The organism is Litorivita sp. NS0012-18, from assembly GCF_040371945.1.
Lineage (GTDB): Bacteria > Pseudomonadota > Alphaproteobacteria > Rhodobacterales > Rhodobacteraceae > Litorivita.
Genome location: NZ_BAABWS010000002.1, coordinates 165153 through 276698, shown reverse-complemented (window position 1 = coordinate 276698; position 111546 = coordinate 165153). Strand labels below are relative to the sequence as shown.

Sequence of the window (111546 nt, the reverse complement as noted above, 5' to 3'; positions counted from 1 at the left end):
GCCAACGGCTTTCGCACCGAGCGCGCCGCGCTCGGCGAAGTGCTCGACTGGCGCGAGGAGTAGGCGGTGCGCGCGCTGGTGCAACGGGTGGGCCGCGCCGCCGTCCATATCGAGGGCGATGTGGCGGGCGAGATTGGCGAGGGGCTGTTGATCTTGATCTGCGCCATGGCGGGGGATGCGCCCGAGGCCCCTGCGAAAATGGCGGCGAAAATCGCCAAGCTGCGGATATTCAAGGATGAGGCGGGCAAGATGAACCGCGCCCTGCGCGACACGGGCGGCGGCGCGCTGATCGTGTCGCAATTCACGCTGGCGGGGGATACCTCGCGCGGCAACCGCCCAGGATTTTCCGCCGCCGCCCCGCCCGCCGAGGGCGAGGCCGCCTATAAGGCCTTCATTGCCGCCATGCGCGCCGAGGGCATTAGGGTGCAAACGGGGCGGTTTGGCGCGGATATGCAGGTCAGCCTCGTCAATGACGGGCCGGTGACGCTTTGGGTCGAGGTCTAGGTCTGGGGTCTAGGTCTGGGCCGACCCGAGCAGGGGCGCGGCGCGCGCGTTAACTCTTTTTGACGAATTGGGTGAGGATCACGATGCGCTGGCCCTCGACGCGGCCCTCAATATGGTCCGCGTTATCGGCCACAAGGGAAATGCCGCGCACGGCGGTGCCGCGTTTGGCGGTAAATCCCGCGCCTTTGACCGGCAGGTCTTTGATCAACACCACCGTATCGCCCGCCGCCAGAACCGCGCCGTTGCTGTCGCGGTGAAGAGCCTGTTCGGCCTGCGCCTCGGCCTGTGCATCGGCCATGCCCGCCTGCGCCCAGTCCGCCTCTTCGTCGCTCAGATAGGCGATATCGAGCAGATCATTGGCCCAAGGCCTGCGCAGCGCATGCAGCATCCGCCATGCGGTGACCTTGACCGCAGGCACCTCGCTCCAGATCGCCTCGTGCAGGCATTGCCACTGCGGCCCGTCGGTGATCGCCCCCTGCGCGGCCTCGGCGCAGGTGCCGCACAGCGCCAGCGTGTCGTCACGCGGCGCGACAACATGAGGGCTTGCCCCCTCGTTCGAGCAAATCTGGCAATTGGTCATGGCGCATCCCTCATGGCGTGATCTGCGCCCTTATGCGGGCGCGCCGCGCCCCTGCCAACCGCAAAACGCGCCCGCATGGGGGCAGGCGCAGGCGCACCGACGCAATACCGACGTGATACCGACGCGATACAGACAGCGGTTTTCGCCGCATAGGCGCCGCGCAAAATGAAGCGCGCCCCCCGATAAATCGAGGAGCGCGCGACCGAGGTTACTCGCACTGGAAAATCACCGGCCCTAAGGCTCGCGGAAGGCTTCTTTGGATTTATAAAGCGGCTTGAGAAGATATTGCAGGACGGTTTTCTCGCCGGTGTGCAGCTCGACCGTCGCCTGCATCCCGGGGCGAATTTCGACCCGCGCCTGACGCTCGGTGAGCGCCTCCATATCGACCTTGAGCGTGACTTTATAATGGGCGTCCTTGTCGGCCTCACGGGCGCGCTCGTCCTTGAACGTATCGGCTGAAATTACGTCAACCTTACCCTTGAGCGTGCCGAAAATCGTGTAATCATAAGCAGATAGCTTGATGGTCGCCTCTTGGCCATGGCGGATGTTGGCGATGTCCTTGGGCGCAACGCGCGCCTCGACAAACAGCTCCTCGCCCAAGGGGATGATCTGCAAAATCTCCTCGCCGGGTCGCACCACGCCGCCAATGGTGGTCACCGACAGCCCGTTGACAATGCCGCGCATCGGGCTGCGCAACACGGTGCGCGACAGCTGGTCTTGCGAGCCTTTGAGGTTTTGTTTGAGCGTCGCCAGTTCCTTGAGCGTCTCGGAATATTCCTGCGCGCGGTCCAATTCGGCCTGCGTGACGATCTCGTCATAGCGGATTTTGGCATCGGCATAGGTCTTGCGCGCGCGGGTAACCTCAATCAATGAAACGATTTTTCGCGCCAGCATGTTTTCGAGAAGCGATTTTTCCTTGGCCGCCTGATCGAGCACACGCTGCGCCCCTTCGCGGCGGCTGACAAAATCCGACTGGCGCGCCTGCAACAGCGCGCGCTCGGAGGCAACAATGTCCGGCGAGCGGGTCATCAGCACCTGCGGCACGGCGAAATCGAACTGCCCGCCAAGCTCGGCCTCAAGGCGCAAACGGCGGATGTCATGGGCGTTGATCTGGTCTTGCAAATCATCCACCGACGAGCGGAATTGCATCCCGTGCAGCCGCGCCAAAACATCGCCACGTTCGACCACGTCGCCTTCTTTTACCAATAATTCCGCGAGGATACCGCCTTCGAGGTTCTGGATGATCTGCGGGCGCGAGGAGGAAATGATCTCGCCATCCGAACGCACGATCTCGTCCACCCACGCAAAGGCGGCCCATGCGATAAAGAGGAACACCGTGAGCACCGAAAGCCAGATGACGGCGCTCGGCCCGCGCAATTCGCGCTGCATCTGCGCGCCGAGGTTTGTGGTGGCTGTGGCCATGGCGTTAGGCTCCCTTTACCTGCGGTTGGCGGTTCAGATGGGCCAGAACCTCGTCGCGCGGCCCGTCCACCGTCAAACGCCCGCCCTGCATGATCAAGGTCCGCTCGGTCAGCTTCAAAATCGGTACGCGGTGCGTCGCAATGATCGCCGTGCGCCCTTGCAGCCAATCGTCGAGACGGCTGACCAATGTGTTCTCCAACGTCTGGTCCAGCGCCGCCGTCGGCTCGTCGAGCAGGCAGATTTTCGGATCCTGAAGCCACAAACGCGCCCAGCCGATGGATTGGCGTTGCCCCACCGACAGCCCCTGCCCGCCGTCACGAATTTCCAGATCAAGCCCCTTGTGATGGGCCTGAACAAAGGGTCCAAGTCCAGAAAAATCAAGAGCTTGCATCAGGCGCGCATCGTCGCGCTCCATCATCGTCAGGTTCAGGTTTTCGCGCAATGTGCCGGAGAAGAGCCGCACGTCCTGCCCCAGATAGCCGATGCCGCGGCGCAAATCGCGCGGGGCGATCTGGCTCATGCCGGTGCCGTCCAAAAGGATGCGCCCCTCGCTCGGCTCGTACAGGCCGCTCATCAGTTTGAGAAGGGTCGATTTGCCCGATCCGTTGGCCCCCAAAATCGCCAGATGCTCGCCGGATTTGATCTTGAGCCGCGGCACGTCCAGATCGACACCGCCCTCGGCATCATAGCGGAAATTAACCTTGCGCAGCTCGTAATTCCCGCGCAGCGCCTCGCGGCGCAGATAGCTGCGGCCCTCTTCTTCGTCCTGCTCGGCCAAGGCAATCGTATCAAGCCCGTCGAGCGCCGCTTTGACATTGCCCCAGCGCGCCATCGTGCCCGACAATTGCGTCAGCGGCCCGAGGGTGCGGCCAGTCAGAATACCCACCGCGATGATCGAACCGACGGTCAATTGCCCTGCAAAAACAAGGTAGGTGCCAAGGATCACGGCGCTGACATAGGTGGCTTGCTGCACCCCTTGGCTCCAGAAACTGAGCGCCGCCGCGATCTTGCGCTGCTCGGAGGATTTCACCGCCGAGAGCGTGGTGAGTTCGGCCCAAAGGCGGCGGAAACGGTCTTCGCCGCGCTGGGTTTTGACCGTGTCCAGCTCGAACACCGCCTCATGCAACAGGCGCGAGGATTTGGCGCTGGCGCCTTGGGTCTCGACCGTCAGGCGCAGCATTTTCTTTTGCAAAAAGAACCCTGGCAGGACCATCAAGATTCCGCCCGCGATCAAGACCCAAACCACTGGTCCGGCGATGGAGGCCACAAGGGCGAGAAAGACGAAAATAAAGGGAATATCGGCCAAAGTGCCGATGGTGGAGGCGGTGAAAAATTCGCGCACGGACCCGAATTCGCGCATAGAGGAGAACAGCTGCGAGGGCGATTTGCCCGCCTGCTCCGACCGCATCCCCAAAATGCGCTCCATCAATATGCCTTGCACCGATAGCTCGATCTGCCGCCCTGCCCCGTCCATCAACCGCGCGCGGGCGATTTTCATCGAGGCTTCCATCAACAGGGCGATCCCCGCGCCAGCGGCCAGCACCCAAAGCGTGGCCTGCGATTGATGCGGGATCACGCGGTCATAGACCTGCAAGGAGAACAGCGCCACCGCCACGGCCAGAAGGTTCGCCACCAGCGAGCCAAGGGCGATCTCGGCGAAGTAGCGGCGAAAGCGGCCGAACTGGCTCCAGAACCAATGGCCGCTGTCGCCCTTGGGGCTATGGGCGCGGGCCAATTGTTCCAATGGCGCCTCCGCATGCAGCAAGGTGCCCGAGAAAAACTCTTTGAATTCAGAGAGATCCACATGGGCGCGTTTGTCGGTGCAGGTGGCGTCATAGACGATCATCTCGCCGCCGCGCTGGCGCAGCACGAGCACGATTTGCCCGTTGGTCATCGCCGCCATGGCGGGCCACAGGTCCGGCGTGACCTCGGCGGCGGAGGCGATTTCGGCCACAAGCCCCGCGCTTTGCAAGGTGCGGGCGAGCGCGCGCAGCGGCTCGGCTTCGCGGGCGGCAGTCAACACATCGCGCAGATCACCGGCGGGTGCTTCGGCCCCCAAAAGCCCCGCATAGACCGAGGCCATTTCGGCGCGGGTGCGGATTTGTTCGGGGCTCATTTGCACGCTGGGCGCTTTGGGCGCGCCGTCCAAGGCCGCCACGGGGGTCATGGCGGCGCGGGGGGCGGATTTGCCCATGCTCGGCACGAAACGCGCGACCATATCGGGCAAGGCATTGGCGGCGCGCAGGGCCTCGGCGGCGGCGCCCAAATGCACCACGGCGGCGGAGGGTTTGCGCGCGGGCTGTGCTGGCGCGGGGGCGCTGGCGGGCGCTGGCGCGGGGGCGGCGCTTTGCGGTTTGGGCGAGGAGACCTTGAACACCGGCGCTTTGGTTTTTGGCGCTTGGGATTTCGGCGCTTGGGTCTCGGCCGCGGGCGCTGACACGGGGCTGGGTGCGGGCGCAGGCGTCTTCGCGGTTTGGGTTGCGGCTGGCGCGGCGGAGGGCTGGGCAACGGCTGCGGGGCGCGCCTGTTGCAAGCCCTTGCGGGCGCGGTGCAAGACACGGGCCGCGCCGGACTTCACATCAGGCATCGCCGCCCCCGCGCTCAGGGCCGCGCTGCGCAGGGCGGCTTGCATTTGCGCCGCGCGGCTGGGCTTGGGCGCGCCATTGGCGACGGGATTTTCTTGCAATTGCGGCGCGCGCGGCTGAGGTTTGGGCGACAAAACCCGCACGGTTTTGGCAGGCGCGGCGACGGCAGATTGGGGAGCTTTGGGCTTGGGCGTGGCAAAGGGTTCAGGCTTGCGCTCAGCAAAAATATCGGGCGCGGGCAGATGCGACATCGCACCAGATTTGGCGCGGTCCTGCTGTGCGGACGCCGCCGCGGGTTTGGCCACGGGTTTGACGGTCTTGCCGCCCTTAGTGACCGAAAAGGCGATAGGCGTCTTGCTCAAATCTCTTCCCCATTTGCCAAAAGGCCGAGTTCCTTGGCGATCTCAAGCCGCGTCAACGCGGCCTTATATTTCAAGCCCACTTGGTTTTTTTGTTGTGCGGCAAAGGTTTCATAGACGCCGACGACATCCATCACCTGTCTTTGACCCGCTTGGTATTGCTCTTGGAAGAGATCCAGATTGGCCTTGGCCTGCGCCGTCATCGCGGCGGCCTCGGCGGCTTGGCGGTCTTGGGCGGCGAGACGTTGTTCAAGCGCGCGCAGGCTGCGGTTGGCATCTTCATTGGCCTGCGCCACGCGGCGCTCTGCGGCTTCTTTTTCGGCGGCAATCGCCTTGAGCGTCGCGCCCGTGCCAAGGCCAAGCAGGTTGTCGGAGCCGACCGAGATGCTGGGCTTGACGCCCGAGCCGCCGCTGCCCGCCGTGGCGGTCAACTTGGCGCCAGGCAAATGGCCCGCGCGCGAGATTTTCGCCGAGGCGATGGCGCGTTCTTTTTCGGCTTCGGCCTTGAGCACCGAAAGCGGTTTTGCATCCTTGGCGGTGACATTGACCCGCGACAGTCCCTCAAGCCCGCCAAGCGGGCGCGCCGACATGGCGTTCAGCTCGGCCAGCGCCGCATCGACGCTTTCGGCGGCGGCGCTATGGTCGCTTTGGATTTGCGACAGCTTCTGGCGCAGGATGTTGAGATCGGACATATCCGAGACGCCGCCATTGACGCGCTCGTTCATGATCCATTCGAAATGCTTCATATCATCATAGATGCGCGAGGCGAGCGCGGCTGTAGCGCGGCCTTCTTCGGCGGCGATATAGAGCGACAGCGCCTCATAGACCCGATCATTGGTATCGATCGACAGGTTGGCGGCGGCGACCTCGACATCGGCTTTGGCAAAATCGCGCTCGGCTTTTTTGCGGCCATTGTCAAAGAGCACCTGCTCGACCAACAGACCCGCAACAACCGCCCCGAGGGAAGAGAGCGAGATGTTGGGGCCGATAGAGGGAAGCCAGTTTTTCGATTGCGCCTCTGCGCGCAGGCGGGCCGAGCGCAGCTCTGCCTCGGCGCTGCGCGAGGAGGCCGCCATCACATTGGCCGCGACCTGATCATAGCTGCTGCCCGAGGGCAGCGCCGAGCGCCGTGCCTGCAAGGCGGAAATCACTGCGCTGTTGGCGCTTTCCTTCTCGCGTGCGGTCATTTTGGGTTTGTGGGTGGCCATCATGGTGGCCGTCCCGTTTGCCTCGCCGTCCTGCATCACGCAGCCGGAGAGTAAAAATGCGAAAAGCGCACCGCTAACGGTGCTTTTCAATGCCCTATGCCTCATCAATCGCCCCTGTTCCGGTGCTTGTATTGATTGTTTTAAAGAGGCGCGGTCGTTGCCGCGCCCCTGCTACTCGTCACTTTAGATGACGACGGTAATATCGTCGTCGATAATCAAAACCCCGTTCTCGCCGAGGGTATAAACCGTATGGCTTTCGCCATCGATGTCTTGGGTCTGGCCGGTGTTGACCGCGCCGTTGATGGTGACCGTATCGTCGGTGCCGCCTTTGATCACAACCGCGTCGGAGTTCGACGACAGGTTCAAAAGCTGCGCTTCGGAGAGGGTGACTTGGCTGTCTTCGGCGAATTGCAGATCGATGGTTTCGATCTGGTAATCACCAAGGTTGCCAGAGCTCAGATCGACAATCGAGGTCGACGGATCGTCCACCGCAAGGAAGGTGCCGGTCTGGTTGCCCGCCGCATCTTCGGTGGTCAGCACGAGGTGCGATCCATCGGGCACGGTGGTGTCGAAGGCATAGGTGGTCTCGCCCAAGGCGGGGATATCATAGGAGGTCGATCCGACCTCGGCGATATTGCCCGCATCGTCGATATGGGCGATCGATACGCTGTCATCGGTGCTCTCGATCGAAATCGCGCGCAGGCCGGTGTGATCGCGGGTGTAGCTGGCCACATCCGCCGCACCGGGAAGGTCGGTGTCGATATGCAGGTTTTCGACCAGTTCGCTGGTGTTGCCCGCCGCATCCGTGGCGCGCACCGTATAGGCCGCATCATAGGTGCCCGAGGCGATATCGGTCGCCGGAATGGTCAAGGACCATGCGCCCGAGGCCGACACCTGTGCGTTGTAGGTTTTGCCGCCGAACTCGATCTCGACGGTGGAGCCTTGCTCGACCTGACCGCCAAGGGCAAAGCCATTGCGCGCCTCGGCCGCGTTCACCGTGCCATCGCCGGAGGTGACGTCTTGCGCGTTGGTGAGCGTATTGACCAAAGTGTCGACCTCGACCGTATCGGTCGCGGTGGCGGTATTGCCTGCCGCATCGGTAACGCTGACGGTGATGTCGGCGGTGTATTCGCCCGCCGGAATGTCGCCCGATTGGAAATGCGCGGTCCAGTTGCCCTGCGCGTCGACGGTGGCGCTGCGGGTGACGGTGCCGATGGTGACGTTGACAATCGAACCCGCTTCGACCGTGCCTTCGACATCAAAGCCAGCGGCGGCCTCTTCGGCATTGATCACGCCCTCGCCCGCAATCGGCGCCAGCGAGATGGTCAGATTATCGACGGCCGTATCGACATGGACCGTATCGGTGACCGAGCGGCTGTTGCCAGCGGCATCGGTGGTCGATGCGGTGATGGTGGCGTCATAGGTGCCTTGGGGGATTTCGCTATTGGCAAAGAGCGAGGACCATGTGCCATCGGCGCCGGTGACGACCGAATGGGTCACGCCGCCCAGCGAGACTTGCACAACATTGCCCGCATCCGAGGTGCCCATGATGGTCACGCCATCGGCCGCCTCGTTGAAGTTGATCACATCGTCGGCTTCGATCGGCAGGCTGCTCAGCGCCAAAGACCCCGCATCGGTATCCACGCGCACCGTGTCGGTGGTGGTGGCGACGTTGCCCGCCGCATCGGTGGCGGTGGCGGTCATCGTGGTGGTGTATTCACCGCTGCCCAATTGCGCCGCCGAGAAGGTCGCGGTCCATGTGCCGTCCGAGGCGACAACCGCATCGACGCTTTGCTGGCCCAGCTGGACAACAACGCTCGATCCCTGCTCGGTCACGCCGGTGAGAACAAGCCCCTGCGCGGCCTCTTCGGCGTTGATCACGCCATCCTCGCCGCCAGGGGTCGAGGTGATTTGGAAATCGCGCACCAATGTGTCGATCTCGATCTCGTTGGTGGCGCTGGAAGTATTGCCCGAGGTATCGACCGCCGTGGCGGTGATGGTGGTGCTATGCTCGCCCGACGGAAGGTCGGAGGCGGCAAATTGCACGGTCCAGTTGCCATAGGCATCGACAGTCGCGGGGCGGCTGACGCTGCCCAAAGTGATGGTCACGCTCGACCCCGGCTCGGTGGAGCCCGACAGGACCACACCATCGGCGGCCTCGGCGTGGTTGACCACATTGTCGCCCTCGACCGGTGTCGGCGCAAAGGCCACAAAGGCTTTGGTATCCACTTGCATGGTGCTGCTGGTGGTCGAAGTATTGCCTGCCGGATCGGTGGCCGTGGCGGTCATCGTGGCGGTATAGGCGCCTTCGGGCACTTCGGCGGCGGTAAAGGTGCTGCTCCATGTGCCGTTCGCGCCCGCGATGACAGTATGGACCGCCTCGCCAAAGCTCACCTCGACGCTCGCACCCGGTTGGGCCGTGCCGGTGAGGGTCACGCCGTTGGGCGCTTCGACCGCATTGAGCAGATCATCGCCGCCCGCAAGGCCGCCGTCGATGCTCACCGAGGTTTCGGTATCGATGGTCACGGTGCGCGTCGCCGAGGAGGTGTTGCCCGCCCCGTCTGTCGCCGTCACGGTCATATCGACATCATATTCGCCCGCCACGAAGCTGCCCGCAGGCAGGCTGAGCGTCCATGTGCCATCCGCCGCGACCTGCGCGGGGAAGGAGCTGCCGCCAAAGGAGACAACCACCGTCGATCCGGGCTGTGTTGTGCCCGAAACGGCTACGGCGCCCGCGGCTTCGCTCTCGTTGACGATATTGTCGCCGGCAATCGGCGCGCTGTCGAAGGAGACGCTCGATACCGTGTCCACATGCAAGCTGCCGGTGGAGGTAAAGCTGTTGCCCGCCGCATCCACGGTGGTCGCGGTGACCGAGGCGTCATATTCGCCCTCGGGCAAGGTCGAGGCATCAAAGGTTGCGCTCCATGTGCCGTCCTCGCCGGTGACGACCTGTTGCTCGACGCCTTCAAGCGTCACGGTGACCGTCACGCCCGGATTGGAGGTGCCGGTGACCTGAATGCCGTCATCCATTTCGGCAAGGTTGAGCGTGCCGTCACCCTCAAAGCCTTCGGTGTCGATGGTGACCGTATCGGGCAAAGTGTCGATGGTCAGCGTATCGGTGTAAGTGGCTGAATTCCCAAGAGCATCGGTCGCGACCACGGTCACATCCGCCTCATATTCGCCGCCTGCGATTTCATCGGCGGTGAAGATCACGCTCCATGTGCCATCCTCGCCCACGGTGGTGGTTTGCGATGCGCCATCCACGGTAATATCAAGGGTCGATCCCGCCTCGCCGGTGCCGCCGATCACGGTGCCCGCTTGGTGCTCTTCTGCATTGATGATCTCGCCGGTGGATGTGGTGCCGGTGGTGAACTCCAATGCGGGCGGCGTCATGTCGATCACAACAACCGGACCGCCAAGGTCGGTTTCGGTGCCATCCGGCTCGATCACGACAACGCCCACGTCATAGGTGCCATCCTCGGGGAAATCATCGCCCTCGAAGACCACACCCCATGTGCCATCGGAGCCGGAGGTCGTGGTGACCTCTTCCTCACCAATGGTAACAATCACTTCGGATCCAGGCTCTGCGGTGCCGGTAATCTCGATCGACGGGTCCTCGACACCGTCGCCGCCAATCGCGGGCAATTCGCCTTGCTGATCCACGGTCGGATCAATGCGCGCAGGCGCATCCGCGCCGCCATCGCCGCCGCCGATCACCGCCGCACCAACACCCGCAGCCGCAGCCGCCGCGCCGCCCCAAAGCGCCGGAGCACCCAGCAAGCCCGCGCCAAGCATCGACACATCATTGCCTTCCGGCCCGATCACCGTGCCCTCGTTGCCCGACAGGAAAATCAGATCATCGGAGGGGCTCCATTTGCCCCACATTTCGGTCGGACCGTATTGCGCATAAAAAACGCCATCCGCGCCCTGAACAAGGTCAACCTCGTTGAGGTAGCCGTCAGCGCTGATGAAGAGGCGCGCGGCAGGTTCGCCGCCCTCGCCAAAGTAATTTTCGAGAATGATGGTGCGGCCATCCGCCAATGTGATCTCGAGGTTCGAGCCCTCGCGCACATAGCCCTTCAAGTCCATCTGGCGGACGTTGAGAGAGATCTCCTTGTCGAGACCTGCATCAATCTTGGTGATGGAGCCGCGCTCCTGAACTTCACCACGCTGAACTGCGCCCATACCATCACGGACGACGAAATCGATCGCCTTCATAAATACCACCGCCACCTCTTTAACAACGTCTAGACTGCGTTGTTTTGTTTCCTTGCGCAAGAATTACCTTGTTTTCGCCACAATCGCTAGTGTCTTTTTTCCGATTCGCCGCAAAATGATGGAAACACGGGCAGATTTAGGAATCGGAGGCAGAACGCGTTAACTTTTTGCGACAAAGCTTACCTTGGGGAAATTACTTGGTTTTTCCGCGTGGCCGTGGGTTTCACACGATGGAGCGGCGCAAAATACCCGACAGGGTGCGACAAACCGCCGCAGTTGCACCTGCCGCTCCCCCTAGGGAAACCCAGATGATTTCGCCGATGTCAAGGCACCGTAGTGCTGCGGACTTGCGCAAGGGCAGAGCAAGGGGCAGTCTGGGCATAGGGAGCTATGATCTTGCCCGAATTTTCGGCGCTGGCGGGCCGCATGCGGCCAAATCCGGCGGGTGCAAATCATGGCGGGATATAACGGAGGACAACATGACACATCTGACACGCCGCCATGCGCTTGGCCTGATGGCTGCTGCGGGGGCCGGACTTGCTGCGCCGGCTTTGGCATCGAACCGCAAAATCACCGTCGGCGCGCTGCGTTTTACCAGCCACGCCGCCAGTTTCGTCGCGCTGGAGCGCGGCTATTTCAAAGATGCCGGATTGGACGTGGAGCTCAAGTTCTTCCAAGCCGCGCAGCCCATGGCCGTGGCGATTGCCTCGGGCGATGTGGATTACGCCGTCACGGCCGTATCGGGCGGATTGGTCTCCTTGGCCGATAAGGGCGCGATCAAGGTGATCGGCGGCGCGCTGAGTGAAGAGGCGGGCATCGACGGGCAAAAGATCCTTGTCTCCGATGCGGCGTTTCAAGCCGGTGCCACCTCGCCCGCGATGCTGGACGGCAAGAGCTTTGGCATGAGCACCGCCGGATCCTCCTTCCACTACATGGGATCGAAAATCGCGGCCAAGGAAGGCATCACGCTCAAATTCAAGCCACTGCAAAAGGTCGGCGCCATCATCGGTGCGCTCAAATCGGGGCAGATCGACGCGTGGTCCATCGTGCCGCATATCGCCAAACCTCTCGCCGGATCGGGCGCGGTGCATATCATCGGCAATGTCTCCGATTACATCCCCGACTATCAGGTCACGACGACCTTTACCTCGGCCAAGAACGCCGCGGATGAGCGCGACATGACCGCCGCTTTCCTCGCAGGGTTTTCCCAAGGCGGCGCGGATTTCAACGCCGCCCTCGTGGATAAAACCAGCGGCGAGGCCGATGCGATGATCGATCTGATCCACAAATATGTCTATACCGACAAACCGCGCGAGGCGGCGGCGAAATCCATCGCCAATGGCGCGATGCGGATCAACGCGGGCGCGGCGTTGAACGTCGCCTCGATCAAGGATCAGCTTGATTGGTTCAAATCCGAAAATCTGGTGCCTGATGTGGCGCTGGAGACCTTGATCGATACGAGCTACGTCAAGACCCTGTGATCGCGGGGTCGCCTTTTTCGCGCGCGCCGGTTTCCATCGGCGCGCGTTTTCTCTGACTTCAAAGCAGGCCGCGCATGGATCTTCGCCTCGATGGCATTCACCATTCCTACGGGACGACCGAGGTGCTCTCGGATATCTCGCTTGATATTCCGGCGGGGCAGATCGTTTGCATCGTCGGGCCGTCGGGCTGCGGGAAATCCACGCTTTTGCGGTTTATCGGCGGGCTGGAGCAACCCACCCGCGGCGCGGTGCTGCAAGTCGGCACGCCGCCGGAGGGATGCCTGAACCCGCTGACTTACGTGTTTCAGGATTTTGCCCTGCTGCCGTGGCGCTCGGTGCGCGGCAATGTCGCCTTTGCCCTTGCCCCGCACGGGTTGGAGCGCGCCCGCGAAGACGCCATCATCGCCGATGTTCTGGCCCGCACCAAGCTGACCGATTTTGCCGATGCCTTGCCCAAACAAATCTCGGGCGGCATGAAACAGCGCGTTGCCATTGCCCGCGCCTTGGCCGTGCGCCCTGCGGTGATGCTGATGGACGAGCCGCTCTCGGCGCTCGACAGCCAGACGCGCGAATTGCTGATGGATGATCTGATCGCGCTTTGGACGCGCACGCCCTTCACCGCCGTTTACGTCACCCATAACCTCGCCGAAGCCGTGCGGCTGGGCCATAAAATCGTGGTGCTGTCGCGCCGCCCTGGCAAAATCCGCGAGGTGGTTGAAATCGAAACGCCGCTGGGCGCGCGCCGCTATGATGATCCCGAGCTGATCGAGGCCGAAACGCGTCTATGGCAATTGATGCGCGATGAGGCCGCCGCCGCCGATGCGGAGCTTTTGCATGTCTGATCGCGCCCCCGCCCCCGCCGCGCAGGCGCCTGCCCGTCAGGCCCCCGCCCCACAAGCCTCCTCCCCGCAAGCCTCCTCCCCGCAAGCCAGCGCCCCGATGGCTCAGGTCCGGTTTCGCGGCGGCGGCTTTGCCCCCTCCCCGATCCGCGGCATCGGGATTTTGGTGTTTGTGCTGCTGATCGGCTTGGCGGAATGGGGCACTCGGGTGGGGGTCATCACGCCGCTCACCCTGCCCCGCCCCTCGGATGTGTTTTCGACGCTGGTCGGGCTTTACCGCTCGGGCCTTTTGGCCGAGCATATGATCCCCTCGCTCACGCGGCTTTTGGTGGGCTCGGTGCTGGGCGTGTCTTTGGGCGTGTCGGTCGGCATCCTGATCGGCCTGTCGTCTTGGGTGCGGGCCGGAGTGGTGCCGCTGGTCGCGGCGCTTTTTCCGATCCCGAAAATCGCGCTCTTGCCGCTTTTCGTCATCTGGTTCGGCATCGACGAAGGGTCGAAATACGCGCTCATCGCCTTTGGCACCTTCACCCCGACGGTGGTGGCCACCTATGGGGCGGTCGATAATGTGGACCGCACATGGGTGCGCATGGCGCAAAGTTTCGACCATGGCTGGTGGTCGATTGTGCGCTCCGTGATCTTGCCTGGCGCGCTTCCGGGTATCTTGTCGGGGCTGCGCATCTCGCTGGCAATCGGGATCATCCTTTTGGTCGCCGCCGAAATGCTCGGGGCGGAATACGGCATCGGCGCCTATATCCTCGAGGCCGGATCGCTTTATGATCTGGAGCGGCTCTTTGCCGGCGTGGTGATCCTCTCGGCGCTTGGCGTCACGGTGAGCTTTGCCATCGGCCGATTGGAGCGGCGCTTGCTCAAATGGCGTATCTAGCCTTCTTTGGCCGCCTGACCTTCCGCCGCAGTTGACGCGCGGCGTAAAAAGATGATCGCCGGATTGGGCAGGTCGGCCTCGCGGATGGTGCGGGCAAGATCGCGCGCGGCGCAGGTGATCGCGCGTTGATCCGCATGGCCCGCCTTGCTGACGATGCGCACCTCGACCTCATCGGCAAAACCCGATCCGTCCAAAGTGGCTTGAATCTGCTGCGCCGCGCCGACGCCCATATAGATGCCGATTTGCGTGCCCGAGGTCAGATGCGACACCCAATCGGGCAAGGCCGCGCCCTCGCGCATGGCGCCGGTGGTCAGAACCAAAGTATCGGTCTTGCCGCGCTCGGTGAGGAAGTTGCCGGTGCACGCCGCCGCCGCGCTGGCCGCTGTCACGCCCGGGACGATTTCAAAGGGGATGCCCGCCATCGACAGGGCCTCGGCCTCTTCGGCGCCGCGTGCAAACACACCCGGATCGCCGCATTTGAGGCGCACCACGCGCTTGCCCTGTTTGGCCGCCGACACCAGCACGCCGTTGATCCGGTCTTGCGGCCAGCTATGCGCGCCAGGGGCCTTGCCGACAAACACCCGCTCGGCGTCGCGCCGCGCCAGTTCGAGCAATTGCGGATCGACCAACCGGTCGTAAAAGATGATATCGGCCTCTTGCAAACGCTGCACCCCGCGCAGGGTGATCAAATCGCGGCTGCCTGGCCCCGCGCCAACCAGCGATACGGGCGCGGCTTGAGGCGCCGCGAACTCGCCGGTGTTGATCGCCGCTTTGATAAGCTCCGCCGCCTCGCGTTCGGCCCCGCGCGCATGGGCATCGCGCGGCGCGCCCGAAAACACCCAGCGCCACAAATCGCGCCGCTGGCGCGGGCCAAGCCGGTGCGCCGCCGCCCCGCGCAGACGCCCGACCAAAGCCGCCAGATCGCCAAGCCGCGGCTCGAGCATTTCTTCCATGCGGGTCTTGATCTGGCGAGCGAGCACCGGAGCGGTGCCTTCGGTGCCGATGGCCACAACCACCGGATCGCGGTCGACGATCGAGGGGGTGATCGCATCGCATAGGTCGGGCTGGTCCACCACATTGGTCAGCGCGCCCGCGACTTGCGACAGATCATGCAGCGCCGCATCCATGCCAGGGCAACCGGTGGCGATAAACACCAAAGCCGCGCCGCGAAAATGCTCGGCTGTGATGGGCGATTGATCCAGACGGATACGGCCTTCGCCAACCAGCCCTTCAAGCTCTTCGTCGATCTCGCCCTGCGCCAGCAGGACAATCTCGGCCTCGGTCTTGAGCATCAGGCGGCTTTTTTGAGCGGCCTGCTCGCCGCCGCCCGCGATGACCACGCGCCGTCCGGCCATTTGCAAAAACATCGGGAAGGTTTTCATGCGCTCTCTCCGGTCAACACATGGCTTTTGTTGCGCTCGGCCCAAAGCCGCGCCGCCAATTGATCGGCGCCGGCCACGTCACCTGCGGCGCCCAGCGTATAAAGCGCAAGCCCCGCCGTGCCAATCACCGTCGCGGCGGCAAACTCATCCTCTTGCGCACCCGACCAAAGCGCGGCGGGGGTGATGTCCGGCGCCTCCGCCTCATGTAAGCGGCGCGTCTCATCCATCAAGGGGGGCGCGGCCACCTCGGTCTTGACGCCCGCGCGCAGACCATAGGCGAGCACCTCTTTGGACGGATGGCGCTCAAATTCGCCGCCGCCGCCCTTGATCACGCTGAGCGTCTGCCGCCCGAGCAAAAGCGAGGCATCCGATTGCAGATCACGGTAGGAGGGATGGAACACGCCTTGGACCGCCGCAGGGGCCGCCGAGGGATTCATCATCCGCGCAACCGTGTTGACGCAGGAACGCAGGTTGAATTTTGCCCGCAATTTCAACAGATCGAAAACCTCTGGCGAGAGCGCTTCGAGCGGCGTGTAGGCGATGCGCTCTTCGGCAAGGGCGGCTTTTGCCGCCTCCGGCGTCTCGCAGGTTTTGATCCCCAAGGGGCCAAGCGCATCGCGCACCGAGGCATTGGTGCCTTGATGCGAATTATAGCCGTGCAAATGCACGGGGTATCCCGCTTGCGCCACCAATTTGGCCGATAGAACGAACAAAGGCGCGCCGCGGGTGCGCCCCGCGGCAAAGCTTGGCCAATCGAGCGCCGCGCCAATGCCGCGCCACCCGCGCCCCGACAACCGCTCGCCCACGGCATCGACAAATCCGGCGATCTCGCCCGCGCTCTCGCCGCGATAGCGCATCAACATCAACAGCGCGCCCAAAGCCTCCGGCGCGGCCTCTGCGGCCAGAATAATGCGCATGGCCTCGGCGGCCTCGGCGCGCTCCAGCGATCGGGCACGGCCAGGGCCGCGGCCCAGAATTCGAACATAAGGCGCAAGGCTCATTCAGCGGCGACTTTCGACAGTTGGTTGGCCAATAGCGCGGCCAGTTCCGGTTTGCATGATCCGCAATTGGTGCCCGCGCAGGTTTTCGCGCCCAAAGCGTCAACCGTATTGGCGCCCTCGGCGATGGCCGATTTTAGCGTATTCACGCCGACATTGAAACACGAACATACCACTGCGCCCGGATCGGGACGATCCGCGCCCGGGCGGCCTGCGAGCGCTTCGAAAGCGGGGGTTTGCGTGCCGATGAGCGAGACCGCAAAGGCGCGCGCCACGGCAACCGGATCGGGCGCGGCAAACAGCAGCGCGGCAATGGTGCCATCGGCGTCGGTCAGGGCGATACGGGCGATGCCGCTGGCGCTGTCTTCAATAACGGTTGCATCGGCCGCAGACAGCCCCGTGATATCGCGCAATTCCTGTTCCCAATCTTTGGGCGTTTTGAAACCGGCGATTTCGGCCTGCCATCCGGTGGTGGTTCGGGCTTTGGCCACATAGGGGCGTTTGCAATCAATCGCGCCGCGCGCGGCGATGAAAGCATACCATCCGGCGCCAAAGGCTTCGGCCCGCACCGCGCCGCCTTTGGTCGCGGGCTGGCCCGAGACCGGATCGACCGCAGGGCCGATCAGCGGGTTGACGAGCCCCGAAGGCGCGAATTGTGCGGTCCAATGCATCGGCACGAAGATCTCGCCGCGCGCCACTTTGGAGGTGATCAGGGCGCGCAGCGTCGCGGTGCCGTAGGGCGAGGTCAGCGTGACCAACCCTGCCTCGCGCACCCCAAGGGCAAAGGCATCTTCGGGATGGATTTGAGCAAAGGGTTCGGCCAGATGCTGGCTCAGACGCGCGGATTTTCCGGTGCGTGTCATCGTGTGCCAATGATCGCGCACGCGGCCGGAGTTAAGCACAAACGGGTAGTCGGCAGGCGCGGCGGCGACTTGCGGCGCGGTGATCGGCAACATTTTGGCGCGCCCGTCGGCGTGATAGAACCCGCCCTTCGCAAAGAAGCGCCCGCCGCTCGGCTCGCCCTTGCGCACCGGCCATTTCACCGGCCATTGCACGGGGGCCAATGCATCATATTCGGCCTCGGACAGATCCCCCAGCCCCGAGATATCAAAATCGCGCCCAAACTGCGTGCCAAGCGCGGAGAGGGCGGCATATTCGCGAAACACATCGGCGGGGCCAGCATAATCAAACGCATCCGCCCAGCCCATGCGCGCGGCCACATCGCACAGGATTTTCCAATCGGGCCGCGCCGATCCGGGGGCCTGCATAAAGGGTCTTTGGCGCGAAATGCGGCGCTCGGAGTTGGTCACTGTGCCGGATTTTTCGCCCCATCCCGTGGCGGGCAGCAAGACATCGGCCAAATCGCCGGTATCGGTGCGGGCCATGATGTCGGTGACCACCGTGAAGGGCACGGTCTTGATCGCTTCGGCCACCTTGCCCGCATCGGGCAAGGAGACGGCGGGATTGGTCGAAATGATCCAAAGCGCCTTGATCTTGCCCGAGGCGCAGGCATCGAAGAGGTCCACGGCCTTGAGCCCCGCTTGGGTGCACATCGTCGGGCTGTCCCATGCCTGTTGCACGGCGGCGCGGTGATCGGCGTTTTCGATATCAAGGTGCCAGCCGAGCATATTGGCCAAACCGCCAACCTCTCGCCCGCCCATGGCGTTGGGCTGTCCGGTGACGGAAAACGGCCCCATGCCCGCGCGGCCGATCCGGCCCGTGGCAAGGTGGCAATTGAGGATGGCATTGACCTTATCAGTGCCGCAGACCGATTGATTGACCCCTTGGCTATAGACGGTGACCACTTTGGGCGTGTCGATCCACATCTCGCAAAAGGCGGTGATCTCGTCTTGGCTCAAACCGCTGAGCGCGGGATCGCTGGCGCGGGCGGCCTCGACGGCGGCCTCAAACCCGTTCACATGGGCGTCGACATAGGCCTCATCCTGCGCGCCGCGCCGTGCAATTTCGGCCAAGAGCGCATTGAACAGCGCCGCGTCGCCATCGGGCGCAATCGCCAGATGCAAATCGGCGATATCGCAGGTCGCGGTGCGGCGCGGGTCGATGTTGACGACGCGCATCTCGGGGCGGGCCTGTTTGGCGGCAACGAGGCGTTGATACAAAACCGGATGGCACCACGCGAGGTTTGATCCGGTGAGCACGACCAAATCCGCCTCGTCGAGATCCTCATAGGTTCCGGGCACGGTATCGGTGCCAAACGCGCGTTTGTGCCCCGCCACCGAGGAGGCCATGCACAGCCGCGAATTGGTGTCGATATTGGCCGAGCCGATATAGCCCTTCATCAGTTTATTGGCGACGTAATAGTCTTCGGTCAGCAATTGCCCCGAGACATAAAAGGCAACGCTATCAGGACCATGCTCGCGGATTGCGCGCGAAAACTGTCCGGCGACCAGATCAAGAGTGCTATCCCAATCCGCCTGTTTGCCGTGCACCACCGGATGCAGCAAACGCCCCTCCAGATCGACGGTTTCGCCCAAGGCCGAGCCTTTGGAGCAAAGGCGCCCGAAGTTCGCCGGATGGTCGGGATCGCCTTTGATCGAACCGTCTTGGCCTGCCAGAACCCCGCAGCCCACGCCGCAATAGGGGCATGTGGTGCAGGTGATCTTTGCGCGGTTTTGCGATGTTTTGCCCGCCATGTTGCTGCCTCTTGTGACTTGGGGTTGCTGGGGATGCGCGCGGCGGGATTATCCCGTCAAACTGCACCGCCCGCCATAGGGTTCAAGGGGCGGCGCCCCCTCATGCGCGGGGCCGAAAAGCAATTGCTCGCGCATCGCGCTGACATCCGCGCCGCTTTGGATCAAGGTAAAGAACCAGTTGCTATCATTGGTGTCGCCATACATCACCGCGCCGACAAGGCGGTTTTGCTCCAGAACAAGGCGCTTGTAGTTGCCGCCCTTCGGGTCGCGCAGGGTAATCTCCTCGCGCGCCTCGCCAGCGGCAAAATCGCCTGCGGAAAACAGATCGCATCCCGTGACCTTGAGCTTGGTCGAGACCTCTTTGGGCGCAAAAGCCGCCTGCCCGCCGGTCAGATGGGTGGCCAGAACCTCGGCTTGGTCATAGAGCGGCGCAACAAGGCCGAAAAGCGCGCCGCCATGTTCGACGCATTCGCCAAGGCCATATACGTCGGGCAGATTGGTGCGCATCTGGTCGTCGACAACGATGCCGCGCGCGACCTCGATACCCGCTTTGACGGCAAGGCCGGTGTTGGGGCGGATGCCCACAGCCATGACCAGAAGATCACAGGGCAATTCGCGCCCGTCTTCGAGGGCCAAGGCCCGCACATGGCCATTCTCGCCCAAAATCTCGCGCGAGTTGGCGCCGCAGATCACCTTGATCCCGCGATCGGTGAGCGCCTTGCGCAGCAAGAACCCCGCCGCCTCGTCCAATTGCCGCTCCATCAGATGGCCCATGAGGTGCACCACCGTGACCTGCATACCGCGCGCGGCAAGGCCTGCTGCGGCCTCAAGGCCCAACAGCCCGCCACCAATCACGACGGCTTTGGCCTGCGGTTTTTCGGCGGCTGCGATCATCGCATGGGTGTCTTCGAGATCGCGGTAGGCAATCACGCCCTCCAGATCACGCCCCGGCAAGGGGATGATAAAGGGCGACGATCCGGTGGCGATCACCAAACGGTCATAGGGCACCGCGCCGTTCGCGCCGGTGACGGTTTTCGCGCCCACATCAATGCCCGTCACCTGCTCGCCAAAGCGGCAAGTCACGCCATGCGCGCTATACCATGCCTCATCATGGGTGACGATCTCGGCGTAGCTCTTCTCGCCCGACAGAACCGGTGAGAGCATGATGCGATTATAGGTGCCGCGCGGCTCGGCATTAAACAGCGTGATGTCATAGGCGCCCGCATGATCGAGGCTGAGCCGTTCAACCAGCCGCCCCGCTGCCATGCCCGCGCCTATGATCACCAAACGCTGGGCCATTACGCGGCATCCTCTTTGGAGGCGGCTTTTTTGGCCGGTTTCGCGCCATGCTCGTATTCCTCAAGGAAATCAAGCACCTCTTGGCGGTAGGTATAGTAATCGGGATGCTCAAGCAGCGCCTTGCGGGTGCGCGGACGCGGCAGATCCACATCGACGATCTTGCCGATGGTGGCTTGCGGGCCGTTGGTCATCATCACCACGCGGTCCGCCAGAAGGATCGCCTCGTCCACATCGTGGGTGACGCAAACGGCGGTCACTTTGGTACGCGACCAAACCTCCATCAAGACCTCTTGAAGCTCCCAGCGGGTGAGGCTGTCGAGCATGCCGAAAGGCTCATCCAGAAGCAGCAGTTTGGGCGACAAAGCAAAGGCGCGGGCAATGCCGACCCGTTGCTTCATCCCGTTGGACATATCGGCGGCGGTGCTGTCCATGGCATCGGCCAATCCGACGCGCTCGAGGTAGTATTCCACCACATCTTGGCGCTCGGCGCGGCTGGCGGTCGGATAGACGCGGTCCACCCCGATCGAGCAGTTTTCCCGCGCGGTCAGCCACGGGAACAAGGAGGGCGATTGGAACACCACGGCGCGTTCGGGATCGGCGCCCATCACGGCGCGGCCATCAAGGCGGATCACCCCTTTGGAGATCGAATTTAGCCCCGCTGCCATGGTCAGAACCGTGGATTTGCCGCAACCCGAATGCCCGATCAGCGAGATAAACTCGCCGCGATTGAGCTTGAGATTGAAATCCTCGACCACGGTAAGCGGGCCTTTGGGCGTTGGGTAGATTTTGTGAAGCTGCGAGAAATCGAGGAAATTATTGTCGATCATCCCCTCTTGGGCCTTGGCCACCGCCGCAGGCACCCCGTGGATCGGCGTGACATTGGGCAAGGCGCGGCTTTCTTCGGCTTTGGCGTCGATCCCCACATCCATCAGATAGTTGGTCACCTGCGCGCGCAGCTTCTTGAACCCCTCGTCATGGTTCATCGCCATCCGGTCACGCGGGCGCGGGATGTCGACCTTGAACGCCTCTCCCAAAGTGCCGTCGGGATTGAGCGGGATAATCCGGTCGGCCAGAATGATCGCCTCGTCCACATCATTGGTGATGAGGATGACGGTCTTTTTGTCCTCTTCCCAGATTTGCAAAATCTCGTCGGCCAGATTGGCGCGGGTCAAAGCATCGAGCGCCGAAAGCGGCTCGTCGAGCAGCAACAGTTCCGGCGACAGGGCCAGCGCACGCGCCACGGCAACCCGTTGGCGCATCCCACCCGACAATTCCGCCGGACGGCGCTGCGCCGCGTGGCTCAGGCCGACCATTTTGATGTAATGGTCGATCTTTTCCTGTTTGGCCTTTTTGGAGATTTTCGGCGCCACCGCATCGACGGCAAGGCCGATATTGCCCGACACCGTCAGCCACGGCATCAGCGAGTAGGATTGAAACACCAATCCGCGCTCCGGCCCCGGGCCATCGATTTGCTTGCCTTTGAAGGTCACGGTGCCTTTGGTGGGTTTTTCCAACCCCGCCACCATATTCATCAGCGTGGATTTACCCGTACCCGAGAAGCCGAGAATGGCGAGAAACTCACCCTCCGGCACCTCAAGGTCGATGTCCGACAGCACTTGTTTGTATTGCGTGCCTTCGCCGAAGCCTTTGGAGACGTTATCGAATTTAAGAAAGCTCATATCTAGCCTCACCGGTTTGCGCTAAAGGTAAAGAGCTGTTGCAAGGCGAACATCACGCGATCCAGAAGGAAGCCGATGATCCCGATGGTGAAGACCGCAACCATGATTTTGGCGAGCGATTGCGACGAGCCGTTTTGGAATTCATCCCAGACGAATTTGCCCAACCCAGGGTTCTGGGCCAGCATTTCCGCTGCGATCAGAACCATCCAGCCCACACCGAGCGACAGGCGCAAACCGGTAAAGATCAGCGGCAAGGCCGAGGGCAGAACCAGTTTGGTGATCTTGGTCCATGTGCCCATTTTGAGGACTTTGGACACGCTCACGAGGTCTTTGTCGATCGAGGCCACGCCCAGCGCGGTGTTGATCAAGGTCGGCCAGAGCGAGCACAGCGTCACGGTGATGGCCGAGACAAGGAAGGATTTCGAGAACATGCCGTCATTGGTGGCATAGACCGCCGAGACGACCATGGTCACAATGGGTAGCCAAGCGAGCGGCGAGACCGGTTTGAAAATCTGCACAATCGGATTGATGGCGGCATTGGCGGTTTTCGACAAACCGGCGGTGATGCCCAGCGGCACGGCGACCACGGTGGCGATCAAGAACCCGAAGAAAACGGTTTTGATCGAGGTCCAGATCTGTTGGTAATAGGTCGGTTTGCCGGTGTAATCGCGGTATTTGACCTTATCCTCTTTGCCCGCTGCGATCAGCTTTTCGTTGCGCACATCCTGGCGCTCGTAAAACTGCACCTCTTTGTCTTTCTCGCGCAGGTGATCCTCATGCAGATTGCCGACCTGCTCCCAAACGGCCATCGGTCCCGGGATCGCGCCCAGCGAGGTTTGAACCCGCGGGGCGAGGTTCGACCACATGAAAAGGAACACCAAAATGGCGAGCAATGGCACGCCGAGTTGTTGCCAGATTTCTTTGGCCTGCGCGCGCGGGTTATCGCCTGCGATGGCTTTGAGGATCGGCGTGACCCACGGCAACCCGACGACCTTGAGCCATCCATCGGCTTTGTTGATGCGGGTAAAGGTCCGCGCGCGGCGGGCGTCTTTTGCGGCGCTGGCTGCGAGGGTATCGGGATCGGTGGCTGTCATGAAGCTGGTCCTTGGACGGGCAAAAGTTGGAAGTGAGAAGAGCCGCCCGCCCCGTCAATCAAGCAGGGCGGGCGATGATGCGAGCTTAGCCTTTGACTTCGTTGCCTTCGACGATCTGGCCGGATTTCAAACCGATCGGCAGGCTGTCGATATAGGCGTTGGGCGTTTTGCCGTCATAGGCAATGCCGTCGATGATATCGCCTGCGGGGGTCGGCGCTTTGTAGCCGTCTGTATCCCATGGGAAATCTTCCTCATTGGCGAGACCTTCGTCGACAAGGTGACGCGCCGCTTCGAGGTAAATCTCGGGCTTGTAAACGGATTTGGCGATTTCGTCATACCAGCTGTCGGGCTTGGCTTCGGCAATCTGGCCCCAACGGCGCATCTGCGTCAGATACCAAACCGCATCCGAATAATAGGGATAGGTCGCGTTGTAGCGGAAGAAGACGTTGAAGTCGGGAACCTCGCGCTTGTCGCCTTTCTCGTATTCGAATGTGCCGGTCATCGAGTTGGCAATCACCTCGTAATCGGCACCGACATATTCGGAGCGCGCAAGGATCTCGACCGCCTCTTCGCGGTTGGCGTTGTCATTCTCGTCCAACCAGATCGCGGCGCGGATCAAGGCTTTGGTCACGGCAATCGCGGTATTGGGGTTTTCCTGCTGGAAGGCGGCGGACATGCCAAAGACCTTTTCAGGGTTGTTTTTCCACAGCTCGTAATCGGTGATGACCGGAACGCCGATGCCTTTGAATACGGCCGCTTGGTTCCACGGCTCGCCCACGCAATAGCCGTAGATCGTGCCGGCTTCCATTGTGGCGGGCATCTGCGGCGGCGGGGTCACGGACAAGAGCACATCGGCGCCGATCTGGCCTGACACATCCGCAGGCGAATAGAAGCCCGGCTGCAAACCGCCCGCGGCGAGCCAGTAGCGCAATTCGTAGTTATGGGTCGAGACGGGGAACACCATACCCATGTTGAAGGGCTTGCCTTGGTCTTTGTATTTCTCGACCACGGGCTTGAGCGCGGAGGCCGAAATCGGGTGAACCGGCTTGCCGTTCTCTTCGGGGACGAATTCTTTCATCTGTTCCCAAATCTCGTTGGAAACGGTGATCGCATTGCCGTTCAGATCCATCGAGAAAGGTGTGATGATATGGGCCTCGGTGCCATAACCGATGGTCGCGGCCAGCGGCTGGCCTGCGAGCATATGCGCGCCGTCCAATGTGCCCGAGATCACCCCGTCAAGCAGCACTTTCCAGTTCGCCTGCGCTTCGAGTGTGACAAAGAGGCCCTCATCCTCGAAGTAGCCCTTTTCATAGGCCACAGCGAGCGGGGCCATATCGGTCAGTTTGATGAAGCCGAATTTCAGCTCGTCTTTTTCAACGTCGAGCATCTCTGCCATTGCGGGCGAAGCAATCAGGGCTGTCGTCGTCAGGGCCCATTTCAAAACTGTTTTCATTCGTTGGCTATCCTTTTGCTGTGAAGGCCTTTGCGGGCGCGTCAGGTCGGGAGGAAATAAAAAAGCCGCGCGATAGGATCTGCCGAGGGAGGGAGGCAAAGATCGTATCGAGCGGCGTTGCTCTTCTTGGCTGGCCCCCAACGGCGGGGGCTTTGAGTGCGGGCGATGCAGCGTCGCAAAGCCCTATGACAATGAGGCTACAGAATGGCGATGCCCTTTGGCGAGGGGCGCGCTTTGCATTTGCAGAAAGAAATCCAGAGAATTGCTGCATATGCACAAAAAATCATCACGAAACCTTGGAGGGGTCGAAAATCCGGCCGTCAAAGAATGCATCAGGCCCGAGAATCATCTTTCCGCGGGTCGACGAAACGGCCTCGGGCGCGGCCATCGCACCCTCAAGCTTTTCGGATGCGCCGGGCATATCGGCACCAATGGGGGCGAGATTCGCGCGGTAGAGATCGGCGCGAAAACAGGCTTTGGCGGTGCGGATCGCCGCAGCCGGATCAAGCCCGTGGCGGCGCGCCAGACCGTTGGCGATCCATGCTGCCTGACTGCGCCACGGGAAATTTGCCGCGCCTTGATGCAGGCACAAAAATTGCGGCACATGCACACCCAAAGCACGCGGGCGGGTGATGATCTGCCCCGCCAAAGCACGGTCGATCACTCCTGCGGGCAGGCCGAGGTGCTCGGAGCGCGCCAGAACCTCGGAGGCCAGATGCAGGTTGTCCTCTTGGCTGAGCCATTGCGAGGCGCGGTAAACGGCGCGCATCAGGCGTGCCGTCAGATCGGGATTGGCCTCGGCCCATTCGCGCCGCACGCCCAGCACCTTTTCGGGCGCAAAAGACCAGATCGCAGCACCAGGCAATATCAATTCCCCGACCTGCGCCTCGACCGCCATCGACCCCCAAGGCTCGCCCACGCAGAAGGCGTCGATCTCCCCCTCGGCCAAGGCCTCGGCCATCAAGGGCGGCGGAACGATATGCACGTCCAGAGCATGCTCGGTCTTCATGCCCAGCGCGCCAAGCCAATAGTGCAAAAGCTCCACATGCATCGAAAACGGGAAAGGCACGCCGACGCGCAAAGGCGCGCCAGCCGCCGCGATCAAAGCGCGGCCGGTCTCGTCCGGCGCGGTAAAGCGCCCACTCCACCCCGCGCCGCGCATCCGTTCGGCCAATTCGGTCGAAACGCCAATCGCGTTGCCATTGACCGACAGGACCATCAAAGCATCCACTTGCGCGGGCAAACCGCCCAAACCAAGCGACATGGCAATCGGCAGGGGCGAAAGGATATGGGCCGCATCAAGATGCCCCAAGGCCAGAAGATCGCGCAGCGCCGACCATGAGGGTTGACGCAAAAGCTGTAGGTTGATGCCTTCTTCGGCCGCGAAATTCATCTCGCGCGCCAAAATCAGCGGCGCGCTATCGACCAAGGGCACATAACCACAATTGAGCGTGGTGAGCTTTTTCATTGCAGTAGCTCCGTTGCGGTAATCAGTGCCTGCGCCACATCAATCAGTTTGCGGTTTTGATCCATCGCCGCCTTACGCAGCAGGGAATAGGCCTCGTCTTCGCCGATGCCTTTGGCTTGCATCAAGAGACCTTTGGCGCGGTCGATGGTCTTGCGCTCCGTCAGCGCCAGCTTGGCGGCATCCAGCTCGGAGCGCATTTGCGAAAACATCCGAAAGCGCGCGATTGCGGTTTCAAGCACCGGCTTGATCCGGTCCTTTTTCAACCCGTCCACGACATAGGCCGACAGCCCCGCCTTGATCGCCGCGCTGGTCATCCCGTCGTCAGAGCGGTCGACAAACATCGCAACCGGCCGCGTGCTGGCCCCCGAGGCCGCCGAGAGGTTCTCAAGCAAGTCCCGCGACGGATTGGCCAAATCGATCAAGACCAGATCAGGGTCGATCTCGGTCAGGCGGCGCGCAAGGGCGCGGGTTTCGCTCAGGACGACCACGTCGGTCCATCCGCCCTCGGCCAATCCTTGAAGGATTTCCGCCGCGCGCCCCGCATCCGCTTCGACCACCGCAATTTTCAAATCATCGCTCATGACCAGAGCAGTGCCCTGCCCGCCACGTCGCGCCAAGATCACGCAGGGCTTGCCGATGCGGCCCCGCAGCGCAGAAGGGGGAATGCCCAAATAACAGGCAGATCGCCTGAATTAACGGCGACGCGTGAAGGCGGCTATTTCACCGGAACGGTCACGCGAAACTGCACCGATTCCATTCCCGGATTGACGCTGGCAATATCGGCGTTGGAACGGTGATCGAAGACCAATCCGACGCGCACCCCGTTGCGTGCACGGTAACCAAGCTCAAGCCCCGAGCGAAATTCGACGTCATGGCCCAGATTTGGCCCGCCGCCACGCGCATAAACACCTGGCATCAATGACAGCGAAAGATAGGCGCGGTCGTTGAAAAAATTGCTCTCATGCGTTGCGCCAATCCCGACCCAAGCATCGCCGCTTTGGGTCACCGAAACCCCGACCGCCGGTTGGAAGGGGCCAAAGCTATGCCCGAAAGAATAGCGCAGATACGCCTCATGATCGATGTGCTTGTCTTGGAAAATAACTTCGCCCGCCGAGAGGCTGAACGCGGCCTGCGCATCCGAGCGCGCAAGGCAGCCGTCGGCGCAGTGGTTAAACCCCATATCGGCCAATCCGACCACGAGGAACAGTGCCGCCAAAGTTCCGTCCATATTACCCTGCCCTGTCAAATTATCTTCAATATATCACAGTGATAGGCGGTGCCGATTTTCATGTCACGCAAAACCCGATGATTTTTGCGACGGAAGTATTTTTGCGGTGCGTATCAGTCTTCGAGCGCGCAGGGTCCGGCTCCGGCGCAGTTTGCGCGCCGCGCATCGGGCTCCTGCGTCACCGATAGTCCGACCAAGGAGCCTCGCCCCATGACCACATTGCGCCGCTACGCCACCCCCATCACCATTGGCAGTTTCCTATTGATGGCTGTAACGGGCGTGTTGATGTTCTTTCACCTCAATTCCGGCCTCAACAAACTGGCTCATGAATGGATCGGATTGATCATGATCGCGGCGGTCCTGCTGCATGTGGCGCTCAACTGGCGCGCCTTCACGCTTTATTTCAAACGGCCTTTGGCATTGATCTTGATGGCGGGTTTTGCGGGCGCGCTATCGCTGTCGTTTCTTGATCTGGGCGCGAAACAACGCCTCGGGCGGCCCGATCTGGCGGCTGTTCGGCTGCTGGCGCAGGCTCCGGTTGAGGTCTTGGCCCCTGTTTTGGGGACGGACACCAAGGGGGTGATCAAAGCGCTCGAAGCGCGCGGCCATAGCGTGTTTGCCGGACAATCACTCGCTGACATCACAGGCGCCGAACTGCGCGCGCAGGCCGAGATGATTGCGCAGTTGAGCGCCGCTTTTGATGTAGCCGCAGGGGCAAATCGCGCGGGGCGCTAAGCTGGCAGCCGATTGACCACGATGATCAATAATGGCCGCGCCAGAAATCCAGAGCGAGGCAATGACCCTCCTCATCGCCTCGCTGAGCTGCGGGCTGCCTCCCCTCCTCAGGAGCCATGGCGGCGCAGGTATGATTGCGCGGCGAGCGCTATTTCAACCCGTCGAACATCGCTTTGTTGCGGCAATAATCGGGCGCGGTATCGGCCTGTGCGTGGGTGTTTTGCCACTGCGCGCAGGCCTGCGTATCGGTGCAAGCGTTACACCGCAGCACAGCGCCGCGATAGCTGCGCGCCCAATCCATCGCCGCGTCGCTGTCGGCCTGCGGCACGGCACCGACGCGCTCGGCCATGGCGGCAACCCGCTGGCTTACGACGCTGAGTTTGGTGAAAACCGTCATGATCATACATCCTTTGTGGTGCGGGACCGGCCCGCTTTGAGTTGGTTGTATATTTCATGGTTCGGACAAAACTGCGGGGCCGCTCTTGCATCCTCGACCTGCGCGCCAAGCCAGCTTTCGCAGGCGCTCACCTGCAGGCATTGGCGACACCGGTTGACCATATCGCAATACCCCTCCGCCGCCATTTCGCCCTCTATCACGGCCTCGCCCAAGGAAAGGTTCATGGCGCGCGCCACCGAGCGGGTCAGCCAGAAATGCCGGTTCGCATCACCTAGTCGCGCGATGGAAGCGGCGGTCATGCTTGCTCCCCTTGATCTTGCACAGGGCGTTTGGCGCGGCCATGGACAGCGGCGCCGTCACGGGCCTTTGCATCTTGCCCCCTTTTCAATGCCTCAAAGGTGACGCGGTTGTGGCACGTGGCAGGCGCCGCGCGTCCTTCGTCCTCTTGGGCGAGCCATTTCTCGCAGCCCTCGACCCAGTCGCAGCCGCGACACGTCTCGATGGTTTGCGCCCAGCTATCGCTGCCAAGATCACCCGCCTCGAAGGCGGCGTTCAAATCGACGGCGGCGGCGGCGGCCATACGCTGGACCAACCAGTAATGACGTTTGCGTGAACCAAGCGGATGCGGGGCGGACGTGGCTGAGGGGGTCATCTGAAACTCCGAAAGAAGCGAAACCTTTTGCTCTTGGCATATTGATCACATAGCGCGGGCCTCAATTGCGCACTTTGATCCGGATCAAGCGGGTGATTTCGCCGCCGCTTCATCCAATGGTCAGGTATTCCGGACTACCCCCCGAAGCCGCCCGCGGGATAAGATTTACCCATGCGACATTGCGCAATTATTTTCCGCGCAGAAGCGTCGTCATTTTTACGGCTCAAAATCTTTTAACTGACTGAATTTCAAAAATATAAAGACCATTCAAAATGACTTATGTTCCCTTCGACCTCACCGCGACAGAACTGCTCGGCATATTGGGGTTTTGCACCTATGTGTCCAATTACACGATGCTGACATTGCGGGTGATTTCGGCAGATTGCCTGCCCTATTTCTTTATCAACCTTTTTGCTGCGGGCCTCGTTTTGATCGGCCTGAGCGGCAGCTTCAACCTCGCATCGGCGCTGATACAGGGGTTCTGGATCGTGATTTCACTCGTTGGAATCGCCGTGCGTTTGCGCAGGCGGCGCGGGTTTCGCGATGCCAACCGCGCGGTCCTGCCGCTGCGCAGCGCGGCCTAGGCCACCTGCAATCACCTGCCCCCGGAAACAAAAAGCGCCCCGCCTTGGGTTTGGCGGGGCGCTTTTTCGTGTTCTTCGAGCGCGGATAAGACTGCGGCCTTTATAGCTTTGCCGCCTCGCGTCGCACGGTTTCAATACGCGCGGCGTTGGGCGGATGGGTGCCAAGAAAGCGGTTTCCCGGATCGGGGATACGGGTAAAGAACGCTGCTCCGCGCACGGGATCATAGCCTGCGCGCGCCGTGATCCGCGTGCCAAGCGCGTCAGCCTCAAGCTCGAAATCCTTGGAGTAGCTACGCGCCCCGACCGTGGCGCCGATATCTTGCGCCGCGCGCACGCCGGTCTCGCCCGCGCCGGTCAAGGCGGCAAGCCCCGCAAAGATCAGCGCACCTGCGGCGGCATTGGCCTGTGTGCGGGCGATATGGCCGCTGATGTGATGCGCCGCCTCATGCCCCATAACAAAGGCCAACTCGTCGGTGTTTTGCGCCATGCGGATCAGCCCGAGATTGAAGGCGATCACCGGACGGCCGTTTTTGTCCAATGTTTGAAAGGCGTTGGGCGGCTGGTTCGGGCGATCGTCAATGACGATCAGGAAATCGCAATTGGAGCGCGGGGCGCGGCGGCGGCATTCGGCCTCGGCCACGGGTTCGACGGTTTCGACCACCCGCACGAATTGGCGTGTGGCCTGCGAGGGGGTGATCTGTGCGGCGCTGCTAGCGGCAGGGGCGCTGCTTGTTTGCGGGCGCGGCGTCTCTGTCGGTGCGACACAGGCGGCCAGAAACGGCAGGGCAAGCAGGGAAAGGACGCGCATCGGTCACCTCATAAACGGACGGTGCCTTCTATTTAGCAGGTCTTGCGCCGCGTTCCAGCCTTTGCGCGCTGTGCCGCGCTCACATCTGCGCGCGCCGTTGGGCGGGGGCGTGATCTCTCGCGCCCTGCCCGCCCGATCTTGTGCGGCGGCGCGGGTCGGGGCCGCCCATCCGCTCTCTTGCCAAGCTTCGCGCCGCGCGCCATCATGGGGTCATGTTTACCATCGAGCACGAGTTCGACGCCACGGTGATCACCTTGGTGGACGACGGCCCCGCCCCATTGAAAGAAGACATTACGGTCAACGCGTTTTCCGAATGCGTGACGGTCGAGCAATATGACCCGCGCACGGATCGAGTGATGATGGTCACCCTATCCATGGCGCAGCTGCGCGATCTGGGCGCGGCCTTGGACCTGCCCGAGGGGGCCTATCTGCTCAATGAGACGAGTGCGCCCTAACCGCGCCGCGCGCAGCCGCATCTCAAAACAGCCTGTCGCGCAATGTCTCGCCGCGTTTGAGCGTGAGGCGCACGGCAATCTGCGCGCGGGATATGGCCAGATGGGCGAGCATGAGGATTGCGGGCATCGGGGCTCTTTCATTGCAATCGGCCCATAGCCTAGCGCCCCCCGCGCCCGCCCGCCAGACTGCCCGCCAGAACGGGCGCCTGCGCCTCGCGCCGCTGCGACTTGACCTTCTCCCGCCAAGCCCCGACATATACGCTCAAAGCCAAAGGCCATGAGGCCTGCGCCAAACTTTCAAATCCCAAGGGGCCAAAGTCGCCCCGCAAAGGAGCCTCATGCCCGATAAAAACCAAGCCGCCCTCGATTTTCTGCTGACGCGCCGCTCGCGCCCGCAAAAGACCCTTGGCCTGCCGGTGCCGGACCGCGCGGAGCTGGAACTGTTGCTGACCGCGGCGGCGCGCACGCCCGATCACGGCAAATTAGAGCCGTGGCGGTTTATCGTATTGGAAAAACCGGCCTTGACGCGTCTGGCGGCGCTTGCTCAGGTGCGCGGCGCGGCCTTGGGGCTTGAGATCGAGCAGATCAACAAGGGGGCAGCGCAATTCGCCACGGGCAATCTGGCCGTCGCGGTTGTCGAAGTGCAAAAACCCTCGCCCAAAGTCCCCGCGATCGAGCAAACCTATAGTGCGGGCGCGGTCTGCCTTGCGCTGCTCAACGCGGGCTTGGCGGCGGGATGGGGGGCAAACTGGCTCTCGGGCTGGCCGAGCCATGATCGCGAGTTTGTCCAAGGCGGGCTTGGCCTTCAGGCCCATGAGCGGGTGGCAGGGATCATCCACCTTGGCCGCGAAGGCAGCGCTCCGCCCGAACGCCCGCGTCCTGATGTGGATGCAATCACCACATGGATGGACGCATGATTTTCACCGCGTTTTTCCGCGCCTTGGGGCAAATCGACGATCCGCGGTTTCGCAAGGTGCTTTTTCTGGGCCTTGGCCTGACGATTGCCCTCTTGGTTGCGGCCTGCGCGGCGGTTTTTGCACTGGTCACATGGGCCACGGGCGACACGCTCACCCTGCCGTTGGTGGGCGAGGTCACATGGGTCGGGGATTTTCTGGGCATCGGCAGCATCATAATGATGCTGGTCTTGTCGATCTTTTTGATGGTGCCAGTGGCCTCTGCCATCACCTCCTTGTTCCTCGACGAGGTGGCCGATGCGGTCGAGGCGCGCCATTACGCCGATCTGCCCCCTGCGCCGCGCACCCCGTTTTTCGACGCATTGCGCGACTCGATCAACTATCTGGGCGTGATTTTGGCGGCCAATGCCGTGGCGGTTGTGCTCTATCTGATCTTCAACATCGCGGGGATATTCATCTTTTGGGGGCTGAACGGCTATCTGCTGGGCCGCGAGTATTTCCAGCTTTCGGCAATGCGCCGGATCGGGCCGCAAGGCGCGCGGGCGCTGCGCAAGAAGAACTGGCTGACGATTTGGGCAGCGGGGGTTTTGATGGCGATCCCCTTGACCGTGCCTTTGGTCAATCTGCTCATCCCGATCCTTGGCGCCGCCACCTTCACCCATATTTTCCATGCGCTGAACCGTCAGGGCGGCTAAACGCTCTGGCGCGCAGGGCCGCTGATGGGCCGCTCAACTGGCGCGGCGCAGTATGGTTAACGATTCCTTAATTGCGCCCCCGTTTTGCCCGATTTCAACAGTAATCTGACCAATACACGCCTCTTCTGCCGGAGGCGATCTGTGTTTTGGCCCTGTTGCCATGTCCGAACCGCTCTGCTGAAAGGAGCCTTACTATGATGCGTTCTCTGCTCGCGTCTCTTGCCATCGCGCTGTGCGGCCTGTCGGCCGGATCGGCAGCGCAGGCCTTGACCTATGATCCCATCGGCGTTCAAACCAACGTCGATGACGCCACTGTCTTTGGCAGCTGGCAGGTGCTTTACTCCGGCCTCTATTCCCAAAGCGGTATTGCCTTGGGCGATATCTACAGCGGCGCGAATGATCAGATCATGCTCGCCGCGCGTCAGGTCGGATCGGACAGCTTTGCGCTTTTGGCGACGATCGACACCTCGACATTGACCGGCCTTCACACCGCGCAAAACGAGACCGTCGAAGCCAATGGCGCCCAGTGGTATGCCAACGGATTGTCGATGGGGTTCGCCGGATTGGGCAGCGCGATCTTCCAGTTCGACGCTGATATCCTCTCCTCGAATGGCGCGCAGCGCCTGAGCTGGCACACCAATTCCGGCGCGTCTATCGGCGCGAGTTACGCCGCGACCGAAATCGGCGCAGGCTGGCGCGCGGGCAACGCCTATTTCGCCTATGGCGGATGGGAGCGGTTCATTTTGACGGAAATTCCGGACGTGCCGATGCCGCCCGCCTTGCCGCTGTTCTTGTGCAGCATGAGCATGCTGACGATGATGGCGCGCCGCCGCCGCGGCTAGGCCCTGCCCTATCGGCTACTCGAATAGAAAACGGCGACGGGTGAGCCCGTCGCCGTTTTTCAATCCCATCTGCACAGGCACCCTGCCGCCGCTTACTGCCCTGCGGTGTTTTCCTGCAAAGCGGGCTGCTGCGGGCCAAGGCGGTCGAAAACATCGATATCGCGCACGGTGATCTGACCGGTGAGAATCACCCAAGCAAGAATCACCCAAAGTACGGCGGCAATCGCCGTGGTGATCCATGCTTTTTTCTTGAGGTGATGATGCTCGGGCGCGCCCGCTTGCGTGCCATGCACAACCTCGCCCAAATCGCCTTGGGTCTGGATGCGAAACGGAATCACGACCAAAAAGGTCATGAACCACAGCACGGCATAGAGCACGATGCCAGAGGTAACCCCCATCAGACCTGCTCCAACTCCACGAGGCAGCCGTTGAAATCCTTGGGGTGCAAGAAGAGCACCGGCTTGCCGTGCGCGCCGATCTTCGGCTCGCCCGTGCCCAAAACCCGCGCGCCGGTGGATTTCAAATGGTCCCGCGCGGCGATGATGTCATCGACCTCATAGCACACGTGGTGCATGCCACCCGAGGGGTTCTTTTCCAAAAAGGCTGCAATCGGGCTGTTGTCGCCCAAGGGATAGAGCAGTTCGATCTTGGTGTTGGGCAATTCGATAAAGATCACGGTCACACCGTGATCGGGCTCGTCTTGCGGCGCGCCGACATTGGCGCCCAAAGCATTGCGGTATTGGTCGGCTGCGGCCTCCAGATCAGGCACAGCAATGGCAACATGGTTCAAACGGCCAATCATTTCGTCTCTCCTCGGATCACAAAATCTTTGCGCCGTTATGAGGCGCGCGCGCGCGCGGTGCAAGGGTGCGCAGGCGCGTGTTTGCGCCGCAGGTATAATATCGCGGTGCACCGATGCGAGGGCGTTCTTGGTAAATAATTAGCCAAACGCCGCGCAGCATTAACGGCGCGTTCACCATACCCGCGTTAGCGTCATCGCCACCCAGCCAAGATCAATCCCGACGTTCGCACCTCAAATGACGCAACTCGAATACAGGAGCCAGCCCCATGGACGACACCGAAGCCTTCCTGCCCCTTAGCTCTCCCACCGCGGCGCGCCCCTTGCTGGGCCTGACTGTTTTGGTGGTCGAGGACAGCCGGTTTGCCTGTGAGGCTTTGCGGCTTTTGTGTTTGCGCTCGGGCGCGCGTATCCGCCGTGCCGATTGCCTGCGCTCGGCGCGCCGGCACCTGCAAGTCTACCGCCCGTCGGTCGTGATGATCGATCTGGGCCTGCCCGACGGGTCGGGCGCGGAATTGATCGACGAATTGGCCCGCACCTCCCCGCGCGTGGGCGTGATCCTTGGCATGAGCGGCGATGACGGCGCCGAGCGTTTGGCTATCGCGGCGGGTGCGGACGGGTTTTTGGCCAAACCTGTGACCAGCGTGGCAACATTCCAAGAGTTGATCTTGTCGCATATCCCCGCCGAACGCCAACCCTGCGGACCGCGGATGGTCAATGATGAGTTGATCGAACCCGATCCCATTGCCTATCGCGATGACATGGCGCATGTCGCCGATATCTTGGGCGAAGGCACGGATGAGCGGATGCTTGATTATGTCGCGCAATTCGTATCGGGCGTGGCGCGCAGTGCCGATGATATGGCGCTCGCGATGGTGGCCGACGCTTTGGCGGATGCACGCAGCGAAGGACGCGCGTCCAACGCCGTTGTCGCGCAACTGGCCGGATTGGTGCAGGACCGTTTGAGCGAAAAAGTCGCCATCTAGTTTTTCAACGCGGACGGTTGGCGCTGCGCCATCAAAGCGCGCCCTAGAGCGCCGGATCTCCCCCCGCCCGCACCAATCGCGTCAAATCGCTCAGCCGTTCCTTTTGCCGCCCCGCCGCATCGAAATTCGACGCCGAGAGCCAGAACTCGAACGCTTCGCGCAGCGCGGGCCATTCGCGATCAATCACCGCGAACCATGCGGTATCGCGGTTGCGGCCCTTGACGACCGCAGCTTGGCGGAAAATCCCCTCATAGGTAAACCCGAGCCTTTGCGCCGCGCGGCGCGACGCCATATTGAGCGCGTTACACTTCCACTCATAGCGCCGGTATCCCGCCTCAAAAGCCCATTTCATCATCAAATACATCGCTTCGCTGGCGGCGCGGGTGCCCTGCAGCGCGGGGCCAAAACAGATATTGCCCACCTCGATTGACCCCGCCTGAGGCGCGATGCGCAAATAGGAAGCAACACCGCCGTAGCGCCCCTGCTCAAGATCCTTGATGGCAAAAAACTGCATATCGTCGCGCGCGGTGCTTTCACGCACCCAGCGGTGATATTGCGCGGCGGAGGCAAAAGGCCCGTCAGGAAGATAATCAAACAGCGCGTCCTGCCCCTCCACGGCCTGAAACAAAACCGCCGCATGGGTGTCGGCCTCCAAAGGTTCAAGCCTGCAATAGCGCCCCGCCATTGCATGTGCCTCGGGGCGCGGCGGCGCTTGCCAGTTTTCAACTTTTTCGCCGACGGGTCGCTGTGCACTCATTACGGGCTCCTTGATGTTAGAGCCACGATAGGCGCGCAGCCATTGGGGCGAAAGGCCAAAAAAAACATATAAGTCAAAGCAGAAGGCGCGGATCGGCGCCCATCTCCACCCCCGGAAACACCGAATGTTCAAGGACCTGTTGCGGAAGGCCGAAAAGCCCGCGCATCGCCCATGCCGCATAGGCGCGCACATCGCGTGTCGGCATCAAATCGCGCCGCGCATAAAGAGCATCTTCGCTCAAACCCGGCCAATCGGCCCATACGCGCCCGCCGCGCAGCGCCCCGCCCGCCATGAGCATCGCGCCGCCGGTGCCGTGATCGGTGCCGCCCGATCCGTTGAGCCGCACGGTTCGGCCAAATTCGGTCATCGCCAGAACGCAGGTCTTGCCCCAAACCGGTCCCAATCCCTCTTTGAGCGCCAAAACCGCATCGCTGAGCCGCGCGAGCGGCGCGCCAATGCGGCGGTCCTGTTGCGCGTGGGTGTCCCATCCGCCGAGCGAGAATGCCGCGATCCGGCTGGCGCCGGTCAGGCGCGCTGCGGCAAAGCGCGCAAGCTCCAAGTGACCCGTCCCAGTGCGCGCCCCGCGCATTTGTTCTTGCATGGCGCTGAGCATCTCGCCCGCATCCGTGGCGGCGCCCATGCCCGCGCCCATTCCGGCCTCGCCGTCCCTCAAAGCGGCCAGATCAAGGCCCGAAAGCTCCGCCGCCTCGCCCAATGCATCGCGAAACAATGGATCGTCATGCATGATCCGCTCGGCCAGATCAAAGGTTTGCGGATCAAGCTGCAGCGCGCTGTCGGGTGCCCAATTGGCCACCGGCGCCTTGCCCGCCAGAATACGCATATCGCCGCGCCCGATGGCAAATCCGGTTTCGGCCTCGGCGGCGGGCACCGATTGCAACAGCCGGTTGAGCCAACCGTCGCGCAGCTGCCCCGCTGCGTCCATGTCGGTGCCTGCCTCTAGCAGGTCTTGCCCGTCAAAATGGCTGCGCTTGTCGCGGTAAGGCGTTGAAATCGCATGGGCAAAGCCAAGCTCACCTGCCTGCCAAAGCGGATGCAGCGGTGCCAGTGCGGGGTGCAGCGCAAAAAAGCCGCCGCCGAGGCGCACGCCTTTTTGCGCCGCCCCCCCGCGCATCGCCCGATAGTCGGCATCGCCCACAGGGCGCAGCGCATCGACCCCGTCCATCGCCCCGCGCAAGATGATCACCACCAAACGGTTCTCCCATGGGGCCGAGGCGAAGGTCACCGGCGTGATCAAAGGGCTGGCCGCCAAAGAACAGCCGATCAGCCCCGCACCGCCAAGACGCAAGACCGCGCGCCGGTCCATGCGGGCGGAATTGGGGCCTGATGGCTGCGATTTTTCAAATGGGGTCATGGCGCTACATCCTTTGGAACGCGGGCGAGAGCAGCACAAGGCCAACGCCGATGGCGCGCGTTTCGGCGCCCTTGGCGGCGAAACCCAGCTGCGGCGCGCTGCGCGCCCGCACGCCCAAGGCGCTGCGCATGAAATCATCGGGATCGGGCAGCAGCTTCATCAAGGAAAACGGCACCGTCATCGCCCATTGGACGCGCGCGGCAAGGCGCTGCGGCACGATCCATGCGGCGTCCTCTTCGGGCCAACCATCCGGTCCGGGCGGGCGGTTCCACGCTTGGCCCATATGCGCCATTGGCGTGAGGAAGTGTTGCTGCATCCGGCGGCGTTTCATGACGGGGATATGGCGCGGATGGGTGCCCAGCGCGCGCAAGGCAGAGGCCATAAAATCCAAGGGTTGCTTCACATTGCCCGCCTCGCGCGCCCAAGCATCGGGGTGACGCAGCAACGCCTGCGTGAGCACCGCCAGATCACCGCCGCTTTGCATAAAGGCCGCATCCAGCGCGCGGACCAAATCCTCGCTTGGTTGGTCAAAGGTAAAATGGCGCGCCATCTTGCGGGCGATGTGACGCGATGTGGCCGGATGGGCGGCAAGGTCATCTAGCGCGGCGTATATGTCATCGAGGCTGGCCTTTGCCCCGCCATAGCGTTTGCCCAAAACGGTTTTCGCCTGCGGCTCGGCAAGCCCCGCGCGAAACACAAAGCCTTTGGCGGGCGCATAGGACAGACCCGTGAGCAGCGCCGCCAAGTGTTGCACATCGCCCTGCCCGTAAGGGCCGCCGACGCCCAAAGTGTGCAGCTCCAGCATCTCGCGCGCGAGGTTTTCATTCATCGCGCCGGTGGGACGTCCGGCGCTGGCGCGCGCGCGCGCGGTGGGACTGTTCGGGCCGATGGAGAGATGTTGATCGAGATAAAACAGCATCACCGGATGGGTCGCGGCCGCGCGCAGCATATCGGCAAAACGCCCTGCCACATGTGGGCGGATCGCATCTTCGACATAGGTCGCATCGGCGGGGCGCAAGCGCGGCCTTTTGGCATGGGCGGTGAAATGATCAGCCCAGAACGCGACCAACCTTTCGCGCAGTCCGTCTTGGGTGCCGATCCGGCGCTGGAGCGTATGGCCAAAGCTTTGGACTTCGCGCAGGCGCGCGGCGCGTTTTTCTGTCTCGACCTGTTTTTCCATCTTCCTGAGCGCTGCCGTCATCTCGCGGCGCGCGGGGCTATCTTGCGGGCCCATATCGGCCAACTCGCGCGACAACGCGCGCTGGGTATCGCGCAGCCGGTCATATGCGGTGAGGTCTTGGCGCAGGCTGTCGAAACTGCCGATCGGGAAGGCGCGCGCCGCCAGATCCGGCCCGCGCAGGCGCTCCATCATCTGCGCGGTCGAGCGCGGCGCGGCGATCTTGGGCGCGCGCCCGCATCCAAAACGGATGTCTGCCAAATCAGGATCAAAATAGGCATCATCAGACACGAGAGAGACAGCGCCATCCTTCGCAATTGCGCGCGGGCCTGCCGCGCCATTGCTTCAAGCTAGGCATTGCGATGCGCAGGGACCAGCCCTTTCGACGCGCGCCGCGCAAACATGGGCAATGGACCGCCAATCGCGCGCCCCGATAGACGCCTCGAGAAATCGGGCCAGGGCATCCGATCATGTCGCCATGTGCCAAGGCCCCAAGGTGGTGGGCAGGATGGAGAAGGACGCCTGCGGGGCGGCGTTTGGCGGCGTTTGGAGGCGCTCGGCCTGACCGAGACGGCACAGGCCGACCATTCGGAGGATTGAGCCGCAAAACCACATAGGCCCCGATGGTGTCACCATCTGGGCCTGTATTTACCTATGGGTTGAGCGGTTAATCTTGCTCGATGACGCGCAAGCTGAGCTCCATCAACTGGTCGCTTTGTGCCTCGGACGGCGCGTTCATCATCAGATCTTCGGCGCGCTGGTTCATCGGGAACATGATAACCTCGCGGATGTTGGCCTCATCGGCCAAAAGCATCACAATCCGGTCGATCCCTGCGGCGCAACCGCCGTGGGGCGGGGCGCCGTATTGGAAGGCGTTGACCATGCCTCCAAAGCGTTTTTCGACCTCGTCCTTGCCATATCCGGCAATCTCGAAGGCTTTGAACATGATCTCGGGGCGGTGGTTCCGGATCGCGCCCGACACCAATTCATAGCCGTTACAGGCAAGGTCATATTGATAGCCGAGCACGTCCAGAGGATTGCCCTCCAGCGCCTCCATCCCGCCTTGGGGCATCGAGAAGGGGTTGTGTTCGAAATCGATCTTGCCGGTTTCCTCGTCCTGCTCGTAGATCGGGAAATCGACGATCCATGCAAAGGCAAAGCGGTCCTTGTCGGTCAGGCCCAACTCCTCGCCGATCACATTGCGCGCGCGGCCCGCAACGCCTTCGAATGCCTTGGGCTTGCCGCCCAAGAAGAAGGCCGCATCGCCCATGCCAAGGCCCAACTGCTGACGGATCGCTTCGGTGCGCTCGGGGCCGATGTTTTTGGCCAAAGGTCCGGCCGCTTCCATGCCGCCTTCAACCTCGCCCGATTTGAGCTTGGCCTGCGCCTCCTTGACGGTGATGCCCAATTCTTGCGCCACGGCATCGGCGGTTTTCTCGCGCCAGAAGATATACCCCATACCGGGCAGGCCTTCTTTTTGTGCAAAGGCATTCATCCGGTCACAGAATTTGCGACTGCCGCCCGTCGGCGCGGGGATGGCGCGCACTTCGGTGCCCTCTTGTTCGAGCAGTTTGGCAAAGATCGCAAAACCGGAGCCTGCGAAATGCTCGCTCACGACCTGCATCTTGATCGGGTTGCGCAGGTCGGGCTTGTCCGAGCCATACCAAAGCGCCGCATCCTTATAGGAGATTTGCTCCCATGTCTGATCGACTTTGCGCCCGCCGCCGAATTCCTCGAAAATGCCGGTGATCACCGGCTGGATCGTGTCGAACACGTCCTGCTGCTCGACAAAGGACATTTCGAGGTCGAGCTGGTAAAAATCCGTGGGCGAGCGGTCGGCGCGCGGGTCCTCATCGCGAAAACACGGCGCAATCTGGAAATATTTGTCATAGCCCGACACCATGATCAGCTGTTTGAACTGCTGCGGCGCCTGCGGCAGGGCGTAGAATTTACCGGGGTGCAGACGCGACGGCACCAGAAAATCACGCGCGCCTTCGGGGCTTGAGGCGGTGATAATTGGCGTCTGGAACTCGCGGAACCCCTTGTCCCACATACGGCGGCGCATCGAGGCCACGACATCCGAACGCATCTTCATGTTGTTTTGCAATTTCTCGCGGCGCAGATCGAGATAGCGGTATTTCAGGCGCGTCTCTTCGGGATACTCCTGATCGCCAAACACCATCAGCGGCAATTCGTTGGAAGCGCCCAAAACCTCGATATCGCGGATGAACACCTCGATCTCGCCGGTGGGGATTTTCGAATTCACAAGGCTCTCGTCGCGCGCCATGACATTGCCGTCGATGCGGATACACCATTCCGAGCGCACCTTCTCGATTTGCGAGAACACAGGGCTGTCAGGATCGGCCATAACCTGCGTGATCCCGTAGTGGTCGCGCAGGTCGATAAAAAGCAATCCGCCATGATCGCGGACGCGGTGCACCCAACCGGACAAACGCACGGTCTCGCCGACATTGGATTTGTTAAGCTCGGCGCAGGTATGGCTGCGATATGCGTGCATTTTGGCGTTCCTTCGGATCTGGCTGCTGGGCGCTGGCGCATCGCCGCGCGCGCCCGTTTGCGCCGATACACATGTGCAGAGGCAAAAAGTCAACCCAAACCCCGCGAAGGAAGGCCCAATGTCAAGAAAAGACACGCCCCGCTGCGGCCGCGAATGGACGGCAACGGGGCGCTTGCTGGTTCGCGGTCATCGGCGTCCCCGCCTGTACCGCATCTCAAGCCTGTGCCAATCATGGTTACGAAAACGTAAACGGCTTTGCAGGTTCCATAAATATCCCCGCCGGAGGCATTAGGTCCGAAAGCGCAGCGCGATCAACTTCATGCCTCCGGCGGGGATATTTGACGAACCTGCAAAGCGCGCAAAACCCCTCGTTGGGGCTTGCGCCCAAGCGCGCCATGTCTATAACCCACGACAATTTGCGGGCAGGGGCGACTCTGAGCCGCGAGATTTGCTGCACCGAAACACTTGCACAATTAGAGGTCTGCCATGCCCAAAAGAACCGATATCTCCTCGATCATGATTATTGGGGCGGGGCCGATTGTGATTGGGCAGGCCTGCGAGTTTGACTATTCGGGCGCGCAAGCCTGTAAAGCGCTGCGCGAAGAAGGCTATCGGGTGATTTTGGTCAACTCCAACCCCGCGACGATCATGACCGATCCGGAGATGGCCGATGCGACTTATATCGAGCCGATCACACCAGAGATTGTCGCCAAGATCATCGAGAAAGAGCGCCCTGATGCCTTGCTGCCGACCATGGGCGGGCAGACCGGTTTGAACACCTCGCTGGCGCTTGAAGAGATGGGCGTTTTGGAAAAATTCGGCGTCGAGATGATCGGCGCGACGCGCGATGCGATCGAGATGGCCGAGGACCGCAAACTGTTTCGCGAAGCCATGGACCGTTTGGGCATCGAGAATCCCAAGGCGACCATCGTGACTGCACCGAAATTGCCCAACGGGCATGCGGACCTCAAGGAAGGGGTGCGCATTGCCTTGGAAGCCTTGGACGAGATCGGCTTGCCCGCCATCATCCGGCCTGCCTTTACCATGGGCGGCACCGGCGGCGGCGTGGCCTACAACCGCGAGGATTACGAACATTTCTGCCGCACCGGTATGGATGCCTCGCCGGTGAACCAGATCCTCGTCGACGAGAGCCTTTTGGGCTGGAAAGAGTTCGAGATGGAGGTGGTGCGCGATAAGGCCGACAACGCCATCATCGTGTGCTCGATCGAAAATATCGACCCGATGGGCGTGCATACGGGCGACAGCATTACGGTGGCCCCTGCCCTGACGCTGACCGACAAAGAATACCAGATCATGCGCAACCATTCGATTGCGGTCCTGCGCGAGATCGGCGTGGAGACGGGCGGATCGAACGTGCAATGGGCGGTGAACCCTGCCGATGGCCGCATGGTCGTGATCGAAATGAACCCGCGGGTGTCGCGCTCCTCGGCTCTGGCGTCCAAAGCCACGGGCTTCCCGATTGCGAAAATCGCGGCAAAACTGGCCGTGGGCTATACGCTCGACGAGCTGGACAATGATATCACCAAGGTCACGCCCGCATCTTTCGAGCCGACAATCGATTATGTCGTCACGAAAATCCCGAAATTCGCCTTTGAAAAATTTCCGGGTTCCAAACCTTACCTGACCACGGCGATGAAATCCGTCGGCGAAGCCATGGCGATTGGCCGCACGATCCACGAGAGTTTGCAAAAGGCGCTGGCCTCGATGGAATCCGGCCTGACCGGATTTGACGAGGTGGTGATCGAGGGCGCGCCCGATAAATCTGCCGTGATCCGCGCGATCAGCCAACAAACCCCCGACCGGATGCGCACCATTGCCCAAGCCATGCGCCACGGGCTAAGCGACTATGAAATCCACGGCGTCACGATGTTTGACCCGTGGTTCTTGGCCCGCATCCGCGAGATCGTCGAGGCCGAAGAGCAAATCCGCAGCGATGGGTTGCCGGTGACCGAAGCGGGGCTGCGCAAGCTCAAGATGATGGGCTTTACGGATGCCCGCCTCGCCCATTTGACCGGCCGCACCGAAGACAACATCCGCCGCGCGCGGCGCAATCTGGGCGTCAATGCCGTGTTCAAACGCATCGACACCTGCGCCGCCGAATTCGAGGCGCAAACCCCCTATATGTATTCCACCTACGAGGCCCCCGCGATGGGCGATGTGGAATGCGAAAGCCGCCCGACGGACCGCAAAAAGGTCGTCATTCTGGGCGGCGGTCCGAACCGGATCGGCCAAGGGATCGAGTTTGATTATTGCTGCTGCCATGCGTGCTATGCGCTCACCGAGCAGGGCTATGAGACGATCATGATCAACTGTAACCCCGAGACGGTTTCGACCGATTACGACACCTCGGACCGGCTGTATTTCGAGCCGCTGACCTTTGAACATGTGATGGAAATCTTGCGGGTCGAGCAAGAGAACGGCACCTTGCACGGGGTGATCGTGCAGTTCGGCGGGCAAACGCCGCTGAAACTGGCGAATGCCTTGCAAGACGAAGGCATCCCGATCCTTGGCACCTCACCCGACGCGATTGATCTGGCCGAAGATCGCGAGCGTTTCCAAGAGCTTGTGAACAAGCTGGGCCTCAAGCAACCCAAGAACGGCATCGCCCATTCGGACGCCGAAGCCATGGCGATTGCGGATGAAATCGGCTATCCGCTGGTCATCCGGCCCTCTTATGTTTTGGGCGGGCGCGCGATGGAGATCGTTCGCGACACGCCGCAGCTCGAGCGCTATATCTCCGAGGCGGTGGTCGTCTCGGGCGACAGCCCCGTTTTGCTCGACAGCTACCTCGCAGGCGCGATCGAGATCGACGTGGATGCGCTTTGCGACGGCACCGATGTGCATGTCAGCGGCATCATGCAGCATATCGAAGAGGCCGGTGTGCACTCGGGCGACAGCGCCTGCTCGCTTCCGCCCTATTCGTTGAGCCAAGAGATGATCGACCGGCTCAAAGAGCAGACCCATGCCTTGGCCTTGGCGCTCAATGTGGTCGGGTTGATGAACATTCAATTCGCCATCAAGGGCGATGATATCTACCTCATCGAGGTCAACCCGCGCGCCTCGCGCACCGTGCCCTTTGTGGCCAAAGCCGTGGCCTCGCCCATTGCCTCGATTGCCGCGCGGATCATGGCGGGCGAGAAATTGAACAGCTTCGATCTGGTCGATCCGCAGATCAAAACCTTTGCGGTCAAAGAGGCGGTTTTGCCCTTTGCCCGTTTCCCGGGTGTGGATACGATCTTGGGGCCGGAAATGCGCTCGACCGGCGAGGTCATGGGATCGGACAAAACCTTTGCCCGCGCCTTCCTCAAGGCGCAGATGGGCGCAGGCACCGATTTGCCGACAAGCGGCAAGGTGTTTGTGTCGATCAAGGATGCCGATAAAACCGCGCTGATGCTGGATGCGGCCAAAGGGTTGACCGATATGGGCTTTACCATCGTCGCTACCCGCGGCACGGCGGCATGGATCAAGGAAAACGGCGTCGATTGCACCGTGGTTAACAAGGTCTATGAAGGCCGCCCGAACATCGTGGACCTGCTCAAGAACGAGGAAATCTCATTGGTGCTCAACACCACCGAGGGCGCGCAATCGGTCGAGGACAGCCGCGAAATCCGTTCGGTCGCGCTCTATGACAAGATCGCCTATTTCACCACCGCGGCAGGGGCACAGGCCGCTGTGCAAGCCATTCAGGCGCGCGGCGAAGGCGCGCTGGAGGTCACCAGCTTGCAAGAGATGTAAGGCGCATAGGCCCATATCAAGAATACAAAAACCCGCGCGGGGCGACCGGCGCGGGTTTCTCTTTTCGCCTGTCGCAGGACGCTCCGCTCGCGCGGGTCAGGTGCTTTCTTCTTCGAGATGCAGCTTCATCTCGATCAAAACCGTTTGCAGCGCCACCGTTTCCTTGAGCAGGCGCTTGGCCTCGTTGACGGTGATGATCCCGTCCTGAATCGATTGCTGGTATTCGCCCATCAGCATCGCAAACCTGTGGCTGAGCGCGATGACATCGGCATTTACCCCGCCTCGGTCCTCGCTGTTGCGCCGGCTCTCGTCATAGGACAGGCTCGCTCCGCCCAGTTCCGCCAAGGCGCTGGTCACATGGGGATAGCTCGATTTGGCCTCAAGCGCGGCGACACTGTCGACCGGCATAAATCGGTCCGCATGTTCGGGGCTGTCAGAATAGTAGCGCCCGAGGGTCGCCTTGGATTTTCCGGTCAGCGCGCAGGCCGCTTCGATACCGACATCCTTGACCAAAGCCTCGGTGTGTTTTTTCAAGTAAGACCCAATACCGTTCATCTTTTGCCCTTTTTAGCCTTTAAAATCAGGCCGCTTCTCATCCCGATACCCTTTTAAGCGCTGCCGAGCCATTTGTCATCACAATGTGTGAACGCGCGCGTTTTGCTGCTGCAATGTCCTCTTGCAACGCTGACGAAGACGGGCGAAAACCGCGCTATGGCCAAGCTCTATTTCAACTACTCGACGATGAATGCCGGCAAATCGACGGTGCTGCTACAGGCGGCGCATAACTATGTCGAACGCGGCATGACCCCCTATTTGATCACCGCGCAACTGGACCGTCGCGCGGGCGAAGGGCGCATTGCCTCGCGCATCGGGATCGGCCAAGAGGCCGATACATTTGCCGAAGGCGATGACCTATACGCCAAGATCGAAGCGCGGCTGGCACAGGGCAAGGTGCATTGCGTCTTTATCGACGAGGCGCAGTTTCTGAGCACGGCGCAGGTGTGGCAATTGGCCCGCGCGGTCGATGATCTGGGCGTTCCGGTGATGTGCTACGGGCTGCGGGTGGATTTCATGGGCGCGCTGTTCCCTGGATCGGCGGCGCTTTTGGCCTTGGCGGACGCGATGCGCGAAGTGCGCACGATTTGCCATTGCGGCAAGAAGGCCACGATGGTGGTGCGTCTTGATGCAAGCGGCAAGGCGTTCACCTCCGGCGCGCAGGTCGAGGTCGGCGGCAACGAGCGCTACGTCTCCTTGTGCCGGCGCCATTGGCGCGAAGCCACCGGCGATACGATCAGCGGCGGGGCCTGCGGATAGGCGCGGCGCCCGCCTGAGAGCTTTAGGTATTCACGCTGTTTGGCGCAGCTTTTCCATCGAAAAACGCCCTCAGATTGTCCAAAGCCATCATTCCCATGGCTTCGCGCACCTCCAAGGTCGCGGTGCCCAGATGCGGCAGAAGCGTCACATTGTCGAGATGCCGCAAGGCGTCCGGCACATCGGGTTCAAATTCGTAAACGTCCAATCCCGCCCCGCCAATCGCACCGCTTTGCAAGGCGGTGATCAATGCGGCCTGCTCCACCACTTCGCCGCGCGCGATATTGATCAAATGCGCATGGGGCGGCATTGCGGCCAATATATGCGCATCGATCAAATGGCGCGTTTGCTCTCCGCCTGGTGTGGCGATCACCAAAATATCGACCTGCGCGGCCAAGGCCTCGAGGCTGTCCACCTGCACGGCAGGAAAGTCCACGGCTTTGGCCGAGCGGTTGAAATAGCGCACCTGCATCTTGAACCCGAAATGACACCGCCGCGCGATGGCCTGCCCGATGCGGCCCATACCGACGATGCCGACGGTTTTGCCCGTGACATGCAGGCCAAGCATCTGCACCGGATGCCAGCCTTGCCATTTGCCCGCGCGCACCATGCGTTCGCCGGCACCTGCGCGGCGCGCGCTCATCAAAATCAACGTCATCGCCGTGTCGGCGGTCGCATCCGTCACCGCGCCGGGCGTGTTGGAGACGGTGATGGCGTGGGATTTCGCTGCTTCTACGTCGATGTGATTATATCCAACGCCGAAATTGGCGATGAGTTTGCAGCGGATACCGCCCTTTGCGGCCTCGGCGAAGACATCCGCCGAAAACCCGTCGCCAAGCGTGGCGAGGATGGCGTCATATTGCGTCAATGCCTGCACCATCTCGGCGCGCGAAAGCGGTGTCGTCTCGCCCCGTGCGGTGATGTCAAAATCGCCCTCGGCGGCCTGCATCACCGCATCCGGCAATATCCGCGTGATCAGGATTTTCGCAGCCATTAGAACAACCTGCCCCCCAAAGGCACCTCTTGATCGGGGGAGATCAGCACCACCTCGCCCGCCGCGTCGGGCACCCCGAGCACCAAGACCTCGGACATGAATTTACCGATCTGGCGGGGCGGGAAATTCACCACGCCCATCACGGTTTTGCCGACCAAAACCTCGGGATCATAATGCGCGGTGATCTGCGCCGAGGTTTTGCGCTCGCCGATCTCTTCGCCGAAATCCACCCATAGTTTGATCGCCGGTTTGCGTGCCTCGGGGAAGGCTTCGGCGCGGATCACACGGCCCGCGCGAATGTCGAGTTTGAGAAAATCGTCGAATGTCGCCTCAGCCATTGGACAGCTCCTTTGACCGCTCTGCCGCCGCTTTGACCGCGCGTTTGAGCAGCGGCGCAAAGCCCTGCGCCTCGTCCATGAGCACCTCCAGAGCGGCCTGTGTCGTGCCGTTTGGCGAGGTCACATTGATGCGCAATTGCGCGGGGCTGTCGTCGGATTTTTCCGCCAGATCGCCCGCACCCGCGACCGTGGCCCGCGCCAGATGCAGCGCCAGTTCGGGCGGCAATCCTTCGGCCTCTCCCGCCGCGGCCAGCGTTTCAATCAGGTGGAAAACATAGGCGGGGCCAGAGCCGGAGACGGCGGTCACGGCGTCCATCTGGTCTTCAGTCTCAAGGCGCACCACCTGCCCCACGGCACTGAGCAATCCTTCGGCCATCTCCATATGGGACGCGCACGCATGGGCATTGCCGATGATCGCGGTGATGCCGCGGGCGATGGCGGCGGGGGTGTTGGGCATGGCGCGGATGATCGGGCTTTGCGCGCCCAGCGCCTCCTCGAAACCCGCGATGGGCGTGCCTGCGGCGACCGACACGAACAAGGTGCCAGCGTTGCCCAGCGCCTTGAGCGCGGGCAAAGCCTCGCCCATCATCTGCGGTTTGACCGCAATCAGCACGATCGCCGGATCGGGCGGCAAATCGGCGTTGATCGCAACGCCGGTCTTTTGCAACCACGCTGAGGGATGCGGATCCAAAACCGTGACCGCAGCGGGCGGCAATCCGCCGTCCAGCCATCCGGCCAGCATGGCCGAGCCCATTTTACCGCAGCCCAAAAGCACCAGCCCGCGTGCGGCAATCTCGTCGAAATTCATGGTCATCCCCCGCCGTTTCAATCCGTCAGGGGGAAAGTATTAGGCGCGCCCGTAGGCCTCTGCAATGGCGATCTGGAGCGCCTCTCGGGGGCTGCGGTTGCCCCAGACCGCCAATTGGAAGGCGGGATAATAGCGCTCGGCGCTCAGCACAGCGGCATTGATCATCGTGTCGATCTGCTCGGCGCTGGCCACGCCGCCGCCCGCCAGCACAAGCCCGTAGCGATAGACCATGAGCTTTTGCTCGGCCCAATAGGTAAAGGCCCCCGCCCAGCATTGATCATTCACGCCGTTGAGCATTTCGTAAAGCGCGCCAAGACGCTCCTCCGGCGGCTCCATCTCGAAGGTGCACACCATGCGCAGCGTCTCGTCAAAATCCGACCACGCCAGCGTGATCGAATAGGTGCGCCATTGCCCCTCGACGGCCATTGCGATCTGGTCATCGGCGATACGGTCAAAATCCCACTCGTGATGCGCCGCGAGATTTTCGACGATATCGATAGGGTGAATGTCTTCTTGCATGAAGTCTTCGGACAGTGCCATTGCGCCACCTCTTTTTTGTGTAGCGTCGGGGCTTGGCAGCGCCCCAAGCGCTAGGTGCCTGCTCTATAGAGCGGGGCTGATTGCCCTCGCCCTTACTAGATATGGTGGTGTGTCGGGAAGAACCTGTAAAGCAATAAATTGGGGATAACCGCAATAACTTGTGGACGGCCTGAATATTTCATCAAAATGCAGAAAAACTTTGGCGAAGGGGCATTTTTTGCTTGGTGCCGAATCGCAGGTGTGATTCACTGCACGCAGAAGATGAAAAATCGGATCAACCGATTACACGCGCAATATCGCGAGACCGGATACGGCGGGACATACAGGCACAGGGCGCTTCGAGTGATCGAGGCGCCCTCGCCCGTTCTATTGGGGCCGTTTTATCGCGCCCTTTTGTCCAAGTGATAGGTCAGCGCCCGCCCGATCAAAAACCCCAGCTTCTCCAAATCCGGCGCATCGTCCTCGCCAAACACAACCGCGCGGGTGCCATCATAGGTGAAGGCATCGCCGAAGACGGCGCGAAATTGTGGCACTAGGTCGGTCTGGCAGTGCACAAGTATCGCAAAACCGCCCGTCTTTGGCACACCAAGGCGCAGGGTTGTGCCCGACCCGCTCGCCTCGGTCAAATAGGCGGGTTGCCCCCATTTGAGGGTCTCGGTCAACGCGCCGACCTGCGGCAAATTTTGCGCGCAGTCAAAGATTGCCGCGCGCAGGTCCAAAAGCGCCGCGCGGACGGGGCGCGGGAACCGCTCGAAGGCGGCCAACACATGGTCACTTTGAAACGCTGGGCCGGTCATCTTCGCCCCTTTGCGACAAGAGAGGAGACAAAAAGGGCGCGATCGACCTTTGCCAATCCGCGCCCCGATCTACTTCGCTTTGCTTTGAACATCCCCGCCCACGGCGCCTGCGCGCCCAAAGCGGTGCAAGGTGACGGGGCTATTTCGCCGCCGCTTCCAGCGCGTCCAGACGGGCCTTGAGGGTCGCATTCTCTTCGCGGGCCTTTTGCGCCATGGCGCGCACCGCGTCGAATTCCTCGCGCGTGACCAGATCGCGATCGGCGAGCCAGCGGTCCATCAGCGATTTCAGCGCCGTATCGGCCTCGGTCTTCGCGCCCTGCGCCACGCCCATCGCGTTGGTCATCAGTTGCGAAATGTCGTCCATGATCTTGCTGCGCGTTTGCATGATGTCTCTCCGCGATTTCTGCTTGGGTCTTATATGGGGGTTCACGGGCGGCGAGGCAAGACCTGCAGCCGCGACAAAGCTGCCCGCGCCGCGCCGATAATGAGGTTGACGCCCCCGCCCCCTTGGCCCCAGATATGCCCATGTTTGCCGCCATCCCCTTCCCCGACATCTCGCCCGAGATTTTCTCGCTGTCCTTGGGCAATTTCACCTTTGCGCTGCGCTGGTATGCTTTGGCCTATATCGTCGGCATTGTGATCGGCTGGCGCATTGTAGTGACGGCGGTGAAACGCGCGTCTTTGTGGCGCGGCGGCGCGGCCCCGATGACGCCTGCCGATGTCGAGGACCTGCTCACATGGGTGATCTTGGGGGTGATCCTTGGCGGGCGGCTCGGCTATGTGGTGTTCTACAAACCCGCCTATTACCTGTCCCATCCGGCGGAAATCCCGATGGTATGGCAAGGCGGCATGTCGTTTCACGGCGGATTTTTGGGCGTTGTCATCGCCGCCGCGCTGTTTGCCCGCACCCGCAAGATCGCCCCGCTCAGCCTTGGCGACACGCTCGCGCTTGCCGCTCCTGCGGGGCTATTGCTGGGCCGGATTGCCAATTTCATCAATGCCGAACTTTGGGGCCGTCCGACCGATGTGCCTTGGGGTGTCATCTTCCCCGGAGCCTCGGCGCAAGACTGCGATGGGGTGATCGGGCTTTGCGCGCGCCACCCCTCGCAGCTTTACGAAGCCGCTCTTGAGGGGCTGATCTTGGGGGCTGTTCTGATCTATCTGGCGTTTCGGCGCGGGGCGCTCAAAATTCCGGGGCAAAGCATCGGGGTGTTTTTGGCCGGATACGGCCTCTCGCGCTTTTTTGTCGAGTTTTTTCGCCAAGCCGATGATCAATATATCTCGCTGGCCAATCCGATGGGCCATGTGATCCGGTTGACCGACACGATTGGCCTGTCGATGGGGCAGGTTTTGTCGCTGCCGATGATTGTTCTGGGCTCGGCGGTGATCCTTTACGCGCACCGCCGCTACAAAGGCGATCCGGCCAGATGAGCGCGGCGCTGAAGGATTTGCTCATGGCGCGGATCGAGGCGGAGGGTCCGATCAGCCTCGCCGATTACATGGCCGATTGCCTGATGCACCCGCAGCACGGCTATTACGCCACGCGCGATCCTTTTGGCGCGGGCGGCGACTTTATCACCGCGCCGGAGATTAGCCAGATGTTCGGCGAAATGATCGGCCTTTGCCTCGCGCAGGCATGGGCGGATCAAGGCGCGCCCAAACGGATCGTCTTGGCCGAGGCCGGGCCGGGGCGCGGCACGTTGATGGCCGATATTTTGCGCACTGCCCGTCGCGCCCTGCCCGCCTTTGCCCAAGGCGCTGAAGTGCATCTGGTCGAGACCTCCGAAACCTTGCGCGCGGTGCAGGCGGCGACATTGGAAGCCGCCGGATATGCGCGCGCCGATGTGACGTGGCACGACAGCGTGCACGACCTGCCCGAGGATGCGCCGCTTTATTTTGTCGCCAACGAGTTTTTCGACGCCCTGCCGATCCGGCAATTCGAGCGCGCCCTTGACGGATGGAGCGAACGGCGCGTCGGGATCGCAAACGGCACTCTGGCCCTTGGGCGCGGCGCGGCGGCGCAGATCGCGGCGCTTGATCACCGCAGCAATGATACCAAAGCGGGCGATGTGGTCGAACTTTGCCCCGCCAGCGCACCGATCATGGCCCGCATCGGCGCGCAGATCGAGGCGCGCGGCGGTGCGGCTTTGATCATCGACTATGGCGATTGGCGCAGCCTTGGCGACACGTTCCAAGCCTTGCAAGACCATGCGCCCGCCGATCCTTTTGCCGATCCGGGGGCGGCGGATTTGACCGCCCATGTGGATTTCGAGGCCCTCGCCGCCGCCGCGCCCTGCGCCCATAGCCGGCTTTTGACCCAAGGCGTGTTTCTGGAGCGGCTCGGCATTACCGCCCGCGCGCAGGCTTTGGCCAAATCCCTGAGCGGCGCGGCGCTCGGCAACCATATCGCCGCACATCGGCGCTTGACCCATCCTGCGGAAATGGGAACTCTCTTCAAAGTGATCGCCCTCGCCCCCCACGGCGCGCCCTTCCCGCCCGGATTTGACGGACCAACCCCATGAGCCTCGAAATTCTCACCGCTGATAGCCTGACCCCGCTGCGCCACGGGTTCTTTACCCGCAAGGGCGGGGCCTCTTCGGGGGTGTTCGGCGGGCTGAACTGCGGCACAGGGTCCTCCGATCAGGCCGAGATCGTCGCGATCAACCGCGCCCGCGTGGCCGAGGCGATGCAGGTCGCGCCGGAGCATTTGGCCGGTGTGCATCAGGTGCATTCGGCGGATGTTGCGGTCGTCACGGGGCCGCAAACCGACAAGCCGCGCGCCGATGCTTTGGTCACCAATGTGCCGGGTGTGGCGCTGTCGATCCTGACCGCCGATTGCCAACCGGTGCTGTTTGCCGATGTCTCGGCGGGGGTGATCGGCGCGGCCCATGCGGGATGGCGCGGCGCGGTGGACGGGGTGCTTGAGGCCACGGTCGAGGCGATGGTCGCCCTTGGCGCGGCGCGCGGCGCCATCACCGCCGTGATCGGGCCGACGATCTCGCAACGCGCCTATGAGGTGGGACCGGAGTTTTTCGAGGATTTCATCGCCGATGATCCCGACAACAGCCGTTTTTTCGCGGGCGGCGCGGGGGACAGGATGCAATTCGACCTGCCCGCCTTTGGCCTCGCGCGGCTGCGGCGCGCGGGCGTGGGCCATGCGGAATGGATCCGCCATTGCACCTATCACGACGCCGAGCGGTTTTATTCATACCGGCGCACCACCCATGCGGGCGAGGCCGATTATGGCCGCCTGATTTCCGCCATCCGGCTTTAATACGGGGCGCGGGGCGCGCCCTTTGCCGGCCAATTCGGGCGAAAAGCGGGCGTGAATTTGCCGCCGCCCGCTGACCCATCGCGAAACAATCACGCGATATCGACCCGATTATCCGCAATCACGCGCCCAAGCGCCTTGTTTGACGGGGCTTGGCAGGCTGTGTGGCGTGACGCGCAAATGTGGCGCGGACACGGTGAAAATTATTCGCAAATCTTCACCACTGCCAAACTGGAGCCGCATTGATCCGTCATAGATTGGTCATCGCCTATAAAGCATCTGCGCGTAGAAAGATGCATGAGGATCAATGGCCCCCGAGGGCACAGGAGAGCAGACATGAAAAAGCAAAGCCGGTTCATCAAATCCGTGATCGAAACATCCAAATCGGATATGCCCGCCCTGCCTTGGGCGCGTGGCAGCGCCCGCGCGGCAATGATCGCCCGCCGCACAGAGGCCGCGCCCAAATCGAAACGCGCCTGATCTGACGCGCCGCAAGGCGCGCCGACACATGAGATGCGCGGGGCCAGACAGGATTTGGCCCGCGCCGCGCGCGCCGCACCCTTACCAAAGGGCTCAGGCGCGAGACGATAGGCAATCACAGCCTCAAGCCGTTTGCCGCGCCCTGCGCCATTCTCGGCCGCGTCGCAAGGCGATTCGCCACCGAATGTGGCAGCCCCGTGCGCGCATCGGAAACAAAACCGCGCGATTTTCGCGGATTGATCGCAAACCCGCGCCAAAGTTCAGAAGATTTTGACAGATGACGCCTCGAATGGCGAAGTTGACCCTGCGCAAGTTACTTGTGCGGTTTATCAACAAGTCCTTCTGTTGTTGTCGGTGGGGGCCGACATGGATGTGACAAACCTGTAGAAAGGTATGACACATGAGCGCCCCTACGCTGGCCCATCTTCGCGGCCAAACAGCCAAGCTCGCCGAGCTGACCGAACGCCGCGCCGCCACGAGCGAGGCGCGCAAATCGGGCCGCGCCGATACGCGTCCAGCGCGCAAAATGCCCTTGATGCGCAAATATGAAGTGCTGTCGCAAGACGATGACGGCAACCTGCGCTCGTCCTTCCATATGGCGCCCGCCAACCCGTTTTTCGAAGCTGCCTTTTCCGCCTTTGCCCGCGGCACCGCGCTTGATACGCCCCAAGGCCCGCGCGCGATTGAGGATCTTTGCCCCGGTGATTTGATCGACACCACCGAAATGGGACCGCAGCCCGTGCAATGGGTCGGCTCGATGCAGATCATCCCCAATGCGCCGATTGCCGATCCCGCGCTTGGCCGTTTGACGCGGATCATGGCGAACAGCTTTGGCGTCCACCGCCCGATGAGCGATGTTGTCGCCGGTCCGGGCGCGCGAATTTTGCAACGCCCCGCGCATTTGCGCGATCTGGCCTCGACCGGCCCTGTGTTTACCCCGATCCGCAATGCGGTCGACGGGATGAGCGTGTTCGAAGTCACCCCGCCCGCGCCGGTGACGGTCTATCACCTGTGCCTGCCGCGCCATGCGACGATCAAAGCGGCGGGATTGGAGTTCGAAAGCTATCATCCCGGAATGGGGATCGAGCGGATCATGGGGCATAATATGCTCACGCTGTTCCTGTCGCTCTTCCCGCATATCGACGAGAGTGCCGATTTCGGACCTCTGGCGCGCCCGCGCATGAGCAGCAAACCCGATCAGGCGCGCGACGTGGCCTAGCGCGCAAAATACCTTACCATTGCCTCCAAAGCAAAACGCGCAGCGCCCCCTCGGGCCTGCGCGTTACTTTTTGAAAGGTGCAGCTTGCGCCGGATCAAAGCGCAGCCTTGGCGCTCAGGCCTGCTGCTTGAGCCGGTTTTCCAAAACGTCAAACGGCACGCCCGGTTCGTCTTTGGCACCGCGAATGACCAGCGATGTTTTCACCGATCCGACATTGGGCGAGGTGAGCAATTGCGAGGTCAGGAAGGTTTGAAAGGTCGACAGGTCCGGCGCCACGCATTTGAGGATAAAATCCACCTCGCCATTGAGCATATGGCACTCGCGCACCAAGGGCCAATCGCGGCAGCGCGCTTCAAACGCCGATAGATCGCTTTCGGCTTGGCTTTGCAATCCGACCATGGCGAAGACCTGCACTTCAAAGCCCAATTCGCGCGCGTCCACCTCGGCGTGATAGCCGCGAATATAGCCGGCCTCCTCCAGCGTGCGCACACGGCGCAAGCAAGGCGGCGCGGAAATTCCGACGCGTTTGGCCAATTCCACATTGGTCATGCGGCCATCGGCCTGAAGCTCGGCCAAAATCTTGCGATCGATGGGATCAAGGCGCGTTGCGGACATCGAAAACCTCTTTGCGAATTTGCGTTTGTTATAGCACCGCCGCAGCCGCGCGCAATAATCTTTCGCACACGCGCAACATCGTTGCGGCGCAGGGCACGGCCACGAAACGCAGGGGGCGGCGCGCAAATATCTTGGGCGCTTGGGGTTTTCGCCCCCGAAATGCGTGTCTATATCAACGGGACCAATGGCGCAGAGGATTCCCGCGCGCCGCCACCCGCGTCCAAGGAGAGACATCATGGCCGAGACACGTCACACCAAGGTTTTGATCATCGGCTCCGGCCCCGCAGGCTATACCGCCGGCGTCTATGCCAGCCGCGCGATGCTCTCGCCGATCCTAGTCCAAGGCATCGAACCGGGCGGGCAGTTGACCACCACCACCGAGGTTGAAAACTGGCCCGGCGATACCGAAGTGCAGGGCCCCGATCTGATGGTCCGTATGGAAAGCCATGCGCGCGAGATGGGATGCGAAATCATCGGCGATATCATTTCCGATCTCGACCTGAGCAAACGCCCCTTCACCGCCAAGGGCGATAGCGGCAACACCTATACCGCCGACGCGGTCATTCTGGCCACGGGCGCGCGTGCCAAATGGCTTGGCCTGCCCTCCGAAGAGGCCTTCAAAGGCTTTGGCGTGTCGGCCTGTGCGACCTGTGACGGGTTCTTTTATCGCGGGCAGGAAATCGTGGTGATCGGGGGCGGCAACACTGCGGTCGAAGAGGCGCTGTTCCTGACCAACTTCGCCTCCAAGGTCACGCTGATCCACCGCCGCGACGAATTGCGCAGCGAAAAGATCCTCGAACAGCGGCTGTTGAAGAACCCCAAAATCGAGCCGCTGTGGTTTCATGAGCTTGACGAAGTGGTCGGCGCCGATAATCCCAAAGGCGTCGAGGCCGTGCGGGTCAAACATGTGAAAACCGGCGAGATCACCGAAATCCCCTGCAAGGGTGTCTTTGTTGCCATCGGTCACGCACCGGCCAGCGAATTGGTCAAGGACGTGCTTGAATTGCACAACGGCGGCTATGTCAAAGTCAAAGCGGGCACCACCGAGACCTCGATCCCAGGCGTCTTTGCGGCGGGCGATTTGACAGACCACAAATACCGCCAAGCCGTCACCTCGGCGGGCATGGGATGTATGGCTGCCTTGGATGCCGAACGGTTCTTGGCCGAAAACGACGAATAGCTGCCCCTGCGCCGCGCCAAGACGGCATGACCGCCCTGCGGCCTTGGCGCGCGCCCAAGACCTTGTGCAAGACCTTGCGACTGTCGACGCAAGGGCGACAATCACGAGATTGACCTGCGAATTGCCCAATAAATCGAAACAATGGCAAGATTTTTCTAGCCATTGCTATAGGTATGACCGAGGGTTTTCGCCTAGGGTGGCGCATCGAACCGTTGGCCGCCGCGCCGCCACATGTGCTTTTCGTTTTCATTTTTTCCAATACTCACACAAATCTAGGGACGCTATTTCGCATGACACCTCATTATTCTCTTCGGCGGGCCATGACCGCCTCCGCGCTTTGTGTTGCGTTTGGCGCCCTGCCCGCCGCCGCAACCACATTGAGCCTTGGCACCACAACCACAACGACCGGCACCGCGGGCGCCTCCGCCCCGATCAGCACCCTGCAGCCCTCTTTGGGCCTGACCGCGATCATCCGCACGCAGGGCCTCTTCCAAGACATGGGCGAGGTGAAGTTTTTTGCGGGCAGAGAGCACAGCGTTCCGCGAGATTACCACATCGCCGACGGCTCAATCCTGAGCATCTCGCAAAATCAGGCACTGTTTTCTCTGCTTGGCACGACCTATGGCGGCGACGGACGCACCACCTTTGCCTTGCCCGACCTACGCGGCCGCGCGGTGGTGGGTGCATCGGGATTTGGCGATCAGGGCATGGGGCGCCGGTCAGGTGCCCCGACCCTGACGCTGAGCGAGGCCAATTTGCCGAGCCATAGCCACACCACCGTTGACGTTGACACAAGCAGCACCGGCAGCGGCGCGCCCATCGACCACGGGCAACCGACCTTGGCGCTCAGCTATGAAATCGTCACGCAAGGTGTCTACCCCTCCAGAAGCGGCGGCTCTACCCCCGCGCCCAATGAAACCATGGGTTTTGTCACCATGGATGCGGCGCTCGACGAGGGCCCCGACCTTGACCGCGGGACTGTCGAAGCCATTGGCCAGCTGACCCCGATCACCGATAACACCGCCCTGTTTTCGCTCATCGGCACGAATTTTGGCGGTGACGGGCGCTCGACGTTTGCGATGCCGGACACCGAGGAGCGCATGGTCATCGGCGCTGCGGCAGGTTTGCCCTTTGGCGAAGTGGGCAGGCAAACGGGCGCACAAACCGTGACGTTGACCGAGGCGGATATGCCCTCGCACAGCCATACGGACCCCGATGCGGGCGGTGTGACCGGCGCGGCGGGCGGCATCGGCAGCTTTAACAATGTCGATCCGTCTTTGGTCATGAACTATCTGATCGCGACCGAAGGCCTTTTCCCCTCCAGCGGAAGCGCCAGCAGCGAGTTTGCGCCCTTCCTTGGCGAGATCGCAATTTTCGCGGGCAACTTTGTGCCCTCGGGATGGATGCAAGCGGCGGGGCAATTGCTTCCGATCGTGCACCATCAAGCGCTGTTTTCCCTTTTGGGAACGACCTATGGCGGTGACGGGCGCGAAACCTTTGCCTTGCCGAACCTTGCAGGCCGCACCGCGATCGGGACGGGCGAGACCTTTGGCCCGCTCGGAAGCGTGCGGTTGGGGCAGATCCTTGGCGACGAGTTTGCCTCGTTCGACGTCTCGCAAATGGCCGTGCATGATCACGACATCACCCGCGAAATCGCACCTGCCGTACCGCTGCCTGCCGCGGCATGGTTGTTGATTGCGGGATTGGGCGGGATCGGCGGTCTGCGCGCCGCGCGCCGCAGCAAAGCCGCCCAAACCTGAGCAAGCGCTCAAGACAGAATTCCAAACGCGGTGCCCATGGGCGCCGCGTTTGCGTTTGCGGTGAGCGAATCTCTTTATATGCGCGGTTTGGCGACAATCATTCCATTGCGGAGCGATTATCTAGGAAAACCTCCACCGCTAACGCCGCAGCGCGGCATTTTCGCACCTAATATTGCCCCATTGCGCCATGCCGCTTGAAATTTGCATCAAAACCCTGCAAAGCGGCCCCTATCCGCAGCGTGGCCCGCCCGCTGCTTTTCCGAAGCTTTGTCACGCGAGTCTTTAAATGCAAAACGCCCCATTGAACCCCATTCCCGAGCTTTACGTTTCTTATGAGAGCGCTCAGAAGCTGAAAGTCGAAGCGGCCGATCTGGTCAGCTGGGATCTGACCCCGCGTCAGATTTGCGACCTCGAACTGCTGATGAATGGCGGCTTCAACCCGCTCAAGGGCTTTTTGACCCAAGAGGATTACGACGGCGTCGTCGAGAACATGCGCCTCGCCGATGGCAGCCTGTGGCCGATGCCGATCACTTTGGATGTGAGCGAGGACTTCGCCGGATCGCTCGAAGCGGGGCAAGATATTGCGCTGCGCGACCAAGAGGGCGTGATCCTCGCAACCATGACCGTCACCGACAATTGGGTGCCGAACAAAGCGGTTGAGGCCGAAAAAGTGTTTGGCGCAGATGACGATGCACATCCGGCGGTGAACTACCTGCACAACCACGCGGGCAAGGTCTACCTCGGCGGCCCTGTCACTGGCATCCAGCAGCCCGTGCATTACGATTTTCGCGCCCGCCGCGACACGCCCAACGAGTTGCGCGCCTATTTCCGCAAACTGGGCTGGCGCCGCGTTGTGGCCTTCCAGACCCGCAACCCGTTGCACCGCGCGCACCAAGAATTGACCTTCCGCGCCGCGAAGGAAGCCCAAGCCAACCTGCTCATCCACCCCGTTGTCGGCATGACCAAACCGGGCGATGTGGATCACTTCACCCGCGTGCGTTGCTATGAGGCGGTTTTGGATAAATATCCGGCCTCGACCACCACGATGTCGCTCTTGCCGCTGGCCATGCGTATGGCAGGCCCGCGCGAGGCGGTATGGCACGGATTGATCCGCGCCAACTATGGCTGCACCCATTTCATCGTTGGCCGTGACCATGCCGGACCCGGCTCCAACTCGGCAGGCGAAGATTTCTACGGCCCCTATGATGCGCAGGAATTGTTCCGCGCGCACCAAGAGGAAATGGGCATCGAAATGGTCGACTTCAAACATATGGTTTGGGTCGAAGACCGCGCACAATACGAACCTGCCGACGAGATCGAAGAAGGCACGAAAGTCCTCAACATCTCGGGCACCGAATTGCGCCGCCGTCTGGCCGAAGGTCTGGAAATCCCTGAATGGTTCTCCTTCCCCGAAGTGGTCAAGGAATTGCGCCGCACCAAACCGCCGCGCTCCAAGCAAGGTTTTACCGTCTTCTTCACCGGCTTCTCCGGTTCGGGAAAATCCACGATCGCCAATGCTTTGATGGTGAAACTGATGGAAATGGGCGGCCGTCCCGTAACGCTTTTGGATGGCGACATCGTGCGTAAGAACCTGTCGTCGGAACTGGGATTCTCCAAAGAGCACCGCGATCTGAACATCCGCCGCATCGGCTATGTCGCGTCGGAAATCACCAAGAACGGCGGCATCGCCATCTGCGCGCCCATCGCGCCCTATGCCACCACCCGCCGCGCCGTGCGCGAGGACATCGAGCAATTCGGTGCCTTCATCGAAGTGCATGTCGCCACCACGATCGAGGAATGCGAAAAGCGCGACCGCAAGGGTCTCTACAAGCTGGCGCGTGAAGGCAAGATCAAGGAATTCACCGGTATTTCCGATCCCTATGACGTGCCCGCCAACCCCGAGTTGCGCGTCGAGACCGAGAATGTCGATGTGGACAACTGCGCCCATCAGGTTCTGCTCAAGCTGGAGCAAATGGGCCTGATCGCGGGATAATCCGCAACCCGCGCCAGACAGATCAAAACGCCCCTTGCATGTGATGCAGGGGGCGTTTTTCGTCTTTGGGCCGCGAAGCGCGGCGCGCTATTGCGGCCGCATCCGGTCCAGCAGGTGATCTTTGACGATAAACTGGTGATAGAGCGCCGCTGCGATATGGCCGGCGATCAAAAGCACCGTGAGGTTGACCAAGACCTCATGGGCCTCGCCCGCTGCCTTGATGCCGCCAAACCATGCGGCAAGCCCCGCCGCGGGGAGCAAAAACAACAGCGCATAGAGCGCGCGGTGCCCCCAGATCGCAGCTTTATCCATCAAGGGGTGGCCGCTGCGGGCATGGGGCGGCGCACCATGCAGCGCGCGAAACACAAGCCGCAGCACCATTAAGCCCAGCAAGGAGACCCCGCCGATGATATGCAGCTGTGCCGTGAGGCTGTCGTTAATGCCAGTCTGCGAAAAATTGCGCAGCGCGCGTCCCATGCCATCGGAGACGATGTAGTTAAACGCAAAAAGCGCGGCGATCCCCCAATGCAGAGCGATTTGCACGCGCGAATAGCGGACAGCGGTTTGAGGTGTATCTGCGGCCATGGCGGCATCCTTTCGTTCGGGTCCATTCTTGAGACCTAAACGCAGGGCGCCGCGCGTTCCGTCGAAAATATACCCGCAGGCCGCGCGAAGCTTTGCCCGCGCGGCCCGCATATATCGTTAGTGCACCATCACCGGCGCAAGATCGTGTTGGCGCGCCAGCACAAAGGCCAGCTTGCGATCCGCGACCAAGGCCAGACGTTCGCCGCTGACCTTATGGACGGAATATAGCTGCTCCAGCCCTTCGGCCTTTTCGCGCACATCATCCGGAAGATCGGCGGTTTTCACCGCGCGCACATAGACGATCTCGGCCTGCGAGCCGCCCTGCATCAGCTTGTCAAAATCAAAATTCGCATCCATCGCACCGCTCCTTTCGCGTTCAAATGGGCCGCTTGGGCGTTAGTCGCCTTTGCGGATGTTGATCACCTGCACCATGGTTTCCGGCTCGGCGCGGCTCAGGTCCACATGCAGCAAACCGTTTTCCATGATCGCCTCGCCCACTTCGACCCCGTCGGCGAGAACAAAGCTGCGCTGGAATTGACGCGCGGCGATCCCGCGGTGCAAAAACACGCGGTCCTCGCCCTCCTCGCTTTGACGCCCGCGGATCACCAATTGCCGGTCCTCGACGGTGATCGACAGATCGCGTTCGGCAAATCCTGCCACCGCCAATGTGATGCGGTAGGAATTTTGCGATGTTTGTTCGATGTTGAACGGCGGGTAGCCCTCATTGCCGATCTTGGCATTGCGCTCCAGCAGCCGTTCCAATTGCTCGAACCCCAAAAGATAGGGGTGAGATCCCAAAGTCAGTTTCGTCATCGACACGTCCTCAAGCCAAGCGACAGTCCATTGTGCGCGGCCCCGATCATCGGCAACCGCTACAGGCTCAATATGGGAAGCGATTTCGGCCTGTGCAAGGGGTTTGCGCGCCTTGATCCGCGCGCGGCTGTCGGCAAAAGCTTGGCTAAAGGCGGGATTTTCAGTATGTTATAGCCTCTAGCACAATATGGAATCATGCCGATGAACGCGCAAAGCGACATTTCGATGAAAACCGACGAGGTTTTGCGGGTGGAGCTGGAGGTGTTCAAACGCGAGCACCGCGATCTGGACGAGGCGATCCATGCCCTGACCGAACGCGGCACGGCGGATGCGTTGACCATGCAGCGGCTCAAAAAACGCAAATTGCGGCTCAAAGACCTGATCGCGCAGATCGAAGACCGCCTGACCCCCGATATCATTGCCTGAACCGCGCCGTTTTCGGCCCTCGCCGATGTTGCGCCCAGCCCGCGCGCGGCTATAGTGCGCGCTTGCAAAACCCGCCCCCACCCGCAAAGGATGCGATCATGGCAGAGCTTCACGTCGGCATTATCATGGGCAGCCAATCCGATTGGCCCACGATGAAAGAGGCCGCCGATATTTTGGACGAATTGGGCATCGCCTATGAGAAAAAAATCGTCTCGGCGCATCGCACCCCCGACCGGCTTTGGAGCTATGGCAAAGAGGCCGCAGGGCGCGGTCTTAGGGTGATCATCGCGGGCGCGGGCGGCGCGGCGCATCTGCCTGGCATGATGGCGTCGAAAACCCGCGTGCCGGTGATTGGCGTGCCGGTGCAAACGCGGGCGCTTTCGGGGGTCGACAGCCTCTATTCCATCGTGCAAATGCCCAAGGGCTTTCCCGTGGCGACTATGGCCATCGGGGCGGCGGGCGCGGCCAATGCGGGCCTTATGGCGGCCGGTATTTTGGCCATTTCCGATCCGGCTTTGGCCGAGCGGCTGGATGCATGGCGCGCCGCGCTTTCGGCCTCGATCCCCGACGAACCTGTTGATCAATAAGACATAAAGGCCCACGTATATGGCTCCGACCCTCGATGCACCTTTGAAAACCGGCGCCGTGATCGGCATTTTGGGCGGCGGGCAACTGGGCCGGATGCTGTCGGTCGCGGCGGCGCGATTGGGGTTCAAAACCTGCGTCTATGAGCCTGCGGGCGATTGCCCTGCCAGCCACGTGGCGAATTTTCATATGCACGCCGCATATGATGATGTTCAGGCGCTCGAACGCTTTGCCCGAAGCGTCGATGTGATCACCTATGAGTTTGAAAACATCCCCACATCCGCGCTCGATATTTTGGAAAACCTGCGCCCGATCCGCCCCAACCGCGAGGCGCTGCGCATTTCCCAAGACCGGATCACGGAAAAGGATTTTCTGACTTCTCTGGGCCTGACGGTGGCGCCCTATGCCAATGTCGAAAGCGCCGCCGATCTGGATGCGGCGATTGCCAAGATCGGCACGCCCGCGATCCTCAAAACCCGCCGTTTCGGATATGACGGCAAGGGGCAAGCGCGGATCAAATCGCCCGAGGATGCGGCACAGGCATGGGTCGATATGGCCGATGCGCCTTCGGTTCTCGAAGGCTTTGTCGATTTCACTCATGAGGTCTCGGTCATCGGCGCGCGCAGCGCGGACGGCGATGTGGCCTGTTTCGATCCGGGCGAGAATGTGCACCGTGGCGGCATTTTGCATTCTACAACCGTGCCCGCGACGCTGACCGCCTCGCAACGGATGGATGCGGTTTTGCTGACCGCTAATATCCTCAATGCGCTGGACTATGTCGGGGTGATGGGGGTCGAGCTTTTCGTCACGCGCGGCGGGTTGATCGTCAACGAGATTGCCCCGCGCGTGCATAATTCGGGCCATTGGACGCAAAACGGATGCGCCGTTGACCAATTCGAACAGCACATCCGCGCCGTGGCCGGATGGCCTTTGGGCGACGGGGTGCGCCACAGCGATGTGGTGATGGAAAACCTGATCGGCGACGATATGGACCGTGTCGAGGCGATTGCCCGCGAAAGCAATGCCGCCTTGCATCTTTATGGCAAGGCCGATGTCAAAGCGGGCCGCAAGATGGGCCACGTCAATCGCATCAAAAAGGGCTAAGCCCCCGTGATCAAGCGATAAACCGCGCCGCCACCTCGCCGCTCATATAGGTGGCGCGCCCGCCCGCGAAGGTGGCGCCAAGCCGTCCGCTGCGCGGGTCAAGCACCACGAAATCGGCGCGCAGCCCCTCGGCAATCGCCCCGCGATCCGTCAGCCCCAAGAGCCGCGCAGGCCCTGCCGAGACGAGATCCCACGCCCGCGCGATCCCGATCTCTTCGGCCAGTTGCAGCGCCGCGACCCGCGCGGCGGGGTAGTGGTAATCGGAGGCCAGCGCATCGCATAGACCCGCGCGGATCAAATCGAGCGCGCTGACATTGCCCGAATGCGAGCCGCCGCGCATGACGTTGGGCGCGCCCAAGATGATGCCATCGCCCCCTGCCCGCGCGGCCTCGGCGGCCTCGAAGGTTTCGGGAAATTCGGCAATGCGCACCCCCATGTCGCGCCATCTGGCGCGGCCCTCGGCGGTGCGTTCGTCATGGCTGCCAAGGCGGTATCCTTTGGCGCCGAGCCGCGCGGCAAGCGCCTCGACGGCGGCGGGGACCTCGGCGCGGCGCGCGTGCAGCTCTTGCATCATCTGCAAATGCACCTCGGGATTGCGCCCCGATTTGAGCGCGGTGCCGACAAGGCGCGGCGGACGTTTTCCGGCGGCGAGCTTGTCGTGCGGCAGGTGGTCGTTGAACACCACATAATCACAGCCCACCGCATCGGCAAAAGCCTCAAAGGCGGCGTAGTGGTCGAGAAGGTTCATCTCGAAACGCAGCTGGAGCCGCAGGTCGGTGTCGCAAGAGCTGCGCGTGGCGGCGAGCGCGGTGCAAAACCGCTCGGCCGCTTCGGGCCCGCGCATCCCCCCTTCCCATGAATAGAACTGCGCCAGAACGGCGGTGGTGAACCCGTTGGCCGCCAATTCCGCCTCGGTCGACAGAACGCCCACAGACATATCGCGCATCGCGCCGCGGCGCGGGGCGATGTGGCGCTCGAAGCCGTCGCCGTGGATGTCGATCATACCAGGAAGGATGTGATAGCCGCGCAGATCGACCGCTTTGCCGCCGGTTTGCGCAAAAACACCCGCCTCGACGCCGATATCCGCGCGCTGCATTTGCCCGTCTTGCAAGATCATCGCGCCATTGAGTTGCAACCGCATATCGTCCCCGCCCGTGCCCGTCGCGCCGCAGCCTCGCGGCGCCATATATTTTCGGGGTCGTCCTATGCCATTCTCAGGCCGCGGCAAAGCCCTTTTGGACAAATGCAGCGCGGCGCGGGGCGGGCGGGCGTGTCAAAAATGGGCGTAGCCGGAGGGGAAGGTCAGCGTGCCGTCATATCCGGAGGTGCCGCGATCAAGGGGATAGACCATGGTCATATCCGCGCCGTGGCTGATGCGCAGGTTGCGCGCGGCATCGATCGAGAAGCCAAAGCGTTTGTAATACTCTGGCGCGCCTTGGACCGTCACCGCAGGGGCGCCCGCGCGGCGGGCAAGGTCAAGCCCGTGGCGGATTAAGCGGCTGCCCAGCCCCGCGCTTTGATAGGCAGGCGAGATCGCAACCAAGGTCAGCCCCCACCAATTTGCCGGACGCGGATGGCGCGTCATCGCCAGATAACCGTAGATGCGGCCCTCATGTTTCCCGACGACCTCCATCGCGACCTCTTGGTGTTCGCGCAGCTTGACCAACATACGGGCGGGTTCGGGGCTGTCAAAAACGGTGGTAAGCAAAATGGAAACGCCAAGGTGATCCTCGGCCTCAACAGGACGCAGATCGATCCGATTGATAGTTTGCACACCCATAAAATCACTCCCGCTCCGATCCAGACAACTTACCGCCAATGGGTGATCCGTGACAATGGGTTACTCAGCTTGGGGTGGAACACCGGCCCGATGGCGCCGCCCATTGCCCAATTATCATTCAATTTCCGTCCCCCGTCGGCAGGGATCCGCATAGATCCCATGCAAAAGGGCGGCCCCCTCAAGGAGCCGCCCTTCGCAATCATCATGCCTGTTAGGCAGTGGCTTACATCATGCCGCCCATGCCGCCCATGCCGCCCATATCGGGCATGCCGCCAGCTGCTGCGCCTTCTTTGGCGGGCAGATCGGCAACCATGGCTTCGGTGGTGATCAAGAGGCCAGCGATCGACGCCGCGTCTTCAAGTGCGGTGCGGGTCACTTTGGCCGGATCGATCACGCCGAATTTGAACATGTCGCCATATTCTTCGGTTTGCGCGTTAAAGCCGAAGGTCAGGTCGGTGCTCTCGCGGACTTTGCCCGCAACAACCGCACCGTCAACACCGGCGTTTTCCGCGATCTGGCGCAGCGGCGCTTCGAGCGCTTTGCGCACGATGGCGATACCTGCGTTTTGATCGGAGTTCTCGCCGGTCAGACCTTCGAGCGATTTGCCCGCTTGAACCAAGGCCACACCGCCGCCGACGATCACGCCTTCTTGCACGGCTGCGCGGGTTGCGTTCAATGCGTCGTCAACGCGGTCCTTGCGCTCTTTTACTTCGACTTCGGTCATGCCGCCGACTTTGATCACGGCAACACCGCCAGCGAGTTTCGCCAGACGCTCTTGCAGTTTTTCGCGGTCGTAATCGGATGTGGTTTCGCCGATCTGGGTGTTGATCTGGGCCACGCGTGCTTCGATCTCTGCCTTCTCGCCAGCGCCGTCAACGATGGTGGTTTCGTCTTTGGTGATGGTGATTTTCTTGGCCGAACCCAGCATGTCCATGGTCACGGACTCCAGCTTCATGCCGAGATCTTCCGAGATCACCTGACCGCCGGTGAGGATCGCGATGTCTTGCAGCATGGCTTTGCGGCGATCGCCGAAACCAGGTGCTTTGACGGCTGCGATTTTCAAACCGCCGCGCAGCTTGTTGACCACGAGGGTCGCCAATGCTTCGCCTTCGACGTCTTCTGCGATGATGAGAAGCGGTTTTTGCGACTGGATGACTTGCTCGAGCAGCGGAACCATCGGCTGCAGCGACGAGAGTTTTTTCTCGTGCAGCAGGACCATGCAGTCTTCGAGGTCTGCGATCATTTTGTCAGGGTTGGTGACAAAATAGGGCGACAGGTAGCCGCGGTCGAATTGCATGCCTTCGACAACGGTGGTCTCGGTTTCGAGGCCTTTGTTCTCTTCGACGGTGATCACGCCTTCGTTGCCGACTTTTTGCATCGCATCGGCGATCTGGCGACCGATGGAGGCTTCGCCGTTGGCCGAGATCGTGCCGACTTGGGCGACTTCGTCGCTGTCGTTCACGGGACGTGCGGCGGCTTTGATCGCTTCGACGACTTTCGAGGTCGCCAGATCGATACCGCGCTTGAGGTCCATCGGGTTCATGCCCGCGGCGACCGACTTCATGCCCTCTTTGACGATGGCTTGGGCCAGAACGGTGGCCGTTGTGGTGCCGTCACCGGCCTCGTCATTGGTGCGCGAAGCCACTTCTTTGACCATCTGCGCGCCCATGTTTTCGAACTTGTCTTCAAGCTCGATCTCTTTGGCGACCGAAACACCGTCTTTGGTGATGCGGGGCGAACCGAAGGATTTGTCCAAAACCACGTTGCGGCCTTTGGGACCGAGGGTCACTTTGACCGCATCGGCGAGAATGTTGACACCTTTGAGCATGCGGTTGCGTGCGTCGGTGCTGAATTTGACGTCCTTGGCAGACATATGCGTCTCTCCTTGACTGAAAATTGAGTGTTAAATTGCGACGATCGGATTAGGCGATGATGCCCATGATGTCGGATTCTTTCATGATCAGCAGCTCTTCGCCGTCGATCGTGACTTCGGTGCCGGACCATTTGCCAAACAGGATTTTGTCGCCTGCTTTGACATCCATGGCGATACGATCACCGTCGTCGTCTTTGGCGCCGGCGCCAACCGAAACAACCAAGCCTTCGGCGGGTTTTTCTTTGGCGCTATCGGGGATGATCAATCCGCCTGCGGTTTTCTCTTCGCTTTCAACGCGACGGACAAGCACGCGGTCGTGCAGCGGTGTAAAGGCCATCTTCGAGGCTCCCTTGAACTCAAAGTTTCAAATTCGGTCCCCCGCTGGGGAGGACTATTATCACTCACCTAGCGCGAGTGATAACGGCGTATAGCTAGGCAGGTGGCGAGGGCGAGTCAACAACCAAGCGCGAATAATTTTGCACAGCACAGATGCGCGACAGATGCGCGGGGCGCAGCGCGGTTTGATCTCGCGCAGAGACGGCGCGCGACGCCTCGTGTATAATCGCCCTATGCAAAGACGATCAGCGGCCAAGCCTCGGCCCCGACGGGCCAAGGACCTGCGCGGCTGCGCCCCTATAGTCACACCCCAAGGAGCCGTTTCATGACCCTCGCCAAACTTGCCTCTCGCGCTGTGATCGCGCTGCTGTGCGCCGTCGCCCCTGCGCAGGCCATCACATTGCATTTCGACCGAGACCAGATCACGCTGACCGAAGACGATATCCACAACGATGTGGTCAGCACGGGGCGGATCGCGCTCAATGGCGGCGATGATTATGTGATCGACGGGACCGACGGGCTGTATGTCGATGTGTTCTTCGACGACTTTGCGCTCACCGCCGAAGGCGCGGGGCTTGGATCGCTGCACATCACTTTGGAGAGCACGCAGACCCTGCGCATCCAGTTTCAATATACGCTGGAGCTGCGCGGCAGCGGCGACCAGTTTCCCACCGAGGTCAGCGACGATTACGAAGACCTGTGGAGCAATCAGGAATTCATCGACGACGATCTCGATATGGGCACGGGCAGCGGCGCGCTCACGGGGTTCCGGTTGCATATCGATCCGCTGGTGATGACCTCCTACGGGCCGGTCAGCGGCGAGGGCTATCCCGAATTCACCGCCACCCATATCACCGTGGGCGTGGATTATGACGATTTCACCTTGCCCGAGGTCCCCTTGCCCGCAGCGGGGGGATTGCTGCTTTGCGCGCTGGCCGGTTTGGGCTCGCTGCGGCGTCGGCCCGCAGCGGCCCCATCGGCACCCGCATAGCCGTGCGGCGCGCCAAAACAAGCGCGCGGGCGCGGTAAACATGGTGACGGCGCATTCGGGAACGGGCGCGCGCGCGGGGCTGATTGCCGCCTAAGGCGCCGCGCGACTTTCTGGCGGGTGACAAGGCGGATTTCGCACCCTATAAGGCGGCGAAATCATTCAAAAGCCTTTGTCAAATAACCCCCGAGGATCCGACATGACCACACTCGTTTTTGGCCACAAATCCCCCGACACCGATTCCACCGGCTCGCCGCTCATCTGGGCGTGGTATCTGAGCGAGGTGCGCGGCACCCCCGCCGAGGCGCGCCTTTTGGGCGAGCCGAACACCGAAGCGGCCTTCATGCTGGAAAAATGGGGTTTTGAAAAACCCGCCATCATTGCGGATGTCACCGCCGAGGATGACGTTGTGATCGTCGACACCAACAACCCCGCAGAATTGCCCGCCTCGATCAATGACGCCAATATCGTGCAAATCATCGACCACCACAAATTGGTCGGCGGTCTGGAAACACGCGGCCCGATCGACATCACGATCAAACCTTTGGCCTGCACCGCGACGATCATGCACAACCTGATGGGCGAGAACGCGTCGAAAATGCCCGACAATATCAAAGGCGCGATGCTGTCGTGCATTTTGTCGGACACGTTGGAATTCCGCAGCCCGACCACCACCGACCAAGACAAGGCGCTGGCACAGCAACTGGCCGGTGAATTGAACCTCGATCTGTCCGCCTATGCCTCGGAAATGTTCGAAGCCAAATCCGACGTCTCGGCCTTTTCCGATGCCGAACTGATCCGCATGGACAGCAAGGAATATGCCGTGGGCGACGTGAAATTCCGCGTCTCGGTTTTGGAAACCACCGCGCCGAAAATCGTTCTGGACCGCAAGGCGAGCCTTTTGAACTCCATGGTCGATGTGGCCAAGGAAGACGGCGTCGATCACGTCTTGCTCTTTGTTGTGGATATCCTCAACGAGGAAGCCACGCTGTTTGTGCAAAACGATGTGGTCAAAGCCGTGGCCGAGAAGAGCTTTGACGCCAGCGTAGAGGGCGACGCCGTTGTCTTGCCTGGCATCATGAGCCGCAAGAAACAGATCATCCCGAACCTCAAGGTCTGATCCGACTGCGGCGGCCCATCAAGGCCCAGCCGTCAGACACTACAAAGGCCGGTGCGCAGATGCACCGGCCTTTGCTTTATCCTTGGGTGTATCTGCGCGGGGGGCGGCCCCGCGCGGGGCCCGCGCCGGTCAAAGCGCGGATCGTTCCATCAATCGATCGCAGAAAGCAGATCGGGATTGAGCACGAGATTGCGCACCCCATGGGCGTGATCCTCGTCAAAGGGATTGTCCTCCAACCAATCGCCAAGGCTGCCGATATTGACCTTGGCCACCTGCGGGCGCACGCTCCATGTCACCTGAAACGGCGAGCCTTTTTCGTTGTAACCGGGTCCCGTGGTCGATCCTTCGTAAACCACCGGCGTGCCCAGAGTGTCCGGCAGGTTCGGCACTTGGTTCAATCCATTGATCTGTTCGATCTTCGCCATTTGATTGAAATCGGCGCCGCCCTCCGACACCAAGACCGCCACAACCGTTTCGACACGCAGTTGCGGATTGCCGATGGCCTCGCTCAGACAGGTGCCAAGGCTGTTGCCGAGGCTCGCTTGGGCCGTCGAATGCACGAAATGCACTTCGATCGTGTCACCCGGCACCAGATCGCCATGCTCGGACGCGCCGATCACGCGGTCAATGGGCGCCAGTTCGGCCGCGCTCAGCGTGCCGTCATATTTGAAACCGGTCCCGTAGCCATGCCCGTCACCATTGCCGGCATAGGTCGTAAATTCCCCGCCTTTATGTTCGGCGTTCTCATGGAAATGAATGTCGCACAGGCTCATCGCGGTGGCGGCTGGTGCTTCGCTGAACACACGGGTGTTGTTCCCCGCCGCAGTCGAAATATCGCGCGGCGATTGCGGGCCATATCCTTTGCCGTCGGTGGCAGCGGCCAAAGCGGCGCGTTGCGCCGCGATCACGTCATCGGAGGCCATGGCCTGCTCATCTTTCGCGGCGGCACTCGTTGCGACAACGACAGCAATGGCACCCAGCCCAAAAATAGCTTTCTTCATAACAATCCCTTTTCTAGATAAAACAGCAATACGCGCCCCAGCGGCGCGGCACATATCGGTTATAGGAAACCCTGCCGCGATTCATCAAGGGGCGACAGGGCTGCACCATGCGGATCGGCGCAAGACGGCGCGGCGCCCATCGCAATCGCAAGCAGGCCCGCAAACCGCCCCTTTCCCTTCGGACGGCCAAGCGCTAGGTCTGGGATATTGCTTCCAGCCCCAAAGGCCCGCCATGACCCAGATTATCCAATCGCTCTCCGACATTTCCACCCCCTATGATGCGCTTTTCGTCGATCTGTGGGGCTGCGTGCATGACGGGGTGCGCGCGATCCCTTCGGCGGTGGCGGCCTTGCAAACCTATCGCAAAAGCGGCGGCACGGTGGTTTTGGTCACCAACTCGCCCAAACCGCGCAAGGGCGTGGCGGTGCAACTGGGTAAATTCGGCGTGGCCGAAGACGCATGGGACGTGATCGCCACCTCCGGCGACAGCGCCCGCGCGGCGATGTTTCGCGGGGCCGTGGGATCAAAGGTGCATTTCATGGGCGAATGGGAGCGCGACGCGGAATTCTTCGAACCGATGAGCGTGATCGAAGATCCCGTCGAGATCAAAATCGTTCCGCTGGACGAGGCCGAAGGCATCGTCTGCTGCGGCCCTGACGATCCGATGGCCGACCCCGATGTGAACCGCGCGGCGTTCCTATATGCCAAACAAAAGGGGCTCAAACTGCTCTGCGCCAACCCCGATATCGTCGTCGACCGCGGCGAGACGCGCGAATGGTGCGCGGGGGCTTTGGCGCGGCTCTATACCGAGATGGGCGGCGAGAGCCTCTATTTCGGCAAACCGCATCCGCCGATCTATGATCTGGCGCGCCGCCGCCTCGCCAGCCTTGGCCGTGATGTGCCCAGCGAGCGGATTTTGGCCGTCGGCGACGGGCTGCATACCGACATTGCAGGGGCCATGGGCGAGGATATCGATTCTCTTTTCATCTCCGGCGGTCTGGCTGCGCGCGAGACGAAAACCGCCCAGCACCCTGACGAGCAGGCCCTAACCGCCTATCTTGAAAAGGAAAACGCCTCCCCGACTTTCACCATCGGACAGCTACGTTAGTCCAAATAGGGGGTTGATTTTCTGCACCTGCAAAGTAATAAAGTTTCATGAACAGCCGCCCATGCGGCGAATTATTACCTCGCGGACCAGACGGAGGGCCTAATGTTGGACAATATGCCCCGCGGCACAATCTGTATCGAAGACATCGAAATGGGGATGACCCGCCATTTGCGCAAAGAGGTCACCGACCGCGATATCGAGCTGTTTGCCGAGGTTTCCACCGATCATAACCCCGTGCACCTCGACGATGCCTATGCCCAAGACACGATCTTTGAAGGGCGCATTGCCCACGGGATGCTGACCGCCGGTCTGATCTCTGCGGTGATTGGCGAACAATTGCCCGGTCACGGCACGATCTACATGGGCCAGACGCTCAAATTCCTCGGCCCCGTGCGCCCGGGTGATGTGGTCTATGCCGAGGTCAAGGTCATCGGCGTCGATTATGCCAAGCGCCGCGTGCAGCTTGATTGCATCTGTAAAGTCGACGGCAAAAAGGTTCTGGCCGGCGAGGCCACGGTTCTGGCGCCCTCGCGCAAATTCGACTGACGCTTACCCATGGCGGCGCGCCCTCTTGCGCCGCCCTCCCCTGCCCGCCCAAGGGCAGGTTTTCGCCCTAACGCTTCGCTGCTTGAGGGCAGGTTTGTGCCCTATCGCTTCGCTGCTTGAGGGCTTGTTGGTGCCCTAACGCTCCGCTGCTTGAGGGCTTGTTTTTGCCCTAACGCTTCGCTGCTTGAGGGCTTGCGCGCGCCGCTTTCGGGCGCTAACCCTGCCCCATGCGCATCATCCGAGACTATCACTTCGTATCCGAAACCGACCGCGGCGCCTCTGCCGCGATTGGCAATTTCGACGGCGTCCATCTGGGCCACCAATCGGTCATCGATATTGCCCGCCGCGAGGGCGGCAAAATCGGCGCGCCTTTGGGGGTGATGACCTTTGAGCCGCATCCACGCCAATATTTTGCGCCCCACGCGCCTGCCTTTCGGTTAATGGGCCGTGCGGCGCGGGCGCATCGGCTCGAAAAACTCGGGGTCGAGCGGCTATATGAGCTGAATTTCAACGCCGCCCTTTCGGCACTCAGCCCCGAAGATTTTGCCCGCAAGGTGATCCACGAGGGGCTGGGCCTGCGCCATGTGGTGGTCGGGGCCGATTTTTGCTTTGGCAAGGGACGCGCCGGAAATGTCGAGGACCTTCAAGCGTTTGGCGCGAAACTGGGCTTTGGCGTCAGCATTGCCGAATTGCTCGAAGGCCATACGGGCGAGGTTTCCTCGACGGCGATCCGCACCGCGCTAAGCGAAGGGCGTCCGCGCGACGCGGCGGCGATGCTGGGCCATTGGCACCGCATCGAGGGTAAAGTCGTCGGCGGCGAGCAGCGCGGGCGCGAGCTTGGCTATCCCACCGCCAACATGAACATCACCGGATTGCACCAACCCAAATTCGGCGTTTATGCGGCTTTGGTCGATGTGCTCGAAGGCCCCCATAAGGGCACCTATCACGGCGCAGCCTCGCTTGGCGTGCGGCCGATGTTTGACGGCGAAACCCCCAACCTTGAAACCTATATCTTTGATTTCAAAGGCGATCTTTACGGCACCCCGCTGTCGGTCGGGCTTGTCGATTTCCTGCGGCCCGAATTGAAATTCGACGGGCTGGAGGCGCTGATCGAACAGATGGACGCGGATTGCCGCAAGGCGCGGCAAATTTTGGACGCGCTATGAGCGAGCCGATCGACCGCTCCGGTTTGCGCCCGAAGTTTTGGGAGACCGTGCGCCCCGACCGGATGACGCAAAAGGAGTGGGAGGCGCTGTGTGACGGCTGCGGCAAATGCTGCCTCAACAAGCTCGAAGACGAGGACACGGGCGAGGTCGCCCTGACCCGTATCGCCTGCCGGCTTCTGGACGACGCAAGCTGTCATTGCAGCCAATATGACATCCGCCATCAATTCGTCCCCGAATGCATCGTGCTCTCGCCCAAGAACCTTGATCAACATGCCTATTGGATGCCGCAAACCTGCGCTTACCGGTTGATTTGGCAAGGAAAACCCTTGTTCGATTGGCATCCGTTGATCACCGGCGATCCCGAAAGCACCCACCGCGCGGGTGTATCGATGAGGGGCCGCACCCTGCCCGAATTCGAGGTCCATGAGGACGATTGGGAAGACCATATCATTGAGGAGCCGATCTGATGTTTTTTGCCTCTGACAACGCAGGCCCCGTGCACCCCTCGGTGATGGAGGCTTTGACCGCTGGCAACGCCGGATATGCCCCCTCTTACGGCGTCGATCAGACCATGGTGGAGGTCACGGCGCGGCTGCGCGAGATATTCGAAGCCCCCGAGGCGGCGGTCTATCTGGTGCCCACGGGAACGGCGGCGAACGCTTTGGCTCTGGCGACGCTAAGTGACCCGTGGCAAACGATTTTTTGCTCTTCGGTGGCGCATATCCACGAAGATGAATGCAACGCGCCTGAGTTCTATTCGGGCGGGGCGAAGCTGACGCTTGTGGGGCGGGGCGACAAGATGGGCGCCGAGGAGCTGCACGCTGCCATCGCGGGCGAGCAGACCCGCGGCGTGCACGGGCCGCAGCGCGGGCCGGTGTCGATCACGCAGGTGACCGAGCGCGGCACGCTCTATTCGCTCGGTGAGTTGCGCGGGCTTTGCGATGTGGCCAAGGGCTTTGGCCTGCCCGTGCATATGGACGGCGCGCGCTTTGCCAATGCGCTTGTGGCGCTGGGGTGCACGGCGGCGGAAATGACGTGGAAAGCGGGCGTGGATGCGGTGTCTTTTGGCGGCACCAAGAACGGGCTTATGGGCGTCGAGGCGGTAATTTTCTTCGATCCTTCAAAGGCTTGGGAATTCGAGCTGCGCCGCAAACGCGGGGCGCATCTGTTTTCCAAACACCGCTATCTGTCGCTGCAGATGCGGGCCTATCTGGAGGGGGATTTGTGGATCGCATCGGCGCGCAAGGCCAATGACAATGCCGCCTATCTGGCCGAAGGGTTGCGCCAGATCGAAGGCACCTCCTTTGTTTACGAGCCGCAGGCCAATATGATTTTTTGCGCCTTCTCGCGCGCCGCGCATCAGCGTTTGCACGATACGGGCGCGGCCTATTATGTCTGGTCGGGCAGCCTTGAGGGCGCCGATCCGCAGGAGGCTTTGGAGGCGCGGCTGGTGTGTGACTGGGCGATCGAGCGGGCGCAGATCGACGCATTCTTGGACATTTTGCGCGGCTGAGACGCGCGGGATCGGGGCGCAAAACCCGCTGTCTGTATCGCGTCGGTATTTTGTCGGTATTGCGTCGGTGGCGGATCGGGGTTTGGCGCGGCGGGCGGCGGCGCTTTGATGCACGCCTGATGACCCGCCGTTCAGGCCCCGCCCCCTCAGGACCCGCCGAACAGATGCGCGCGCAGGGCCTGCGCCACGGGCGCCGGATCGGTGATCGGGGCCATATGGCCGCCTTGCACTTGCACCCGCTGCGCGCCCTTGATCCGCCGCTTCAGCCCCTCGTTGATCGTGGCGATATGGGGCGAGCTTTGCGCCCCGTCGATGAGCAGAACCGGCAGGTCGAGCCGCTCCAGCGCGCCGGAAGCAATAATGCCGGAGCGGTCGTCATAGATCGCGGGGGCGACGGCCGAGATCGTATGGATTTGCTCGATCATCCGCGCGCGCGCCTCGGGCGCGAGGCTGTCCCACGGGCGCCCGTCGCCCCATGCCCCGACAAACGCCTTGGCCGCCGCCGCATCATCGCCGCGCGCCACGGCGGCGCGATACTCGGCGTTTTGCGCCTCATGCTCGGCGCGCGCATCGGGGTCGTCGGCGTAATAGATGGCGAAATAGACCGGTTCGATCATCGTCAGGCTGCGGATTTTTTCGGGGTGCTCCACCGCCAAACGCAAGGCCACCGTCGCGCCGAAACTATGGCCGATCACATCGACCGGACCGTCCAGAACGGGACCCGCCTCGCCCGCCTGCGCGGTCCAGAAATCTTTGGCCATGGCAACACAAAGATCCTGCAGATCGCCGCGCCGGTCCCATCGGGCGCTTTTGCCGTGACTGGGCAAATCAAAGGCCGTCATGGTCAGATCGTCTTTGAAATGCTCGGCCACCCCCGCCCATGCGCCCGAGCTGGCCAAGGAGCAATGGATCATCAAGGCCGCGCGCGGCCCATGGCCGAACTGGCGCCAGTGGGTCTCGTGCCCACCGCGAATATCATGCGGCATCAGAGCTTTCCGGACAGGTGCAAATCAAGGTCGTCGAGACGGTCCTGACCCCAAAATTTTTGCCCCGTATCAACCACATAGAAGGGCGCGCCGAAGACGCCGTCGCTGACCGCATCCTCGAGGTTTTGCGCATAGGTCTCGGCGCCGGTCAGCAATCCGCTATCGGCCAGCGCGGGGTCAAATCCGGCGCTTTGCAGCGCCTCGCGGATCACCGCATCTTGCGAGATATCGCGCTCTTCGGCCCAAGTGGCGCGCAAAATGCTATGGGTCAGCGCGCCCAGATCGCCGCCGCCTGCGGCCTGCGCGGCGATGATCGCATAAGACGCGGGCGCGGCATTGACCGGCCAATGGGCGGGGCGCAAGTTGAAGGCCATATCGTTCTTGCGCGCTTGGCGCGGCAACTCTTGCGCCCGATACTCCAGCCGCGCGGGATGGCGATCCGCCGGTTTGACCCCGCCGGTGCGCCCGAAGGCGGTGAGCAGATCGAAGGGTTTATAGGTGATGTCGGCGCCGTGACGGGCGGCGATTTCCTCAAGCCGCGTGCCCGCCAGATAGGCATAGGGCGACAGAACCGAGAAATAGTATTTTATTGCGGGCATTTTGCGACGCGCTCCTCCGGATAGCTTTGCCACAGGTTAAGGCCATGCTAAGCCGTGTCAACGGCGCGATTCTGCCATGCGCCGACAACACTTGCGCCGGGGACCAATCGCACATGCCAAGCACCACCGAACCGAAAATGATTTCAGGCACCGCCAACCTGCCGCTGGCCAATGCCATCACCCGCCGCATGTCGATGCACCGCGGGCGCAACGTCGGATTGGTGGATGCGCGGGTCGAACGCTTCAACGACCAAGAGATTTTCGTCGAGGTCTACGAGAATGTGCGCGGCGAGGATATGTTCATCATCCAATCGACCTCGCGCCCTGCGAACGATAACCTGATGGAATTGTTGATTATTTCGGACGCTTTGCGCCGCTCGTCGGCCAGCCGCATCACCGCCGTGATCCCCTATTTCGGCTATGCCCGCCAAGACCGCCGCACCAAGGCGCGCACGCCGATTTCGGCCAAACTGGTCGCCAATATGCTCGTCGAGGCGGGGATCGAGCGGGTTTTGACGCTGGACCTGCATGCGGCGCAGATCCAAGGGTTTTTCGACATTCCGGTGGACAACCTTTACGCCTCGCCGATCTTTGCGCTCGATATCAAAGAGCAATTCAAAGGCGCTTTGGAGGATGTGATGGTGGTCTCGCCCGATGTGGGCGGCGTGGCGCGGGCGCGCGAGTTGGCCAAGCGGATCAATGCCCCGCTCAGCATCGTCGACAAGCGCCGCGAGAAGCCGGGCGAGATTGCCGAAATGACGGTGATCGGCAATGTGACGGGCAAGAAATGCATCATCGTCGACGATATGTGCGACACGGCGGGCACGCTGTGCAAGGCGGCCGAAGTGCTGCTCGAGAATGGCGCCAGCGAGGTGCATGCCTATATCACCCATGGGGTGATGTCCGGCCCTGCGGTGGAGCGGGTGACCAATTCGGTGATGAAATCCTTGGTCATCACCGATTCCATCGAGCCGACCGAAGCGGTGAAAAACGCGCCCAATATCCGCATCCTGCCGACCGCGCCGATGTTTGCGCAGGCGATTTTGAACATCTGGAGCGGCACTTCGGTCTCGTCTTTGTTCGAGACCGAGACGCTTGAACCGATCTATGAAGGCGTGTTCAAGACCTGAGGTCTGCGCCGCGCGACATGCATTTGGGGGCTGCCTTCGGGCGGCCCTTTTGCGTTTGGGATGGGTTTGCTGCAAGGGGCGCATGGGGATCGCAGGCGGGATCGCGGTTGGACAGATGCGCCTTCGGCGAGGATATTTGGGGAACCTGCAAAGGCGCGGGGCCGCGGCGGGGACGGGCAAGCGCGGCGGCGCGGGATTTTGCGAGGTGTTCTTGGGGTTTGGCGCGGAGGAAGGAAGGGGCGCGCGCGGGCGGCGGGCGTCAGCCGCGCAGGCTCAGCGTATGTTCACGCAGCCACGCCATAAAGCCGCGCGGATCGCTGTGCAGGCGCTCCATCTGCGCGTCGGTGAGCGGCGCGCCGACGATGGGCGATTGCGGTTTGTTGAGCGAATGGACGATCTCGTGCAGCAACAATCCTTGGCGCAGGGTCGCCGAGAGGCGGTTGGCCATCTGATACCAGCGCGAATTGGCGCCGGTGAAGAAAATCGGCACGACCCGCGCGCCCGAGCGGCGGATCAATTGCGCGGTAAAGACGTTCCATTCGGCCTCGATGGCGGGGCCGAACATGGTTTTGGAGGCGGCCACAACGCCGGAGGGAAAGAGGCTGATCAAGCCGCCCTCCTTGAGATGGGCCATGGCTTTGGCGCGCATTTCCACCGATTTGCGCTGAGCGTCCTCTTCATGCGGAAAGGGCACGGGGATCATATAGGAGGAGGCCACCTCGTCGATGCCGGTAAGCAACGCGCGGGTGAGGATTTTGTAATCGGGACGCACGCGGCCGATCAGATCGGCAAGGATCATGCCGTCCACCATCCCGTGCGGGTGATTGGCCACCACCACGACGGGGCCGTCTTTGGGAATATTGGCCAATTGCTCGGGCGGGGTCAGCAGATCGATCCCCATGGTCCCCAGCGCCGCGCGCCAGAAGGCTTGCCCCGTGGGGGCGCCGTCGCGTTCGAATTGCCGCACCAATCGCAGGATGGTCAATTTGCCGGTCATCCATTCCATCGTGCGGATGGCGGTGGATTTGAGCGGGCTGTCAAAAGAGTTGGCATAGGTCAGCGAGCGCCGGTCATAGGTCGTAAAGGTGACCGTTTCGGGCGCCTGAGGCGGCTTTGCCGCGCCGGATTGATGAGAACTCTCTACCACGTTGCCCCGATGTGCCTACATGTCTTCGCCAAAGCGGTCCGCGACAAGCGTTTCCAGCGCATCGGCCAGAGCGACGGCGTCGGGGCCGGTCGTTTGGACGTCAATAGTGGTTCCCTTGGCGGCTGCCAACATCAAAAGCCCCATGATGCTGTCGCCCGAGGCGCTGTTGCCGTCATGGGAGACTTCGGCGCGCGCGTCAAAGGCTTCGACCACCTCGACGAATTTGGCCGAGGCGCGCGCGTGCAGGCCTTTGACATTGACGATGGGCATATGGCGGGTAACGGTATCGGACATAAAACTCTACTCTGTGCTAATGTTCTGGCTGTCAATATATTTGCGGCCCGCTTCCATGGCGGCGCGCACGGCGTCGCCGACGGACAATTGGCGCGATTTCGCCAGTTTGATCAGCATCGGAAGATTGGCGCCGTATAGGATGCGGCGGCCTTCGGGGGCGCAGGCCAGAAGCGACAGGTTCGAGGGCGAGCCGCCAAACATATCGGTCACCACGACAACTCCGTCGCCGCTATCGACCTCATTGGCGGCGATGCAAATCTCGGTCTCTTTGCCCGAGCGGTCGTGATCGGCCTCGATGGAGATGGCGCGAATGCCGCGCTGTGTGCCGACGACATGCTCGATGGCGGCCAGATACTCCTTGGCCAGCCCTCCATGCGCGACAATAACGATACCGATCAAGCCTGCGGTTCCCCAGTTTGTTGCACGCCCTGCGCGCCCTGTTGCGTTGGAGCGAGACCGCCCAAGCGCCGCTCTATTTCGCGGTGCCTAATTGACACTTGCCAGCCGTGCTGTGCAAGGGCCTTTGCAAGTGTTTCCGTCAGGGCAACCGAACGGTGTTGCCCCCCCGTGCAGCCAAAGCCGATGGAAAAATGCGCCTTGCCCTCTTCGATATAGGCGGGCAGCAGCATCTGGGTCAAATCGAGCACTTTTTCAAAGAAGCTGTCAAAGCGTTTGTCGGCGCGCACATAGTCGGCAACCGCCGCATCGCGCCCGTCCAGCCCGCGCAATTCGGGGCGCCAATAGGGGTTTTGCAAGAACCGCCCGTCAAAGACCATATCCATGCCGCGCGGCAATCCGCGTTTGTAGGAAAAGGAATTGATCGAAACGGCCAGCGTCTGGCCCTTGGTGGTGGCAAAGAGGCGCTCGATCTCGGCGCGCAAATCATGCGGGGTCAAATCCGAACTGTCGATCAGGATGTCGGCGCGCGCAAGGATCGGGCCGAGCAGGTCCAATTCGCGCTCCACCCCCTGCGCAGCGCTTTCGGCGGGGGCCAAAGGATGGCGGCGGCGGGTTTCGGAAAACCGGCGGATCAACACATCGGCGCGGCAATCAAGGTAGAGCACCTCGAGCGGCGCGGCGCCGTCTTTGGCGGCAAACCCGTCGATAAAGGCGATCAGCGCATTGGTGGAAAAATCGCGGTTGCGCACGTCGATACCGATGGCCAAGGGGCGCTCGACCGCGCCGTCCAAAAGCCGCGGCATCAACGTAAGCGGCAGGTTGTCGATGGCCTCATATCCGAGGTCTTCGAGCGCGCGGATCGCCGTGGTGCGCCCTGCCCCCGAGGGGCCGGTCACCAGAACCAGCCGCTTGCGCGCGCTGGCGGCCGCTGCCTCGGCCTCGCTCTTGTCTGCAGCGTTCGTGTCACTGGCTTGCGCCATATCGCCTTGTCCTTGGCTTTTGGTCCGCGCGCTCAATCGCTGCGTCCGGCTACAAGATATTGCAGAATCGCGGCGGGAAAATGGCGGGTCTCGCTATTGTGAAGCAAGGGCAGCGCAATGCCCAACAGGTTTTTGCTGCGATGCGGCGGTAAACGTTCGGTCTCGGTGCGATCAAGGTCGATGATGAGCGCGGCGGCGGTGGCGGGGGCGGGTTCGGCGTGCAAGATGCCGACAAAACGCGCCTCGATGCGGCCGCGGATCGCATCGGGGGCCTCGGTGATGATCTGCCCGCCCGCGCGGCGCAGCACCGTGCGGTCATCGGCCACAAGCTGCGCCCCCAGCGCCATCAATTCCAGCGCCAGCGCCGATTTGCCCCGCCCCGACGCGCCGATCAAAATCGCCGCGCGGCCCGCATGGGCCACGGTGGTGGCATGAAGGATCTGCATGTCGTTCAAAAGGCCACCTGCGCGGGCAGATGGCCTTTTGAACTCTCGAAACACCCGCGCTGCATCGGTTTAGACCGGCAGGCCCACTACAAAGCGCGCGCCCAAAGGATCGGAGGTCACATCGGCCCCTGTCGGGCGGATGTTTTCGGCCCAGATCACCCCGCCATGGGCTTCGACGATCTGTTTGGAAATCGCCAGACCAAGGCCCGAGTTGTTGCCGAAATCATTCTCGGGACGGTGCGAATAGAAGCGTTTGAAAATCTTGGCCAGCGATTGTTCGGGGATGCCGGGACCGGTGTCTTCGACCACGACAAGCACGCGGTTTTCACGTTGCCGCGCCCAGACGCGGATCGCGTCGCCCTCCTCGCAAAAGCTGGTCGCATTGGTGATCAGATTGACAAAGACCTGCGCCAACCGTGCCTCCAGCCCGTTGATCACAATCGGATCTTTGGGCAGATCGGAGATAAAATCAACGCCTTTGCTTTTGGCATCCTCGCCCAAAAACTGCGTCAGGTTCGACAGCATATGCAGCAGATCAAAGGATTCTTGCTCTTCTTTGACAAGCTCGCTGTCGAGGCGCGAGGCGTTGGAGATATCCGACACCAGACGGTCCAGACGGCGCACATCATGGTCGATCACATCGAGCAGTTTCTCGCGTTGGTCATCGCGTTTGGCGACCCGCAGCGTGCCCACGGCAGAGCGCAGGCTGGCCAGCGGATTCTTGATCTCGTGGCTGACATCGGCGGCGAATTGTTCGTTGCCGTCGATCCGCTCGTATAGAGCCGAAACCATCCCGCGCAGCGCGCCCGACAGGCGGCCGATTTCATCGGGGCGCGCGGTCAGATCGGGAATACGGATGCGCCCCGATTGGCCGCGCCCGCGTTTGTCCGACCCGCCGATTTCCGCCGCCGCCGCCAGATCGGAAATCGGGTTGGCGATGGTCGAGGCGAGCACGAGGCTCAAACCGATCGACACCAGAGTGGCAATGATAAACATCTGCAACACCCGCTCGCGCTCGGAGGCGACGAGGGCGTCGATCTCGCCCGAGGCCGAGGCCAGCGCCACAACGCCGACGGCTTTGCCGTTTTGCATGATCGGGGTGGTGACGGCGAAAAACGTGCCGTCCGGCCCCTGCCCCGTTTCCACATGGCTGGTGCCTTCGAGGGTGACCGGAACCAGCGCGGCGATCTGGTCGGCCACGGCAACGGTGCGCACTTCGGCTTGCTGCGCGGCGAAAACGCGGCTGATGCCGGTCCACAGGGTTGTGAGGAAATCGGTGATCACGGTGGGATTGTCGGTGCGGCGCTTTTCGCCCGCTGCCGCGCCGCGCCCTGCGCCTTGCGACGAACCGATGAGCGCCTGCGAGGCGTCATAGACAAAGACCTCGACCGAGGCGCGCATATCCAGCCCCGAAAGCGTGCGTTCGACATCGACGCCATCGCCGCTGGCGAAAGACACCGGCGCGCCGGAGGGCAATTGCGCCTCGAACACATCGGCGACCAGTTCGGCCTCGGAGACCAGCCCGCTGGCGCGTTGCTGCGCGAGGCTGTCGCGCGAGGAATTGAGATAGAGAATACCGGCAACCAGAACGTTCAGGGCGATCAAGTTGAAGGTGATGATTTTACGGGTCAGGGGCGAGCGTTTGAGCGACAACAATCCGCGGCGCTCGCGGCGCACGCGGACCTCGTCTTCGACGGTGCCGTTCGGGGCGACAAAATCGTCGCCCAAAACCACATCGCCATCCCGTTTGGAGGGGGCCATGTCGCGCACGCCTATCCTTTCGGCAAGAGCCATCTTGAAAACCGGTCGTTATTCTTCGTTATAACGATAACCGATCCCGTAAAGCGTCTCAATGGCAGAGAAATCGCTGTCGGCGGTGCGCATTTTCTTACGCAGGCGTTTGATGTGGCTGTCGATGGTGCGGTCGTCGACATAGACCTGATCATCATAGGCGACATCCATCAACTGGTCGCGCGACTTCACAAATCCGGGGCGTTGGGCGAGCGCTTGCAAGAGCAAGAATTCGGTGACCGTGAGGGACACGTCATTGCCCTTCCATGTCACCGCATGGCGCAAGGGGTCCATGCGCAATTCGCCGCGTTCCATGACTTTGGTCTCTTCGGTATCGGCGACAACCTCGCCTGCGACCGCGTCCTGACGGCGCAAGAGCGCGCGGATGCGTTCGACCAGAAGCCGTTGGGAAAACGGCTTTTTCACGTAATCATCGGCACCCATACGCAGGCCGAGCACTTCGTCGATCTCGTCATCTTTCGAGGTCAGGAAGATCACCGGCATGGCGGTTTTCTGGCGCAGGCGCTGGAGCAGGTCCATCCCGTCCATCCGCGGCATTTTGATATCCAGCACGGCCATATCGGGGAGCTGCTTGTTAAAAGCATCCAACGCTTGCTGGCCGTCATTATATGTTTCGACTTCGAAACCCTCTGCCTCGAGGGTCATCGCGACCGACGTCAGGATATTCCTGTCATCGTCCACAAGGGCGATTTTCGACATGGTTGTATTCCTTGTACTGCTCTTATTGCCTGTTTTTTTCAATCTTTATGCGCCCTTTTAAGCGCCGCAGGCAATCCCAAATGCGAATCGGTCCAGATCCAACGCCCCATTTAGGACAAAAAGTTCTTAGGAATGGCTAAATTGCCTCACTTTTGTGGTTAACCGCTGTTTTGCTCCGGTCTGGCCCGTGTCTTGATGGACACGCGCAACAAACTGATTGCGCTAAACCACTTATGTTTGCGCAAACTGCGCAAAACCGTCCTGTTCCTTTACAGAAACGTCATGTTAAGACGCTGCCTATCGGGCCATCATCGGCCCGTTCGGCGTTTGGGTGATCCGACGCTGGTTGAGGAGACCGCCGCACTCACGCGGCTACAGGAGCTTGGCAATATGACATTTGGACGGGTAAACCCGCAATTCCGACTGGAAGATCAAGGGATCGAAGGTCTGGGCAATGTCTCTTACAATCTTATGGAGCCCGCGCTGATTGAAGCCGCGCTCAAGAACGGCGAGGGCACCCTTGGCAATGGTGGTGCCTTTTTGTGCAGCACCGGCAAATTCACCGGACGTTCGCCCAAAGACAAACATGTGGTCAAAACCGACAGCGTGATCGACAGCATCTGGTGGGAAAACAATGCCGCCATGTCGCCCGAAGGCTTTGACGCGCTGCATGCCGATATGCTCGCCCATATGAAGGGCAAGGACTATTACGTCCAAGACCTGATCGGCGGCGCCGATCCGGCCCATTCGATCAATGTGCGTATGGTCACCGAACTGGCGTGGCACGGGCTGTTCATCCGCCACATGCTGCGCCGTCCCGAACGCGCCGCGCTGGACAGCTTTATCGCCGATTTCACCGTCATCAACTGCCCCAGCTTCCAAGCGGACCCTGCCAAGCATGATTGCCGCTCGGAGACCGTGATCGCGATGAACTTCGACAAGAAGCTGATCTTGATCGGCGGCACCGAATATGCGGGCGAGAACAAGAAATCGGTCTTTACCCTGCTCAACTACCTGTTGCCCGAAAAAGGCATCATGCCGATGCATTGCTCGGCCAACCATGCGGTGGGCAATCCGGTCGATACCGCGATTTTCTTTGGCCTGTCGGGCACCGGAAAAACCACGCTGTCGGCCGATCCGTCGCGCACATTGATCGGCGATGACGAACACGGCTGGTCGGACCGCGGCACCTTCAACTTCGAGGGCGGCTGCTATGCCAAGACCATCAACCTCTCGCCCGAGGCCGAGCCGGAAATCTATGCGACGACCAGCAAATTCGGCACCGTGATCGAGAATATGGTCTATGACCCCGAGACCTTCGAACTTGATTTCGAAGACAGCTCGCTGACCGAAAACATGCGCTGTGCCTATCCGCTCGAATATATCTCGAACGCCTCGGACAATGCGATGGGCGGGCACCCCAAGAACGTGATCTTGCTGACCTGTGACGCTTACGGCGTTCTGCCTCCGATCTCGCGGCTGACCCCTGCGCAGGCGATGTATCACTTCTTGTCGGGCTTCACCTCGAAAACTCCGGGCACCGAGCGCGGCGTTGTCGAACCGACGCCGACCTTCTCGACCTGCTTTGGCGCGCCCTTCATGCCGCGCCGCCCCGAGGCCTACGGCGATCTGTTGCGCGAAAAAATCGCCAAACACGGCGCGACCTGCTGGCTGGTGAACACCGGTTGGACCGGCGGTATGTTCGGGACCGGTAGCCGCATGCCGATCAAAGCGACCCGCGCGCTTTTGACCGCCGCTTTGGAAGGCACGCTCAACAGCGCCGAATTCCGCAAGGACGAGAACTTCGGCTTTGACGTGCCGGTCTCGGTCGCAGGTGTGGACGACACATTGCTCGATCCGCGCCAGACATGGGCCGATGGCGCCGCCTATGACGCGCAGGCGGCCAAGCTGGTGCAGATGTTTGCCGACAACTTCGAGCAATATGTGCCCTATATCGACGATGATGTGAAAGCCGCCGCAATCGGCTAGGCCCCGCGCCATCGCGAAAAATCAAAGCCCCGCTGCAGGTGATGCAGCGGGGCATTTTTATGGTTTGCATCTGGTGGGTTGACCGCTCAGGCAAACATCGCGCGGCGGATAAGGTTCAGCCCCGCCAGCAAAAGTACCACCATCGTGGCGCGGCGAAACTGCGCCTGATCGATGCGGTCTTGCAGACGCAAGCCGATCCCCATGCCGATCAAGGCGGGCACCACCAGCATCACGGAAAAGGGCAATGTCGCGCGGCTGATCACGCCTGAGGTGATATGCGCCCCCAACAGCGCCACCGCGCCCAGCCCGTAGATCACCCCCTGCACCCGCATCTGCTCTTGTTTGGGGGTGTTCATCGCGGTCAAAAGCGCCACGGTGGGCGGTCCCCACACGCCGGAAAACCCGCCGATAAATCCCGCAAAGGCGCCGATCCCCGCCTCGATACGCGCCGAAGGGGGCGCGGCAAGGCGCAATTGGCGGCCCGCCATCTGGCTGAGGGCGAAGATGGTGATCGGCACGCCGATCGCGGCCAGCATCACCGGCACCGGCAAGACCCGCACCAATTGCGCCGAGAGCAAAAGCATCACGCCGCCCGCCACCAAAAAGCGCCAGAATTTGCGGATCGACGCCCATGCCGCGCGCGGCCCTTGGCGCAGGGCCTGCCAGCCGTTGGTCAAAAGCGTCGGCACGATCAATCCGGCCAAGGCCAGTTCGGGCGAGACCAGCGCGCCCAGCCCCGAAATCATCATCATCGGCATGGCAAATCCGACAAGGCCCTTGACCACCCCCGCAAACAGCCCCACCGCCAGACACATAAGTGCGACAGAAGGTGACAGATCCAGTGCGGCGAGGGGTGCGTATATATCCATAAGTGATCCTTAGCAGCTTTCGCTAGCGCAGCATCAGAAAAATTCAATGCGCAATTTTCGATCAAAACAAACGATAAAGCCGCATAAATGTTGCGCTGCACCTGCAAAGTGATTAAACCAAGGCCAGACAAAAAAGGACATGATTCATGGCTCATGACGGACAAGGACACGCGATGACAGACAGCATCATTCTCCCCGATCTTCTGGCGCTGACGGGGGCCGCTGTGCCGCCCGTCGAGGCGGTGTTGGAGCAGGCCCAAAAAACCGTGCGCGCGCGTGTCGAGGTCGAGGGCCGCGTGTCCGCGCGCGAAGTCGAGAAAGAGCAAACCGCGACCCACGGGCTTGCGTGGCTGGCCACCTATGTCGAATCCCTGCGCCAGATGCAAAAATGGGCCGAAAAACTGCAAGGCGAGGGCAAATTCGGCGAGATCGAGCAATTGATCCACCAGATCGCCTTTGGCGAATATCTGATGCAGATCGGCGGCGGCATTCAAATGAGCCAGAACGAGATCGTGCGCCTGCATGATCTGGGTCTGGGCGCCGAGGCTTTGGCGGCGTTGCAAACCGCCGAGATCGGCACCTTGATGGCCGCGGGCAACAGCCAAGCCGCGCGGATGCGTCTGGCCGAATTGATGGTCGAACAACAAGCCAACGGCATGTTCGGCGCCTCGGGTCTTGACGAGGAATTGGAAATGATCCGCGATCAGTTCCGCCGCTATGCCACGGAAAAGGTGGAACCTTTTGCCCATGAATGGCACCTCAAGGACGAATTGATCCCGATGTCGGTGATCGAAGAGCTGTCCGAAATGGGCGTCTTTGGCCTGACCATCCCCGAAGAATTCGGCGGCTTCGGCCTGTCCAAAGCCTCGATGGTTGTGGTCTCCGAGGAATTGTCGCGCGGCTATATCGGGGTTGGCTCGCTGGCCACCCGCTCGGAAATCGCGGCCGAATTGATCCTGTGCGGCGGCACCGACGCGCAAAAGCAAAAATGGTTGCCGGGTCTGGCCTCGGGCGAGATCCTGCCCACCGCCGTCTTCACCGAGCCGAACACCGGATCGGACCTTGCCTCGCTGCGCACCCGCGCGGTCAAGGACGAGAATGGCGATTACAAAATCACCGGCAACAAGACATGGATCACCCATGCCGCGCGCACCCATGTGATGACGGTTCTGGCGCGCACCGACTCGGCCAATAACGATCACCGCGGCCTGTCGATGTTCCTCGCCGAAAAGACCCCTGGCGATGATGCCAACCCCTTCCCCACCGAAGGCATGACCGGCGGCGAGATCGAAGTGCTCGGCTATCGCGGCATGAAGGAATACGAGCTGGGTTTCGACAACTTCCATGTGAAGGGCGAGAACCTGTTGGGCGGCGAAGAGGGCAAAGGCTTCAAGCAGTTGATGCAGACCTTTGAAGCCGCGCGCATCCAGACCGCCGCCCGCGCCATCGGCGTGGCGCAGGCGGCTTTGGACGTGGGCTTGCAATATGCGCTCGACCGCAAGGCCTTTGACAGCCAGTTGGTGAACTTCCCCCGTGTGGCGGGCAAATTGGCGATGATGGCGGTCGAGATCACCATCGCGCGCCAGTTGACCTATTTCTCGGCCTTCGAGAAGGACCAAGACCGCCGCTGCGACGTCGAGGCGGGCATGGCGAAACTCTTGGGCGCGCGGGTGGCATGGGCCTGCGCCGACAATGCGCTGCAAATCCACGGCGGCAACGGCTTTGCCTTGGAATACACCATCAGCCGCATCCTGTGCGATGCGCGTATCCTCAACATTTTCGAGGGCGCGGCGGAGATTCAGGCGCAGGTGATCGCGCGCCGTTTGCTCGGCTGATTCACCCCGTCTGTGACAAGATCAAACCGCCCCGTGTCGCTTTTGCGCGGGGCGGTTTTGCGTTTTTCGGGGGTCTTATCTGGGGTCGTTTTGATTTGGACAGGGGCAAAGTAACTGACATTGACACATATCGCCGCGCCGCGTAAATTCGCGCAGTTTGGCGGGACATCCCGCCCCCTATTTTACAAGGAACGCGCGCCCCATGACACAACCTTGCATCATCTGCTGTGCCATCACCGGATCGGTCCCCACCAAGGCCGACAACCCCGCCGTGCCGATCACCGTGGCCGAACAGATCGAAAGCACCCATGAGGCCTATGAGGCCGGTGCGAGCATCATGCACGCCCATGTGCGCAATGCCGATGGCACGCCCGGATCGGACCCCGAACGCTTTGCCGCGCTGCAAGAGGGCATCCGCAAACATTGCCCCGAAATGATCGTCCAGTTTTCCACCGGCGGGCGCTCCGGCGCGGGCAAAACGCGCGGCGGGATGCTGGACCTGCGCCCCGATATGGCCTCGCTCTCGGTGGGGTCGAACAATTTCCCGACGCGGGTCTATGAGAATTCTCCCGATCTGGTGGATTGGCTGGCCTCCGAGATGAAGACCTATGACATCAAACCCGAGGTCGAAGCCTTTGATTTGAGCCATATCTTCCAAGCTGCCGCGATGAACCGCGATGGCCGCATTCCGGGGCGGCTTTATGTGCAATTCGTGATGGGGGTGAAAAACGCCATGCCCGTCGACCGCGAAGTCTTTGATTTCTATATCAAAACCCTCAAGCGTCTGGCGCCCGATGCCGATTGGTGCGCGGCGGGGATCGGCAAGGACCAGATCACGGTGAACGAATGGGTCGTGGCGGCGGGCGGTCATGCGCGCGCCGGATTGGAGGACAACGTGCGGCTGGATCGCGACACGCTGGCCCCGTCGAATGCGGCTTTGGTCAAGCGGGTCGCGGACCTTTGCGAGAAATACGAGCGCCCCGTGGCCACCCCCGCACAGGCGCGCGCGATACTGGATCTACGCGCGGTGTAAGCCGCCCGCGCCCCGCGCGGCGCCCCTAATGGCAATTCATGCAAAACATCGCCCGCGCCTCATCACGAGGCGCGGGCGGGCTTATTCAGGTACGCAAATCTCGCCCGCCTTCATGGCGCGCAGGGTGCGCAGGACCAGCGCCGCGATCACCACGCAAAGCACCGCCAAAAGCCCCGTGCCAAACAGCCGGTGCAGCGCGCTGCCCGTCTCGCCCGCATAGACAAAGCTGGCGATGGTGATGGCCGCAAAGGGAAAGCTCAGCGCCCAGAACGACATGGCAAAGGGCAGCGCGATGATCCGCGGCAATTGCACCGCCACGATGAGCGTGAAGAAATAGGCGACATTCAACAAGATGCGCGCAAAGGCATCCACCTCGCCGGTCAGGCGCAGCCATGCCACAAAGGCCACCGCAGGCGGCGCGATCAGGATCACCAGCGTCGGTTGCAATTTTCCTGGCAAGGGATCGTGGAAGATCAGCCGGTTCATCACCAGCGTCAACAGCACGATATAGAACATCACGCCGACGGACATGAAATACCAGCTCAGCTCGATATAGCCCAGTTGCGCCCCCGCCAGCGGCACGATCACATTGCCCACCGCCGGAATGAACCATGCGGGCGACAGGCTGCCCATCAAAAAGCTGCGCGTGCCGATCCATCCGGTCACCACCGCGAGGGTCAAAACCCCCTGCCCCGCCATGCCCGCAAGCCATAGCCCCTCGGCCAAGGCGCGGCTGTGCCCCAAGGCCGCCACCGCCAAGAGCAGCAGCGAGATCGAGATCGCAGGGAAGAACGACAGGCGCACGGGGTGGTGCCATTCGGCGCGCACCATCTGTGGATAGCGCAGCGCTTTGGCGATGTAACCCGCTGCGATGGCGACAAAGACCGCCCCCGTGACATAGAACATCACCCGCGCAGGCGCATCCGTCACCCCCAAGCCCGCGCTGGCCGCATGCAGCGCCAGCGTCAACCCCGCCAGCCCCATGACCACGGCGAAAAACGTCACCGGATAATGGGCCAAGGCGCTATGGGGCGTGGCATCTGGCGCAGGCGGCGCAGGGGGCGCAGAGGGCGCCTTTGCCTGTGGGGTCATCTGTGTGTCGGCCATCTGCTCTCTCCTCGGCGGCGCCCATCGGGTCGGCCCAATACATAATGCATTTCGCATATAACACTGCGCCGCACTTTGAGGCAGGTCAAGCAGGCGCCTGCCTAAGCGCGCGAAACCATCGCCCAAGTGGCGGCACATGCCTCGGAGGGGGCGCGCAAGTTGCCGCCCAAATGACAAAGGCGGGCCAAGAGCGGCCCGCCTTTTGATCAGTTTGCCGCGCGCCTCTAGCCGCCAAAGAGCCGCAAGAAGAACAGCGTGATCCCCGGGAAGAGGATCAAGACCACCACCCGCACCATATCGGAGGCGACGAAATACATCACCGCGCGATAGGTTTCGATGATCGGGGTTTTGCGGTCCATCGAGTTGATCACAAACAGGTTCATCCCCACGGGCGGCGTGATCAATCCGACCTCGACCACGATCAACACGATGATCCCGAACCAGATCGCCACCTCTTCGGTGGAGTTCAGCCCGAAATCCAGCGTCGAGATGATCGGCCAGAAAATCGGGATGGTCAAAAGGATCATCGACAGGCTGTCCATGATGCAGCCGAAGATCAGGTAAAGCACCAAGATCACGGTCAAAATGAACCACGGGCTAAAGCCGGAACCGGCGATGAAATCGGACAGGGCCTGCGGCGCGCCGGAGCGGGCGAGAAAGGCGTTATAGAAGGCCGCGCCAAAGACGATAAAGAAGATCATCGCCGTATTGCGCCCCGTCGCCAGAAAGCTTTCGGCCAGCTTGGGCCACGACAGACCGCCGCTGAGCAGCGCGATCAATCCGGTGCCCGCCGCGCCCACGGCCGCGCCTTCGGTGGGCGAAAAGACCCCGAGGTTGATCCCGCCGATCACGGCGAGGAAGACCATCAAAACCGGCCATACGGCAGCCAGCGCCTTGAAGCGCTCGCGCATCGGCACGGGCGGGCGCACGCCAGCGGCATCGGGATGCAGCCGCACATAGAGCGAGATGGTGAGCATATAGCCGATGGCTGCCAAGATGCCTGGAATAAAGGCCGCGAGGAACAGTTTGGCGATGTTTTGCTCGGTCAAAGTGGCATAGATCACCAAGATCACCGAGGGCGGAATGAGAATACCCAAAGTGCCGCCCGCCGCCAAAGTCGCGGTCGAAAAGCCCCCCGAATAGCCATAGCGGCGCAGTTCGGGCAAGGCGACCTGTCCCATGGTGGCCGCAGTGGCCAAGGACGATCCGCAAATCGCGCCAAAGCCCGCGCAGGCCCCGACCGCCGACATGGCAACCCCGCCGCGCCGATGGCCCAAAAACGCCTCGGCGGCTTTGAACAATGCGGTGGACATGCCACCAAGGGTGGCGAAATGCCCCATCAGCAAGAACATCGGCACGATCGAGAGAGAGTAGCTCGAAAATTCGGAATAGGTGTGCGATTTCAATACGCTATAGGTCAGCTTCATACCGCCGGTGAGGTAGTAATACCCCGCCATCCCGACCAGAAACATCGCCAGCCCGATGGGCACGCGCAAGAAAATCAGCAGCAAAAGCGCCGGAAAGGAGGCAACGCCAAGAGCAATATCGGTCAATGCTCTGCCCCCCCTGTTTGCAACATCACGCGGCCTGTGAGGCTCTCGATGAGGCGCACAAGCGCGACGTAAACCGCCACCACACAGGTGACGACGGCAGAGACAAAGGCCGCCGCATAGGCCTTCCAGACAGGAATTTGCATCAAGGTGGTGCTCTCGTTGTAGCGCATTTTGCCCGACATCCCCTCAAACAGACGCCAAGTGATCAGCAAAAAGCTCACCGCAAAAAGCACCGCGACCACCAGATCGATGAAACGGTTCAGATTTTGCGGCAGGCGCTGGGTAAAAAGATCGACCGAGGCATGGCCGCCGGTCAAAAGGCACAGAGGCATAAAGGCAAGGATCGTGAAGGGCATAGAGGTTTCGACCACCTCATATTCGCCCAAAATCGGGCCAACGCCCCAATCCAGAAGGCTCTTTGCCATCTGCGGAAAGCTGTTTTCGACAAAGCCCAGATGCAAGATCGTATTGAGCGAGCGCCCCGCCACCGAAATGACGATCAGCACAATCAGCCCCGTCAGGACGATGCCGCCAAGGATGGCCATTGTTTGCGACAGGCGCAGCATAAGGCGGTAGAGCCTGCGATGGGCACCGGTGGAGTGTCGTGGCATGGAAAACCTCTTTGAGAGCCGCCTGTGGACCTGCTTGGGCCGTTTTGCGGTCATTGCGGTCATTGCAGTGGTGTGCGCGGGCGCGGTCGAGGCCGCGGTCTGCGGTATGGGCCGCGCGGGCGGTGGGTATAAAAAGGGGCCGCAGCACGCGATGCCGCAGCCCCGACCTCAGGGTGACCCGAGGCTTATTTGCTGTGCTTGGCGATCAAGGCTTTGGCTTCATCCAAAAGCGCCTGACCGTCGAGATCATTGGTCGAGACCTCTTCGACCCAACCCGCCTCGATGGGGGCTGCGGCGGCTTTCCATTCGGCCACTTGCTCGGGCGTCAAGGTGATGATGGTGTTGCCACGATCCACGGCGATCTTGCGGGCGGGCGCGTCCGCCGCTTGCATGACCTTGCCCGCCCATGCCGACACATCGGCGCCGGAGTTGGCGTCGATCACGGCTTTAAGCTCGTCAGACAGGCTCTCGTATTTGTCCTTGTTCATCGCAAAGATGAAGGTGGTGGTATAGAGCGTGTCATCGCCAAATTCGGTGTGGTTGCTCACCAGTTCCGACACTTTGAGCGCCGAGGTCACTTCCCACGGGATCACGGTCGCATCGATCACGCCTTTGGACAGGGCCTCAGGCACGGCGGGCACGGGCATGCCAACGGGCGTTGCGCCCATGGTGCTAAAGAGTTTGTTGGTCACGCGGGTCGGCGCGCGCAGCTTGACACCGTTCAGATCGGCCACCGACGCAATCGGGTTTTTCGAGTGGATGAGACCGGGGCCATGGACCCAAACCGCCAGCATCTTCATCTCGGCAAAGTCTTTGTCGAGCATGTTCTTCTCGGCAAATTCCCAATAGGCGCGCGAGGTGTCTTCGGCGTTGGTCATGGTAAAGGGCATCTCGAAGGCTTCCGAGCGCGGGAAACGACCTGGGCTATAGCCGGTCACGGTCCAAACGATATCGGCAATGCCATCCACCACTTGGTCGGCCAATTCCGGCGGCTTGCCGCCCAATTGCATCGACGGATAGCGTTCGATTTTGATTTTTCCGCCCGATTCCGCTTCGACCTTATCGGCCCAGACGTCCAGAATCTGGCTCGGCACCGAGGCCTGCGCGGGCAGGAACTGGTGCATCTTCAACGTCACCTCTTGGGCAAAGGCCGAGGCGCTCATCGCGGCAAACATTGCGCTTGCGGCAACGGTGCGGCGTGCATTCTTCATAAAGCTCATGTTGGTATCCTCCCTGATCTTTCAACATGCGCCGCCTTTTCGCGGCGATCTTGCGCGAGCATGCCCTATTTTTGTCATCGCGCCTATTCGCAATTCTCCTCTTTGCGTTCTTAGCGGCACGAAAAATAGTTGGCAGTGTTCACAGGTTGCCATTCATGAACGTCACCCCGAAAAGATCAAGCCCTAATCGATGGCTTTGATTGAATAGAGTTTTTGCCCGCTGGCGGTGCGGCGTTCGGCGCGGGTAAAATATTGCTATGATCCATAACTTTATTTACTCCCCGCGCCCGGCGACCCGAATAGTCCGCTGCGAAAATAATTTCACTAGGGCGCCGCGCAGCGGGCCAAACGCTCCGCCATCGCCAGAATCAACGCCGGATAAAGCCCCGCCCCCTGCGCCAGATCATAGCCCATCGGATCGACCTCGACGCGGCGCACGTCGCGCCCTTCGAGCACCAGATCAAGCCGACGCGCGGCAAACTGCGGCTCGGTGATGGCACAGCGCACGGCGCGCGCGCGCACCAAGTCGCGCAGCGCGGCAATCCGCGCCGGTCCCGGATCGCTGGCATCGGAAAGGGAGACCGCGCCAATCACGTTCAAATCAAAGGCGCGCTCGAAATATTGATAGGCATCGTGGAAGGCGAGGATCGGCACGCGCGCCGCCGCGTCCAGTTGCGCGCGCGCCTGCGCGGCGGCCTCGGTGATCTGCGCCTGTCCGGCCTTGGCATTGCGCCGGTATTGCGCCGCATTGTCGGGATCGGCCTCCGCCATGGCCGCCGCGATCACATCAAGCCAAAGCACCGCGTTTTTCGGATCAAGCCAGACATGCGGATCCTCGCCCGAGCCGTGATCATGGTCGTGGTGATCCTGTGCTGCTGCATGGTCGTCATGGCCTTCTTCATGCTCGTCTTCATGCTCGTCATGAGTGTCATGGTCGGCGTGGTCATCATGCTGCGCGTCATGAGTGTCATGCGTGTCATGGCCCGCGCGACCATGCTCTGTCTCATGCTCTTTCTCGTGCTCTTCCTCGTGAGCCGCACTATGGGCTTCCTTATGATCCTCGTGATGATCTTCGTGATCATGCCCCTCGTTGGCATGGCCCTCTTTGTCATGCTCCTCATGGTCATGCGCCTCGTGCCCGTCCGCCTCAAGATCGTGCCCCTCATGCGCCTCATGATCGTCACGGTCTGCTTCCCCGCCCTCGTGACCCGCCTCAAAGGCAATCGCCGCGCGGGCGGGCAAAAGATGCGTGCCCTGCGCCTCCATCAACGCCAAGGCGCGGCCCTGCGGCGCGAGGCTCTCCAATGCCTCGCCCAGCCATGGCGCCATCGCCGGCCCGACCCAGATCACCAGATCGGCCTGCTGCACGGCCCGCGCCTGCGACGGGCGCAAGGACAGCGTATGGGCCGAGGCCCCTGCGGGCACCAAGACCTGCGGCGCGCCCAGATCGCCCATGACCATCGCCGCCAAAGAGCCGACCGGCGCGATATCGGCGAGCACGCGCAGCGGCTCTGCGGCGGTCTTGGTGGCGGTCGAAATAGCCGCAGAGGCGATCAGCGCGGTCATGGCAAAAGCGGTGCGGCGCAGGCGCGCGGCGAGTGGCGTGGTCATGAAACATATCTCCCGAGAGTGTAATGATATAACATTTGCAATCCCTATAATCGTAATGTTATATCATCACAACCCAAAAACCGCGCCCCTGACCGGCGCGCCCCGCAGACCGGAGACCCCATGCCCGCCCTCGGATTTGAACATCACGACCACGGCGCTTGCATCGACAATGCCATGCGCGCCGCAACCGAACGCTGCGCCGCGCAGGGGTTGCAATTCACCCCTGCCCGCCGCCGCGTTCTGGAAATTTTGCTCAAGGAACACAAGGCCATGGGAGCCTATGACATCTTGCCCCATCTGGCCGATGACGGCATGAGCGCACAGCCCCCCGTGGCCTATCGCGCCTTGGATTTTCTGGTCTCCAACGGGTTGGCCCATAAGATCGAGCGCCTCAATGCCTATGTCGCTTGCGCCGATCCGGCGGCCCATGGCGGCGGCGCGCATTCGCCCGCTTTCCTGATCTGCCGCACCTGCGGGGCGGTCGAAGAGGCCCTCGCCGAGGCCGATGCCTCCTTGGTCGGCGCAGCGGCGCAGCGCGCGGGTTTCACCGTCGAGCGGGTGGTGATCGAGGCCGAGGGGCTTTGCCCGCTCTGCGCCAAGGCGCCCCCCGCATGAGCCTTTTGACCATCACCGGCCTTGGCGTGAAGGTCGGCGCGCACCAAGCCCTCGACGGCGTCGATCTGCAGATCGCGCGCGGCGAGATCGTCACCATCGTCGGCCCCAACGGGTCGGGCAAATCCACATTGCTCAAGGCGATCATCGGCGCGGTGCCTGTGCAAACGGGGCAGATCACCCGCGCCAAAGGGCTGCGCATCGGCTATGTGCCGCAAAAGTTGCATATCGATCCGGCGCTGCCGATCACCGTGGAGCGGTTCTTGTCCTTGCCCGAGCGGCGCAGCGCGCAGGACGTGGCGCAGGCCCTCGACGAGGCGGGCGCGCCGGATCTGGCAAAACGGCAAATGGCGGCGCTGTCGGGCGGACAATTCCAACGGGTGCTTTTGGCACGCGCGGTTCTGGAAACCCCCGACCTATTGCTGCTCGACGAGGCGACGCAGGGGCTCGACCAAGCCGGATCGGCCAATTTTTACCGCCAGATCGAGGAATTGCGCGCACGGTTGGGATGTGCGGTGCTGATGGTCAGCCATGAATTGCATGTGGTGATGAGCGCCTCGGACCGCGTGGTGTGCCTCAATGGCCATGTCTGTTGCCACGGCACGCCCGAAATCGTCGCCTCGGCCCCCGAATATCGCGCGCTGTTCGGCTCCGGCACCCATGGGGCTTTGGCGCTTTACCGCCATGAGCATGACCACGGACATGACCACACTCATGATCACACGCATGATCACGGGCACGGCGACACTCAGGGGCACACACACGACGAAAGCTGCGCCCATGATCACAGCGCAGAGCACGGCGCAGAGCACGGTTCACGGCACGCCCACAGCAGCCCGAAAACGGAAGAAACCCTATGACACTCTTGGATGATTTCGCCCTGCGCGCCGCTTTGGCGGGGCTGGGCGTGGCCTTGGCCGCCGCGCCTTTGGGCTGTTTCGTGGTCTGGCGGCGCATGGCCTATTTCGGCGATGCCACGGCCCATGCGGCGATTTTGGGCGTGGCGCTGTCGCTGGCCTTTGCGGTGCCGGTGTTTCCGGCGGTTCTGGCCGTGGCGCTGGCGATGGCGCTGACGGTTTCGGCCCTGTCGGATCGCGGCCACGGGATCGACACGCTTTTGGGGGTTCTGGCCCATTCGGCGCTGGCCGTCGGTCTTGTCGCGGTGAGCTTCCTGCAAGGCGTGCGGATCGATTTGATGGCCTATCTGTTTGGCGACATTCTGGCGGTGACGCGCGGCGATCTGGTGGTGATCTGGGGCGGGGCCTTGGCGGTTCTGGCGCTGCTTTACGCGCGTTGGGGCGCGCTGTTGACCGCCACGCTCAGCCCCGATCTGGCCTCGGCCAGCGGCCTGAATCCCAAGCGCGAGGCGCGGATTTTGACCCTCGCGCTGGCCTTGGTCGTGGCCGTGGCGATCAAAGTGGTGGGGGTATTGCTGATCTCGGCCCTGCTGCTCATTCCGGCGGCAACGGCGCGCGGATTTGCCCGCACGCCCGAAGCCATGGCCGCCATCGCCGCTGCGGTCGGGGCGCTGTCATGTTTTGGCGGGCTGGCCTTCTCTTTTGCATATGACAGCCCCAGCGGACCGAGCATCGTTTGCGTCGCGGCGGCGCTGTTTTGCGGCGCGGCGCTCATCGGGGCGCTGCGCAAACCCTTGTGAGCACAGGGGAATTACCGCCCGATGCGGCAGCGCAGAAATGTGATGCTGCACCTGCATAATAATCTGGTGATTCGCCCGCCCCTGCGGTAGGATCAACCACATGAAACGTAGCACACGCCTTTCCAAAGACGACTGGATGCTGGCCGGCCTCAAGGCCTTGGGCCAGCATGGTCCTTCTGCGCTCAAAGCCGAGCCTCTGGCGCGCGAGCTGGGCACGACAAAGGGCAGTTTTTATTGGCATTTCAAGGATGTGCCGGATTTTCACAAATCCATGCTCGCCTATTGGGAGGACCGTCATTCGGCCCTGCCCGAGGTGCCCAAAGACCGCGCCGAGGCGACGCGGACCCTGCGCGCTCTGGCGCAAAACGGATTTGCCGCCGACAAGACCGAAGCGCGGGCGGAAAAGGCCCTGCGCGGATGGGCACAGGTGGATGCGGCGGCGGCGGCGATCTTGGCCAAGACCGATAAAATCCGGCTCGATTACCTGAGCGGGGTGCTTGAAACGCTGGGCGTGACCAACCCGCAAATCGCGCGGCTGGTTCTGGCGGCGCAGGTGGGTATGGCGGGGCTGCCCGATGCCACGCAGGCCGATCAAGAGACGCTTGGCACATTGGTCGATCTGGTTTTGGCGCTGCGCTAGGGCGCGGCGGGCCTAGCCGCGCTCGGCCACGCGTTTTTCAAATTGCCGCACAAAGCGCGCCCGCGCTTCGGGCAAGGGTTTTTGCACCACCTCAAGCGCAAGGCGGCCGCTCAGGAAATGCCCCGTGATGCGCAGCCCTTGGGCGATTTGCGCATCCTCTCCCGCCCCCTGCCCAAGCATGATCGGCGGCAGCGGCATCAGCCGGTCGGCCCAATCCCCCGCCCCCGCGCGCGACACCGCCCGCCCCGTGCGCGGCGAGACATAGGCCAGCCCGTCGCGCGCTCCCGTGACGGCGCAGCAGCTTAGATCAAGCCCGAAGCCCATTTCGCCCAGAAGCGCCATTTCCCATTGCAAATAGGCCAAGGGCCAAACCTCCGGCGCGCCGAGCAGGTCGAGCAAAACCTCGGTACGCGCGTAAAGATCGGCGTAAGCTTGGCGTTCGGGCAGGCAAAACAGCAGCAGGGCCGTGACCGTGTTCAACCCCGCCAAAGACAGCCGCGAGGCCATCGCCGCCGCCGAGCGCGAGCGCAGCGGCTCGGCGCGAAACATGCCCAGATGGTCTTCGAGCCGCGCCGACCATTGCAGGTCAAGCTGCGCCCCAGGTTGCAAGACGGGAGCCATTTTGCGCGAGGCCCCGCCGCGCACCACCCCCGCGTGACGGCCGCGCGACGGGGTGAACACCTCAATGATCGCGCCGCTTTCGCCGTGGGGGCGCACCGACAGCAAGATGCCTTGGTCACGCCACTCCATCGGATCGGCCTTTTGGTGAGTGTCGCAGCGATGTCATGAGCAAACTATGGGCGCGCGGCAGGGCCTATTGCAACCCGTCCTCGCCGAGCAAATGCCGCCCCGCGCGGTCCTCGACCTCGATCACCCAAAGATCGGGGTCGAATTCGCGCTGTCGGGCGATGGCGGCGTCCACTTCGCGCTCCGGCCCTGCGGCCAGCTCCTCCCAACGCCGGTCCCCCGACATCAGATCAAAGCCGCGCATGAAGGCGCGGGCCTGCCCGTCCAGCGTGCTCAGCTTGACCAGAACCGCGCCCGCAGTGTCGTCGCCATGGGCCACCACAAAGGCCGGAATGTCAAAGATCCGCAGCCGCGCCAGATAGGCCGACACCCATATGCCGCTGGCCAGACGCGCCATGGATCAGGCGTTGCCGTCTTTGAAATCAAGACCCATTTCGGAATAGCGCTCTTTTTCCTCAAGCCAGTTCGGGCGCACTTTGACCTGCAAAAACAGGTGCACGCGGCGGCCAAGGAATTCTTCCAATTCCTCGCGCGCGGCCTTGCCCAAGGCTTTGATCGTCTCGCCTTTGTTGCCCAAAACGATGCCCTTATGACCGTCGCGCACCACATAGATCACCTGATCGATCTTGCACGATCCGTCTTTGCGCTCTTCCCAATTTTCGGTCTCGACCGTCATCTGATAGGGCAATTCTTGGTGCAGACGCAGGGTGATTTTTTCGCGGGTGATCTCGGCGGCGATATTGCGCATCGGCAGATCGGCGATCTGGTCCTCGGGATAAAGCCACGGACCTTCGGGCAATTCGCCCGCCAGCCAATCGCGCAGGGTCTCGACCCCGTGCCCGCGCTCGGCGGAAATCAGGAAGGTTTCGGCAAAGGCGTAGCGCTCGTTGAGCGCTTGGGTCAGGGCGAGCAAATCCTCGGCCTTGACCTTGTCGATCTTGTTGATCGCCAGCGCGATTTTGCGCCCCTTGCCGATGTCGCCCAAACCTTCGAGGATCGCCTCGACACCCTCGGTCACGCCGCGATGCGCCTCGACCATCAAAACCACCACATCGGCGTCCGCCGCGCCGCTCCATGCGGCGGCGACCATGGCGCGATCCAGACGGCGGCGCGGTTTGAACAGGCCGGGCGTGTCGACGAAAACGATCTGCGCCTCGCCCGCCATGGCCACGCCGCGAATACGCGCGCGGGTGGTTTGCACCTTATGGGTCACGATCGACACTTTCGCCCCGACCATGCGGTTCAAAAGCGTGGATTTGCCCGCGTTGGGCTCTCCGATCAGGGCGACAAATCCGGCGCGGGTCATGGGTTTTCCAATCTGTGTAAAAGCGCCTTGGCGGCGGCTTGTTCGGCGGCGCGTTTCGAGGGCGCTGTGGCCTCTTCGCTCTCGCCGGTTTTGAGTTCTGCGGCAATGGTAAAGACCGGCGCATGATCCGGCCCCTTGCGGGCCAGTTCGCGGTAATGGGGGGGCGGCAATTTGCGCGCCTGCGCCCATTCTTGCAGGGCGGTTTTGGCGTCGCGCGCGTCTTCCTCGACCTCATGGATACGCTTGCCCCAAAGGCGCAAGACCATGGCTTTGGCCGCTGCAAATCCGCCATCGCGGTAAACGGCGGCGATCACCGCCTCCATCGCATCGCCCAAAAGCGCATTCTTGCGCCGCCCGCCCGAAATCATCTCGGAGCGGCCCAGTTTGAGCACCGCGCCAAGGTCGATCTGCCGCGCCACATCGGCGCAGGCCTCCTTGCGCACCAAAGCGTTGAACCGCGGCGCAAGCTGGCCTTCGGAGGCGGCGGTATCGGCCTCCAAAAGCGCCTCGCACATCACAAGGCCCAGCACCCGATCGCCAAGGAATTCGAGCCGCTGGTTGTCGTCGCGGTTGGGCGTCGACATCGAGCTATGCGTCACCGCGCGCAGCAACAATTCGGGCTGGTTGAACGCATACCCGATGCGGCCCTCAAAGGCCTTCAATTCCGCCGAAATCTTCAATTGATCCCCTTGAAGAAACGATCACCGCGCCATGTCCAGAAAAACAGCATCGAGCGCCCCGCCGAAGAGAACATGATCCGGTCCGCGCGCCCGATCAAATCCTCATAGGGCACAAAACCCACCCCGCCGACGCTTTGCGAAAAGCGGCTGTCGGTGGAATTGTCGCGGTTGTCCCCCATGAAGAAATAATGCCCCTCCGGCACGGTATAGACACCGGTGTTATCGGCGCGCTGGTTGCCGATGTTGAGGACCGAATGGCTCACCCCGCCCGGCAAGGTTTCGGTAAACCGTTCCTTCTCGCAGCTTCCGCCTTCGCCAACTGCACCATTGGCGCATCGCGGCAACATGCGCTGCGGGCCTTGGCTGGCAAATTCTTCGGTAAAGGTGCCCGCAGGCTCAAGCTTGACCGCCTCGCCATTGAGAAACACAACGCCGTTCTTGACCTGCACACGGTCCCCCGGCAGGCCGATCAGCCGTTTGATATAATCGCTGCCGCTGACCGGATGGCGAAATACCACCACATCGCCGCGCTCGGGCTCGGAGCCGAACAAGCGCGAGTTGCCGCCCTTGGTGAAGCCGCAAAAATCCTCGGCATCCACATCGACGCCAATCGCCGGAATACGGATCGACGGGCAAGATGCATAGGAATAGCCATAGGACATCTTGTTCACGAAAAGAAAATCACCGATCAAAAGCGTGTCCTTCATCGATCCCGACGGGATCCAGAAGGGTTGAAACAGCAGCGTGCGAAACAGCCCCGCAATCAATAAGGCATAGACCACGGTCTTGATGGTCTCGACGACGGCATTGCCTTTTTTCTCTGCGGTTTCGGCCATGGGGCACTCCGGTCATTTCGCGATATCTGTCACAGGCTTCATGAGCGCGCAGCCGCAGCCTGTCAACCCGATGCGCCGATATCATAGCGCGCAGCGGCTCAATGTCGCCGCCCCCTTGCAGGTTCTGCAAATATCCGCGCCGCAGGCTCCTGCCCTGCCCGCATCCGCGCCGGCTTGCGGATCACTGGGGCGTTGCGGCCTGCGCCGCGGGGCGCGCCTCGATCACCACAAAGGCCTGCGCCCATGGGTGGTCATCGGTCAAGGTCACATGCACAATCGCCTCATATCCGGCGGGGGTCATTTCGGCCAGACGCTGCGCCGCCCATCCGGTCAAATGCATCACCGGCTGGCCGGTGCGCAGGTTGCTCACCGCCATATCCTTCCACGCGATCCCCATGCGCAGCCCCGTGCCCAGCGCCTTGGAACAGGCCTCTTTCGCCGCCCAGCGTTTGGCATAGGTCCCCGCCACATCGCGGCGCCGTTCGGCCTTGGCCTGTTCGATGTCGGTGAAAACGCGGTTGCGGAACCTATCGCCGTGACGCTCCAGAACCCCCGCGATCCGCTCGATATTGGCCAGATCGGTGCCGATGCCAAGGATCATTGCGCCGCCTCGATCTGTGCGGTGATCTCGCCGCTGGCCTGATTGACGCTCAGGCGCAATCGCTTGGGCACGGGTGCGTCTTGCGCCGCGTCATAGATCTCGACCGGCAGATCAAACGACAGGCCGCTCAACGGATCATAGGCCGAGGCCAGCGCATCAAAGCGGATGCGCGCAAAGCCCATGGCCTGCGACAGCCCCACCACACGGCATTGGCGCGCGCCCAGCGGATCAAAGGGCGGCGACAGGATCATCACATAGAAGGCCCCGAGCGCAGGCTCGATGGTGTCGAGCACCGCCAGCCGCGTGCGCCCGCCCGAGAAACTGCGGCTGTTTTCGTCCCAAGGCTCCATCAGGTTCTCGGCCCGCGCCACATGCCCGTCGCAGCCCAAAACCTGCTGCGCCGACAGCGGCGCGCAGGGCAGCGCCAAGGCCAGCAACAGCGCCCAGATCGCGCGCATCCTGCGCCCCGCCGTCAGGATTTGCCCGCCTTGGATGCGGCGCGTTTGGCTTTTGCGGCTTCGGCGTTGAGGTAATTGCGCGCGCCCATGGGGAAAAAGAACCGGTGCGAGATGATGAATGCGGCAAAATAAAAGGCCAACATGCCCCCCGCAATCATATAGACCATCGGCATGCTGCCCACGGCCTGCCCGACCTGCGGGATCAGGGCGAACACTGCCCCCGTGATCAAGACCTCGACAAAGACCGCCAAGATCGCCGACAGGATCGCAAAGCGCCAGCACAGCGCGCCAGCAGGTTTGACCCCATTGGCCTTGGCATACATCTGCCCTTCGATCATCGCCGCCACCATCGGGGCCACGACAAAGGTGCTGGTGGTTTTCAACTCCACTCCCGCAAAGGTCAGCGCATAGAAAATCGCAATGATCGCAAGTTTGACCAGCACCAGAATGCCCAAGAAGCGGACATAATTGGGCGGGGTCAGAGCGGTATCGGCGGCGGGCGCGGGCGTGTCGTTCATTGATTTTGGTCCCTGTTTGCTTTGGGCGGACATACTGCGAAATGCGGCGGCTGTCACCCCGTGGGCTGCGCGGGCGGGCGGGGTGCGGGTCCGGTTGCGGGCGAGGGGCGCGATGGGCGCCACCCGCACCCCATGCTACCCGCTGCGCGCCGCTTCCATCAGGGCGCGCATCTGCGCAATCGCCGGCTCAAGCCCCATGAAAATCGCCTCTGCGATGATGAAGTGGCCGATGTTCAATTCCACCACTTCGGGCAGGGCCGCGACCGGCGCGACGGTGTCAAAGGTCAACCCGTGGCCCGCATGGACCTCCAGCCCGAGGCTGTCGGCATAGGTTGCCATCTCGGTCAGCCGCGCCAATTCGGCATCGCGGGCGGCAAAATCGCCTTCGGCATGGGCGTCGCAATAGGCACCGGTGTGCAATTCGATCACCTGCGCACCGATGCGCGATGCGGCCTCGATCTGGGCGCTGTCGGCGGCGATAAAGATCGACACGCGGCTGCCCGCCTCGCGCAGGGGCGCGATGAAATGGGCCAGACGGTTTTCATCCTTGGCCACTTCCAGCCCGCCCTCGGTGGTGCGCTCTTCGCGCTTTTCGGGCACGATGCAAACCGCATGGGGCTTGTGGCGCAGGGCAATCGCCTGCATCTCCTCGGTGGCGGCCATCTCGAAATTGAGCGGCACCGACAGCCCCGCGACCAAGGCTTCGATATCGGCGTCGGAGATATGGCGGCGGTCTTCGCGCAGATGCGCGGTGATGCCATCGGCGCCTGCAGCTTCGGCCAGTTTGGCCGCCCGCAGCGGATCGGGATAGGCCCCGCCGCGCGCATTGCGCACCGTGGCCACATGGTCGATGTTCACGCCAAGCCGCAGCGGGGCTTTGGGGGGTGTAATGCTCATCTGCGCGGTCCTTATGAGCGGATTGCCCGCCCCTGCACAGCGGCGGCGAATCCCTTGAATTTGCGGCAGGTTAATCCGCTTTCTTGCGCGCGTCAGCCTTTGCGGCGGCTTTTTGTTTGATCAAAGCCAGCTTGGCCTTGAGCGCACCGCGGCGGCGGTTCTGATAGGCTTGGATCAACGGCAGCGAGACGTAATAGCCGATGATACCGGCAATGACCCCCGGAATGACGCCGCCGATCAGATAGGGAAAGAACACCTCGTGATAAAACACCGAAAGCCCCGCCCAATCGGTGTCTTGATCGGTGAACAGGGCGATGAAATTGCTCTTGAGATCATCGGCAGCGTCCAAGAATTTGCCGCCCAGCGAGCGGTGCATATCATGGGGGTGATGGTCGAGCCCCAAAAGGAAATAACCCGTCTTCATCGACACCATGCCAATCGGCACATAGGTGAGCGGATTGCCAAAAAACGTCGCCAAGAGCGCCGCGAGAATATTGCCGCGCAAGACAAAGGCGATGAGCCCGGCGACAAGAAAATGCAGCCCGTAAAACGGCGTGAAGGTGGTGAAAAGCCCCGCCAGAATGCCGCGCGCGATGCGGTGGGGCGGGTCGGGCAAACGGCGCAGGCGGTGTTTGATATAAAGCGCCGCGCGATACCATCCGCCGCGCGGGTAGAAAAACTCTACCGCGACCTTCCAGATCGGCCGTCTGTCTCGGCGCTTAAAGACCACGAAGGGCTATCAATCTCCGTTGTTCGGGCCGGTTGTGCGGCTCGGTTCTGCTCGGGTCGGGGCGCTCGATCTCCGCGCTCTGCCCCAGATGCGCCATTCTGGCTTCATCCCTTTTGGGCGCGGTCTGTGGCCTTGATGGGGCCGTAATATGCCGTTCAGGCGACATCGGGCGCCTGCGCGCCTGCGGTGCCCTGTCCGGCAGGGTTGCGGGCCGGATCGCGCAAACGCTGCACGGCGGCCACATCGCTTTCGGCCTCAAGGGCCGAGGTCACGCGGTGCAGGTGTTCTGCGTCGCGCAATTCCACATCAATCACAAGACGATAAAAATCCGGTTTCCGATCAGCGAAAACCAGATCGGAAATATTGGCCTTTTGCTCGCCGATCAATGTGCAGATACGGCCCAAGACCCCCGCATCATTGCCGATGGTCAGATCCAGCGAGACCGCATAGACCGACGGGTGTTTACCCGAATGCCAATGCAGATCCATCCAGCGTTCGGGCTGTTCCTCATAGTCCGAGAGCGATTCGCAATCGATGGCATGGACCACAACGCCTTGGCCGCGGTAGGTGATGCCGACGATCCGCTCACCCGGAAGCGGTTGGCAACATTTCGCGCGGGCAAAGCTTTGCCCGTCCGACAGGCCGATCACGGCGCGCGCCTCGTCGATCTCGTCGGTCTCGTCGTGCTGCAATTCGGGATAGACGGCGCGCACCACCTCGCGGGCGGTCAATTCTGCGCTGCCCAAACGGGCGAGCAACTCATGACGGCTCTCGATGCGCAGGGTGCGCGCGGCGGTTTCGAGCGCCTTGTCGGTGGCGCGTTTGCCCATATGTTCAAAGGCCGAGCGCGCCAATTCGCGGCCCAGTTTGATGAACCGCTCGCGGTCGATCTCACGCAGGGCGCGGCGGATATGGCTGCGCGCCTTGCCGGTGGTGGCAATCTCGAGCCATGTGGCTTGCGGCACTTGGCCCTCGGCGGTGATCACCTCGACCGACTGGCCGTTTTTGATGCGGGTCCACAGGGGCACGCGCATCCCGTCCACCTTGGCCCCGACACAGGCATTGCCGATCCGCGTGTGGATCGCATAGGCGAAATCAATCGGTGTTGCGCCTTTGGGCAATTTGACCACTTCGCCCTTGGGGGTAAAGCAAAACACCTTGTCCGAATACATCTCGAGCTTGACCACTTCGAGAAATTCGTCGTGGTCCTCCTCGGTGCCCATCTGTTCGGTCAGCCCCGCGATCCATTTCGCCGGATCGACGGCAAAGGGGTTTTGCGTGCGCACCCCGTCGCGGTAGGACCAATGCGCCGCCACGCCAGTTTCGGCCACGTCATGCATTTGCCGCGTGCGGATTTGCACCTCGACCCGTTTGCCATCACGCCCCGAGACGGTGGTATGGATCGAGCGGTAGCCGTTGGTTTTGGGTTGGCTGATGTAATCCTTGAACCGCCCCGGAACGGCGCGCCAGCGTTGATGGATCGCGCCCAGAACGCGGTAGCAATCCTCTTCGGAGCGGGTGATGATGCGAAAGCCGTAGATGTCGGACAGACGCGAGAAGCCTTGGTCCTTTTCTTGCATCTTGCGCCAAATCGAATAGGGTTTTTTGGCGCGGCCGAACACATCGGCCTCGATCTGCTTGGCGTCCAGTTCCTTGCGCATATCGGCGGTGATCCGTTCGATCACATCGCCGCTTTCGCGTTGCAGGTTCACAAAACGGCGCATGATCGACAGGCGGCCTTCGGGGTTGAGCACTTTGAAGCTGAGGTCTTCAAGCTCCTCGCGCATCCATTGCATCCCCATCCGCCCCGCCAATGGCGCGAAAATCTCCATCGTCTCGCGGGCCTTTTGCGCCTGTTTCTCGGCGCGCATGGCCTCGATGGTGCGCATATTGTGCAAACGGTCGGCGAGTTTGACCAAAATAACGCGCAAATCCTTGCTCATCGCCATGAACAGTTTGCGGAAGTTTTCGGCCTGTTTTGTCTCCGACGAGCTGAGCTGCAGATTGGTCAGCTTGGTCACGCCATCAACCAATTCGGCGACTTCGGAGCCGAATTTTTGCTCGACCTCGAAATAGCTGGCTTTGGTGTCCTCGATCGTGTCGTGCAACAGCGCGGTGATGATCGTCGCATCGTCAAGGCGCTGCTGCGTCAAGATCGCGGCCACGGCAACGGGATGGGTAAAATACGGCTCGCCCGATTGCCGCGTCTGGCCATCGTGCATCTCGAAGCCATAGGCATAGGCCTCGCGGATCAAGGCCTCGTTGGTTTTGGGGTTATAGTTGCGAACCAGCGCGATCAGGTCATCTGCGGCGATCATTTGGCCCGCGTCCTCAAACGGTTGTTGCAGGGAAGCGGCGCGGGGCGGACCCGCGCGTATCGTGAGTTTGTCAGGGCCGCGCGCGGCGGCCCGTTCAAAATCACCCCTGCCCTTGCGCTTCCATCAAGGCGCGCAGCAGTTTTTCTTCGCTCATGTCGTCATCGGCCGGTTTGTCGGCCTCGGCGCCCATCAGCAGAGCCATCGAATCATCTTCGGGCTCGTCGACTTCGATCTGGTTCTGGTTGCTCTCGATCAAACGCTCGCGCAGCTCGTCGGCCGATTGGGTTTCTTCGGCAATCTCTCGCAGGGCCACAACGGGGTTTTTGTCGTTGTCACGGTCCACGGTGAGCGCCCCGCCAGCGGCGATTTCGCGCGCGCGGTGCGAGGCCAACATGACCAGTTCAAACCGGTTTGGAACTTTATCGACGCAATCTTCGACGGTAACGCGGGCCATGGAGCACTCCGGAGCAATTGGATTAGAAAGCGGTTATCTAGGCCCGATGCCCCATAAAGACAAGCGCAAAATGGCGCATATCGCCCCTGAACACGCGAGTTTTACCGCCCCGCGCCCAAGATCGCGCGCCACGTTACCAGTGCTGCGCCATTGCGCGCACCTCTTGGCGCGCCGCTTGCGGCAGTGCGGCGCAAAGCTCGGCCGCGCTTTGGCCGAGCACCGGATGGCGCCAACTCGGGGCCACTTCGGCCAAGGGCACCAACACAAAGGCCCGCTCGCTCAGCCGCGGATGCGGCAAGATCAACCCCTGCGGCGCGCGCTGCATCTGCGCCTCAAGCGGCAAATCATACCACGCGCGAAACCCCGCCAGATCGGGGCGCACCGCATCGCCCATGGCCAGCAAATCAAGGTCGAGCGCCCGCCCCGACCAGCGTTTTGCCCCCTGCCCGCGCGCGCGTCCAAAGGCTTCCTCGACGTCATGCAACATCACAAGCATGTCATCGGCGCTCAATTTTGCCGCGACTAGGACAACAGCATTGACGTAATCCGGCCCCGCGCCTTCGGGAAAACACGGCGTGTGATAAAGACGGCTTTTACCAAGAATTTCCACATTGTTTTGAACCAATTGGTTCAACGCCGCGTTGAGCGTTGCGGGCACATCGCCCACAACCGAAGGCAGATTTCCGCCAAACGCCACGAGAAATTCTTGCACGGTTTTCATTCCCCTCTATCCTTATGATCATTCATGCCCCCCTTGCGAGGGGGGATCAATGCTCGTATTTTCCCATTTCCGTTTTGCTGAACACCACTCACACACCCACTCACCTTAGGCAAAGCGACTTTTCGGAAGGACATTTTGATGTTTTACAAGGACGAACGGCTGGCGCTGTTCATTGACGGCTCGAACCTTTATGCGGCCGCCAAATCCCTCGGCTTCGACATCGACTACAAATTGCTGCGCTCGGAATTCATGCGTCGCGGCAAGCTGTTGCGCGCGTTCTATTACACCGCTCTTTTGGAGAATGACGAATATTCTCCGATCCGTCCCCTCGTGGACTGGCTCAACTATAACGGGTTTACCATGGTCACCAAACCGGCCAAGGAATACACCGATTCAATGGGCCGGCGCAAAGTGAAGGGCAATATGGATATCGAGCTGGCGGTGGATGCAATGGAACTTGCACCGCATGTCGATCATATCGTGCTTTTCTCCGGTGATGGCGATTTCCGCCCGCTGGTCGAAAGCCTGCAGCGCCAGGGCGTGCGGGTTTCGGTGGTCTCCACCATCCGCAGCCAACCCCCTATGATTGCTGATGAATTGCGCCGTCAGGCGGATAACTTCATCGAGCTTGAAGACCTCAAGGACGTGATTGGCCGCCCCCCGCGCGAGCCGATGGCCGAGGCGCCAGACCGCGAGTATGAGCGCAGCGAAAGCTAAGCCAGTCTCGACACAATAAGATCACCGGCGCGGGCCTCTCGCGCCGGTTTTTTTTGTGGCCAAAGACCGCCAGCGCGGATGTTTTTCGCCCGCCGCCTGCCCCGCCATCTGGACGGCGCGGCCCATGTGGCCTAGGTCTGGGGCAACGCGGAGAGACATGATGACCAAGCCCCCCCTGACCCTCTACCTCGCGGCGCCGCGCGGATTTTGTGCCGGTGTGGACCGCGCCATCAAGATCGTCGAAATGGCCCTGCAAAAATGGGGCGCGCCGGTCTATGTGCGCCATGAGATCGTGCACAATAAATTCGTCGTCGACAGCCTGCGCGATCTCGGCGCGGTCTTTGTCGAGGAGCTGGACGAATGCCCTGACGACCGGCCGGTGATCTTCTCGGCCCATGGGGTGCCAAAGGCGGTGCCCGCCGAGGCCGCGCGCCGCGAAATGGTCTTTGTCGATGCCACCTGCCCCTTGGTGAGCAAGGTCCATATCGAGGCCGAACGTCACCATCAGGCGGGCCTGCAAATGGTGATGATCGGCCATGAGGGCCACCCCGAAACCATTGGCACCATGGGGCAATTGCCGCACGGCGAGGTCTTGTTGGTCGAGACCCCCGAAGATGTTGCCTCTCTCACCGTGCGCGACGAACAACGCCTTGCTTTCATTACACAAACCACGCTGTCCGTGGATGACACGGTGGAAATCATTGCCGCTCTCAAGGCGCGATTTCCCGCCATCATCGGCCCGCATAAAGAAGACATCTGCTATGCCACCACCAACCGTCAGGCGGCGGTCAAGGCCATCGCGCCCAAGATCGACGCCCTCTTGGTGATCGGGGCGCCGAATTCGTCCAATTCCAAGCGTCTGGTCGAGGTGGGCCGCGCCAATGGCTGCGCCTATGCGCAATTGGTGCAGCGTGCGGAAAACATCGATTGGCGGGCATTGGACGGGATCACGTCGGTGGGCATCACGGCGGGGGCCTCGGCGCCGGAATTACTGGTCAACGAGGTGCTCGACGCCTTCAAATCGCGCTTTGACGTCTCGGTAGAATTGGTCGAAACGGCGCAGGAAGATGTCGAATTCAAAGTCCCGCGCGTCTTGCGACAGCCTGCCTAACCTTCTGATCCGAAAGCAAAAACATGCCTGATCTTTATGCCTATACCGATGGTGCCTGCTCGGGCAATCCCGGCCCCGGAGGCTGGGGCGCGCTTTTGCAGGCCAAGAGCGGCGATACGGTGGTCAAAGAGCGCACGCTTCAGGGCGGCGAGGCCGATACCACCAACAACCGCATGGAGCTTCTGGCCGCGATCCACGCCCTCGAAGCTCTTGAAAAACCGACGAAAATTACCGTCGTCACCGATAGCGCCTATGTCAAGAACGGCGTGACCGGATGGATTTTCGGATGGAAGCGCAACGGGTGGAAGACGGCCAACAAAAAGCCGGTGAAAAACGTCGAGTTGTGGCAACGTCTGGACGAGGCACAGGCGCGCCATGAGGTGACGTGGGAATGGGTCAAAGGCCATGCGGGCCACCCCGAGAACGAGCGCGCCGACGAATTGGCGCGCGCCGGAATGGCTCCGTTTAAAGATTAAAAATCAATATCTTAGCACCCATCCCTAGCGGCGGGTGCCATAGGTGTTCCAAAGCCAGATCAGCGCCAGCGCGCCCAGAACCGCGCCGACAAATCCGGCCATCAGCCCCATCACGGTGATCAGTGCGCGCAAGACCAATCCGCCCACCAGCGCCCCTGCCATGCCGATGACAATTGTGGTGATGATATCGGTCTCGACCCGCATGATGCGCGTGGCGATAAACCCCGCTGCCGCGCCGATGACGAGCAATAAAACCGCTCCGCCCATGATGGATAACCTCCTGTATTAAAACTATTTTCGCCGCATGAAATGGGTCGGCACGATGATCAGCGCGCCGATGGAGGACAAGATCGCATCCACCCCCGCAGTGCCGAAGGACAGGCCGAACATCAGCCGCACGAAGTAGAATAAAAACGCCCCGCCCACGCAGATGATGATGGATTGCAAAATCCCGTTGCGGGTGAATCCCGAGCGTTCGGACAGATAGCCGACAATGCCCGCGATCACCACGGTTCCGATCATCGAGGGGAACATGGGTTTCTCCCTTAAAAAGCTGCATTTCCGGCGTCGGTATCACGTCGGTATTTCGTCGGTATCGCGTCGGTGCGAAATGCGGTTCAAGGCACGGGGCGCAAGTTACAGGCGCTTGCCCTTGCTCCACGCTTGGCCGCGCAAGAAGACATCCGCATCCTGCGCGCCCTTGCCCGCCCGTTGCA

The 111546-nt window shown here is 61.8% G+C and carries 114 protein-coding genes and 1 pseudogene (2 of these 115 running past the window's edge); 43 read left to right on the top strand and 72 right to left on the bottom strand.

Translation table 11 applies throughout. From position 1 onward, the window contains the following. Both ABWV64_RS10985 and dtd read left to right on the top strand, forming a co-directional pair. Positions 1-63, top strand: the final stretch of a protein-coding gene (locus ABWV64_RS10985; protein WP_353345931.1) for a nitroreductase. Its footprint begins 624 nt before the window's first position; 63 of the gene's 687 nt are visible here — the last part of the coding sequence; its start codon lies off the left edge, out of view; its stop codon occupies positions 61-63. A gap of 3 nt (positions 64-66) precedes the next feature. Continuing rightward, a complete protein-coding gene (dtd, locus tag ABWV64_RS10980; protein WP_353345128.1) occupies positions 67-504 on the top strand; it encodes a D-aminoacyl-tRNA deacylase in 438 nt (145 codons plus the stop codon). Positions 505-553: 49 nt separating this feature from the next. Here the strand turns inward: dtd and ABWV64_RS10975 are convergent, their stop codons facing one another. The 5 genes from ABWV64_RS10975 to ABWV64_RS10955 all read right to left on the bottom strand — a co-directional run bounded on the left by ABWV64_RS10975 (position 554) and on the right by ABWV64_RS10955 (position 10876). Next, the gene (locus ABWV64_RS10975) at positions 554-1084 is read right to left on the bottom strand and encodes an alkylphosphonate utilization protein (RefSeq protein ID WP_353345126.1); all 531 of its coding nucleotides are present in this window, start codon (positions 1082-1084) and stop codon (positions 554-556) included. A 234-nt stretch (positions 1085-1318) separates the two neighbouring features. Next, positions 1319-2506 carry an HlyD family type I secretion periplasmic adaptor subunit gene (locus ABWV64_RS10970; RefSeq protein ID WP_353345124.1) on the bottom strand — a complete coding sequence of 396 codons (1188 nt, stop codon included), beginning with the start codon at positions 2504-2506 and terminating at the stop codon, positions 1319-1321. A gap of 4 nt (positions 2507-2510) precedes the next feature. Then, on the bottom strand, positions 2511-4622 hold the full coding sequence (locus ABWV64_RS10965) for an ATP-binding cassette domain-containing protein (RefSeq protein ID WP_353345929.1): 2112 nt from the start codon (positions 4620-4622) through the stop codon (positions 2511-2513). An 827-nt stretch (positions 4623-5449) separates the two neighbouring features. After that, positions 5450-6748 (bottom strand): TolC family protein, encoded by a 1299-nt coding sequence (locus ABWV64_RS10960; protein WP_353345122.1) that lies wholly within the window; start codon positions 6746-6748, stop codon positions 5450-5452. A 93-nt stretch (positions 6749-6841) separates the two neighbouring features. Then, on the bottom strand, positions 6842-10876 hold the full coding sequence (locus tag ABWV64_RS10955; protein WP_353345927.1) for an Ig-like domain-containing protein: 4035 nt from the start codon (positions 10874-10876) through the stop codon (positions 6842-6844). Positions 10877-11355: 479 nt separating this feature from the next. Between ABWV64_RS10955 and ABWV64_RS10950 the strand changes: the two genes are divergently transcribed. The 3 genes from ABWV64_RS10950 (at position 11356) to ABWV64_RS10940 (ending at position 14079) form a co-directional block, all read left to right on the top strand. Further along, entirely contained in the window at positions 11356-12357 is a 1002-nt protein-coding gene (locus tag ABWV64_RS10950; RefSeq protein WP_353345119.1) for an ABC transporter substrate-binding protein, read from the top strand. A 74-nt stretch (positions 12358-12431) separates the two neighbouring features. Then, positions 12432-13199, top strand: coding sequence for an ABC transporter ATP-binding protein (locus ABWV64_RS10945; RefSeq protein WP_353345117.1), 768 nt, complete (start codon positions 12432-12434; stop codon positions 13197-13199). Positions 13200-13296: 97 nt separating this feature from the next. After that, a complete protein-coding gene (locus ABWV64_RS10940; RefSeq protein ID WP_353345925.1) occupies positions 13297-14079 on the top strand; it encodes an ABC transporter permease in 783 nt (260 codons plus the stop codon). On the opposite strand, the gene cysG is transcribed toward ABWV64_RS10940, so the two are convergent. The 10 genes and pseudogenes from cysG to ABWV64_RS10890 all read right to left on the bottom strand — a co-directional run bounded on the left by cysG (position 14076) and on the right by ABWV64_RS10890 (position 27334). Further along, complete coding sequence (gene cysG, locus ABWV64_RS10935) at positions 14076-15461, bottom strand: siroheme synthase CysG (protein WP_353345115.1); 1386 nt, start codon at positions 15459-15461, stop codon at positions 14076-14078. The genes ABWV64_RS10940 and cysG overlap by 4 nt on opposite strands. Further along, on the bottom strand, positions 15458-16462 hold the full coding sequence (locus tag ABWV64_RS10930; protein ID WP_353345113.1) for a glycosyl transferase family protein: 1005 nt from the start codon (positions 16460-16462) through the stop codon (positions 15458-15460). Before ABWV64_RS10930 ends, cysG begins: the two co-directional genes overlap by 4 nt. Continuing rightward, complete coding sequence (locus tag ABWV64_RS10925; RefSeq protein WP_353345111.1) at positions 16459-19113, bottom strand: nitrate reductase; 2655 nt, start codon at positions 19111-19113, stop codon at positions 16459-16461. The genes ABWV64_RS10930 and ABWV64_RS10925 overlap by 4 nt, the downstream gene beginning before the upstream one ends. A gap of 57 nt (positions 19114-19170) precedes the next feature. Continuing rightward, a pseudogene (locus ABWV64_RS10920) lies at positions 19171-20412 on the bottom strand (NAD(P)/FAD-dependent oxidoreductase); the annotation flags it as partial. After that, complete coding sequence (locus tag ABWV64_RS10915) at positions 20412-22091, bottom strand: ABC transporter ATP-binding protein (protein WP_353345109.1); 1680 nt, start codon at positions 22089-22091, stop codon at positions 20412-20414. The gene ABWV64_RS10915 and the pseudogene ABWV64_RS10920, both read right to left, overlap by 1 nt. Positions 22092-22099: 8 nt before the next feature. Beyond that, the gene (locus ABWV64_RS10910) at positions 22100-23185 is read right to left on the bottom strand and encodes an ABC transporter permease (protein WP_353345107.1); all 1086 of its coding nucleotides are present in this window, start codon (positions 23183-23185) and stop codon (positions 22100-22102) included. An 85-nt stretch (positions 23186-23270) separates the two neighbouring features. Next, a complete protein-coding gene (locus tag ABWV64_RS10905) occupies positions 23271-24638 on the bottom strand; it encodes a CmpA/NrtA family ABC transporter substrate-binding protein (protein WP_353345105.1) in 1368 nt (455 codons plus the stop codon). A gap of 286 nt (positions 24639-24924) precedes the next feature. Then, positions 24925-26106: a CmpA/NrtA family ABC transporter substrate-binding protein gene (locus tag ABWV64_RS10900; protein ID WP_353345103.1), complete on the bottom strand. Its 1182-nt coding sequence runs from the start codon at positions 26104-26106 to the stop codon at positions 24925-24927. Then, a complete protein-coding gene (locus ABWV64_RS10895; protein ID WP_353345101.1) occupies positions 26103-26687 on the bottom strand; it encodes an ANTAR domain-containing response regulator in 585 nt (194 codons plus the stop codon). Before ABWV64_RS10895 ends, ABWV64_RS10900 begins: the two co-directional genes overlap by 4 nt. A 134-nt stretch (positions 26688-26821) precedes the next feature. Continuing rightward, positions 26822-27334, bottom strand: a complete 513-nt coding sequence (locus ABWV64_RS10890; RefSeq protein WP_353345099.1) for an acyloxyacyl hydrolase — start codon at positions 27332-27334, stop codon at positions 26822-26824. 210 nt (positions 27335-27544) lie between these two features. Here ABWV64_RS10890 and ABWV64_RS10885 point away from each other — a divergent pair, with 210 nt between their 5' ends. Beyond that, a complete protein-coding gene (locus tag ABWV64_RS10885; protein WP_353345097.1) occupies positions 27545-28069 on the top strand; it encodes a DUF4405 domain-containing protein in 525 nt (174 codons plus the stop codon). 148 nt (positions 28070-28217) lie between these two features. Here ABWV64_RS10885 and ABWV64_RS10880 read toward each other — a convergent pair whose 3' ends face one another. From ABWV64_RS10880 to ABWV64_RS10870, 3 genes are read right to left on the bottom strand one after another with little or no spacing between them, the layout of a single operon-like run. After that, on the bottom strand, positions 28218-28466 hold the full coding sequence (locus tag ABWV64_RS10880; protein ID WP_353345095.1) for a DUF6455 family protein: 249 nt from the start codon (positions 28464-28466) through the stop codon (positions 28218-28220). 2 nt (positions 28467-28468) lie between these two features. Next, complete coding sequence (locus ABWV64_RS10875) at positions 28469-28765, bottom strand: DUF6455 family protein (protein WP_353345093.1); 297 nt, start codon at positions 28763-28765, stop codon at positions 28469-28471. After that, entirely contained in the window at positions 28762-29118 is a 357-nt protein-coding gene (locus tag ABWV64_RS10870) for a DUF6455 family protein (protein WP_353345091.1), read from the bottom strand. The genes ABWV64_RS10875 and ABWV64_RS10870 overlap by 4 nt, the downstream gene beginning before the upstream one ends. A gap of 272 nt (positions 29119-29390) precedes the next feature. Between ABWV64_RS10870 and ABWV64_RS10865 the strand changes: the two genes are divergently transcribed. Beyond that, positions 29391-29702: a CBU_0592 family membrane protein gene (locus ABWV64_RS10865; RefSeq protein WP_353345089.1), complete on the top strand. Its 312-nt coding sequence runs from the start codon at positions 29391-29393 to the stop codon at positions 29700-29702. A gap of 100 nt (positions 29703-29802) precedes the next feature. Here ABWV64_RS10865 and ABWV64_RS10860 read toward each other — a convergent pair whose 3' ends face one another. Then, the gene (locus ABWV64_RS10860; RefSeq protein ID WP_353345087.1) at positions 29803-30510 is read right to left on the bottom strand and encodes a M48 family metallopeptidase; all 708 of its coding nucleotides are present in this window, start codon (positions 30508-30510) and stop codon (positions 29803-29805) included. Between the two features lie 212 nt (positions 30511-30722). Between ABWV64_RS10860 and ABWV64_RS10855 the strand changes: the two genes are divergently transcribed. The 4 genes from ABWV64_RS10855 (at position 30723) to ABWV64_RS10840 (ending at position 33416) form a co-directional block, all read left to right on the top strand. Beyond that, entirely contained in the window at positions 30723-30965 is a 243-nt protein-coding gene (locus ABWV64_RS10855; protein WP_353345085.1) for a DUF8831 family protein, read from the top strand. Positions 30966-31303: 338 nt separating this feature from the next. After that, the gene (locus ABWV64_RS10850) at positions 31304-31882 is read left to right on the top strand and encodes a nitroreductase family protein (protein WP_353345083.1); all 579 of its coding nucleotides are present in this window, start codon (positions 31304-31306) and stop codon (positions 31880-31882) included. Continuing rightward, on the top strand, positions 31879-32574 hold the full coding sequence (locus ABWV64_RS10845) for an EI24 domain-containing protein (RefSeq protein ID WP_353345081.1): 696 nt from the start codon (positions 31879-31881) through the stop codon (positions 32572-32574). The genes ABWV64_RS10850 and ABWV64_RS10845 overlap by 4 nt, the downstream gene beginning before the upstream one ends. A 194-nt stretch (positions 32575-32768) precedes the next feature. After that, positions 32769-33416, top strand: coding sequence for a hypothetical protein (locus tag ABWV64_RS10840; protein ID WP_353345079.1), 648 nt, complete (start codon positions 32769-32771; stop codon positions 33414-33416). Positions 33417-33508: 92 nt separating this feature from the next. Here the strand turns inward: ABWV64_RS10840 and ABWV64_RS10835 are convergent, their stop codons facing one another. Beyond that, positions 33509-33814 (bottom strand): DUF1467 family protein, encoded by a 306-nt coding sequence (locus tag ABWV64_RS10835; protein WP_353345077.1) that lies wholly within the window; start codon positions 33812-33814, stop codon positions 33509-33511. After that, a complete protein-coding gene (mce, locus tag ABWV64_RS10830; RefSeq protein ID WP_353345075.1) occupies positions 33814-34218 on the bottom strand; it encodes a methylmalonyl-CoA epimerase in 405 nt (134 codons plus the stop codon). The genes ABWV64_RS10835 and mce overlap by 1 nt, the downstream gene beginning before the upstream one ends. 266 nt (positions 34219-34484) lie before the next feature. On the opposite strand from mce, the gene ABWV64_RS10825 reads away from it, so the two are divergent. Then, on the top strand, positions 34485-35201 hold the full coding sequence (locus ABWV64_RS10825; protein WP_353345073.1) for a response regulator: 717 nt from the start codon (positions 34485-34487) through the stop codon (positions 35199-35201). A gap of 43 nt (positions 35202-35244) precedes the next feature. On the opposite strand, the gene ABWV64_RS10820 is transcribed toward ABWV64_RS10825, so the two are convergent. From ABWV64_RS10820 to aspS, 4 genes are all read right to left on the bottom strand, one after another. Then, positions 35245-35958 carry a GNAT family N-acetyltransferase gene (locus ABWV64_RS10820; RefSeq protein ID WP_353345071.1) on the bottom strand — a complete coding sequence of 238 codons (714 nt, stop codon included), beginning with the start codon at positions 35956-35958 and terminating at the stop codon, positions 35245-35247. A gap of 73 nt (positions 35959-36031) precedes the next feature. Next, a complete protein-coding gene (locus tag ABWV64_RS10815) occupies positions 36032-37330 on the bottom strand; it encodes a DUF1501 domain-containing protein (protein WP_502902646.1) in 1299 nt (432 codons plus the stop codon). A gap of 4 nt (positions 37331-37334) precedes the next feature. Beyond that, complete coding sequence (locus tag ABWV64_RS10810) at positions 37335-38798, bottom strand: DUF1800 domain-containing protein (protein WP_353345069.1); 1464 nt, start codon at positions 38796-38798, stop codon at positions 37335-37337. Between the two features lie 376 nt (positions 38799-39174). After that, positions 39175-41025 carry an aspartate--tRNA ligase gene (gene aspS / locus ABWV64_RS10805; RefSeq protein WP_353345067.1) on the bottom strand — a complete coding sequence of 617 codons (1851 nt, stop codon included), beginning with the start codon at positions 41023-41025 and terminating at the stop codon, positions 39175-39177. 486 nt (positions 41026-41511) lie between these two features. On the opposite strand from aspS, the gene carB reads away from it, so the two are divergent. Beyond that, positions 41512-44781, top strand: a complete 3270-nt coding sequence (gene carB / locus ABWV64_RS10800; protein ID WP_353345065.1) for a carbamoyl-phosphate synthase large subunit — start codon at positions 41512-41514, stop codon at positions 44779-44781. A gap of 96 nt (positions 44782-44877) precedes the next feature. Here carB and ABWV64_RS10795 read toward each other — a convergent pair whose 3' ends face one another. Next, positions 44878-45336 (bottom strand): hypothetical protein, encoded by a 459-nt coding sequence (locus ABWV64_RS10795; RefSeq protein ID WP_353345063.1) that lies wholly within the window; start codon positions 45334-45336, stop codon positions 44878-44880. A 156-nt stretch (positions 45337-45492) separates the two neighbouring features. Here ABWV64_RS10795 and ABWV64_RS10790 point away from each other — a divergent pair, with 156 nt between their 5' ends. Beyond that, complete coding sequence (locus ABWV64_RS10790) at positions 45493-46095, top strand: thymidine kinase (RefSeq protein ID WP_353345061.1); 603 nt, start codon at positions 45493-45495, stop codon at positions 46093-46095. A 22-nt stretch (positions 46096-46117) separates the two neighbouring features. Here ABWV64_RS10790 and ABWV64_RS10785 read toward each other — a convergent pair whose 3' ends face one another. The 6 genes from ABWV64_RS10785 to ABWV64_RS10760 all read right to left on the bottom strand — a co-directional run bounded on the left by ABWV64_RS10785 (position 46118) and on the right by ABWV64_RS10760 (position 49954). Further along, positions 46118-47086, bottom strand: coding sequence for a 2-hydroxyacid dehydrogenase (locus ABWV64_RS10785; RefSeq protein WP_353345059.1), 969 nt, complete (start codon positions 47084-47086; stop codon positions 46118-46120). After that, positions 47086-47424, bottom strand: coding sequence for a tRNA-binding protein (locus ABWV64_RS10780; protein WP_353345057.1), 339 nt, complete (start codon positions 47422-47424; stop codon positions 47086-47088). Before ABWV64_RS10780 ends, ABWV64_RS10785 begins: the two co-directional genes overlap by 1 nt. Further along, positions 47417-48232 carry a pyrroline-5-carboxylate reductase gene (proC, locus tag ABWV64_RS10775; RefSeq protein ID WP_353345921.1) on the bottom strand — a complete coding sequence of 272 codons (816 nt, stop codon included), beginning with the start codon at positions 48230-48232 and terminating at the stop codon, positions 47417-47419. The genes ABWV64_RS10780 and proC overlap by 8 nt, the downstream gene beginning before the upstream one ends. 39 nt (positions 48233-48271) lie before the next feature. Beyond that, the gene (locus ABWV64_RS10770; RefSeq protein WP_353345055.1) at positions 48272-48772 is read right to left on the bottom strand and encodes a type III secretion system chaperone family protein; all 501 of its coding nucleotides are present in this window, start codon (positions 48770-48772) and stop codon (positions 48272-48274) included. A 380-nt stretch (positions 48773-49152) separates the two neighbouring features. After that, on the bottom strand, positions 49153-49569 hold the full coding sequence (locus ABWV64_RS10765) for a DUF1801 domain-containing protein (RefSeq protein ID WP_353345053.1): 417 nt from the start codon (positions 49567-49569) through the stop codon (positions 49153-49155). Positions 49570-49708: 139 nt separating this feature from the next. Beyond that, on the bottom strand, positions 49709-49954 hold the full coding sequence (locus ABWV64_RS10760) for an accessory factor UbiK family protein (protein ID WP_353345051.1): 246 nt from the start codon (positions 49952-49954) through the stop codon (positions 49709-49711). A gap of 140 nt (positions 49955-50094) precedes the next feature. Between ABWV64_RS10760 and lgt the strand changes: the two genes are divergently transcribed. The 5 genes from lgt (at position 50095) to ABWV64_RS10735 (ending at position 54539) form a co-directional block, all read left to right on the top strand. Continuing rightward, complete coding sequence (lgt, locus tag ABWV64_RS10755; protein WP_353345049.1) at positions 50095-51000, top strand: prolipoprotein diacylglyceryl transferase; 906 nt, start codon at positions 50095-50097, stop codon at positions 50998-51000. Next, positions 50997-52091 (top strand): class I SAM-dependent methyltransferase, encoded by a 1095-nt coding sequence (locus ABWV64_RS10750; RefSeq protein WP_353345047.1) that lies wholly within the window; start codon positions 50997-50999, stop codon positions 52089-52091. The genes lgt and ABWV64_RS10750 overlap by 4 nt, the downstream gene beginning before the upstream one ends. Further along, on the top strand, positions 52088-52843 hold the full coding sequence (gene pgeF, locus ABWV64_RS10745) for a peptidoglycan editing factor PgeF (protein ID WP_353345045.1): 756 nt from the start codon (positions 52088-52090) through the stop codon (positions 52841-52843). The genes ABWV64_RS10750 and pgeF overlap by 4 nt, the downstream gene beginning before the upstream one ends. A gap of 333 nt (positions 52844-53176) precedes the next feature. After that, positions 53177-53320, top strand: coding sequence for a hypothetical protein (locus ABWV64_RS10740; protein WP_353345043.1), 144 nt, complete (start codon positions 53177-53179; stop codon positions 53318-53320). 400 nt (positions 53321-53720) lie between these two features. Next, on the top strand, positions 53721-54539 hold the full coding sequence (locus tag ABWV64_RS10735; RefSeq protein ID WP_353345041.1) for a Hint domain-containing protein: 819 nt from the start codon (positions 53721-53723) through the stop codon (positions 54537-54539). 114 nt (positions 54540-54653) lie between these two features. On the opposite strand, the gene ABWV64_RS10730 is transcribed toward ABWV64_RS10735, so the two are convergent. Continuing rightward, entirely contained in the window at positions 54654-55154 is a 501-nt protein-coding gene (locus ABWV64_RS10730; protein WP_353345039.1) for an Lrp/AsnC family transcriptional regulator, read from the bottom strand. 235 nt (positions 55155-55389) lie between these two features. Between ABWV64_RS10730 and trxB the strand changes: the two genes are divergently transcribed. The 3 genes from trxB to ABWV64_RS10705 all read left to right on the top strand — a co-directional run bounded on the left by trxB (position 55390) and on the right by ABWV64_RS10705 (position 60087). Beyond that, entirely contained in the window at positions 55390-56334 is a 945-nt protein-coding gene (trxB, locus tag ABWV64_RS10725) for a thioredoxin-disulfide reductase (RefSeq protein ID WP_353345037.1), read from the top strand. A 320-nt stretch (positions 56335-56654) separates the two neighbouring features. After that, a complete protein-coding gene (locus ABWV64_RS15975) occupies positions 56655-58094 on the top strand; it encodes a phage tail protein (protein WP_502902645.1) in 1440 nt (479 codons plus the stop codon). 286 nt (positions 58095-58380) lie between these two features. Beyond that, the gene (locus ABWV64_RS10705) at positions 58381-60087 is read left to right on the top strand and encodes a bifunctional sulfate adenylyltransferase/adenylylsulfate kinase (protein ID WP_353345035.1); all 1707 of its coding nucleotides are present in this window, start codon (positions 58381-58383) and stop codon (positions 60085-60087) included. 87 nt (positions 60088-60174) lie between these two features. On the opposite strand, the gene ABWV64_RS10700 is transcribed toward ABWV64_RS10705, so the two are convergent. The 3 genes from ABWV64_RS10700 to ABWV64_RS10690 form a co-directional block, all read right to left on the bottom strand. Further along, the gene (locus ABWV64_RS10700) at positions 60175-60672 is read right to left on the bottom strand and encodes a cytochrome b (RefSeq protein ID WP_353345033.1); all 498 of its coding nucleotides are present in this window, start codon (positions 60670-60672) and stop codon (positions 60175-60177) included. Positions 60673-60789: 117 nt separating this feature from the next. Then, on the bottom strand, positions 60790-61029 hold the full coding sequence (locus ABWV64_RS10695; RefSeq protein WP_353345031.1) for a DUF1150 family protein: 240 nt from the start codon (positions 61027-61029) through the stop codon (positions 60790-60792). A 39-nt stretch (positions 61030-61068) separates the two neighbouring features. Continuing rightward, the gene (locus ABWV64_RS10690) at positions 61069-61485 is read right to left on the bottom strand and encodes an Hsp20 family protein (protein WP_353345029.1); all 417 of its coding nucleotides are present in this window, start codon (positions 61483-61485) and stop codon (positions 61069-61071) included. A 201-nt stretch (positions 61486-61686) separates the two neighbouring features. Between ABWV64_RS10690 and ABWV64_RS10685 the strand changes: the two genes are divergently transcribed. The 3 genes from ABWV64_RS10685 (at position 61687) to ABWV64_RS10675 (ending at position 63600) form a co-directional block, all read left to right on the top strand. Further along, positions 61687-61911: a YdcH family protein gene (locus ABWV64_RS10685; protein ID WP_353345027.1), complete on the top strand. Its 225-nt coding sequence runs from the start codon at positions 61687-61689 to the stop codon at positions 61909-61911. Between the two features lie 98 nt (positions 61912-62009). Further along, positions 62010-62498: a 5-(carboxyamino)imidazole ribonucleotide mutase gene (gene purE / locus ABWV64_RS10680; protein ID WP_353345025.1), complete on the top strand. Its 489-nt coding sequence runs from the start codon at positions 62010-62012 to the stop codon at positions 62496-62498. 19 nt (positions 62499-62517) lie between these two features. Beyond that, positions 62518-63600 carry a 5-(carboxyamino)imidazole ribonucleotide synthase gene (locus ABWV64_RS10675; RefSeq protein WP_353345023.1) on the top strand — a complete coding sequence of 361 codons (1083 nt, stop codon included), beginning with the start codon at positions 62518-62520 and terminating at the stop codon, positions 63598-63600. A 10-nt stretch (positions 63601-63610) separates the two neighbouring features. Here ABWV64_RS10675 and ABWV64_RS10670 read toward each other — a convergent pair whose 3' ends face one another. From ABWV64_RS10670 to ABWV64_RS10655, 4 genes are all read right to left on the bottom strand, one after another. Beyond that, entirely contained in the window at positions 63611-64741 is a 1131-nt protein-coding gene (locus ABWV64_RS10670) for an alpha-D-ribose 1-methylphosphonate 5-triphosphate diphosphatase (protein WP_353345021.1), read from the bottom strand. Between the two features lie 132 nt (positions 64742-64873). Next, a complete protein-coding gene (locus tag ABWV64_RS10665) occupies positions 64874-65374 on the bottom strand; it encodes a GNAT family N-acetyltransferase (RefSeq protein WP_353345019.1) in 501 nt (166 codons plus the stop codon). Between the two features lie 229 nt (positions 65375-65603). After that, the gene (gene groL, locus ABWV64_RS10660) at positions 65604-67253 is read right to left on the bottom strand and encodes a chaperonin GroEL (protein WP_353345017.1); all 1650 of its coding nucleotides are present in this window, start codon (positions 67251-67253) and stop codon (positions 65604-65606) included. Between the two features lie 49 nt (positions 67254-67302). Next, positions 67303-67590 carry a co-chaperone GroES gene (locus ABWV64_RS10655; RefSeq protein WP_353345015.1) on the bottom strand — a complete coding sequence of 96 codons (288 nt, stop codon included), beginning with the start codon at positions 67588-67590 and terminating at the stop codon, positions 67303-67305. A 324-nt stretch (positions 67591-67914) separates the two neighbouring features. Here ABWV64_RS10655 and ABWV64_RS10650 point away from each other — a divergent pair, with 324 nt between their 5' ends. Further along, the gene (locus ABWV64_RS10650; RefSeq protein WP_353345013.1) at positions 67915-68580 is read left to right on the top strand and encodes a hypothetical protein; all 666 of its coding nucleotides are present in this window, start codon (positions 67915-67917) and stop codon (positions 68578-68580) included. Positions 68581-68776: 196 nt separating this feature from the next. After that, entirely contained in the window at positions 68777-69697 is a 921-nt protein-coding gene (locus ABWV64_RS10645) for a manganese-dependent inorganic pyrophosphatase (RefSeq protein WP_353345011.1), read from the top strand. 149 nt (positions 69698-69846) lie between these two features. Here ABWV64_RS10645 and ABWV64_RS10640 read toward each other — a convergent pair whose 3' ends face one another. Beyond that, complete coding sequence (locus tag ABWV64_RS10640; RefSeq protein WP_353345009.1) at positions 69847-70698, bottom strand: delta-class carbonic anhydrase; 852 nt, start codon at positions 70696-70698, stop codon at positions 69847-69849. 232 nt (positions 70699-70930) lie between these two features. On the opposite strand from ABWV64_RS10640, the gene ABWV64_RS10635 reads away from it, so the two are divergent. The 5 genes from ABWV64_RS10635 (at position 70931) to ABWV64_RS10615 (ending at position 75031) form a co-directional block, all read left to right on the top strand. Further along, positions 70931-71806, top strand: coding sequence for a TIGR01459 family HAD-type hydrolase (locus ABWV64_RS10635; RefSeq protein WP_353345007.1), 876 nt, complete (start codon positions 70931-70933; stop codon positions 71804-71806). A gap of 102 nt (positions 71807-71908) precedes the next feature. Then, positions 71909-72352 (top strand): MaoC family dehydratase, encoded by a 444-nt coding sequence (locus ABWV64_RS10630; protein WP_353345005.1) that lies wholly within the window; start codon positions 71909-71911, stop codon positions 72350-72352. A 227-nt stretch (positions 72353-72579) separates the two neighbouring features. Further along, positions 72580-73518: a bifunctional riboflavin kinase/FAD synthetase gene (locus ABWV64_RS10625; protein WP_353345003.1), complete on the top strand. Its 939-nt coding sequence runs from the start codon at positions 72580-72582 to the stop codon at positions 73516-73518. Next, the gene (locus tag ABWV64_RS10620; protein WP_353345001.1) at positions 73515-73985 is read left to right on the top strand and encodes a YcgN family cysteine cluster protein; all 471 of its coding nucleotides are present in this window, start codon (positions 73515-73517) and stop codon (positions 73983-73985) included. Before ABWV64_RS10625 ends, ABWV64_RS10620 begins: the two co-directional genes overlap by 4 nt. Next, entirely contained in the window at positions 73985-75031 is a 1047-nt protein-coding gene (locus ABWV64_RS10615; protein ID WP_353344999.1) for a threonine aldolase family protein, read from the top strand. The genes ABWV64_RS10620 and ABWV64_RS10615 overlap by 1 nt, the downstream gene beginning before the upstream one ends. 146 nt (positions 75032-75177) lie before the next feature. Here ABWV64_RS10615 and ABWV64_RS10610 read toward each other — a convergent pair whose 3' ends face one another. Both ABWV64_RS10610 and ABWV64_RS10605 read right to left on the bottom strand, forming a co-directional pair. Beyond that, a complete protein-coding gene (locus tag ABWV64_RS10610) occupies positions 75178-76017 on the bottom strand; it encodes an alpha/beta fold hydrolase (RefSeq protein WP_353344997.1) in 840 nt (279 codons plus the stop codon). Further along, positions 76017-76616, bottom strand: a complete 600-nt coding sequence (locus ABWV64_RS10605) for a 2-hydroxychromene-2-carboxylate isomerase (RefSeq protein WP_353344995.1) — start codon at positions 76614-76616, stop codon at positions 76017-76019. Before ABWV64_RS10605 ends, ABWV64_RS10610 begins: the two co-directional genes overlap by 1 nt. A gap of 113 nt (positions 76617-76729) precedes the next feature. Between ABWV64_RS10605 and ABWV64_RS10600 the strand changes: the two genes are divergently transcribed. After that, positions 76730-77746 (top strand): ribose-phosphate pyrophosphokinase, encoded by a 1017-nt coding sequence (locus tag ABWV64_RS10600; RefSeq protein WP_353344993.1) that lies wholly within the window; start codon positions 76730-76732, stop codon positions 77744-77746. A 259-nt stretch (positions 77747-78005) separates the two neighbouring features. On the opposite strand, the gene ABWV64_RS10595 is transcribed toward ABWV64_RS10600, so the two are convergent. The 7 genes from ABWV64_RS10595 to ABWV64_RS10565 all read right to left on the bottom strand — a co-directional run bounded on the left by ABWV64_RS10595 (position 78006) and on the right by ABWV64_RS10565 (position 83523). After that, the gene (locus tag ABWV64_RS10595; protein WP_353344991.1) at positions 78006-78893 is read right to left on the bottom strand and encodes a lysophospholipid acyltransferase family protein; all 888 of its coding nucleotides are present in this window, start codon (positions 78891-78893) and stop codon (positions 78006-78008) included. 15 nt (positions 78894-78908) lie between these two features. Then, positions 78909-79187 (bottom strand): HPr family phosphocarrier protein, encoded by a 279-nt coding sequence (locus tag ABWV64_RS10590; RefSeq protein WP_353344989.1) that lies wholly within the window; start codon positions 79185-79187, stop codon positions 78909-78911. Positions 79188-79193: 6 nt separating this feature from the next. Beyond that, positions 79194-79586 carry a PTS sugar transporter subunit IIA gene (locus tag ABWV64_RS10585; RefSeq protein ID WP_353344987.1) on the bottom strand — a complete coding sequence of 131 codons (393 nt, stop codon included), beginning with the start codon at positions 79584-79586 and terminating at the stop codon, positions 79194-79196. After that, positions 79583-80566, bottom strand: coding sequence for an RNase adapter RapZ (gene rapZ / locus ABWV64_RS10580; RefSeq protein ID WP_353344985.1), 984 nt, complete (start codon positions 80564-80566; stop codon positions 79583-79585). The genes ABWV64_RS10585 and rapZ overlap by 4 nt, the downstream gene beginning before the upstream one ends. Before the next feature lie 32 nt (positions 80567-80598). Then, a complete protein-coding gene (locus tag ABWV64_RS10575) occupies positions 80599-81012 on the bottom strand; it encodes an HPr kinase/phosphorylase (protein WP_353345917.1) in 414 nt (137 codons plus the stop codon). A 69-nt stretch (positions 81013-81081) separates the two neighbouring features. Then, complete coding sequence (locus ABWV64_RS10570) at positions 81082-82806, bottom strand: sensor N-terminal transmembrane domain-containing protein (RefSeq protein WP_353344983.1); 1725 nt, start codon at positions 82804-82806, stop codon at positions 81082-81084. Positions 82807-82821: 15 nt separating this feature from the next. Continuing rightward, on the bottom strand, positions 82822-83523 hold the full coding sequence (locus tag ABWV64_RS10565; protein ID WP_353344981.1) for a response regulator transcription factor: 702 nt from the start codon (positions 83521-83523) through the stop codon (positions 82822-82824). 390 nt (positions 83524-83913) lie between these two features. Here ABWV64_RS10565 and ABWV64_RS10560 point away from each other — a divergent pair, with 390 nt between their 5' ends. After that, positions 83914-85512, top strand: a complete 1599-nt coding sequence (locus tag ABWV64_RS10560; RefSeq protein ID WP_353344979.1) for a phosphoenolpyruvate carboxykinase — start codon at positions 83914-83916, stop codon at positions 85510-85512. A gap of 86 nt (positions 85513-85598) precedes the next feature. On the opposite strand, the gene ABWV64_RS10555 is transcribed toward ABWV64_RS10560, so the two are convergent. Then, complete coding sequence (locus ABWV64_RS10555) at positions 85599-86381, bottom strand: sulfite exporter TauE/SafE family protein (protein WP_502902644.1); 783 nt, start codon at positions 86379-86381, stop codon at positions 85599-85601. Positions 86382-86527: 146 nt separating this feature from the next. On the opposite strand from ABWV64_RS10555, the gene ABWV64_RS10550 reads away from it, so the two are divergent. Then, positions 86528-88216, top strand: a complete 1689-nt coding sequence (locus ABWV64_RS10550; protein WP_353344977.1) for an acyl-CoA dehydrogenase family protein — start codon at positions 86528-86530, stop codon at positions 88214-88216. A gap of 202 nt (positions 88217-88418) precedes the next feature. Then, positions 88419-89249 carry a 3-oxoadipate:acetyl-CoA acetyltransferase gene (locus ABWV64_RS10545; protein ID WP_353344975.1) on the top strand — a complete coding sequence of 277 codons (831 nt, stop codon included), beginning with the start codon at positions 88419-88421 and terminating at the stop codon, positions 89247-89249. Positions 89250-89330: 81 nt separating this feature from the next. Here ABWV64_RS10545 and ABWV64_RS10540 read toward each other — a convergent pair whose 3' ends face one another. The 5 genes from ABWV64_RS10540 to ABWV64_RS10520 all read right to left on the bottom strand — a co-directional run bounded on the left by ABWV64_RS10540 (position 89331) and on the right by ABWV64_RS10520 (position 95351). After that, the gene (locus tag ABWV64_RS10540; protein ID WP_353344973.1) at positions 89331-90356 is read right to left on the bottom strand and encodes an SLAC1 anion channel family protein; all 1026 of its coding nucleotides are present in this window, start codon (positions 90354-90356) and stop codon (positions 89331-89333) included. 224 nt (positions 90357-90580) lie between these two features. After that, the gene (locus tag ABWV64_RS10535; RefSeq protein ID WP_353344971.1) at positions 90581-91909 is read right to left on the bottom strand and encodes a TRAP transporter large permease; all 1329 of its coding nucleotides are present in this window, start codon (positions 91907-91909) and stop codon (positions 90581-90583) included. Beyond that, positions 91906-92520 (bottom strand): TRAP transporter small permease, encoded by a 615-nt coding sequence (locus ABWV64_RS10530; RefSeq protein ID WP_353344969.1) that lies wholly within the window; start codon positions 92518-92520, stop codon positions 91906-91908. The genes ABWV64_RS10535 and ABWV64_RS10530 overlap by 4 nt, the downstream gene beginning before the upstream one ends. Positions 92521-92705: 185 nt before the next feature. Beyond that, positions 92706-93740 carry a TRAP transporter substrate-binding protein gene (locus tag ABWV64_RS10525; RefSeq protein WP_502902643.1) on the bottom strand — a complete coding sequence of 345 codons (1035 nt, stop codon included), beginning with the start codon at positions 93738-93740 and terminating at the stop codon, positions 92706-92708. 324 nt (positions 93741-94064) lie between these two features. Next, positions 94065-95351, bottom strand: a complete 1287-nt coding sequence (locus tag ABWV64_RS10520; RefSeq protein WP_353344967.1) for a zinc ABC transporter substrate-binding protein — start codon at positions 95349-95351, stop codon at positions 94065-94067. Between the two features lie 120 nt (positions 95352-95471). Here ABWV64_RS10520 and ABWV64_RS10515 point away from each other — a divergent pair, with 120 nt between their 5' ends. The 4 genes from ABWV64_RS10515 to ABWV64_RS10500 all read left to right on the top strand — a co-directional run bounded on the left by ABWV64_RS10515 (position 95472) and on the right by ABWV64_RS10500 (position 98260). Beyond that, positions 95472-95966: a Fur family transcriptional regulator gene (locus ABWV64_RS10515; protein WP_353344965.1), complete on the top strand. Its 495-nt coding sequence runs from the start codon at positions 95472-95474 to the stop codon at positions 95964-95966. Then, positions 95963-96823, top strand: a complete 861-nt coding sequence (locus tag ABWV64_RS10510) for a metal ABC transporter ATP-binding protein (RefSeq protein ID WP_353344963.1) — start codon at positions 95963-95965, stop codon at positions 96821-96823. Before ABWV64_RS10515 ends, ABWV64_RS10510 begins: the two co-directional genes overlap by 4 nt. Then, positions 96820-97620, top strand: a complete 801-nt coding sequence (locus ABWV64_RS10505) for a metal ABC transporter permease (RefSeq protein WP_353344961.1) — start codon at positions 96820-96822, stop codon at positions 97618-97620. The genes ABWV64_RS10510 and ABWV64_RS10505 overlap by 4 nt, the downstream gene beginning before the upstream one ends. 100 nt (positions 97621-97720) lie before the next feature. Then, positions 97721-98260 (top strand): TetR/AcrR family transcriptional regulator, encoded by a 540-nt coding sequence (locus ABWV64_RS10500; protein WP_353344959.1) that lies wholly within the window; start codon positions 97721-97723, stop codon positions 98258-98260. A gap of 12 nt (positions 98261-98272) precedes the next feature. On the opposite strand, the gene recO is transcribed toward ABWV64_RS10500, so the two are convergent. The 13 genes from recO to folK form a co-directional block, all read right to left on the bottom strand. After that, positions 98273-99010, bottom strand: coding sequence for a DNA repair protein RecO (recO, locus tag ABWV64_RS10495; RefSeq protein WP_353344957.1), 738 nt, complete (start codon positions 99008-99010; stop codon positions 98273-98275). 64 nt (positions 99011-99074) lie between these two features. Continuing rightward, on the bottom strand, positions 99075-99404 hold the full coding sequence (locus tag ABWV64_RS10490; protein WP_353344955.1) for a DUF1491 family protein: 330 nt from the start codon (positions 99402-99404) through the stop codon (positions 99075-99077). A 3-nt stretch (positions 99405-99407) separates the two neighbouring features. Continuing rightward, complete coding sequence (gene era / locus ABWV64_RS10485; protein WP_353344953.1) at positions 99408-100313, bottom strand: GTPase Era; 906 nt, start codon at positions 100311-100313, stop codon at positions 99408-99410. Continuing rightward, on the bottom strand, positions 100310-100993 hold the full coding sequence (gene rnc, locus ABWV64_RS10480) for a ribonuclease III (RefSeq protein ID WP_353344951.1): 684 nt from the start codon (positions 100991-100993) through the stop codon (positions 100310-100312). The genes era and rnc overlap by 4 nt, the downstream gene beginning before the upstream one ends. After that, complete coding sequence (gene lepB, locus ABWV64_RS10475) at positions 100990-101829, bottom strand: signal peptidase I (RefSeq protein WP_353344949.1); 840 nt, start codon at positions 101827-101829, stop codon at positions 100990-100992. The genes rnc and lepB overlap by 4 nt, the downstream gene beginning before the upstream one ends. A gap of 181 nt (positions 101830-102010) precedes the next feature. Beyond that, positions 102011-102430 (bottom strand): holo-ACP synthase, encoded by a 420-nt coding sequence (gene acpS, locus ABWV64_RS10470; protein WP_353344947.1) that lies wholly within the window; start codon positions 102428-102430, stop codon positions 102011-102013. After that, entirely contained in the window at positions 102427-102888 is a 462-nt protein-coding gene (locus ABWV64_RS10465; RefSeq protein ID WP_353344945.1) for a hypothetical protein, read from the bottom strand. Before ABWV64_RS10465 ends, acpS begins: the two co-directional genes overlap by 4 nt. A gap of 14 nt (positions 102889-102902) precedes the next feature. Continuing rightward, positions 102903-103406 carry an ABZJ_00895 family protein gene (locus ABWV64_RS10460; RefSeq protein WP_353344943.1) on the bottom strand — a complete coding sequence of 168 codons (504 nt, stop codon included), beginning with the start codon at positions 103404-103406 and terminating at the stop codon, positions 102903-102905. Positions 103407-103541: 135 nt separating this feature from the next. Then, on the bottom strand, positions 103542-104303 hold the full coding sequence (locus ABWV64_RS10455; protein WP_353344941.1) for a pyridoxine 5'-phosphate synthase: 762 nt from the start codon (positions 104301-104303) through the stop codon (positions 103542-103544). 70 nt (positions 104304-104373) lie between these two features. Continuing rightward, the gene (locus ABWV64_RS10450) at positions 104374-105033 is read right to left on the bottom strand and encodes a DUF2062 domain-containing protein (RefSeq protein ID WP_353344939.1); all 660 of its coding nucleotides are present in this window, start codon (positions 105031-105033) and stop codon (positions 104374-104376) included. Between the two features lie 155 nt (positions 105034-105188). After that, complete coding sequence (locus tag ABWV64_RS10445) at positions 105189-107351, bottom strand: RelA/SpoT family protein (protein WP_353344937.1); 2163 nt, start codon at positions 107349-107351, stop codon at positions 105189-105191. A gap of 100 nt (positions 107352-107451) precedes the next feature. After that, on the bottom strand, positions 107452-107805 hold the full coding sequence (gene rpoZ / locus ABWV64_RS10440) for a DNA-directed RNA polymerase subunit omega (protein WP_353344935.1): 354 nt from the start codon (positions 107803-107805) through the stop codon (positions 107452-107454). Positions 107806-107938: 133 nt separating this feature from the next. Continuing rightward, positions 107939-108526 carry a 2-amino-4-hydroxy-6-hydroxymethyldihydropteridine diphosphokinase gene (folK, locus tag ABWV64_RS10435; protein ID WP_353344933.1) on the bottom strand — a complete coding sequence of 196 codons (588 nt, stop codon included), beginning with the start codon at positions 108524-108526 and terminating at the stop codon, positions 107939-107941. Positions 108527-108664: 138 nt separating this feature from the next. Between folK and ABWV64_RS10430 the strand changes: the two genes are divergently transcribed. From ABWV64_RS10430 to rnhA, 3 genes are all read left to right on the top strand, one after another. Beyond that, positions 108665-109243, top strand: a complete 579-nt coding sequence (locus ABWV64_RS10430; RefSeq protein WP_353344931.1) for a LabA-like NYN domain-containing protein — start codon at positions 108665-108667, stop codon at positions 109241-109243. A 160-nt stretch (positions 109244-109403) separates the two neighbouring features. Further along, positions 109404-110354: a 4-hydroxy-3-methylbut-2-enyl diphosphate reductase gene (gene ispH / locus ABWV64_RS10425; protein WP_353344929.1), complete on the top strand. Its 951-nt coding sequence runs from the start codon at positions 109404-109406 to the stop codon at positions 110352-110354. 23 nt (positions 110355-110377) lie between these two features. Then, complete coding sequence (gene rnhA, locus ABWV64_RS10420; RefSeq protein WP_353344927.1) at positions 110378-110830, top strand: ribonuclease HI; 453 nt, start codon at positions 110378-110380, stop codon at positions 110828-110830. A 24-nt stretch (positions 110831-110854) separates the two neighbouring features. On the opposite strand, the gene ABWV64_RS10415 is transcribed toward rnhA, so the two are convergent. From ABWV64_RS10415 to fmt, 3 genes are all read right to left on the bottom strand, one after another. Further along, the gene (locus ABWV64_RS10415) at positions 110855-111097 is read right to left on the bottom strand and encodes a GlsB/YeaQ/YmgE family stress response membrane protein (RefSeq protein ID WP_353344925.1); all 243 of its coding nucleotides are present in this window, start codon (positions 111095-111097) and stop codon (positions 110855-110857) included. A 24-nt stretch (positions 111098-111121) separates the two neighbouring features. Then, positions 111122-111364 carry a hypothetical protein gene (locus ABWV64_RS10410; protein WP_353344923.1) on the bottom strand — a complete coding sequence of 81 codons (243 nt, stop codon included), beginning with the start codon at positions 111362-111364 and terminating at the stop codon, positions 111122-111124. A gap of 102 nt (positions 111365-111466) precedes the next feature. Beyond that, positions 111467-111546, bottom strand: the 3' portion of a protein-coding gene (gene fmt / locus ABWV64_RS10405) for a methionyl-tRNA formyltransferase (protein ID WP_353344921.1). Its footprint extends 874 nt past the window's final position; 80 of the gene's 954 nt are visible here — the last part of the coding sequence; its start codon lies off the right edge, out of view; the stop codon is at positions 111467-111469.

Coding starts and splice junctions, on each gene's coding strand:
- ABWV64_RS10975 (WP_353345126.1), bottom strand. CDS start 1,084: ATGACCAATTGCCAGATTTGCTCGAACGAGGGGGCAAGCCCTCATGTT.
- ABWV64_RS10970 (WP_353345124.1), bottom strand. CDS start 2,506: ATGGCCACAGCCACCACAAACCTCGGCGCGCAGATGCAGCGCGAATTG.
- ABWV64_RS10965 (WP_353345929.1), bottom strand. CDS start 4,622: ATGAGCCCCGAACAAATCCGCACCCGCGCCGAAATGGCCTCGGTCTAT.
- ABWV64_RS10955 (WP_353345927.1), bottom strand. CDS start 10,876: ATGAAGGCGATCGATTTCGTCGTCCGTGATGGTATGGGCGCAGTTCAG.
- ABWV64_RS10950 (WP_353345119.1), top strand. CDS start 11,356: ATGACACATCTGACACGCCGCCATGCGCTTGGCCTGATGGCTGCTGCG.
- ABWV64_RS10945 (WP_353345117.1), top strand. CDS start 12,432: ATGGATCTTCGCCTCGATGGCATTCACCATTCCTACGGGACGACCGAG.
- ABWV64_RS10940 (WP_353345925.1), top strand. CDS start 13,297: ATGGCTCAGGTCCGGTTTCGCGGCGGCGGCTTTGCCCCCTCCCCGATC.
- cysG (WP_353345115.1), bottom strand. CDS start 15,461: ATGAAAACCTTCCCGATGTTTTTGCAAATGGCCGGACGGCGCGTGGTC.
- ABWV64_RS10930 (WP_353345113.1), bottom strand. CDS start 16,462: ATGAGCCTTGCGCCTTATGTTCGAATTCTGGGCCGCGGCCCTGGCCGT.
- ABWV64_RS10925 (WP_353345111.1), bottom strand. CDS start 19,113: ATGGCGGGCAAAACATCGCAAAACCGCGCAAAGATCACCTGCACCACA.
- ABWV64_RS10915 (WP_353345109.1), bottom strand. CDS start 22,091: ATGAGCTTTCTTAAATTCGATAACGTCTCCAAAGGCTTCGGCGAAGGC.
- ABWV64_RS10910 (WP_353345107.1), bottom strand. CDS start 23,185: ATGACAGCCACCGATCCCGATACCCTCGCAGCCAGCGCCGCAAAAGAC.
- ABWV64_RS10905 (WP_353345105.1), bottom strand. CDS start 24,638: ATGAAAACAGTTTTGAAATGGGCCCTGACGACGACAGCCCTGATTGCT.
- ABWV64_RS10900 (WP_353345103.1), bottom strand. CDS start 26,106: ATGAAAAAGCTCACCACGCTCAATTGTGGTTATGTGCCCTTGGTCGAT.
- ABWV64_RS10895 (WP_353345101.1), bottom strand. CDS start 26,687: ATGAGCGATGATTTGAAAATTGCGGTGGTCGAAGCGGATGCGGGGCGC.
- ABWV64_RS10890 (WP_353345099.1), bottom strand. CDS start 27,334: ATGGACGGAACTTTGGCGGCACTGTTCCTCGTGGTCGGATTGGCCGAT.
- ABWV64_RS10885 (WP_353345097.1), top strand. CDS start 27,545: ATGACCACATTGCGCCGCTACGCCACCCCCATCACCATTGGCAGTTTC.
- ABWV64_RS10880 (WP_353345095.1), bottom strand. CDS start 28,466: ATGACGGTTTTCACCAAACTCAGCGTCGTAAGCCAGCGGGTTGCCGCC.
- ABWV64_RS10875 (WP_353345093.1), bottom strand. CDS start 28,765: ATGACCGCCGCTTCCATCGCGCGACTAGGTGATGCGAACCGGCATTTC.
- ABWV64_RS10870 (WP_353345091.1), bottom strand. CDS start 29,118: ATGACCCCCTCAGCCACGTCCGCCCCGCATCCGCTTGGTTCACGCAAA.
- ABWV64_RS10865 (WP_353345089.1), top strand. CDS start 29,391: ATGACTTATGTTCCCTTCGACCTCACCGCGACAGAACTGCTCGGCATA.
- ABWV64_RS10860 (WP_353345087.1), bottom strand. CDS start 30,510: ATGCGCGTCCTTTCCCTGCTTGCCCTGCCGTTTCTGGCCGCCTGTGTC.
- ABWV64_RS10855 (WP_353345085.1), top strand. CDS start 30,723: ATGTTTACCATCGAGCACGAGTTCGACGCCACGGTGATCACCTTGGTG.
- ABWV64_RS10850 (WP_353345083.1), top strand. CDS start 31,304: ATGCCCGATAAAAACCAAGCCGCCCTCGATTTTCTGCTGACGCGCCGC.
- ABWV64_RS10845 (WP_353345081.1), top strand. CDS start 31,879: ATGATTTTCACCGCGTTTTTCCGCGCCTTGGGGCAAATCGACGATCCG.
- ABWV64_RS10840 (WP_353345079.1), top strand. CDS start 32,769: ATGATGCGTTCTCTGCTCGCGTCTCTTGCCATCGCGCTGTGCGGCCTG.
- ABWV64_RS10835 (WP_353345077.1), bottom strand. CDS start 33,814: ATGGGGGTTACCTCTGGCATCGTGCTCTATGCCGTGCTGTGGTTCATG.
- mce (WP_353345075.1), bottom strand. CDS start 34,218: ATGATTGGCCGTTTGAACCATGTTGCCATTGCTGTGCCTGATCTGGAG.
- ABWV64_RS10825 (WP_353345073.1), top strand. CDS start 34,485: ATGGACGACACCGAAGCCTTCCTGCCCCTTAGCTCTCCCACCGCGGCG.
- ABWV64_RS10820 (WP_353345071.1), bottom strand. CDS start 35,958: ATGAGTGCACAGCGACCCGTCGGCGAAAAAGTTGAAAACTGGCAAGCG.
- ABWV64_RS10815 (WP_502902646.1), bottom strand. CDS start 37,330: ATGACCCCATTTGAAAAATCGCAGCCATCAGGCCCCAATTCCGCCCGC.
- aspS (WP_353345067.1), bottom strand. CDS start 41,025: ATGCACGCATATCGCAGCCATACCTGCGCCGAGCTTAACAAATCCAAT.
- carB (WP_353345065.1), top strand. CDS start 41,512: ATGCCCAAAAGAACCGATATCTCCTCGATCATGATTATTGGGGCGGGG.
- ABWV64_RS10795 (WP_353345063.1), bottom strand. CDS start 45,336: ATGAACGGTATTGGGTCTTACTTGAAAAAACACACCGAGGCTTTGGTC.
- ABWV64_RS10790 (WP_353345061.1), top strand. CDS start 45,493: ATGGCCAAGCTCTATTTCAACTACTCGACGATGAATGCCGGCAAATCG.
- ABWV64_RS10785 (WP_353345059.1), bottom strand. CDS start 47,086: ATGGCTGCGAAAATCCTGATCACGCGGATATTGCCGGATGCGGTGATG.
- ABWV64_RS10780 (WP_353345057.1), bottom strand. CDS start 47,424: ATGGCTGAGGCGACATTCGACGATTTTCTCAAACTCGACATTCGCGCG.
- proC (WP_353345921.1), bottom strand. CDS start 48,232: ATGAATTTCGACGAGATTGCCGCACGCGGGCTGGTGCTTTTGGGCTGC.
- ABWV64_RS10770 (WP_353345055.1), bottom strand. CDS start 48,772: ATGGCACTGTCCGAAGACTTCATGCAAGAAGACATTCACCCTATCGAT.
- ABWV64_RS10765 (WP_353345053.1), bottom strand. CDS start 49,569: ATGACCGGCCCAGCGTTTCAAAGTGACCATGTGTTGGCCGCCTTCGAG.
- ABWV64_RS10760 (WP_353345051.1), bottom strand. CDS start 49,954: ATGCAAACGCGCAGCAAGATCATGGACGACATTTCGCAACTGATGACC.
- lgt (WP_353345049.1), top strand. CDS start 50,095: ATGTTTGCCGCCATCCCCTTCCCCGACATCTCGCCCGAGATTTTCTCG.
- ABWV64_RS10750 (WP_353345047.1), top strand. CDS start 50,997: ATGAGCGCGGCGCTGAAGGATTTGCTCATGGCGCGGATCGAGGCGGAG.
- pgeF (WP_353345045.1), top strand. CDS start 52,088: ATGAGCCTCGAAATTCTCACCGCTGATAGCCTGACCCCGCTGCGCCAC.
- ABWV64_RS10740 (WP_353345043.1), top strand. CDS start 53,177: ATGAAAAAGCAAAGCCGGTTCATCAAATCCGTGATCGAAACATCCAAA.
- ABWV64_RS10735 (WP_353345041.1), top strand. CDS start 53,721: ATGAGCGCCCCTACGCTGGCCCATCTTCGCGGCCAAACAGCCAAGCTC.
- ABWV64_RS10730 (WP_353345039.1), bottom strand. CDS start 55,154: ATGTCCGCAACGCGCCTTGATCCCATCGATCGCAAGATTTTGGCCGAG.
- trxB (WP_353345037.1), top strand. CDS start 55,390: ATGGCCGAGACACGTCACACCAAGGTTTTGATCATCGGCTCCGGCCCC.
- ABWV64_RS15975 (WP_502902645.1), top strand. CDS start 56,655: ATGACCGCCTCCGCGCTTTGTGTTGCGTTTGGCGCCCTGCCCGCCGCC.
- ABWV64_RS10705 (WP_353345035.1), top strand. CDS start 58,381: ATGCAAAACGCCCCATTGAACCCCATTCCCGAGCTTTACGTTTCTTAT.
- ABWV64_RS10700 (WP_353345033.1), bottom strand. CDS start 60,672: ATGGCCGCAGATACACCTCAAACCGCTGTCCGCTATTCGCGCGTGCAA.
- ABWV64_RS10695 (WP_353345031.1), bottom strand. CDS start 61,029: ATGGATGCGAATTTTGATTTTGACAAGCTGATGCAGGGCGGCTCGCAG.
- ABWV64_RS10690 (WP_353345029.1), bottom strand. CDS start 61,485: ATGACGAAACTGACTTTGGGATCTCACCCCTATCTTTTGGGGTTCGAG.
- ABWV64_RS10685 (WP_353345027.1), top strand. CDS start 61,687: ATGAACGCGCAAAGCGACATTTCGATGAAAACCGACGAGGTTTTGCGG.
- purE (WP_353345025.1), top strand. CDS start 62,010: ATGGCAGAGCTTCACGTCGGCATTATCATGGGCAGCCAATCCGATTGG.
- ABWV64_RS10675 (WP_353345023.1), top strand. CDS start 62,518: ATGGCTCCGACCCTCGATGCACCTTTGAAAACCGGCGCCGTGATCGGC.
- ABWV64_RS10670 (WP_353345021.1), bottom strand. CDS start 64,741: ATGCGGTTGCAACTCAATGGCGCGATGATCTTGCAAGACGGGCAAATG.
- groL (WP_353345017.1), bottom strand. CDS start 67,253: ATGTCTGCCAAGGACGTCAAATTCAGCACCGACGCACGCAACCGCATG.
- ABWV64_RS10655 (WP_353345015.1), bottom strand. CDS start 67,590: ATGGCCTTTACACCGCTGCACGACCGCGTGCTTGTCCGTCGCGTTGAA.
- ABWV64_RS10650 (WP_353345013.1), top strand. CDS start 67,915: ATGACCCTCGCCAAACTTGCCTCTCGCGCTGTGATCGCGCTGCTGTGC.
- ABWV64_RS10645 (WP_353345011.1), top strand. CDS start 68,777: ATGACCACACTCGTTTTTGGCCACAAATCCCCCGACACCGATTCCACC.
- ABWV64_RS10640 (WP_353345009.1), bottom strand. CDS start 70,698: ATGAAGAAAGCTATTTTTGGGCTGGGTGCCATTGCTGTCGTTGTCGCA.
- ABWV64_RS10635 (WP_353345007.1), top strand. CDS start 70,931: ATGACCCAGATTATCCAATCGCTCTCCGACATTTCCACCCCCTATGAT.
- ABWV64_RS10630 (WP_353345005.1), top strand. CDS start 71,909: ATGTTGGACAATATGCCCCGCGGCACAATCTGTATCGAAGACATCGAA.
- ABWV64_RS10625 (WP_353345003.1), top strand. CDS start 72,580: ATGCGCATCATCCGAGACTATCACTTCGTATCCGAAACCGACCGCGGC.
- ABWV64_RS10620 (WP_353345001.1), top strand. CDS start 73,515: ATGAGCGAGCCGATCGACCGCTCCGGTTTGCGCCCGAAGTTTTGGGAG.
- ABWV64_RS10615 (WP_353344999.1), top strand. CDS start 73,985: ATGTTTTTTGCCTCTGACAACGCAGGCCCCGTGCACCCCTCGGTGATG.
- ABWV64_RS10610 (WP_353344997.1), bottom strand. CDS start 76,017: ATGCCGCATGATATTCGCGGTGGGCACGAGACCCACTGGCGCCAGTTC.
- ABWV64_RS10605 (WP_353344995.1), bottom strand. CDS start 76,616: ATGCCCGCAATAAAATACTATTTCTCGGTTCTGTCGCCCTATGCCTAT.
- ABWV64_RS10600 (WP_353344993.1), top strand. CDS start 76,730: ATGCCAAGCACCACCGAACCGAAAATGATTTCAGGCACCGCCAACCTG.
- ABWV64_RS10590 (WP_353344989.1), bottom strand. CDS start 79,187: ATGTCCGATACCGTTACCCGCCATATGCCCATCGTCAATGTCAAAGGC.
- rapZ (WP_353344985.1), bottom strand. CDS start 80,566: ATGGCGCAAGCCAGTGACACGAACGCTGCAGACAAGAGCGAGGCCGAG.
- ABWV64_RS10575 (WP_353345917.1), bottom strand. CDS start 81,012: ATGCAGATCCTTCATGCCACCACCGTGGCCCATGCGGGCCGCGCGGCG.
- ABWV64_RS10570 (WP_353344983.1), bottom strand. CDS start 82,806: ATGGCTCTTGCCGAAAGGATAGGCGTGCGCGACATGGCCCCCTCCAAA.
- ABWV64_RS10565 (WP_353344981.1), bottom strand. CDS start 83,523: ATGTCGAAAATCGCCCTTGTGGACGATGACAGGAATATCCTGACGTCG.
- ABWV64_RS10560 (WP_353344979.1), top strand. CDS start 83,914: ATGACATTTGGACGGGTAAACCCGCAATTCCGACTGGAAGATCAAGGG.
- ABWV64_RS10555 (WP_502902644.1), bottom strand. CDS start 86,381: ATGGATATATACGCACCCCTCGCCGCACTGGATCTGTCACCTTCTGTC.
- ABWV64_RS10550 (WP_353344977.1), top strand. CDS start 86,528: ATGGCTCATGACGGACAAGGACACGCGATGACAGACAGCATCATTCTC.
- ABWV64_RS10545 (WP_353344975.1), top strand. CDS start 88,419: ATGACACAACCTTGCATCATCTGCTGTGCCATCACCGGATCGGTCCCC.
- ABWV64_RS10540 (WP_353344973.1), bottom strand. CDS start 90,356: ATGGCCGACACACAGATGACCCCACAGGCAAAGGCGCCCTCTGCGCCC.
- ABWV64_RS10530 (WP_353344969.1), bottom strand. CDS start 92,520: ATGCCACGACACTCCACCGGTGCCCATCGCAGGCTCTACCGCCTTATG.
- ABWV64_RS10525 (WP_502902643.1), bottom strand. CDS start 93,740: ATGAGCTTTATGAAGAATGCACGCCGCACCGTTGCCGCAAGCGCAATG.
- ABWV64_RS10520 (WP_353344967.1), bottom strand. CDS start 95,351: ATGACCACGCCACTCGCCGCGCGCCTGCGCCGCACCGCTTTTGCCATG.
- ABWV64_RS10515 (WP_353344965.1), top strand. CDS start 95,472: ATGCCCGCCCTCGGATTTGAACATCACGACCACGGCGCTTGCATCGAC.
- ABWV64_RS10510 (WP_353344963.1), top strand. CDS start 95,963: ATGAGCCTTTTGACCATCACCGGCCTTGGCGTGAAGGTCGGCGCGCAC.
- ABWV64_RS10505 (WP_353344961.1), top strand. CDS start 96,820: ATGACACTCTTGGATGATTTCGCCCTGCGCGCCGCTTTGGCGGGGCTG.
- ABWV64_RS10500 (WP_353344959.1), top strand. CDS start 97,721: ATGAAACGTAGCACACGCCTTTCCAAAGACGACTGGATGCTGGCCGGC.
- recO (WP_353344957.1), bottom strand. CDS start 99,010: ATGGAGTGGCGTGACCAAGGCATCTTGCTGTCGGTGCGCCCCCACGGC.
- ABWV64_RS10490 (WP_353344955.1), bottom strand. CDS start 99,404: ATGGCGCGTCTGGCCAGCGGCATATGGGTGTCGGCCTATCTGGCGCGG.
- era (WP_353344953.1), bottom strand. CDS start 100,313: ATGACCCGCGCCGGATTTGTCGCCCTGATCGGAGAGCCCAACGCGGGC.
- lepB (WP_353344949.1), bottom strand. CDS start 101,829: ATGGCCGAAACCGCAGAGAAAAAAGGCAATGCCGTCGTCGAGACCATC.
- acpS (WP_353344947.1), bottom strand. CDS start 102,430: ATGATCCTTGGCATCGGCACCGATCTGGCCAATATCGAGCGGATCGCG.
- ABWV64_RS10465 (WP_353344945.1), bottom strand. CDS start 102,888: ATGCGCGCGATCTGGGCGCTGTTGCTGGCCTTGGCGCTGCCCTGCGCG.
- ABWV64_RS10460 (WP_353344943.1), bottom strand. CDS start 103,406: ATGAACGACACGCCCGCGCCCGCCGCCGATACCGCTCTGACCCCGCCC.
- ABWV64_RS10455 (WP_353344941.1), bottom strand. CDS start 104,303: ATGAGCATTACACCCCCCAAAGCCCCGCTGCGGCTTGGCGTGAACATC.
- ABWV64_RS10445 (WP_353344937.1), bottom strand. CDS start 107,351: ATGATCGCCGCAGATGACCTGATCGCGCTGGTTCGCAACTATAACCCC.
- rpoZ (WP_353344935.1), bottom strand. CDS start 107,805: ATGGCCCGCGTTACCGTCGAAGATTGCGTCGATAAAGTTCCAAACCGG.
- folK (WP_353344933.1), bottom strand. CDS start 108,526: ATGAAAACCGTGCAAGAATTTCTCGTGGCGTTTGGCGGAAATCTGCCT.
- ABWV64_RS10430 (WP_353344931.1), top strand. CDS start 108,665: ATGTTTTACAAGGACGAACGGCTGGCGCTGTTCATTGACGGCTCGAAC.
- ispH (WP_353344929.1), top strand. CDS start 109,404: ATGACCAAGCCCCCCCTGACCCTCTACCTCGCGGCGCCGCGCGGATTT.
- rnhA (WP_353344927.1), top strand. CDS start 110,378: ATGCCTGATCTTTATGCCTATACCGATGGTGCCTGCTCGGGCAATCCC.
- ABWV64_RS10415 (WP_353344925.1), bottom strand. CDS start 111,097: ATGGGCGGAGCGGTTTTATTGCTCGTCATCGGCGCGGCAGCGGGGTTT.
- ABWV64_RS10410 (WP_353344923.1), bottom strand. CDS start 111,364: ATGTTCCCCTCGATGATCGGAACCGTGGTGATCGCGGGCATTGTCGGC.